At 33.1% G+C, this 115,343-nt stretch carries 97 protein-coding genes and 11 pseudogenes; 22 read left to right on the top strand and 86 right to left on the bottom strand.

Features of this window, described 5'->3' with window-relative positions:
• Positions 1-9 precede the first annotated feature (9 nt).
• The gene (locus LCF45_RS12480; protein ID WP_170935234.1) at positions 10-312 is read left to right on the top strand and encodes a hypothetical protein; all 303 of its coding nucleotides are present in this window, start codon (positions 10-12) and stop codon (positions 310-312) included.
• 107 nt (positions 313-419) lie between these two features.
• Here LCF45_RS12480 and LCF45_RS12475 read toward each other — a convergent pair whose 3' ends face one another.
• Together LCF45_RS12475 and LCF45_RS12470 are read right to left on the bottom strand one after the other, a co-directional pair.
• Positions 420-800, bottom strand: a complete 381-nt coding sequence (locus LCF45_RS12475) for a hypothetical protein (RefSeq protein WP_002127497.1) — start codon at positions 798-800, stop codon at positions 420-422.
• A gap of 166 nt (positions 801-966) precedes the next feature.
• Positions 967-1,137: a hypothetical protein gene (locus tag LCF45_RS12470; RefSeq protein WP_176112599.1), complete on the bottom strand. Its 171-nt coding sequence runs from the start codon at positions 1,135-1,137 to the stop codon at positions 967-969.
• A gap of 329 nt (positions 1,138-1,466) precedes the next feature.
• Between LCF45_RS12470 and LCF45_RS12465 the strand changes: the two genes are divergently transcribed.
• Entirely contained in the window at positions 1,467-1,835 is a 369-nt protein-coding gene (locus LCF45_RS12465) for an FtsB family cell division protein (protein WP_033729436.1), read from the top strand.
• 198 nt (positions 1,836-2,033) lie between these two features.
• A pseudogene (locus tag LCF45_RS27155) lies at positions 2,034-2,090 on the top strand (exosporium leader peptide-containing protein); the annotation flags it as partial.
• Between the two features lie 17 nt (positions 2,091-2,107).
• Here the strand turns inward: LCF45_RS27155 and LCF45_RS12460 are convergent.
• Positions 2,108-2,383, bottom strand: coding sequence for a hypothetical protein (locus LCF45_RS12460; RefSeq protein WP_263894859.1), 276 nt, complete (start codon positions 2,381-2,383; stop codon positions 2,108-2,110).
• Between the two features lie 45 nt (positions 2,384-2,428).
• On the bottom strand, positions 2,429-2,644 hold the full coding sequence (locus tag LCF45_RS12455) for a hypothetical protein (protein WP_002085442.1): 216 nt from the start codon (positions 2,642-2,644) through the stop codon (positions 2,429-2,431).
• Positions 2,645-2,961: 317 nt separating this feature from the next.
• Here LCF45_RS12455 and LCF45_RS12450 point away from each other — a divergent pair, with 317 nt between their 5' ends.
• The gene (locus tag LCF45_RS12450) at positions 2,962-3,159 is read left to right on the top strand and encodes a hypothetical protein (protein ID WP_002017016.1); all 198 of its coding nucleotides are present in this window, start codon (positions 2,962-2,964) and stop codon (positions 3,157-3,159) included.
• Positions 3,160-3,602: 443 nt separating this feature from the next.
• On the opposite strand, the gene LCF45_RS12445 is transcribed toward LCF45_RS12450, so the two are convergent.
• From LCF45_RS12445 to LCF45_RS12385, 13 genes are all read right to left on the bottom strand, one after another.
• The gene (locus tag LCF45_RS12445; protein ID WP_002127493.1) at positions 3,603-5,543 is read right to left on the bottom strand and encodes an AMP-binding protein; all 1,941 of its coding nucleotides are present in this window, start codon (positions 5,541-5,543) and stop codon (positions 3,603-3,605) included.
• Positions 5,544-5,591: 48 nt separating this feature from the next.
• A complete protein-coding gene (locus tag LCF45_RS12440) occupies positions 5,592-7,133 on the bottom strand; it encodes an acyl-CoA carboxylase subunit beta (RefSeq protein WP_002017014.1) in 1,542 nt (513 codons plus the stop codon).
• A gap of 2 nt (positions 7,134-7,135) precedes the next feature.
• A complete protein-coding gene (locus tag LCF45_RS12435; RefSeq protein ID WP_002017012.1) occupies positions 7,136-7,924 on the bottom strand; it encodes an enoyl-CoA hydratase in 789 nt (262 codons plus the stop codon).
• A gap of 4 nt (positions 7,925-7,928) precedes the next feature.
• Entirely contained in the window at positions 7,929-8,840 is a 912-nt protein-coding gene (mvaB, locus tag LCF45_RS12430; RefSeq protein ID WP_002017011.1) for a hydroxymethylglutaryl-CoA lyase, read from the bottom strand.
• Positions 8,841-8,861: 21 nt separating this feature from the next.
• On the bottom strand, positions 8,862-9,077 hold the full coding sequence (locus LCF45_RS12425; protein WP_001985297.1) for an acetyl-CoA carboxylase biotin carboxyl carrier protein subunit: 216 nt from the start codon (positions 9,075-9,077) through the stop codon (positions 8,862-8,864).
• A gap of 26 nt (positions 9,078-9,103) precedes the next feature.
• On the bottom strand, positions 9,104-10,441 hold the full coding sequence (locus LCF45_RS12420; RefSeq protein WP_002127492.1) for an acetyl-CoA carboxylase biotin carboxylase subunit: 1,338 nt from the start codon (positions 10,439-10,441) through the stop codon (positions 9,104-9,106).
• Positions 10,442-10,456: 15 nt separating this feature from the next.
• The gene (locus LCF45_RS12415) at positions 10,457-11,602 is read right to left on the bottom strand and encodes an acyl-CoA dehydrogenase (protein WP_002032227.1); all 1,146 of its coding nucleotides are present in this window, start codon (positions 11,600-11,602) and stop codon (positions 10,457-10,459) included.
• A gap of 216 nt (positions 11,603-11,818) precedes the next feature.
• A complete protein-coding gene (locus tag LCF45_RS12410; RefSeq protein ID WP_002127490.1) occupies positions 11,819-12,787 on the bottom strand; it encodes a YbgA family protein in 969 nt (322 codons plus the stop codon).
• 4 nt (positions 12,788-12,791) lie between these two features.
• Positions 12,792-13,445 (bottom strand): TetR/AcrR family transcriptional regulator, encoded by a 654-nt coding sequence (locus LCF45_RS12405; protein ID WP_002032224.1) that lies wholly within the window; start codon positions 13,443-13,445, stop codon positions 12,792-12,794.
• 24 nt (positions 13,446-13,469) lie between these two features.
• Positions 13,470-14,489, bottom strand: a complete 1,020-nt coding sequence (locus LCF45_RS12400; RefSeq protein WP_002127488.1) for an ABC transporter permease — start codon at positions 14,487-14,489, stop codon at positions 13,470-13,472.
• On the bottom strand, positions 14,486-15,211 hold the full coding sequence (locus tag LCF45_RS12395; RefSeq protein ID WP_078203948.1) for an ABC transporter ATP-binding protein: 726 nt from the start codon (positions 15,209-15,211) through the stop codon (positions 14,486-14,488). Before LCF45_RS12395 ends, LCF45_RS12400 begins: the two co-directional genes overlap by 4 nt.
• 184 nt (positions 15,212-15,395) lie before the next feature.
• Positions 15,396-15,647, bottom strand: a complete 252-nt coding sequence (locus LCF45_RS12390) for a hypothetical protein (protein ID WP_002017002.1) — start codon at positions 15,645-15,647, stop codon at positions 15,396-15,398.
• 216 nt (positions 15,648-15,863) lie between these two features.
• Positions 15,864-16,706, bottom strand: a complete 843-nt coding sequence (locus LCF45_RS12385; protein WP_002032218.1) for a metallophosphoesterase — start codon at positions 16,704-16,706, stop codon at positions 15,864-15,866.
• Positions 16,707-17,306: 600 nt separating this feature from the next.
• Between LCF45_RS12385 and LCF45_RS12380 the strand changes: the two genes are divergently transcribed.
• Together LCF45_RS12380 and LCF45_RS12375 are read left to right on the top strand one after the other, a co-directional pair.
• On the top strand, positions 17,307-17,876 hold the full coding sequence (locus tag LCF45_RS12380; RefSeq protein ID WP_002127485.1) for a hypothetical protein: 570 nt from the start codon (positions 17,307-17,309) through the stop codon (positions 17,874-17,876).
• 421 nt (positions 17,877-18,297) lie between these two features.
• Positions 18,298-19,713, top strand: coding sequence for a phosphatidylinositol-specific phospholipase C (locus tag LCF45_RS12375; RefSeq protein WP_263894858.1), 1,416 nt, complete (start codon positions 18,298-18,300; stop codon positions 19,711-19,713).
• Positions 19,714-19,866: 153 nt separating this feature from the next.
• Here LCF45_RS12375 and LCF45_RS12370 read toward each other — a convergent pair whose 3' ends face one another.
• Together LCF45_RS12370 and LCF45_RS12365 are read right to left on the bottom strand one after the other, a co-directional pair.
• Positions 19,867-21,243, bottom strand: a complete 1,377-nt coding sequence (locus tag LCF45_RS12370) for a lytic polysaccharide monooxygenase (protein WP_263894857.1) — start codon at positions 21,241-21,243, stop codon at positions 19,867-19,869.
• Between the two features lie 289 nt (positions 21,244-21,532).
• Entirely contained in the window at positions 21,533-22,108 is a 576-nt protein-coding gene (locus LCF45_RS12365; protein WP_078203950.1) for a TetR/AcrR family transcriptional regulator, read from the bottom strand.
• Between the two features lie 147 nt (positions 22,109-22,255).
• Between LCF45_RS12365 and LCF45_RS12360 the strand changes: the two genes are divergently transcribed.
• Positions 22,256-23,383, top strand: a complete 1,128-nt coding sequence (locus LCF45_RS12360; protein WP_078203951.1) for an alpha/beta fold hydrolase — start codon at positions 22,256-22,258, stop codon at positions 23,381-23,383.
• A gap of 211 nt (positions 23,384-23,594) precedes the next feature.
• Here LCF45_RS12360 and LCF45_RS12355 read toward each other — a convergent pair whose 3' ends face one another.
• The gene (locus LCF45_RS12355; RefSeq protein WP_373688956.1) at positions 23,595-23,822 is read right to left on the bottom strand and encodes a helix-turn-helix domain-containing protein; all 228 of its coding nucleotides are present in this window, start codon (positions 23,820-23,822) and stop codon (positions 23,595-23,597) included.
• 1,068 nt (positions 23,823-24,890) lie between these two features.
• On the opposite strand from LCF45_RS12355, the gene LCF45_RS12350 reads away from it, so the two are divergent.
• From LCF45_RS12350 to LCF45_RS12335, 4 genes are all read left to right on the top strand, one after another.
• The gene (locus LCF45_RS12350) at positions 24,891-25,934 is read left to right on the top strand and encodes a Fic family protein (protein ID WP_199627182.1); all 1,044 of its coding nucleotides are present in this window, start codon (positions 24,891-24,893) and stop codon (positions 25,932-25,934) included.
• Between the two features lie 850 nt (positions 25,935-26,784).
• Positions 26,785-28,293 carry a spore germination protein gene (locus LCF45_RS12345; RefSeq protein WP_263894856.1) on the top strand — a complete coding sequence of 503 codons (1,509 nt, stop codon included), beginning with the start codon at positions 26,785-26,787 and terminating at the stop codon, positions 28,291-28,293.
• Positions 28,280-29,383: a GerAB/ArcD/ProY family transporter gene (locus tag LCF45_RS12340; protein WP_078206833.1), complete on the top strand. Its 1,104-nt coding sequence runs from the start codon at positions 28,280-28,282 to the stop codon at positions 29,381-29,383. The genes LCF45_RS12345 and LCF45_RS12340 overlap by 14 nt, the downstream gene beginning before the upstream one ends.
• Positions 29,380-30,507, top strand: a complete 1,128-nt coding sequence (locus LCF45_RS12335) for a Ger(x)C family spore germination protein (RefSeq protein WP_078204201.1) — start codon at positions 29,380-29,382, stop codon at positions 30,505-30,507. Before LCF45_RS12340 ends, LCF45_RS12335 begins: the two co-directional genes overlap by 4 nt.
• A gap of 501 nt (positions 30,508-31,008) precedes the next feature.
• On the opposite strand, the gene LCF45_RS12330 is transcribed toward LCF45_RS12335, so the two are convergent.
• Together LCF45_RS12330 and LCF45_RS12325 are read right to left on the bottom strand one after the other, a co-directional pair.
• Complete coding sequence (locus LCF45_RS12330; protein WP_078204200.1) at positions 31,009-32,445, bottom strand: MBL fold metallo-hydrolase; 1,437 nt, start codon at positions 32,443-32,445, stop codon at positions 31,009-31,011.
• A 66-nt stretch (positions 32,446-32,511) separates the two neighbouring features.
• Positions 32,512-33,711, bottom strand: a complete 1,200-nt coding sequence (locus LCF45_RS12325) for an NAD(P)/FAD-dependent oxidoreductase (RefSeq protein ID WP_016120229.1) — start codon at positions 33,709-33,711, stop codon at positions 32,512-32,514.
• A 511-nt stretch (positions 33,712-34,222) separates the two neighbouring features.
• Between LCF45_RS12325 and LCF45_RS12320 the strand changes: the two genes are divergently transcribed.
• Positions 34,223-34,489 (top strand): DUF5065 family protein, encoded by a 267-nt coding sequence (locus LCF45_RS12320; RefSeq protein WP_087944691.1) that lies wholly within the window; start codon positions 34,223-34,225, stop codon positions 34,487-34,489.
• Positions 34,490-35,170: 681 nt separating this feature from the next.
• Here LCF45_RS12320 and LCF45_RS12315 read toward each other — a convergent pair.
• From LCF45_RS12315 to LCF45_RS12300, 4 genes are all read right to left on the bottom strand, one after another.
• A complete protein-coding gene (locus LCF45_RS12315) occupies positions 35,171-37,780 on the bottom strand; it encodes a putative mucin/carbohydrate-binding domain-containing protein (RefSeq protein WP_078206834.1) in 2,610 nt (869 codons plus the stop codon).
• Between the two features lie 511 nt (positions 37,781-38,291).
• Complete coding sequence (locus LCF45_RS12310) at positions 38,292-39,425, bottom strand: hemolysin BL binding component B (protein ID WP_002016983.1); 1,134 nt, start codon at positions 39,423-39,425, stop codon at positions 38,292-38,294.
• A 31-nt stretch (positions 39,426-39,456) separates the two neighbouring features.
• Positions 39,457-40,686 carry a hemolysin BL lytic component L1 gene (locus tag LCF45_RS12305; RefSeq protein ID WP_158080586.1) on the bottom strand — a complete coding sequence of 410 codons (1,230 nt, stop codon included), beginning with the start codon at positions 40,684-40,686 and terminating at the stop codon, positions 39,457-39,459.
• Between the two features lie 62 nt (positions 40,687-40,748).
• Complete coding sequence (locus LCF45_RS12300) at positions 40,749-42,068, bottom strand: hemolysin BL lytic component L2 (RefSeq protein ID WP_002127466.1); 1,320 nt, start codon at positions 42,066-42,068, stop codon at positions 40,749-40,751.
• A 607-nt stretch (positions 42,069-42,675) separates the two neighbouring features.
• On the opposite strand from LCF45_RS12300, the pseudogene LCF45_RS27150 reads away from it, so the two are divergent.
• Positions 42,676-42,762 (top strand): annotated as a pseudogene (locus LCF45_RS27150) (undecaprenyl-diphosphatase); the annotation flags it as partial.
• A gap of 7 nt (positions 42,763-42,769) precedes the next feature.
• Here LCF45_RS27150 and bla read toward each other — a convergent pair.
• Both bla and LCF45_RS12290 read right to left on the bottom strand, forming a co-directional pair.
• Positions 42,770-43,696, bottom strand: a complete 927-nt coding sequence (gene bla, locus LCF45_RS12295; RefSeq protein ID WP_412838328.1) for a class A beta-lactamase Bla1 — start codon at positions 43,694-43,696, stop codon at positions 42,770-42,772.
• Positions 43,697-43,978: 282 nt separating this feature from the next.
• Complete coding sequence (locus LCF45_RS12290) at positions 43,979-46,114, bottom strand: peptidoglycan D,D-transpeptidase FtsI family protein (RefSeq protein WP_263894855.1); 2,136 nt, start codon at positions 46,112-46,114, stop codon at positions 43,979-43,981.
• 410 nt (positions 46,115-46,524) lie between these two features.
• Between LCF45_RS12290 and LCF45_RS12285 the strand changes: the two genes are divergently transcribed.
• Positions 46,525-48,285, top strand: a complete 1,761-nt coding sequence (locus tag LCF45_RS12285) for a peptidoglycan D,D-transpeptidase FtsI family protein (RefSeq protein ID WP_078204148.1) — start codon at positions 46,525-46,527, stop codon at positions 48,283-48,285.
• An 11-nt stretch (positions 48,286-48,296) separates the two neighbouring features.
• On the opposite strand, the gene LCF45_RS12280 is transcribed toward LCF45_RS12285, so the two are convergent.
• The 22 genes and pseudogenes from LCF45_RS12280 to LCF45_RS12175 all read right to left on the bottom strand — a co-directional run bounded on the left by LCF45_RS12280 (position 48,297) and on the right by LCF45_RS12175 (position 75,067).
• A complete protein-coding gene (locus LCF45_RS12280) occupies positions 48,297-49,124 on the bottom strand; it encodes an SH3 domain-containing protein (protein ID WP_033709119.1) in 828 nt (275 codons plus the stop codon).
• On the bottom strand, positions 49,114-49,647 hold the full coding sequence (locus LCF45_RS12275) for an RNA polymerase sigma factor (RefSeq protein WP_002127457.1): 534 nt from the start codon (positions 49,645-49,647) through the stop codon (positions 49,114-49,116). Before LCF45_RS12275 ends, LCF45_RS12280 begins: the two co-directional genes overlap by 11 nt.
• Before the next feature lie 203 nt (positions 49,648-49,850).
• A complete protein-coding gene (locus LCF45_RS12270) occupies positions 49,851-50,531 on the bottom strand; it encodes a lipoprotein BA_5634 family protein (protein ID WP_263894854.1) in 681 nt (226 codons plus the stop codon).
• A gap of 35 nt (positions 50,532-50,566) precedes the next feature.
• The gene (locus LCF45_RS12265) at positions 50,567-52,504 is read right to left on the bottom strand and encodes an FtsX-like permease family protein (RefSeq protein WP_078204149.1); all 1,938 of its coding nucleotides are present in this window, start codon (positions 52,502-52,504) and stop codon (positions 50,567-50,569) included.
• Complete coding sequence (locus LCF45_RS12260; RefSeq protein ID WP_003189289.1) at positions 52,479-53,249, bottom strand: ABC transporter ATP-binding protein; 771 nt, start codon at positions 53,247-53,249, stop codon at positions 52,479-52,481. The genes LCF45_RS12265 and LCF45_RS12260 overlap by 26 nt, the downstream gene beginning before the upstream one ends.
• 128 nt (positions 53,250-53,377) lie before the next feature.
• A complete protein-coding gene (locus LCF45_RS12255; RefSeq protein WP_002017026.1) occupies positions 53,378-54,364 on the bottom strand; it encodes a sensor histidine kinase in 987 nt (328 codons plus the stop codon).
• Positions 54,365-54,366: 2 nt separating this feature from the next.
• Entirely contained in the window at positions 54,367-55,071 is a 705-nt protein-coding gene (locus LCF45_RS12250; RefSeq protein WP_002085493.1) for a response regulator transcription factor, read from the bottom strand.
• A gap of 483 nt (positions 55,072-55,554) precedes the next feature.
• Positions 55,555-57,528, bottom strand: coding sequence for a penicillin-binding transpeptidase domain-containing protein (locus LCF45_RS12245; RefSeq protein WP_002168360.1), 1,974 nt, complete (start codon positions 57,526-57,528; stop codon positions 55,555-55,557).
• Between the two features lie 451 nt (positions 57,529-57,979).
• Positions 57,980-58,573 (bottom strand): SGNH/GDSL hydrolase family protein, encoded by a 594-nt coding sequence (locus LCF45_RS12240; RefSeq protein WP_033729156.1) that lies wholly within the window; start codon positions 58,571-58,573, stop codon positions 57,980-57,982.
• A 169-nt stretch (positions 58,574-58,742) separates the two neighbouring features.
• A complete protein-coding gene (locus LCF45_RS12235) occupies positions 58,743-59,774 on the bottom strand; it encodes a VanZ family protein (protein ID WP_033733977.1) in 1,032 nt (343 codons plus the stop codon).
• Positions 59,775-59,936: 162 nt separating this feature from the next.
• Positions 59,937-60,068, bottom strand: a pseudogene (locus LCF45_RS12230) (Fic family protein); the annotation flags it as partial.
• 89 nt (positions 60,069-60,157) lie between these two features.
• Positions 60,158-61,267: an acyltransferase family protein gene (locus LCF45_RS12225; protein ID WP_002127447.1), complete on the bottom strand. Its 1,110-nt coding sequence runs from the start codon at positions 61,265-61,267 to the stop codon at positions 60,158-60,160.
• Between the two features lie 190 nt (positions 61,268-61,457).
• Entirely contained in the window at positions 61,458-61,973 is a 516-nt protein-coding gene (locus LCF45_RS12220) for a transglycosylase SLT domain-containing protein (protein ID WP_016126958.1), read from the bottom strand.
• Between the two features lie 748 nt (positions 61,974-62,721).
• Entirely contained in the window at positions 62,722-64,035 is a 1,314-nt protein-coding gene (locus tag LCF45_RS12215; protein ID WP_050001358.1) for a D-alanyl-D-alanine carboxypeptidase family protein, read from the bottom strand.
• 523 nt (positions 64,036-64,558) lie between these two features.
• On the bottom strand, positions 64,559-65,641 hold the full coding sequence (locus LCF45_RS12210) for a sensor histidine kinase (protein WP_263894853.1): 1,083 nt from the start codon (positions 65,639-65,641) through the stop codon (positions 64,559-64,561).
• Positions 65,638-66,324, bottom strand: coding sequence for a response regulator transcription factor (locus LCF45_RS12205; protein ID WP_002017038.1), 687 nt, complete (start codon positions 66,322-66,324; stop codon positions 65,638-65,640). The genes LCF45_RS12210 and LCF45_RS12205 overlap by 4 nt, the downstream gene beginning before the upstream one ends.
• Before the next feature lie 344 nt (positions 66,325-66,668).
• Positions 66,669-67,835 (bottom strand): hypothetical protein, encoded by a 1,167-nt coding sequence (locus LCF45_RS12200; protein WP_033731040.1) that lies wholly within the window; start codon positions 67,833-67,835, stop codon positions 66,669-66,671.
• Positions 67,836-68,373: 538 nt separating this feature from the next.
• Positions 68,374-70,221, bottom strand: coding sequence for an FtsX-like permease family protein (locus LCF45_RS12195; RefSeq protein ID WP_263894852.1), 1,848 nt, complete (start codon positions 70,219-70,221; stop codon positions 68,374-68,376).
• A gap of 16 nt (positions 70,222-70,237) precedes the next feature.
• Positions 70,238-70,999, bottom strand: a complete 762-nt coding sequence (locus tag LCF45_RS12190; RefSeq protein WP_002136341.1) for an ABC transporter ATP-binding protein — start codon at positions 70,997-70,999, stop codon at positions 70,238-70,240.
• A 716-nt stretch (positions 71,000-71,715) separates the two neighbouring features.
• Complete coding sequence (locus LCF45_RS12185; RefSeq protein WP_003189261.1) at positions 71,716-72,375, bottom strand: CatB-related O-acetyltransferase; 660 nt, start codon at positions 72,373-72,375, stop codon at positions 71,716-71,718.
• A 713-nt stretch (positions 72,376-73,088) separates the two neighbouring features.
• Positions 73,089-73,238, bottom strand: a complete 150-nt coding sequence (locus tag LCF45_RS12180) for a hypothetical protein (protein WP_002069316.1) — start codon at positions 73,236-73,238, stop codon at positions 73,089-73,091.
• A 359-nt stretch (positions 73,239-73,597) separates the two neighbouring features.
• Positions 73,598-75,067, bottom strand: a complete 1,470-nt coding sequence (locus tag LCF45_RS12175) for an aminoacyl-histidine dipeptidase (protein ID WP_016126945.1) — start codon at positions 75,065-75,067, stop codon at positions 73,598-73,600.
• Between the two features lie 251 nt (positions 75,068-75,318).
• On the opposite strand from LCF45_RS12175, the gene LCF45_RS12170 reads away from it, so the two are divergent.
• A complete protein-coding gene (locus LCF45_RS12170) occupies positions 75,319-75,708 on the top strand; it encodes a YxeA family protein (protein WP_078206839.1) in 390 nt (129 codons plus the stop codon).
• A 20-nt stretch (positions 75,709-75,728) separates the two neighbouring features.
• Here the strand turns inward: LCF45_RS12170 and spoIISB are convergent, their stop codons facing one another.
• From spoIISB to LCF45_RS12145, 5 genes are all read right to left on the bottom strand, one after another.
• Positions 75,729-75,905, bottom strand: coding sequence for a stage II sporulation protein SB (gene spoIISB, locus LCF45_RS12165; protein ID WP_003189253.1), 177 nt, complete (start codon positions 75,903-75,905; stop codon positions 75,729-75,731).
• A gap of 75 nt (positions 75,906-75,980) precedes the next feature.
• Complete coding sequence (locus LCF45_RS12160) at positions 75,981-76,106, bottom strand: hypothetical protein (protein WP_000588712.1); 126 nt, start codon at positions 76,104-76,106, stop codon at positions 75,981-75,983.
• A gap of 112 nt (positions 76,107-76,218) precedes the next feature.
• Positions 76,219-76,959, bottom strand: coding sequence for a type II toxin-antitoxin system SpoIISA family toxin (locus LCF45_RS12155; protein WP_002017051.1), 741 nt, complete (start codon positions 76,957-76,959; stop codon positions 76,219-76,221).
• Between the two features lie 338 nt (positions 76,960-77,297).
• Complete coding sequence (gpmA, locus tag LCF45_RS12150; RefSeq protein ID WP_002032137.1) at positions 77,298-78,035, bottom strand: 2,3-diphosphoglycerate-dependent phosphoglycerate mutase; 738 nt, start codon at positions 78,033-78,035, stop codon at positions 77,298-77,300.
• A gap of 153 nt (positions 78,036-78,188) precedes the next feature.
• Positions 78,189-78,665, bottom strand: coding sequence for a MarR family winged helix-turn-helix transcriptional regulator (locus LCF45_RS12145; protein WP_002017049.1), 477 nt, complete (start codon positions 78,663-78,665; stop codon positions 78,189-78,191).
• A gap of 273 nt (positions 78,666-78,938) precedes the next feature.
• Here LCF45_RS12145 and LCF45_RS12140 point away from each other — a divergent pair, with 273 nt between their 5' ends.
• Entirely contained in the window at positions 78,939-79,571 is a 633-nt protein-coding gene (locus LCF45_RS12140) for a type 1 glutamine amidotransferase family protein (RefSeq protein ID WP_002017047.1), read from the top strand.
• A gap of 176 nt (positions 79,572-79,747) precedes the next feature.
• On the opposite strand, the gene LCF45_RS12135 is transcribed toward LCF45_RS12140, so the two are convergent.
• The 12 genes and pseudogenes from LCF45_RS12135 to LCF45_RS27055 form a co-directional block, all read right to left on the bottom strand.
• On the bottom strand, positions 79,748-80,161 hold the full coding sequence (locus LCF45_RS12135; protein ID WP_002012925.1) for a VOC family protein: 414 nt from the start codon (positions 80,159-80,161) through the stop codon (positions 79,748-79,750).
• A 118-nt stretch (positions 80,162-80,279) separates the two neighbouring features.
• Complete coding sequence (locus LCF45_RS12130; RefSeq protein ID WP_002127421.1) at positions 80,280-80,990, bottom strand: class I SAM-dependent methyltransferase; 711 nt, start codon at positions 80,988-80,990, stop codon at positions 80,280-80,282.
• A gap of 105 nt (positions 80,991-81,095) precedes the next feature.
• A complete protein-coding gene (locus LCF45_RS12125; protein WP_078206840.1) occupies positions 81,096-81,857 on the bottom strand; it encodes an ABC transporter ATP-binding protein in 762 nt (253 codons plus the stop codon).
• Between the two features lie 12 nt (positions 81,858-81,869).
• On the bottom strand, positions 81,870-84,209 hold the full coding sequence (locus tag LCF45_RS12120) for an ABC transporter permease (RefSeq protein ID WP_263894851.1): 2,340 nt from the start codon (positions 84,207-84,209) through the stop codon (positions 81,870-81,872).
• 6 nt (positions 84,210-84,215) lie between these two features.
• A complete protein-coding gene (locus LCF45_RS12115; protein WP_263894850.1) occupies positions 84,216-85,478 on the bottom strand; it encodes an MFS transporter in 1,263 nt (420 codons plus the stop codon).
• Between the two features lie 46 nt (positions 85,479-85,524).
• Positions 85,525-86,160 carry a TetR/AcrR family transcriptional regulator gene (locus LCF45_RS12110; RefSeq protein ID WP_002032119.1) on the bottom strand — a complete coding sequence of 212 codons (636 nt, stop codon included), beginning with the start codon at positions 86,158-86,160 and terminating at the stop codon, positions 85,525-85,527.
• 251 nt (positions 86,161-86,411) lie between these two features.
• Positions 86,412-87,764, bottom strand: coding sequence for a DEAD/DEAH box helicase (locus LCF45_RS12105; RefSeq protein WP_002012917.1), 1,353 nt, complete (start codon positions 87,762-87,764; stop codon positions 86,412-86,414).
• A 73-nt stretch (positions 87,765-87,837) separates the two neighbouring features.
• On the bottom strand, positions 87,838-88,107 hold the full coding sequence (locus tag LCF45_RS12100; RefSeq protein ID WP_002127415.1) for a hypothetical protein: 270 nt from the start codon (positions 88,105-88,107) through the stop codon (positions 87,838-87,840).
• Between the two features lie 423 nt (positions 88,108-88,530).
• Positions 88,531-88,732: pseudogene (locus tag LCF45_RS12095) on the bottom strand (N-acetylmuramoyl-L-alanine amidase); the annotation flags it as partial.
• A gap of 66 nt (positions 88,733-88,798) precedes the next feature.
• Positions 88,799-89,662 carry an exosporium leader peptide-containing protein gene (locus tag LCF45_RS27060; protein WP_139358505.1) on the bottom strand — a complete coding sequence of 288 codons (864 nt, stop codon included), beginning with the start codon at positions 89,660-89,662 and terminating at the stop codon, positions 88,799-88,801.
• Between the two features lie 42 nt (positions 89,663-89,704).
• Positions 89,705-90,713 (bottom strand): annotated as a pseudogene (locus tag LCF45_RS12080) (N-acetylmuramoyl-L-alanine amidase); the annotation flags it as partial.
• Positions 90,667-90,921, bottom strand: a complete 255-nt coding sequence (locus LCF45_RS27055) for a hypothetical protein (protein ID WP_318670424.1) — start codon at positions 90,919-90,921, stop codon at positions 90,667-90,669. The pseudogene LCF45_RS12080 and the gene LCF45_RS27055, both read right to left, overlap by 47 nt.
• Before the next feature lie 217 nt (positions 90,922-91,138).
• Between LCF45_RS27055 and LCF45_RS12075 the strand changes: the two genes are divergently transcribed.
• A complete protein-coding gene (locus tag LCF45_RS12075) occupies positions 91,139-91,468 on the top strand; it encodes a YkvA family protein (protein WP_002127411.1) in 330 nt (109 codons plus the stop codon).
• 247 nt (positions 91,469-91,715) lie between these two features.
• Here LCF45_RS12075 and LCF45_RS12070 read toward each other — a convergent pair whose 3' ends face one another.
• Complete coding sequence (locus LCF45_RS12070) at positions 91,716-91,928, bottom strand: hypothetical protein (protein WP_000416118.1); 213 nt, start codon at positions 91,926-91,928, stop codon at positions 91,716-91,718.
• A gap of 343 nt (positions 91,929-92,271) precedes the next feature.
• Between LCF45_RS12070 and LCF45_RS12065 the strand changes: the two genes are divergently transcribed.
• Entirely contained in the window at positions 92,272-92,409 is a 138-nt protein-coding gene (locus LCF45_RS12065; protein WP_002127410.1) for a DUF3956 domain-containing protein, read from the top strand.
• Positions 92,410-92,536: 127 nt separating this feature from the next.
• Here LCF45_RS12065 and LCF45_RS12060 read toward each other — a convergent pair whose 3' ends face one another.
• From LCF45_RS12060 to LCF45_RS12030, 7 genes are all read right to left on the bottom strand, one after another.
• A complete protein-coding gene (locus LCF45_RS12060) occupies positions 92,537-94,120 on the bottom strand; it encodes an aminotransferase class V-fold PLP-dependent enzyme (protein WP_263894849.1) in 1,584 nt (527 codons plus the stop codon).
• Positions 94,121-94,189: 69 nt separating this feature from the next.
• Positions 94,190-94,738: a glycerol-3-phosphate 1-O-acyltransferase PlsY gene (gene plsY, locus LCF45_RS12055; RefSeq protein ID WP_002127407.1), complete on the bottom strand. Its 549-nt coding sequence runs from the start codon at positions 94,736-94,738 to the stop codon at positions 94,190-94,192.
• A gap of 135 nt (positions 94,739-94,873) precedes the next feature.
• A complete protein-coding gene (locus tag LCF45_RS12050) occupies positions 94,874-95,773 on the bottom strand; it encodes a BadF/BadG/BcrA/BcrD ATPase family protein (RefSeq protein WP_002127406.1) in 900 nt (299 codons plus the stop codon).
• 18 nt (positions 95,774-95,791) lie between these two features.
• A complete protein-coding gene (gene anmK / locus LCF45_RS12045; RefSeq protein WP_263894885.1) occupies positions 95,792-96,943 on the bottom strand; it encodes an anhydro-N-acetylmuramic acid kinase AnmK in 1,152 nt (383 codons plus the stop codon).
• 22 nt (positions 96,944-96,965) lie between these two features.
• Positions 96,966-97,232, bottom strand: coding sequence for a hypothetical protein (locus LCF45_RS12040; RefSeq protein ID WP_016126936.1), 267 nt, complete (start codon positions 97,230-97,232; stop codon positions 96,966-96,968).
• 78 nt (positions 97,233-97,310) lie between these two features.
• Positions 97,311-98,594, bottom strand: a complete 1,284-nt coding sequence (locus tag LCF45_RS12035) for a PTS sugar transporter subunit IIC (protein ID WP_033731045.1) — start codon at positions 98,592-98,594, stop codon at positions 97,311-97,313.
• An 11-nt stretch (positions 98,595-98,605) separates the two neighbouring features.
• Positions 98,606-98,911 (bottom strand): PTS sugar transporter subunit IIB, encoded by a 306-nt coding sequence (locus tag LCF45_RS12030; protein WP_000865895.1) that lies wholly within the window; start codon positions 98,909-98,911, stop codon positions 98,606-98,608.
• Positions 98,912-99,137: 226 nt separating this feature from the next.
• Here LCF45_RS12030 and LCF45_RS12025 point away from each other — a divergent pair.
• Positions 99,138-99,473, top strand: a pseudogene (locus LCF45_RS12025) (family 10 glycosylhydrolase); the annotation flags it as partial.
• Positions 99,474-99,537: 64 nt separating this feature from the next.
• On the opposite strand, the gene LCF45_RS12020 reads toward LCF45_RS12025, so the two are convergent.
• From LCF45_RS12020 to LCF45_RS12010, 3 genes and pseudogenes are all read right to left on the bottom strand, one after another.
• Positions 99,538-100,245 (bottom strand): IS6 family transposase, encoded by a 708-nt coding sequence (locus tag LCF45_RS12020; protein WP_002127399.1) that lies wholly within the window; start codon positions 100,243-100,245, stop codon positions 99,538-99,540.
• A 152-nt stretch (positions 100,246-100,397) separates the two neighbouring features.
• A complete protein-coding gene (locus tag LCF45_RS12015) occupies positions 100,398-101,267 on the bottom strand; it encodes a hypothetical protein (RefSeq protein ID WP_078203994.1) in 870 nt (289 codons plus the stop codon).
• A 252-nt stretch (positions 101,268-101,519) separates the two neighbouring features.
• Positions 101,520-101,725: pseudogene (locus LCF45_RS12010) on the bottom strand (CPBP family intramembrane glutamic endopeptidase); the annotation flags it as partial.
• A gap of 445 nt (positions 101,726-102,170) precedes the next feature.
• Here LCF45_RS12010 and LCF45_RS12005 point away from each other — a divergent pair.
• Positions 102,171-103,955, top strand: coding sequence for a M60 family metallopeptidase (locus tag LCF45_RS12005; RefSeq protein WP_078203986.1), 1,785 nt, complete (start codon positions 102,171-102,173; stop codon positions 103,953-103,955).
• Between the two features lie 646 nt (positions 103,956-104,601).
• On the opposite strand, the pseudogene LCF45_RS12000 reads toward LCF45_RS12005, so the two are convergent.
• The 5 genes and pseudogenes from LCF45_RS12000 to LCF45_RS11980 all read right to left on the bottom strand — a co-directional run.
• Positions 104,602-104,697: pseudogene (locus LCF45_RS12000) on the bottom strand (helix-turn-helix domain-containing protein); the annotation flags it as partial.
• A gap of 312 nt (positions 104,698-105,009) precedes the next feature.
• A pseudogene (locus LCF45_RS11995) lies at positions 105,010-105,774 on the bottom strand (Rpn family recombination-promoting nuclease/putative transposase); the annotation flags it as partial.
• 131 nt (positions 105,775-105,905) lie between these two features.
• Complete coding sequence (locus tag LCF45_RS11990) at positions 105,906-106,874, bottom strand: sugar phosphate isomerase/epimerase family protein (protein ID WP_078203985.1); 969 nt, start codon at positions 106,872-106,874, stop codon at positions 105,906-105,908.
• A complete protein-coding gene (locus tag LCF45_RS11985; protein ID WP_078203984.1) occupies positions 106,875-107,930 on the bottom strand; it encodes a Gfo/Idh/MocA family protein in 1,056 nt (351 codons plus the stop codon).
• Positions 107,927-108,958 carry a Gfo/Idh/MocA family protein gene (locus LCF45_RS11980; RefSeq protein ID WP_263894848.1) on the bottom strand — a complete coding sequence of 344 codons (1,032 nt, stop codon included), beginning with the start codon at positions 108,956-108,958 and terminating at the stop codon, positions 107,927-107,929. The genes LCF45_RS11985 and LCF45_RS11980 overlap by 4 nt, the downstream gene beginning before the upstream one ends.
• A 177-nt stretch (positions 108,959-109,135) precedes the next feature.
• Here LCF45_RS11980 and LCF45_RS11975 point away from each other — a divergent pair, with 177 nt between their 5' ends.
• Positions 109,136-110,047 (top strand): helix-turn-helix domain-containing protein, encoded by a 912-nt coding sequence (locus LCF45_RS11975; RefSeq protein ID WP_002168033.1) that lies wholly within the window; start codon positions 109,136-109,138, stop codon positions 110,045-110,047.
• Positions 110,048-110,059: 12 nt separating this feature from the next.
• Positions 110,060-110,227, top strand: a pseudogene (locus tag LCF45_RS11970) (CPCC family cysteine-rich protein); the annotation flags it as partial.
• 1,045 nt (positions 110,228-111,272) lie between these two features.
• Here LCF45_RS11970 and LCF45_RS11965 read toward each other — a convergent pair.
• From LCF45_RS11965 to LCF45_RS11955, 3 genes and pseudogenes are all read right to left on the bottom strand, one after another.
• A complete protein-coding gene (locus LCF45_RS11965; RefSeq protein ID WP_078206975.1) occupies positions 111,273-113,087 on the bottom strand; it encodes an acyltransferase family protein in 1,815 nt (604 codons plus the stop codon).
• A 662-nt stretch (positions 113,088-113,749) separates the two neighbouring features.
• A pseudogene (locus LCF45_RS11960) lies at positions 113,750-114,265 on the bottom strand (IS6 family transposase); the annotation flags it as partial.
• 264 nt (positions 114,266-114,529) lie between these two features.
• Positions 114,530-115,231 (bottom strand): YrrS family protein, encoded by a 702-nt coding sequence (locus tag LCF45_RS11955; protein WP_002127386.1) that lies wholly within the window; start codon positions 115,229-115,231, stop codon positions 114,530-114,532.
• Between the last annotated feature and the right edge of the window lie 112 nt (positions 115,232-115,343).

Genomic DNA, 115,343 nt, shown 5'->3' with positions numbered 1-115,343 from the left:
TGAATCCTATTGAAGGGAGGTATAAAAGAATGTCCTGGAAAAATGATTGCTGGAGTTCTAAGAAAAAGCATTGTTGTGATGACTGGTGGAAATCTAAAGAAAAGAATCATTGTGATGATGATTGGAGTTCTAAGGAAAAGCATTGTAATGATGATTGGTGGAAATCTAAAGAAAAGAATCATTGTGATAATGATTGGAGTTCTAAACGAAATAAGTGTCGTTGTAAATGTTTCTTTATTTGTTGTCATTGTAAAAGAAAAAGTTGGTAACATTTTCAATATCGACTTAAAAGAGAGAACATGTCTTTTGTGACCGATAAATACTAGAATGTAATATACAAAAAGCTGACTAAGTATAGTCAGCTTTTTGTCAATGAACACGTAGAGATTTATTTTAATATAGCTCTTATTAGAAAATGATTATTTTATATAGATTACTATAAGCATCCATAAAGCCAAGGCGCCAATGATAGCGAGCGCTATACGTGTAGATAGTACCCTTAATTCAAAGTCTGTTTTCTTGGAGGGTTCAGGATATGCAATTATGTAGATTCCCTTTAATAATGCAAGCCATGCAATAACCGTTAGGAACCCCTGCCAGTTGAATACCCATACATTATGTAGGATTACACTACCTAACCCTAGGAAAATCGATAGAAAACCATACATAATACCAAATCCTCTGTCTTCAACCACTAATTTTTTCAATTCACGTAGTACCGATGGACGTACGAAAAGTATTCCCGATACGATAACCGTTATCCATCCCCAAAACAATCCTAAAAAAGTACTAGTTTCCATTATTAGTTCACTCCCCTCAATTATTTATATTCCAGATATTCCCCCCTTTAGAACAATTCCAACATCTTTATATATAGGCTAAATTCTGCTCTTTTTTAATACAAACATGGCATATTCTATGCCCATCCTTAATCACCTCATTTCTCTACAAAATGAAATTTTTATATCATTCTTCATCATCATCTATCCGAATCAACCGAAGTCGCTCTGTACTATTACCGCACACTTTTTCATATCTTGGAGCTAACATGCACCAACGCCAATATAATGATTTATTCGCCTTTTCACTAACCTCTAAAATTATCCCCTCTGTAATAAAATGATCACCTTGATACAATGTATACTCGCTTGTCCCATGGAATCATCATTATTCCCCTCCCTATTAAAATAGCGTTTTTGTTTCAAATAATGCTCTCATTAATTTGGACGCATTTACCAGTATATTTACCAAAAAATTCATGATATCGTTAACTAGTCGAGTACGTCATTACTTGACGATTACCCTTAGGAGCCCCGCAGACAATCGGGGTTCCTTTTATTTAAATAAGGATTTTGTTTAAACTTTACAAAACTCACCTATATTAAACTATCTTCTAGAATTCCCATTGAACATTTATAATACTTTTAAACAGTTTAAATTCTACAATCAGTAATGGAGGCATTTTAATGGGAAACATCCCAAAAATATCATCACAACAATCAAATCCTAAGATACCCTCACAGCAAGTGAACGCTAACACCAAACAAAGTAATAATAAAAAAGCAAGACGCCGTATTATAACTACTTTAGCTTTTATATTACCTATAATTTTTGTCCTTCAATATTCTCTTAATAACCAGCAAGAAATGATTAAAGAAAAACAAATCACGGTTAATACGGAGCAACAAAAATTATCTTCTTTAAAGAAGGATGGTCATTCCCTTAAAAATGATGTTAAGGCTTTAACAGGTAGTGAAGAAGAAATTTTAAAATTCGCAAGGAAACTGTATGGATTTTCCAAACCGAATGAAACTATATTTCAAATAACTGAATAAAATTACACTGCATTACCCCAAAAGGCGATTTGACGATAATCGCCTTTTTATATTTAATTTCTAAAATAAACATACTAATTTCTTTTTCTATCAAATAACTATTTTGTTTAATTTATTAAAATACAACCGCTTGTCCATTTCACATTGCTCTATCATTACATTTACTATTAGTAATACGATTTTTAGAGGTGATAAATAATGGACGAGTTTTTATATTTTGCTGCACTTAATCCGGGTTCTATTGGACCTACACTTCCACCTGTTCAACCCTTTCAATTCCCTACTGGTCCCACCGGTTCTACAGGAGCTACTGGCTCAACCGGATCAACTGGTTCTACCGGACCAACTGGACCAACCGGATCAACTGGTTCTACCGGACCAACCGGATCAACCGGATCAACCGGATCAACCGGATCAACTGGTTCTACCGGACCAACTGGACCAACTGGACCAACTGGACCAACTGGATCAACTGGCTCTACCGGACCAACTGGATTTAATCTTCCTGCTGGGCCTGCCTCTATTACCTTGACTTCTAACGAAACCACAGCATGTGTATCCACTCAAGGAAATAATACTTTATTTTTTTCGGGTCAAGTATTAGTAAACGGTAGTCCTACTCCAGGAGTAGTGGTCAGTTTTTCATTCAGTAACCCTTCTCTTGCTTTCATGGTTCCTCTTGCGGTCATTACCAATGCTTCAGGTAACTTTACCGCTGTATTTCTAGCCGCTAATGGGCCTGGAACAGTAACCGTTACTGCTTCACTTCTTGATTCTCCTGGAACAATGGCTAGCGTCACTATTACCATTGTGAATTGTCCGTAATGGTTTTATTTTTAAGGACTAAGCAATATCTAATAAGATGAGCACTGATTTACAGTGCTCTTTTTTATCATTGGGATGTTCCTTTCAAATGAAATTTCGTAACAGCCTACTAAAATAACGCTTTTATTAAGAACTAATGATCTTTATATTTCTTAAGCTTGTCAGCACAAGTAATTTTTATAATTAGTTAAATTCTCAATATAGTTTGTGTATATAATTCCATTCAAAGATACATAATACCCACGTAACTATTTAAAAATACTTTGTTTTTATATCTAAGTTCAAAAAGGAGCTACATAACATGGATAAAAAAGATTTATTAAGTCAACAACTTGATCCTGTGTCATTAGATGCGCTGAATACCCCTAGTAAGGCCCAAGAACAACTGCAAGAAACCTCTCAGGAGGCACATAATTCAAACAAAAAGGACAGTACTCAAGCTTTACATGGCGAAGATTTACCAATTTCAGATGTATATAGAACAACGAACAAACAGTAAATTTAAAAGGGAAAAAATCTTAAGAACGAGTGAACTTAATTCTTTTCCCTTTTCCTATTTAAATAACACTTTTATATGAAACCCGTACACATTTTTGACACATCCACTATCACAATCTCCTGAAAATTCGTGATAATATTAATTTGTCGGATACGCCAAATTTCGACATTGAACGACAATAATATCTCCCTTATTGAATCCCTGTCCCCCAGGGATTTCTCCTTTTATTCATTACTTTTTTCTTCACTAAATTTTCATTCTTAACAAAATTCATTCACTCCATTGAATAGACAGCCACAGTATCCTATTTTGATAAAAACTAAAAACAAACAGACATACTTAACACTAATAGTAGATTTTTTAACTTCAAATTTACTTTTCCTCTCTTTTCTTTTTGTAAACATTAAAAATGAGCTCTATTTACATAGAGCTCATTCGTAATTTTATAGTTTGCTAGACTGTAGTCCTTGAATAAAGGGTACCACTTCAGGATTTACAAGTGACGATAAATCTCCTAATTCTTTTCCTAAGTAAGCAGCTTTTATGACACGTCGCATTACTTTAGAATTTCGTGTTTTTGGTAAATCTTCTACAACGTGGATGTCTTTTGGACATAAAGCTTTACCAATATGAGAGTTTACTAAACTCATTAATTCTTTCTTTAATTCTCCTGAGAATGTTACACCATCTCGTAATACAACAAAACAATGACAAACTTCTCCTTTTACATCATCCGGTACACCAACTGCCGCTGCTTCTATTACATCATTATGTTTCACAAGAATAGATTCATATTCAGCAGGACCAATACGTTTCCCTGCAATATTTAGCGTATCGTCTGAACGTCCTGTGATGATGTATTGCTCACCGTCATAAATAACCCAGTCCCCATGGACCCATTTATTTTCAAAGCGTGACCAATATGTGTTTACATAACGTTCATCATCTTCCCAGAAACTTTTCGTCATACCTACCCAAGGTTTTTCTAAACATAGTTCTCCGACTTCATCTCGAATTGGTTTACCTTGATCATCAAGTACAACCGCTGCCATTCCTGGTAAAGATGCGTTAAAACTAATCGGTGCGATCGGCTTAATTAGGACATTCCCGAAAATCCCACCTGAAATTTCAGTTCCACCTGAATAGTTACAAATTGGTACCTTACCTTTACCAACTGTATTAAATAACCACATCCATGGGTCTGGATTCCAAGGTTCTCCTGTTGATGCGAATACTTCTAAACTCTTTAACGAGTGTTTATTTACATATTCATCACCTTTTGCCATTAATGCACGGATTAACGTTGGTGAAATACCGAGATGAGTAATTTCATATTTATCGACTGTCTCCCATAAGCGGTCTGCTTCTGGAAAGTCTGGGACACCTTCATACATAACCATTGTTGCGCCATTAATTAAAGAGCCGAATAGTAAAAATGGTCCCATCATCCAGCCCATATCAGTTACCCATAATACTCGGTCGCCTTGTTTTATATTCATTCCAAATCCTGCATCAAATGCAGATTTTAGCGGGAAACCAGCATGTGTGTGTACTGTCCCCTTCGGCTTACCAGTCGTTCCAGATGTATATATAAGCATTAATGGATCATCACTGTTCATTTCTTCAGCATGTATAAATGGTTTTTCTTTTTCTAACGTACTCCATGAAAAATCATAATTATGCGGTGTAAAATCATTTCCTGCATGACGAACAATTACCACCTTTTCAACAGTTGGACAATGTTCACAAGCTTTATCTACTTCATCTTTTAATGAAACAATTTTCCCACGGCGTGAAAAGCCATCTGCGGTAATAACCATTTTTGAACCAGCTGCTTGTACACGTGTCATTACTGCATCAGCAGCAAAACCTGAGAATATTGGTGAAATAATCGCTCCAATTTTCATTACCGCTAACATAGCAACAACTGTTTCAGGAATCATTGGCATGTAAATTGTTACACGATCACCTTTTTCAATACCAGCATGTTTCAAACCGTTGGCAACACGGCTTACCCAGCTGTCAAGCTCTTCATATGTAAATGATTTCGAAGTTCCGTTTTCCCCTTCATACATAAGTGCTGCTTGTGTTTTCGTTTTATCGTCTGCAAGCCAGCGAGATAAAGCAGATTCTACAACGTTACAAGTTCCCTCAGTATACCACTGTGCAAACGGTGTACCATTTTCTAAATCTAACACTTCTGTATATGGTTTCATCCACTGATAGCCAACTGCTCTCTCAGCTTCTCCCCAAAACCAAGCTGTTTCTTCAATTGACTTATTATAAAAAGCTTCGTAATCTTCATAGCCTAATGATTTCATCCAACCAAATAAACGCGTTTTTTCTTTATATTCTTCTGTTGGAAACCAAACTGCTTGTTTCATGTTTTCCCCTCCTTGATTTTTTGAGCAAGAAAGCCCTAAATAGGGCTTTTAAACTGGATATACAGGATGTTTACGATCCGTGAATACTTGATATTTACTCATATACATTTCGAATCGTCCTTTTAGCTCTTCACGTAAATTGTTTGGATGAACAATACCATCAATCACCATCTCAGATGCTAAACGGTAAATATCAATATCTTTCTTATACTCTTCTCGTTTTTCAGCAATAAAGCTTGCACGCTCTTCTTCTGGTAAAGCTGCTATCTTATTTGCATATACAGCATTGACCGCTGCTTCTGGACCCATTACTGCAATAGAAGCTGTTGGTAATGCTAAGCAGCAATCTGGTTCAAACGCTGGACCTGCCATTGCATATAAGCCAGCTCCATATGCTTTTCGAACGACGATAGAAATTTTCGGTACAGTTGCTTCACTCATTGCAGAGATCATTTTTGCACCGTGACGAATAATTCCGGCACGTTCTACTTTTGTACCAATCATAAATCCAGGTACATCTGCAAGGAATAATAATGGAATATGGTATGCATCGCATAAATTTATAAACTTCGCTGCTTTATCAGCTGAATCGTGGAATAATACGCCGCCCTTCATACGCGGCTGATTTGCAATAATGCCAATTGGCTTACCATCAATGCGTGCTAAACCTGTAATTAGTTCTTGAGCAAATAATTTTTTCACTTCAAAGAAAGAACCTTCATCAATAATTCTGTTAATGAGATCTTTCATATTGAAAGGAGCATTTTGATTTTCTGGAATGATTTCTTCTAACGTTTTATCGAACTGTTTCGGTTCTTGAGGTGTAATCAAAGGAGTCTTTTCTAAATAGTTACTTGGAAAATAAGAAATATATTGTCTTGCTTGCGTAATTGCATCTTCTTCTGTTTTACATAAAACATCTCCGCATCCTGATACTGAGCAATGCATACGTGCTCCGCCCATTTCTTCTAAAGTTACCTTCTCACCGATAACCATTTCAGCCATACGCGGAGACCCTAAATACATAGAAGCATTTCCTTCAACCATCATAACAACGTCACAAAATGCTGGAATATACGCACCACCAGCTGCTGAAGGTCCAAATAATAAACAAATTTGTGGCACTTTTCCAGATAATTTCACTTGGTTATAAAAAATTCTTCCCGCACCGCGGCGTCCAGGGAACATTTCAACTTGATCTGTAATACGCGCTCCAGCAGAATCAACTAAATAAAATAACGGTACACGTAATTTTTCTGCTGTTTCTTGAATTCGTAGAATTTTTTCAACTGTACGTGCTCCCCATGATCCAGCTTTTACAGTCGAATCATTTGCCATTACGCACGCAGTACGACCATGTATTTTACCAGTCGCAGTTACAACACCATCAGCTGGTAATCCAGTTTGTTCACAATTTGCAAATAATGCATCTTCCACATATTCACCATTATCGAATAAAAGAGCTAAACGATCTCGAACAAAAAGTTTCCCTTTTGCTTTGTTTTGTTCATGATATTTCGGTGCCCCGCCTTGCTTAATTGTTTCAACTCGTTCTTCAAATGAATTAGATTGTTGTTTTTGATCTAACATATTTACTCCCCCTTATACATTGGTTTGCGTTTTTCCTTGAATGCCTGTAATCCTTCTAATCTATCTTTCGTATGGATTACGCCCTCATACGCCTGTTTTTCCATTTGTAAGCCGGTATGTAAATCTACTTGAATTCCATTTGAAATTGCTTCTTTTGCTAATCGAACAGCAATTGGACCATTTTTAGCAATTCGATCTGCAATTTCAATTGCTTTCTCTTCTAGTAAATCAGCTGGTACTACGAATTCTACTAAACCATATTCTTTCGCTTCTTGCGCCGAAATACGTCTTCCTGTATAAATTAATTCTTTCGCTCTACCGACTCCAATTAATCTCGGTAAACGCTGAGTACCACCTGCTCCAGGTATAATTGCAAGAGAAGTTTCAGTAAGACCTAGACTTGCAGTGTCCGAAGCAATTCTAAAATCACAAGCTAAGCTTAATTCAGTACCTCCGCCAAGTGCGATTCCATTAATAGCAGCAATAACTGGTTGTGGTAATTGTTCCACCATCTCCATAGTAGAACGAATCATACCCACAGCATGGCGAACTTGTTCTTCACTCATGTTGGCACGCTCTTTTAGATCAGCACCAGCGCAAAATGCTTTTTCGCCATCCCCTGTTAAAATAACAACGCGCGTATTTGATTCTTCGTTTATTTGAGTTAATATAGTTTGTAATTCTTCTAATAATGCCAAAGATAATGAGTTTGCTTGTCTTTCACGATTTAACGAAATCTTTACAACGTGCGGTGTAACATAGTCAACTGAAATGTTTTGTAATTGCAGCATCTTCTCACCTACTTATCGTTTTATGTTGAAGCGCTCTATACACATGACTCGGTAATTGGATATTTAACTTACTTTGAATAAACTGACTAGCTCTCAATAACTTTTCTTCATCAATATTAGTTTGGACTCCCAGCTTATGGAGCATATGCACTAAGTCATCAGTAGCAACATTACCCGATGCTCCTGGTGCATAAGGACATCCTCCGAGTCCACCACAAGAACTATCAAACGTTGTAATACCATATTCTAAAGACTTAACTACATTCGCCAGAGCCATTCCATACGTATTATGAAAATGCATTGCAAACTGCGAAGCATCATACTTCTTTAATAGATGTTCTAATACTTGTTCTACTTGTAATGGATTCGCTACACCAATCGTGTCACCGAGAGAAACTTCATAAATGCCGTATGAAAATAGTTGATTACATATTTCGTCAACTGCTGTGGCACTTATATCCCCTTCATAAGGACATCCAAATACAGTAGAAACATAGCCTCTTACCTTTTTACCTTCGAACGTTGCCTGTTTTGTTATATCTTCAATTACAGCTAATGCTTCTTTAATAGATTTATTAATATTACTTTTATTGTGAGATTCACTTGCTGATAAAAAAACATTCACCTCATCTACATTTTGCAAAAAAGCTCGTTCCAAACCATTTTGATTTGGAACAAGCGCTGCATATGTAACATTTGGATCCCTTTTTAGCTCAGAAAACACATCACTTGCATCTGCTAATGCAGGAACCCATTTAGGGTGAACGAATGAGGAAACTTCAACGTACGACAATCCCGCTTCTGTAAGTAGTTGAATCCATTTTACTTTATCTTTTGTGCCAACAATCTTTTTTTCATTCTGTAAGCCATCACGTGGCCCGACTTCTTTAATGACAGCAAAATTAGGTAGTTTCAATTCGCTTCCCCCTATATCTCCCTATTCAATTTCTAGTAATACATCTCCTTCATTTACAAAATCGCCTTCTTGTACGTTAATTTTCATAACAGTTCCGGCTTCTTCTGAAACGATTGGAATTTCCATTTTCATAGATTCCAAAATGACGACATCCTGCTCTTCCTCTACTGTATCTCCTACTCCTACAACAATCTTCCAAACATTTCCTGCCATCGATGCATATACTTTCGTCATCATTTTTTCCCCCTTAATATTCATAAATCTTACTTTTTAACAAGTTGTTTCGTTACAAAACCCGTTGTATAAATACCACTTTTGAACACATCGTCTCCGAGTACTTGCAGTAACATTGGTGTGTTTGTTTTAATACCTTCTACTTTTAACTCTTCTAGAGCAATTTTTAATTTTGAAATCGCTTCTTCACGAGTTTCACCATGTGCGATTACTTTCGCAATCATTGGATCATAGAAAGGTGTAATCGTTACTTGATTCTCCAAAAAGTGATCAATACGTATATTTGTCGGTAACGTTAAATCTGTAATTTTCCCAGGTGATGGGAAGAATGTTTTCGGATCTTCTGCATAAATACGAGCCTCAATGGCATGACCACTACGTTTTACATCATCCTGTGTAAATGATAGCTTCTCACCATATGCGATAAGTAATTGTTGTTCAACTAAGTCTAACCCAGTAATTTCTTCTGTAACTGGATGTTCTACTTGTAATCTCGTATTCATTTCTAAGAAATAAAAGTTCTTTTGATCATCTACAAGAAACTCAACTGTACCTGCATTTGTATAACCAAGTGCTTTAGCAGCTTGTACAGCAACTTCTCCCATAGCCTTTCGTGTACCCTCATCTAAAAATGGTGAAGGTGCTTCTTCAATTACTTTTTGATTTCGGCGCTGCACTGAACATTCGCGTTCCCATAAATACACTGTATTACCATGTGTATCTGCTAAAAGCTGAATTTCAATATGATGTGCATCTGCTATATAGCGTTCTAAGTACATTTCTCCGTTACCAAAGAAATTTTGCGCTCTTGTTTTATTACTTTCAAATGCTTTGGTGAGCGTTTGCTCAGTTTCCATCAACTGCATTCCAATGCCTCCGCCGCCCGCGGATGCCTTAAGCATTAATGGATAACCAATTTGTTTTGCAATTTCAATTGCTTCTTCAGCAGTTTCTATATTTGTAGTAATGCCTGGAACTACTGGTACATCTGCTGCTTGCATCGCTATACGTGACTCAATTTTACTTCCCATCTTAGTAATGATTTCTTCTGAAGGACCGATAAATACGATGCCTTCTTCTTTACAGCGAATCGGAAAAGATGGATTCTCTGATAATAATCCGTACCCCGGATGGATTGCTTCAGCATTTGTCTTCTTAGCTATTTCCATAATTTTTTCAAGGTTTAAATAGCTTTCTTGGACACGTGGACCGCCTACTAAGTAAGCTTCATTTGCCAATTTTACATGAAGGGCATTTTCATCAGCCTCAGAATAAATAGCAACGGTACGAATGCCAAGTTTTTGACAAGTTTTCATAATGCGAACTGCGATTTCCCCGCGATTAGCAATTAATATTTTTTGAAACATAGTGACTCCTCCTTTTTATCTACATCCTAAATGTCTTGCAATTACGAGACGTTGAATTTCAGAAGTTCCTTCACCAATTTCTAAAAGTTTTGCATCACGAATATATCGTTCAACTTCATATTCACGCATATAGCCATATCCACCATGAATTTGTACTGCATGATTTGCTATACGACTTGCAGCTTCAGATGCAAACAACTTTGCCATAGCCGCTTCTTTACCGAAAGGTTTATCGTTATCTTTTAACCAAGCTGCTTTATGTACTAAATTACGCGCTAATTCTACTTCAGTCGCCATATCAGCCAATTTAAATTGAATCGCTTGGAAATTAGAAATCGGTTTTCCAAATTGTTGACGTTCTTTCGCATATTGCAATGCACGTTCAAATGCAGATTGTGCAATACCTACTGCTAATGCTGCAATTGAAATACGTCCTCCATCAAGTGTATATAAGAATTGTTTAAATCCTTTATTTACATCACCAAGAATATTTTCTTTCGGTACACGTACACCATCAAGTACGATTTCACAAGTATTAGAAGCACGAACACCCATCTTATCGTAAGGGCTTGAAATCGTTAATCCTTCACTAGTAGTCGGTACGATAAATGCAGAAATACGTTTTTTACCATTGTCTTCAAAACCGTTGATAGCGGTTACAATAATTGTATTTGCATACTCTGCGTTTGTAATCCAGCACTTTTCACCACTAATAACATATTCATCGCCATCTAAAATTGCTTTCGTTTGTGTGCCCCCTGCATCAGATCCAGCATTTGGCTCCGTTAATCCGAAAGCACCTAACGTTTTACCTGACGCCATTGGAACTAAAAATTTCTGTTTTTGTTCTTCTGTACCGAAATAATAAATTGGAGAAGCACCTAATGAAATTGTTGCAGCATAGCTTAAACCTGTTCCACCACAAGCACGACCAATCTCTTCAACAGCTAACGCGTACGATAACGTATCGCCACCTGAACCTCCATACTCTTCCGGGAATGGGATACCTAATAATCCTAGTTCGCCCATTTTTTGAAATGTTTCATATGGAAATTCCGCAGTTTTGTCATAATATACAGCTTTCGGTGCGATTTCCTTTTCAGCAAAATCACGTACCATTTCTTTAATCATTTGTTTTTCGCGAGTTAGAGTAAATTCCATTCCGCTACACACCCCTTATCGAATATTGAGTTTCGACAGCGTGCGAGTTTCTACTACAAACATTACTTCTTAAAAGACACGAATATTAGTTAGACAATTGCTATAATTCTGTCATAACTTAATTTTAAAACAGATTCTGTACCAATGCACAAAAAAATTCCTACATTGTTCTACAACAACATAGGAGGTTTTGTGTCGAATTATGTAATTTATTGTTTAATAATCTCTACCTTTTCCCGAATCAGAAATTTCTACTAACCCTTCAGGGTATGGTTCGAAATATGTTTGTCTTAATAAATACTTTTCATCAAATCGAATGGCCCATGTTTTTAAAATGACAAGTAAACTACTAAGTGGGATTTTCTTTTCAGAATACTTCTGTAACAGCTCTAAAAAATGATCTTTTTCTTGTTTTTTTAGCTTTGTTTTAAAATATCCGAAAATGTGCTCACATACATTTACATTCGATGTATAGCGAGGCGCGCGAATAAATAATTCATATAAAGTCTTCTCATAGTTATCAAATACGACTTCAATTGTTTCATTTTTTTGATTTGCAATAATACGCCCTAATTCTTTTTGTTTCACCTGATTATATGCCATAAATAAATACTTATAATCTGATTGAAACGCTACGAGTTCTTTTATGTTTTTAGTATGTTTAATCATTTTGTAATGCGCGATTGTAAACAATCTTGTAAAGAAATGCTCTCTAATAATAAAATTCGACAATCTACCTTCTTCTTCAATTGGAAGATGCGAAAATTTTTTTATTACTGCTCCACCAAATAATCCAGTTCCTTTTCCTTTTACTGGCCCTTTTTCAAAACCAGAATAGATTTTCACATCACGAGTTCCGCAACTTGGCGAACGATTCTTCAAAATAAAACCGTCAACTTCAGGTAATGTTTGTAAAAATGCATTTGAAAATTCATTCATTTTTTCAGTTACATCTTCTCGTATTGACGGTTGTACAAGCCTATTCGCACCATTTTTTTCTACAATACGTATCGTTTCACGAGGAGTCCCTAAACCAATTTCTACTTCAGGACATACAGGTATAAATGTAACAAATGGCTGCAAGTTTCGAATTGTTAAATCTGGAACCATCTCTCCATTATAACGACAGGCATCAAATTCTAAACATTTACTTACAACAATAATCGGTTTAGCAAATTGTCGCATCACATTACCTCCGTGGCGTTAGTCCATACAATATAAATTGAATCGTATTTTCAATTTCCACTTCATCGTCCCATTTCTCTTCCGGCAATAATAAAAACCTCGTTAAGAGCAACCCTAATACAGCTGATAAAGTAAGACGTAATACGGAAGATGGTGGAAGTTCAATAATTTCCCCTTCTTCTTGAAACTTTGCAATCAGCTTTTTAAAATGTACAAGCAGTTCTGTTTCTATTAATTGTTGTATTTCACTTTTTAGTTCCGGCTGAAATGGTACTTCTTGAATTAATATTTTTATCATTGGAAAGTGCTTTTTAGCAAATTCAAATCTATTTTGAATTATTACTCTTAAAAGCACTTCATACGATTCATACTCTGTTTTAAATATTTCTTTTGCAAAGGCTTGTACGAAAAATGGTGCAGCAAACTTTGTTAAGGTCGGCATCACGACTGCAAACAATAAATCTTTTTTCGTTTTATAGTAGCGGAAGATTGTTCCTTCCGCTACACCAGCTCGCTTTGCAATTTCACTCGTTGAAGTTGAGGCGTACCCTTTTTCTCCAAACATATCAACAGCTGCCTCTAATATACGCATTTGACGTTCATTACGTTTATCAGCATTCGTTGCGGCAACTAATTCTTCCAGCCAATCCTTCTTCATTTATTGTGCTCCTTTTTATCATCATTATATTTTGCGATGTTTCTTTAATGCAAATACATTTCCTACTGCAAATAATAGTGAAAAAAGTAGTAATACAGTAAGATCTAATGCAATCTCTGTAAACCCTTGATTCCGAATCATTACTTGTCTCATAGCGTCAGCACCATATGTGAGTGGAAATAATTTACCTAACATTTGTAACCATGTATTCATGGATTCCATTGGAAACAACCCAGAAAAGAAGACTTGTGGCACGATAACAAGCGGTATAAATTGAATCATTTGAAATTCATTATTTGCGTATGCCGATAAAAATGTGCCTAATGTTAGTGCAGTTAAAGAAAGCATACATGTTATAAGTAGCGTTAGCCATATTGAGCCAGCTACATATAAATCTAAAATATAAACTGAAAAACTTACAATTATAATAGATTGTATAAGTGCAAAGATTCCAAAACCAATAATATATCCTAAAACTATTTCCCATCTTCTCACTGGTGTGGACAATAACCTCTCTAATGTACCACTTAAACGTTCTCTTACAAAAGATACTCCGGACAATATAAATACAAAGAAAAATGTAAAGAAACCAATTAATACGGGACCAAGCCCATCGAACATCGTAATGTCTTTAGAGCCATGTAAATAATCCACTTCAGGCTTCATCATTGATACATTATTCTTCTCTGTACTCTTTTGCAATACTTGAAGTACTGCACGGTTTTTTGATGAATCACTGCCTTCTAATAGAAGATTCATTTTTCCATTTTCTAAATGAATTACTGCATCAACCTTTTGCTTTTCTAATTCCGAAATTGCTTTGTCTTTACTATATTCATAAATTGATGCTTCTTGATTTTTCATTGCTTTTACTATAGGAGCAGGTACATCGACTACAGCAATATGCGGTATATAGTCTTTTTGTGTAAATATTAGCGATAATAACCAAAGTAATAACATTGGTGCCCCAAACATCATTGCTAAAGAACGCTTATCTCGAAAAAATTGACGAATGATACGGATGACTACACCATTAACTCTCATGATTCAATCACTCCTTCTAACATAAAGACATCTTCAATTCGTCCAGAAGATGTTTGTTTTTTCAATTCCTCCGGTGTGCCAATCGCAACTAAATTCCCTTCTCTAATTAGCCCTAGACGTTCGCAAAACTCAGCTTCATCCATAATGTGCGTTGTTACAATAATAGTTGTTCCTTTCTTTTTAAGGTCATAAAACTTCTCCCAAATCGATTTTCGAAGTAGAGGATCTATCCCAACTGTTGGCTCATCTAAAATTAATATTTCTGGTTCATGAAGGAGTGCTATCGCCAATGATAAACGTTTTTTCATTCCACCTGAAAAATGCTGTACTTGCTTTTTCGTATGCTCTGATAATTGCAAAAATTCAAAAATTTCTACGATTCTCTCTTTCTTACGCTTACCTTTTAACCCATACATCGTTGCAATAAAATCTGCATTTTCATATGCCGATAGTTCTTCGTATAATGCATCAGCCTGAGCCATATAACCAATTCTTTTCATTTCATTTAGATTAGGCATGTTTGTATTAAAAACAATTACATCCCCTGTAGTTGACTCATTAATACCTGCAATCATTTTAATGAGTGTTGTTTTCCCTGATCCGGAAGGTCCAACCAAGCCAAAAATTTCTGCTTTTTCTACTTGCAGCGAAAGGTTATGCAAAACTTCTTTTTTCCCAAATTTTTTTGATACATCTCGTAAAATAATTGAAGGTTGCTGCACTAAAAATCCCCCTTTTCTTTAAAATGAGTGAGTACTCACTTTTATTTTACTCTCGAATTATTATATGTCAAACTTTTCAAACATATATTTTTTCTGTTATTTACTAAATCAATGAAACAGAGTCGACATTAGAATATCTTTTCTTAAAGTCGACTCTGTTTCATTGTAAATTATTTGATTTTTGTTATGTTTTTAAATTTAAATACCTTCTAATTCTAGCAACATCTAATGAATATTCGATAACTATTTGCTGTATTGGTAATATAACCGTTTCCGGATATAAATGTGCATATTGTAACGTTTCTGCATACTTTTCCAACCGTTTTTCTAAATACTTTACAATTTGCTCAGGATGACTTACTAATAAAGACGTACTATAATAATGAATTTGCTCCTCAATCGCCGTATATTCTTCAATTTCAAATTCTTTATGCATTTGTACACCCCTTTATATTTTTAATATTGCTTAATAATAACTATTTTAACTCGACTAATTTTTAAGTTTTTTGATTATTTACACTATAACAAACTCAATAGGTCAAATTTTGTTACTTTATGTAACGTTGAAAAATTTTAACAAAATTGTAATGGAAACTTGTACTCAAGAAAAACTACCTTTAAATTATTCTCCTGAACAAAAAAGCCGTACAGATTAATTTAACTGCACGACTACAATCTCAGGTCTATTAAAAACTCTTTGCGGAATGATACTATTGCCTAATCCTCTACTAACTATCATAGACGTATTTTGTTGTTCATATAAACCCGCTGTATATTTGGGCAGTATTCCTTGATTAGGAGCAACTAATCCCCCGATAAAAGGTAACCGAACTTGCCCCCCATGTGCATGACCCGATAACACTAAATCTACTTGCTCATCAGCATATGCTTCTAAAAATTCAGGCCTATGGGATAATAATACATTATACCTATCTGGCAGCGTTTCAATTTTTGCTTTTACAATTGCATCTTTTACAATACTTCCTTCATCAATATCTCCAGTATTAAATTCCGGATCATCAATTCCTAACAAGTTTATTTCGTGTCCTCCCTTTTGTATTATTACATGTTCATTTCTTAAAACAGTGACATGCTGTTTCTTTAATTTTTTTTCTAAACTGTTATATTTCCCTGACCATTTTTCATGATTTCCTGTCACAAAATATACCGGATATTCCTTCACAAGTTCTCGTATTACTTGCATACTCATTTCTGCATCGTACGATTTACTGTCTATTAAATCACCCGTAATAGCAATAATATCTGGATTTATGCTTTTTACTTTTTGAATTAAAACGTCTTGATTATCACCAAATTTTTTATTATGTAAATCTGAAATTTGTAGTATTTTATATCCTTTAAAAGAAGAGGGAATTTTACTAGAGGTTATTTTAACCTCAGTTATACTTATTAAATTGTTTTGTAAATATAAAAAGATACTAATGCCTACTAATATACCAATAATTAATATGATTCTTTTAATCTTCTTGTTCATACTTCCTCCTAAAATCTTAATCAGTACTACAGTTCACAATAAATATTACGTGCCCTTCGCATTCAGAATAACTGAAATTTTTTAATTGATTTGTAGTATTTGTTATAGTTTTATACGCCACTTATAAAATTTTTCAATCGCATGCGTGTATGATGTCATGCTCATTTCTCAGTAATTTTATAGCAGATCACTGGAATCTCTTCATAATATTAACATTTATCTTACTTAGTTTGATAACTATATCATGATAATTCCTATAGTTTTTTATAAAAATATTGTGTACTTTTCTCGAAGTATATACGACATTTGATTACAAATATATTATTACCACTACGATTTTAATTTGTTTAAAACTTACAAAGAGAGAATTGAAACACTAAATTGCCTTATGAAAAGGTATTACTGTATTATTTATTAGAAAATTGAAAAAACATGTGTAGATAGCTATCATTGTAAGTGCATATATAATTAACTTTAATTTTCTGACATAATTTCACATAATTCTTAAACTATTTTTTTGCGTGCATTATGAAATAAAATATTGCCCCATGTCAGTCTTTAAAAAATTATATATCATAACTTTAAGGGAGGAAGAAAACTATGAAGATGAAAAGAAAAATCATGATGACGACAGCACTTGCAGCTACATTGGCTACAGGTGCACTACCAAGTACATCGGTGTTTGCTGCTGAAAAAGAGGCTCCTATCCAACAAGAAGAGACACAGATGAGTATTCAACCATTTGCACAAAATAATTTGGAAACAGCAGTTAAAGCTGCCTTAAATGGTCCAGAAGTTAAAAAAATTAAAGTATTTGAGCATGAATTTAATGTAAAACCAATTGAAGTAGTAAATTTAGGTGGCGGTAAAACATATGTTAAGGGACAAATTTCTCATCATTTAAGTTTTCGTCCAGATGATCAATTTTATTATGAGTTTACAGTGCAAGATGGAAAGGTAATAGATAAGCCTGTATTTAATATTGATAGAGGTGGTTGGACACCATTTACTGCTCCACTTTTATCAATTCTTGCTGCGTATAATGGGATTCCAGTAAATCCAAATGATTTAAATGCACTTGGTCAACAAATTGGGAAAGTTATAGATGGAAGCTGGGAACATGCAGCCCAATCTATCGCAACTGTAGTTAGTTTAAGTTTTAATGAATAGAATTTTTAAATTTTTATTAGCATTGTAGAGATCCACTTTTCCTAAGTAGCCTTGTTATAAGAAATTCTGAAACAGCTATAAATAGATTTTTACCACTCAGTCACATTATCTTGATTTGTTAACCACCTTATCATTCATTATATGTCACAAAATAGAAGTCTTTTTTAAGACTTCTGTTTTGTTTGTATACAGTACAGCGGAAAGTTTGTTTTTTACCTATCTATGCTTCAATTCTTTAAGAATCCGTTTGACTATTAGATACAATTTATTACAACAAACTATTAAAATCTCAAATAACTTCCTACCCTATTTTGATTTTTTCAAACACAAAAATTCATTACTTTAAGAATGAAAACAATAGATGTAGTAAAAAATCATCTTGTTTTATTATATCTATTGTTTAAAAGTCAGGAGAGATAAAATGAACAAAATAAAAATGAGGAATTTTTTTAAAATTAGTATCCTTACTTGTTTCACACTAGCAAGTTTAAGTACACCATCTACTATTTTTGCTGATAGTCATCCAGGTTATTCCTATGAATCCAATATAGGCTATCAAAACCCAGCATGGATGTCGAAAGTAGCAGATTCAACAAAATTGAGTGAAATATCTATTCCAGGGACTCACGGTACAATGGCTTTACATGGAGCAAGTTTTCTTGATGAAAATTTGACAAGAAATCAAACTATGAGTCTACCACAACAATTAAATTCCGGAATTCGATATGTAGATATGCGTGTTAAACGTGTAAAAGATTCTTTTGCAATGTACCATGGGATTGTAAATCAAAAAGCAATGTTTGAAGATGTATTAAAAGAGGCAATTCAATTTTTAAAAGATCATCCTACAGAAACAATTTTAATGCGCTTAAAAGAAGAAACTACTCCTGAAAGTGGCTCACTATCATTCGAGGAAATACTTAATAAATACAAAGACCTTAATTCTTCCTATTTTTGGGATCCGAGTTCTGTACCAACTTCAAAAAGAAATAATCCTACTCTAGGAGACATCCGAGGGAAAATTGTAATCTTACAAAACTTTACAGCCTCTCAGCAATATGGTATTAATTACGATAGCTTAAATATACAAGATACATTTGAAATTGAAAACGGACCCGACGGAATGTATGAAAAATGGAATGCGGTGAAAACCCACCTTCAAAATGCAAATAATAATTTTAATAATGATAAAATCTATCTTAACCATTTTAGTGGCACAGGTGGTGCTGCTGCATTATTAAATAATGTTTATCCTTGGTTTGTTGCAAGTGGTAAAGAGAGCAGAAATACTGATAGTAACCCCAAGATGATTCAAAAAGCTACAACTAATGCGTGGGAAGATTTCCCTCGTGATATAAATGGTCAAGTATTTTATGGTGGAATGAATACACTTGGAACTGAGTTCTTACAACAAGGTGGAATGAAACATACTGGTATCATTGCAGCTGATTTTCCTGGACCAGGTTTAATTGATAGTATCATTAAATTAAATGGTATACATTCGAATGAAAAAGAAATATTAATTTCGCAAATTTCTTCCGAATCTAGTCCTTTATCCGGTCAAAAAAATCGATCCAGTCAAAACTTTAAAATTGATAGTTTACCTGTAGGTACTAAGGAATTAAAATGGATTATTGAGCCTTCAGAAAAAGATCATCTTTCTACTATTTCTTTCAATGTAATGATTGATGTTTCCCTAGGTACAGATTCTATTCGTTGGAAAAATATTTCACATGGATCTAGGACTGAAGCTTATACGAATACTAAATATTATATTGCAAGCCCACTTGGTGCCACTAACAAATTTACAGTGAAAATATACGCTATTACAAATTAAAAAATAAAGAACCCCAATGGAATTCCTTTTTGATGGAATACCATTGGGGTTCTTTAATAATTTCATTTCGTATATATTGGGATGAAGAGTAAAAATTGCACCCCTGTTCCGGTATTGCACATAGAATAAGTGATAACTACCCTTTTCCACTTATCATTTATTTAAAACTGGCTTCCAAATCGATAGTGCAAAAATCCAATTTGGATCGCCGTTCCCTTGATAACTTTGAACCGCTTCATACACTTTTCCCTCATGTACTACTTTATCACCTTTATTGTATGCTTTTCTTGCATCCCATTTTTCATAAGTAGAGCCATCTAGTTTTGTTGCTACAGTTAAAACATCACTTCTACTAGACTCATTTCTAGCTAAATCAACCGCTGTCACTACATATTTGTACGATGTATTTGCCTTTAAATTTTTATCCACAAAGGATGTATTATCCGTTGTCCCAATTTTATTCATAACCCCTGCGTTTTCTCTATATACAACATAATGGTCAACATCTACATTATCTTCAGACGGACTCCACATCAAATCAACAGTTGTCGCTGTTGTACCCATACTATGTAATCCTTTAGGTTGAGTCGGAGCCTCTATATCTGGGATTGCATTTGTTGTCTTAACCTTTAGTTTTTCACTTTCTTTTGATATATTTCCAGCAGAGTCTAATGCCTTTATTGTATAGGTATATTCCGTATTTGCTTTTAGTTTTTTATCAATAAAAGTTGTACCTGGTACCGTATCAATTACTTCTCCATTGCGTAACACTTGATATTCTTTTACACCTATATTATCAGTAGAGGCCTTCCATGTTAGTTCAACACTATTGGCAGAAACTTTAGACGCATTTAATCCAGTTGGTTGACTTGGAGCTACTGTATCGGGAGCTTCATTATTTACTAGATTTACATCAATTACATTATAAAACGCATTTGACGTATCTGCTACATCCCATACAGCTAAAATAACATGATAACCATTGCGATCAGTTGGTACATTAATTGTATGTGTTAAATTATTTGATGCTGCCGAACCGTCATGTTTCACAGTTCCAATTGGTTCTAATTCAGCACGTGTTAATGGTTTATTAGGATCCCATCCCTTTTTGGTAATGTAATAATGCCATTTACTTGTAGAATGTGCCGCTGTGTATTTCCATGTAAATGTATTTGCTCCCCCCTTTATTGTGTTTTTGAACCAGCGATTTGATGTTTGTTGGTCAAGAATCCCTCCAAACAGTCCTCCTGCCGAAGCGATTTTCCCATCAATCGGTCCACCATCTGGGAATCCTTTAGGTGCTTCTAGACTTTGAGGTTCGTACATTACATTTCCACAATTTAAATTTAATGCTCCATAATTCTGACTACATAAAGCAGCACGACTACTCGGCTTTTCAACAAACCCATGTGCATATGCACTTTGAGGAATCATTGTAATTGCCGTCACCCCTGCAGCTAAAACACAAGCACCAATTCCTTTTTTACTTTTTCTTAATCTTTCTAACTTAGATGTTAATTTCAAATTCATACTTGTCCCCCCAATATATTGTTTATGCTAATATAATAGCAATATAGGGATAAACGAACAAATCACCTACTAATATATTAATAGTTCAATAACATAAACACATTTAGTTTATTTATTAACCTGATATGGGGATAAATTAAGCAAATTAATTCTATTTTGTAACATTATGTAGTAAAGAGTTTATAAAAAACCAATAAAGATTCACAAAAAATCCAAATATCGATTACTTAATTTTTTACAACCACACCCCCACACGATAACTACATTATTAAGCAGGTTTCATGATTTATTACATTCTCTCGCCACCTGACAAAATCAGATCAAAAACATATCCCTGCATATTATCGATTAGTTCAACCACATCTGGATTTTTATCGTTGCTCAGCGACCAATTGATTGACAACATTGCGTTTGCTGTATACAACTGAGCTACAAAGTCAATCGGCACACTTACTTCAACCTGCTGCTCTTTCAAATAGGAATAGCAGGCATTATATAAAATGGATTCTAATTCTAAACGTAAATCCGCTGAGGGAACACGTACATGGAGTAAAGTTGCAACCTCTTTTTTTCGCGCTGAGATCTTATCGGTTATCATATTAATAGCTTGAGCCACATTTCCATTCTCTATTAATGCGAAACGAAATTCAATTTCTTCCTTGAACCAGCAGACATAATTTTGCACTAATTTTTCCAAAAGATCATATTTATCTGCAAAATGGCTGTAAAATGTGGACTTACTCACCATAGCATGTATGCAAATATCTTTAGTTGTAATTCGCCCAAACTCTTTTTCGTTCAAGAGGGTAATAAGTGTATTAGAAATATTTTTCTTCGTTTTATAAACGCGAACATCCTCTCCCATTAATAATCAATCTCCTTCCCAAAGTTGCTTATCAAACCATTTATATCCTTATGGTTCGATTTCGTACTTCTTACCCTTTCCTGCTTGTTGTTTCTTTAATATACTTCTCTTATCCTTACCTTGTAGTCAAATATAAGGAGGAATTTTATGTTTAAACAGTATGTAAACAACGAACAGTTCAATTTGCAAATTAACCGTTTTTTCAACGATTTCTATCAAGACGATGAGCGGGCAAATCAGGATTTGCAAGCCATCATCCCAAGACTTACAGACACGGACAGCTGGTATAACACTTGGATAGAATATGCAGCAATGCGGGAGCATCAGAAAGACTTCGATCTAGCTTCGGTTTATTATCAGGCTGCCGAGTTTTATATGGAATCATCCGATCCAAAAAAAGAAAAAGTGTACCAAAAATACCGTGAAACCTTTTATAAGGGTTTTCATGACTTTGAGTATGAAACCTATCAAATTCCTTATGAGGATTCCTATCTTCCTGCAATCAAATTCATGACACCAGGCGCATGTAATACACTACTTTTCTTTGGAGGCTACGATTCCTACATGGAGGAAATGATGAAGATGATGAACTACCTCATAGGAATCAATTATAATATTATAGTTTTTGATGGACCTGGACAAGGAACAGCACTGAAAAACGGCTTAAAATTCATCCACAACTGGGAGAAGCCCGTTTCCACAGTCATTGACTATTTCAAACTTGACCGTGTTAGTATTCTCGGAGCTTCTTGGGGCGGCTACTTGGCAATGCGTGCCGCCGCTTTTGAAAAACGAATCGACAAAGTCATCGCCTTTAATATTTTTTATAGTGGCCTTGATGCACTCAAGATGCGCATGCCGGATAATATCTGGAATAAATTGACCACGCTTCTGGCTACTAATGAAGCTGACAAAATTAATACCATGTTTAAACAAATGATGGCCACCAGCATCGACCTGAACTGGAAAGTTAAAAAAGGTATGGAAAATACAGGTGAAAAAACGCCATTTAACTTACTTAAAAACTTTGAAAAACATACGATGGCAGGAATCGGTCAGTTCATAAATCAAGAAGTATTGCTCCTGGCTGGTGAAGACGATCAGTACGTTCCAATTAGCCGATTACCGCAAATCGAATCGGAGCTATGTAATGCAGCCTCCATCACTTCTGTAGTTTTCACTAAGAAAACTGGTGGTGAACAACATTGTCAGGCTGGTCATCGTCACTTAGCTTTTGATGAAATTAAAAGCTTTTTGCGACATAAATTATATTGAGAAATATGAAGCGTTTTAGCACTTTCAAAATTTTTCTTTTATTAGCACATTAGAACATGGTGACATTCTTGCCCTTCTTATAGTGTTCATGGTGACCATCGTGTCACTCCTCAAAAAGACTGATATTATTTTCATAAAAGAAATCCCCCACGTATTTGTGGGGGATTATTCTGCGTTTTACTTATAATGAAATATGTGAAGTTTTGTTTATTTACAAACCTAAAATACCAACAATCTGACTCGCCTTTAGATTAGTAATATAATAGTACATCTCTAAACCCTTTTTTTCAGCCTTTAGCACCTTCCCCCTCATTTTCGATAAATGTTGGGAAACAGTGGATTGTGGAATTTTTAAAAGCTTCGTCAATTGTGTAACATTACATTTTTTATACTGAATTAACTCGTTTATAATTATTATTACTAAATCTAACAAAAAAATTTGAGTAGCCCCCCTATTAACTGCACTAATTATAACTAGAGCTAGCCCTTTTCTTTAAATTCCTACTTTAACTAGACCATACGGAGTTAGTGATATGAGTTCGAAAATTTTTTCACCTTTTCTAAACAACTTATTATATTATTTTTATCTAATAAGGCACAGAAACAAATTAAAAAACTTTAGTGCTCCTGAAAATCTCTTGAGGAAAAACGTTTTTAGGGTGAAACGTTTTTCAGGGTACTTTTATACTGACTCTTTTCCTTAAAATGTTTCTGTACCTAATATTTAAATTAACTTATGTCAAAATATTTCGCAATACAAGCGCTAAATGCTACATGGATATATAGAAAATGACACTTTTTATGAGCATACCCCATCAAATACTTATATTAAATATAGAAAAGTCACCTTAATATTATTAAATTTGTTAAATTAAATAATGAAAATGGAGAATACTAACTTTATAATTGTCACAATTTAATTTATATATCTACTCTTTTATTACTCGTAAAAATCATTTGATAATTCCTTCAATATTAATTTATGAAATGCAGAGACCATCTAAAGCAACAATTTTCTTACATTAGATTGTTTTTCTATTTAATTTATTTTGTCGAAAAAAGTCGATATTTTCATATTTTTTTCATTTAATTATTGTACATTTGCACATTTAGTGTTAGGATTATGCCTATTCAAATTAGATCCTATTGATTCCTCTTTAAGATTTCTTTATTTTATTTGTGAAAATTAGTTACTTTCTAGTAAATTCCCAGCAATAATACAGCAAACTACACTAAGAATAATTCTAAAATTATATTTTCATCTCGTAAATTCATAAAAAGGAATTTAAGTCAAACTATATTTTCTATCTGTGTATATTCATTCTTTATTCAAACATGATTAATCATAAGTTCTAACTCTTTAATCAAATTTAAATAACAATTTTGATTCTAAAATAAGTTCAAAATCAAAATAAATATATTGTTATTTCAAAATAATGTTGTAAACTATCTTTAGAATGGAAAGATTTATGTAACAGCATGTTAAGGGGTTACAGGGGGAATAAAAATGAGAAATTTTTTCGATGACAAGTATAAAAATATTGAATTAAAAAGGAGACTATTAAATATAATCAGTGAAATTAGTGAATTAAAAGGAAAATTAGCTGCTTATCAGGAACAAAATCCTGATATATTTACTAGCTTAGAAAAAACCATACCACTTCATTACATAAAAAACTTTACTACTACCTATGAAGATATAAAAGTCCCAAATAAAAGATTAAAAGAACTTATTTTAGATGATATAGTACCTCAAAATATTTCGGAAGATGCTATCTTTTGTTTTTATCAAACACTTACTTTTATACATAAGAATTCCTATGATTTATTAATCAATCCAGAGACTATACAGGAATTACATTTTCAATTAATACATTACATTACCTCTGACAGTGCCAAATGGCGCGAAAAACCGTTTACTATTCCAGGTATTCCTGAAAACGGAATGCACTTAAATAGTTACCGCATTCTTCCACATGAGCTTATTCCACAAGTAATGGAACAATTATGTGATCAATATAACTCATTAAATTCTAGTAAGGGCCATCATTCACTTTTATTAATAGCTCGTTTTATATTTAATTTTTATTGCATAGTCCCTTTTAATCAGGGTAACGGCAGATTGGCACTTATGTTAATGCAATTGCTATTAATTAAGAGTGGAAATACATTTGTAAAATATGTATGTCTGGATAAATACATTAAGAAAAATGAATCTGAATATTACAATTCGATTTATAAATCTTCGGTAAATTGGTACTGCGAGGAACATAATAGTAGCTTTTGGTTAAAAACGTTTTTAACTATTATATTAGAGGCGTACAAAGATCTTCATAATACAGTTCTAGATTCTATATGTAAGCATACTAAAGTGGAGAGAATTCAGGATTTTATCCTTAAACAAAAACAACCCTTTACTAAGGAGTGTATTCGTAACACATATCCCGACATAGCAGAGAGTACAATCAGTAAGGCTTTAAATTCCTTGCAATTGTTTGGCCATATTAAGCTAGTGACAAAAGGAAGAAATGCTAGTTGGATTAAAGTTTAACTATACTTGTAAAACACTTACAGTTCAAAAAAGAAAATTATAACTTTATCATTTAAATTCATGCCTTTGGACTCTTATTCATTGAATTTCACTTTAATATATTAAGCTATTATTACTAATTTAGTTATTTCTAATTCCTACAAAACACAAAACGGTTTATAGGAATATTTGTCGAAAAAAGTCGCATTTTAATATTTTTTCTTTATTTTCTGGTTGTAAACGTTTCATTTTCGTGTTACCATCTTAATCAAACAATAGATGGTAATAAAAATGAAAATATTTCTTTCCCTTAGAAACATATAAACGTACGGTCATATCAAGAAAATAAGGCCAAAGAAATATTTGATACCTATCCAAATTACCAATAGGAATTTTGCCGCATTAACTTTCTGTTATTTCAGAATAAAACTTCACATTTTGTCCCTAAACAAAATTTGTTAGCGTGCAAAATTCAAATACACTAAAACACCCAAATAAATGAAATGTCCTTTTTTATTGAGCATTGAGGTATGAAAAAATAATTCTTCCTACAAAATTCAGCTGAGTAACATAAAGACATCTAAATTACTACCTTTATCGCCATCTATTGTTGACAACATATTTACCAACTATTAAAAAGAACCTATCAAGGGTTCTTTTTTATTATAATCATTCAAATTTCACTTCTATCTTGATACTTAGATTTCTACACAAATTACATCTACTTTTTTACTCTCAATTATTGAATTTATAATATAGTACTTCAATTTTAGTTATTCTTGATCTCAATCCGTTTAAATTAGTGAATAAAATTCAAACATATAAAAATAATAACTACAACTAATCGTTATATATTAAAGAGGTGTCAATTTTGTCCTTAAATGAAAAGACCCTAGAAACAAAGACAGATAAAACCATTAAAAAAATCCAAACAAGTAACTTAAAAGAACTTAAAAATACATTAGATAACATCTTTGATATTAGTGCAGATTTGATTGAACATCCTTTGCAATTAAAAACAAACACGAATATTTTACTATATTATTTTGAAGGCCTTACAGATGGTGTTGCATTAAAAGGAAATGTTGTTACACCATTATTACAAGAAGTGAATGAAGACAGTCAAATATTTAATTCTAATATTATTGCTACTCATACCAAAATAGTATATACGTGGAATGAAATTAAAGAAGGATTACTTGAGGGACAATGTGTACTGTTTATGGAAGGAGAAAAGAGGTCCCTTCTAATAAATACAAAAGGCTGGGCAGAAAGAGCGATTCAAGAACCTATTTCAGAAGTTACTATTAAAGGCTCACATGATGGGTTTATTGAGAATGCCACAAAAAACATAGGCTTAATTCGTCGATATATTCCTTCTACTGAATTGAAAATTAAAAAAATGACAATTGGAGAACGCGCCACTTCTTTAGTCTATCTAATTTACTTAGGGGATGTAGCAAACGAAGATGTGGTCCAAGAAATAGAAACTAGAATCTGTAAAATTAAAACGGATGCGGTATTGAGCATTGGAGAACTATCTAATTTTACAAAGGATCAAAATTGGACTCCTTTTCCACAGGCTTATTTAAGTGAACGCCCAGATGCCATTTCTAATCATATACTTGATGGAAAAGTAGCAGTGTTAATTGATAGATCTCCTGGTGCGATGATTGTCCCAATGAATTTAATTGGATTTTTTCAGACTCCAGATGATTATAATATACATTGGCTCATTGCATCATTTTTTCGCTTATTACGATTTGCAGGATTTATTATAGCTATTTTTTTACCCGCAATTTATATTGCTATAGTCTCTTTTCACTTTGAAATCATTCCTTTAGATCTATACACTTCTATTGCAACGTCAAGAGTTAAAGTCCCTTTCTCTCCTTTATTGGAAGCTTTTATAATGGAAATCACACTAGAAATGCTACGTGAAGCTGGTATTCGCTTACCACAACCAATTGGACAAACAATTGGAATTGTTGGAGGGATTGTAATTGGGCAGGCGGCTGTTCAAGCTGGTCTTGTGAGTAACGTTATGGTTATTATCGTATCTATTACCGCCATTGCATCATTTATTGTTTCTAATTATGATTTATCAAGTTGTATTCGGCTTATTCGTTTTCCAATGATGTTATTAGCCTATTTTTATGGGATTGTAGGTATTGTTAGTGGATTAATGCTCTTATTTGCTCATTTTGTTTCATTAACTTCCTATGGTTCACCATATGGATTGCCAATTGCACCATTTCGTCTCCAAGAGTTAAAAGATTCTTTTGTAAGATTTCCTATTTCCATGATCACCACCCGCTCGAGTACAGGACAGCCGGAACAAAAAAAGAAAAAAGAAGGTGGTTCGCATGGGGAATCTTAAATTTCAAAACATAACTTTATTTGAATTTATTGTTTTCATCCATTCACTGCAACTTGCATCAGGTATGTTAATTATGCCAAGCCCACTTGCTACTACCGCTGGCACAGATGGCTGGATTTCTATCATTCTGGGATGGATGGTTACTTCTATAATTGGCGTATTTATTGTATTAATGTTACAAAAAAGTCCTAGCAAAAATTTCTCACAGATTTTAAAAACATACTTTGGTAAATGGCTAGGAACAATTTTTCTTCTTTTATATGCCTTTTATCTATTTTTTGCTGGTTTTAATACTTTATTAAAGGCAACTGACATTATAAAAGTGTGGATATTCCCTTCCACTCCTGCTTATCAAATCGCCATATTATTACTATTGCCTTTTATTATTTTAGCCCTGAGTGGGTTAAGGGCTCTTACTAGTTATTCTATGCTTGTTTTCTTCTTCACTACTTGGATGCCACTATTTCTTCTTTTTTCACTAAAGAGTAACTACAATCCTTTACACCTACTACCTATTTTTAAAGATGGCTTATACCCTATTGTAAAGGCAACAAAAGAAACCATTACTCCTTATGCGGGCTTAGAAATTGCATATTTTATTTATCCGTTCTTACAAAAAAAACAAAAAGCCATAAAAGGAATACTAATAGCGAATACTGGAACCATGTTTTTCTATCTATATGTGACTATTCTTTCTTATATATACTTTAGTCCGGAGGGGATAAAAGACGTAATTTGGCCAGTATTTCATCTGTTAAAAGGAGTTCGTTTTTCTTTCATAGAACGATTAGAAATTTTATATATCGCTTACTATTTGATTGTATTTTCCACTACAATATATCCGTATTTATTTTTCAGTTTCGAATCTGTGACCATTTTATTTCAAAAAACCGTTCGCAATTGGGTGCTGGTTGGTTTTATGCTTTTAATAGTCGGCTTATTCGTTTTTCTAAATCCCGATGTGGATCAATATTTGTTTATATATTCTCTTATGGATATCTTAAATATCATTTTTTTTATTCTATTACCAATCTTTTTTTTCGCATACAGCATTCTTTTCACTTGGTTAACTAGGAGGAAACAACTTTGATTCGAAAATGGATATGGATTGTAACTTGTTGTGTATGTTTAATCGGTTGTAGTCAAAGAATCCCTCTTGAACAGGTTTCATTAATCCTGTTAATCGCCTTAGATAGAACTTCTAATGGAGACATAAAAGTGGGCACAAGCATACCACTCTTTCATCATAAACAGCAAAGAAGTACTATAGAGCAATGGGCGCGAGCATCCACTGTATATAATGGATTCAGTAAAATAGATACGAAGTTAACGGGCTATATGACAGCCTCAAAAGCTGAAATCATTTTAATTGGGGAAAAATTGGCCCAAGAAGCAAATTGGATGCAGGAGCTTGATTCTTCTTACCGTGATCCTTACGCTACCATTAATGCTAAAGTAGTACTTGTTGATGGACCTGTAGAAGAAATTTTCACAATTAATAAGCCCGATAAACCATCACTACCATCTTACATAAGTAGTGTAATCGAATCCTCCATTCAAAATAATCAATCCGTTTCTTCCACGATTCAACAATTAATGAGAGAAAAAAATGAAGAAGGAATGACACAAGCTGTTCCAGTTATAAAAAAAACAAAGAATGAAATCGACACGGTAGGAATTGCACTTTTAGATCGACAAGGTAAATATTTAAGCCGTATCCCTAAAAAAAATGTTAAGTTTTTCAATCTTTTAAATAAGCCCAAAAATAAAGGCCGGATGATACTACACCTTGTGCTTCCACCTAAAAAATCCAGCCAAAAACCAAACACTTCTATATTAATACAGAATGCGACTAGGAAAATAGATGTTAATTTTCAAAAAGGAAAGTTTGTATTTAATTTCGATATAAACGCTAATGTAGCTGTAATAGAAAAAACTAACGCACATTTAATTAAGGAGCATTATGATAATAAAAAAAACATACATAATTTAGAAAATGAGGTTCAAAAAGAAATTAATAAGAAATTACAAAATATGTTGTATGAATTACAAAAGAATAAAATTGATCCTATCGGATTATCGTTATATGCTAGAGCTTTTCAATATAACGAGTGGAAAAAACTAAAAGGAGATTGGTTGCAAGCGTTAGCAGAGGCTAAAATAACTGTAAAAACACACGTCAAAATAAAAGATACTGGGACCATTAGAAATTAGATTAGCCTATTCTTTTATTTGACAGCATTTCTCAGTCGAATTTCCCTTCCTCAATAATTATGATATAAAAGACACTAATTCAAAGAAAAATCTTTCGGTTAAATGCTAACCAATAGATTTTTCTTTTTTCTCTAACCAGTTCTTTTAAAAGGGCAACAATTTAACTACGGTAATCAAGTACAAGTTTCTAATTTAAGGAATTTCAGAACTTATAACTCTATTGCAGTAAACATGCCAGATACCATTATCAAAGCCAAAATTCCTAAGTTAAGGGGTTTCGGCTTTTTGAGTTCGTTCGAATATCTTAGTTTTAGTTTTATGTACTTTGATAGAATAGATACACATCAGCATATTTGTGCTTAATTTTATCGTTTAATGCGGCTTTAATAAATCATTTTTAGTTTATATATCCCATACTGATAACAATTGAATTTTATTATTTATCCCCTTAGATTATTTCAAATGATTCTATTTTCTTTCATTTGACTCTTTTGATATATTTCAAATTTCTTGATTACATGTTGTATAGGGGAGCCCTTCTTTTTTCCACGTAAGAAATCCTCCCTTTAAATTAACTACTTTCTTTATATCAGCTTTTTGTAAAATGCTAGCTGCTATAGCGGAACGTAACCCCGTTCGACATTGTAAAACTATTGGACAATTTTTCGGTACATCATCTAGCCGTTCAAGTAGATTACCTAAAGTGATATGTATTGCATCATGAAGATGTCCTTCATCCCACTCTTTTTTACTACGCACATCGATAACCTTTACACTTCCATCTTTTATTAACGGATATAATTCATTTGATGTTTTTTCCTTATAAATCTCTAAACTATGGAATCTTTGAATTACCTTTGAAGGTGCAAAAGCAATAATATTATCTAAGCCAATGGACTCAAAGTCTCTAATAACTTCCTCCACTTTAACATTTTCCGCATCTAAAATTATTAAAGTTTCTTTTTTATAATCTAATATCCCCCCACACCAAGTTGTGAAAGAATTGTTATAAGGTATGTTAATTGACTTCTCGATGTGGCCAGCAGCAAAACACTCTACATCCCTTATATCAACTATTTGCTGAACACCCCTCATCACTTCTTGAAGTTCTTCTACTATATAAATAGCAGTAATCTCTCTCTTCTTACGAGTTGGTGGACCATACTTATTTAAATGCTTCATTAATGGAAAATACTTTGGAGGCTCTGGCTGTCCCGTCAATAAATTCGATATAAAATTATCTTCATCATTACATTGAAACGCCCAATTAAACATCTTTTCATAACCTAATGTGGAAGTTGGAATTGCTCCTAATGCTTTTCCACATGCACTTCCTGCACCATGTGATGGCCATATTTGCAAATAATCGGGGAGTATTTTTATTTTTTGTATAGAATCAAATAATTGTTTCGCTCCTATTTTTGCGGTATCTTTAATACCAACAGCAATTTCTAATAAATCGGGTCTACCTATATCTCCTACAAATATAAAATCACCTGTGAATATTCCTATCGGCTTATCATTCATATAATTATTTTGACTTGTATCGGTTACTAAAAAGGAAATACTTTCAGGCGTATGCCCTGGGGTATGAATGACATTGAATTTTATATGACCAACCTTAAACTCTGTTCCCTCTCTAACCAAATTGTATCGGCCATCGTTAAGATATTGATATTTCCAATCACTATCTCCTTCATCAGATACATATAAATTTACATTATAAAGATGGGAAAGTTCTCTAGACCCAGAAAGAAAATCTGCATGAATATGAGTCTCAGCCGCAGCAATTACTTCCATCCCTTCTTTCTTAGCAAATTCTATATATTGTTCTATATACCGACCTGGATCAATTACAATTGCTACGCCTTCCTTCTGACAACCAACTAAATAGGAAGCATGAGCTAATTTTTCATCATAAAAATATTTTAAAAGCATAGCTATTCCCTCCAAATGCTTATTTCAAATTACTTCTCGGTTGTTACAACAACTCTCTATCTTTCCTTATAGAATCCCTTTCAACATTAAATTCCAATACATATAGGGCAACATATACCTTTTAAGTAAAAACATACTATACCGTTCTTTCGCTTGATTAAACGGAAACGTTTCTTGAGGCTCATGTTCATAGTTAAATTCAGCGAGTATAAGACTTTTATATCCTGTAACAATCGGACAGGATGTATACCCATCATAATTAGCCTGCAAGTCTCTTCCATTAAGTACGTCCAAAATATTTTGTTTTAAGACAGGTATTTGTTTTCGAATTGCCGCTCCAGTTTTAGATGTAGGTAAATTGGTACAATCTCCAAGTCCAAAAATATTCTTATATTTTACATGCTGCAAAGTATAAGGACTTATATCTACCCACCCCTGATGATCACTTATCTCACTTTCTTTAATAAAGTTAGGTGGCCCCATTGGTGGAACAACATGTATCATACTATATGGTACTGTTTCTCGTTTCAGTGTTTGCGTATCTTCAAAAATTGCTTCTCTCTTTTCAGCGATAATTTCTACTAAGTTTTTATTATAGTTCGTTATAATTTGCTTTCTTTCTAGTACTTGTTCTAATGTTTCAGCATAACGCGGTACCTGAAATATGTTAGCGTTCGCAGAATAAAACATTACTTCACTTCTGTTTTTCAAACCGCCATTACAAAAATACTCTTCTGCTAAATACATAATTTTTTGTGGGGCGCCACCACATTTAATAGGAGTATTGGGGTGGGTAAAAATCGCATTTCCTCCTTTGAATTTTTCAATTTCTCTCCAAGTAGAATCAACATATTTATAAGAATAATTGCTACAAACCCCATTAGTCCCAATAGACTCCTTTAAGCCTTTAATACCACCCCAATTTATTTGTATACCGGCTGCTACAATAAGAATCTCATATTCAAGTAGCATTCCATCATCTAAAAGTATCTTATTTTGATCTGGAAACAACTTAACAACACTTTTAGGAATCCACGTTGCTCCTTTTGGAATAAGTGATTCTTGATCACGCATCGTACATTCCTTTGAAACAATTCCTCCCCCAACTAAACTCCATAGTGGTTGGAAGTAATGTTTTTTAGATGAATCGATAATAGCTATACTTTCTTTCAATAGGGATACATTTCGCAACAAATGTGCAGTAGAAGATAGTCCTGCAGTCCCAGCGCCAATCACAATAATTTTATAATTATCTCTGGTCTTCATTATCCTCTTCCTATCTGAATTTAATTTTTAAGTTAACTAATTATTAGCCTTATTTCATCGTAGTAACAATATTATAAGATAAAAATACTATTATTTTATCTTATTAAAACGAATATTCTGTTAACTTTATCCGTCGACATTACTATATGCGTAAATCCCTTATGTTACTTCTTTAATTTGTTTCAAACTCTACAAACTTTACATTTCTCAATATTAGCCTGTATCCTATCTCACTTTAATGACATTACACTTCTATAGATAATGAAATGCAAGTTTCTTTGGTATGGTTTGTCCATCCTCCTTTTCAGGAGATAGACAAAAACAATCTTATTCCAATAGCTATATTACCTATTCTTTTTTGAATCTTTGTTATAAATATCTATACATGCATTTGAGAACGTCTTTGTTGTTTTTCCAGTCCCTCAATAATGTGAGAATTGCTATTACCATATTTCCCGTAGCCTTTGATTTATAGGGAGCTGAAAATAGTACATACCAACCCGACTGGAATATTGAACACCTCATAACAGGAGATACTTTCTACTTAACTCAACGTTTTGGTAGAGCGCATTTTGGTGCCAAAATGAAGATTTTCAAGGTTCACCCTGACGGTACTTTACAACGCTTTATTACAATTGAACCAGAATTTATTACTACGCCTAAAGGGTTAGAAATTTGGAGAACACCAATTACAAATGTATATACTAAAGGGACATATATTGCAGTAATTAAGTATAACGGAGAATTTACCTACTCAAATCATTTTCAAATTAATTAACTCTTTCCTACTCAGTAGCTAGAATTGATTAATTAGGTAGCTATGAAGAATTAAGATCTTAACCAGCTTCAATTTGATTTTAACTTTTTTAATATAAACACATTTTACTTTTAATAGAAGTAAGTTAACTATTATATCCACCTACTCTTCGTATGCAATATTGCATACGAAGGGCCTTAAATATTTTGGTATACTATGCATGTGGATTTTTCATCCAAAATTCCACTCAAACGCATATTTATGTATATGCCGCCCCTAATTGCTAAAAGTGAGAAGAATGTTATTCATTCTTCTCACTTTTTTTATTTAAAATGTGTGCTTGTACTTAGGTCTTTAGATATTTTACATTTTGAATCTTAATACTAATCCACATATGTGAATTTCCTTATAAAAATAAACTCCAAAATAGAATTAATCTTCCAAATTCCACCTATGGAGTCAGTTGTTTTCTAAAAAACATTCCAGCGTTTTTATCAATCGATTTTAGAATAGTCAAATAATAATACCATATACAAGCTCTGCATAAATTATTCATTTTCTTTTATATAATACCTACCTTTTTACTTCTGATAAATCATTAAACATTGGATTATATTTCACTTTTATATAAATAAAAGCCAAATAGCCGTTCATAATGAACGACTATTTGGCATCTTACTAATAATTTGAATGTTCTTCATGTTAATCTATTTTGTTTAATCCCGTAGAAGTAACTTGATAGGTTCTTTTTTTACCTATATATTCTTGTTTATTATTCTCAAGGTTAATAAGTGTAGCCCGTGTCTTTTCCTTTACTGCTTCCCCTTCTATATGGGTAAACTCGATATAATCTCCCACTTTGACTGGCACAGTTTGTCTTTCAGCAGTTTGCTGTCTATTTCCCACTATTTCCTTATTGTACACAACACTACCGGATGAATTCTGTACTTTGATACTTGCATACGTATTATTAAAATAAGAATGTGGTACGCCTGCTTCTAAATTCACCTGTATTTTCTCTGTTACCCTATTATAATTTACTTTTGCAATTTCTCTATCACTATATCCCTTTAAAGACCAACCAAATTGATTTCCGTCTAAAACCGTTGTTTCTGGCATTTTTTCTACTTTCTTCAGACCTTCTTTTGTAACTTCGTACATTGCTTTTTTTCCAAAGCTTTCTTGTTTACTATTATCTACATTTGTGAAAGTAGCTCTATGCACACCTTCTAGATGTGTTAACTCAATATAATCCCCTACTTTAACTGGAACTTTTTGCGATTCAGCATTTTGTTGTTTGTTTCCATAGATGTCTTTCTTGTATACTACTTTTCCTGATGCATTTTGTACTTTAATACTCGCATATGTTTCATTAAAATAATGATGCGGTACACCTGCTTTTAAGTCCACTTGCATTTCTTCTGCCGACTTATTGAAATTGATTTTAGCAAACTCGAAATCACTAATTCCTTTTAGTGACCAGCCAAATTGATTTCCATCTAAAATTGTTGCTTCTGGCATTTTTTCTACTTTCTTCAGGCCTTCTTTTGTAACTTCGTACATTGCTTTTTTTCCAAAGCTTTCTTGTTTACTGTTATCTACATTTGTGAAAGTAGCTCTATGCACACCTTCTAGATGTGTTAACTCAATATAATCTCCTACTTTAACTGGAACTTTTTGCGATTCAGCATTTTGTTGCTTGTTTCCATAAATGTCTTTCTTGTATACTACTTTTCCTGATGCATTTTGCACTTTAATACTCGCATATGTTTCATTAAAATAATGATGCGGTACGCCTGCTTTTAAGTCAATATGCACTTCTTCTGTCGACTTATTGAAATTGATTTTAGCAAATTCGAAATCACTAATCCCTTTTAGTGACCATGCAAACTTGTTTCCTTCTAAAATATTATTTACATTAGGTATATCTGGTTTAATTGGATTAGAATCCGTCCCCTTCCAAATCTCTGCTGTTAAAGTTGGATACCCTAATACAGCCACTTTTTGAATGGTATCGTTATTTGGACGTAATCCCCACTTCTCAAAGAAAGGTATCAAATTTTGTTTGGCTACTTTTGATGCCGAAATCATAAATAATTGTTTTTTATTTTCATCAGTTTGTGGAAGTTCACTTGAAGACATTTCTCTATACAATTGATGCAATTGAGAATAGAAGTCCTCTCCATATGCTAACTGTAGTTGCCAAAGCATAACAAGCTTAACAAAAACATCACTAACTTCGTCATAATTTTTATTAGGTTGTTCTAAGTATTGAAATGCCTTAGTATAAGCGCCCTCCTGTTGCAATCTAAAAGATTGATTAGATGTAAATGCTTTTTCTACAGAAAGGCTGTAAATATTATTTTGTACTTCTGTCATATTATAAAACTTCCAAGGTGATTGCTGTCTCAAATGCCCTGCCTCATGCCAAGGACCCCAGCCATCTTTTATAAATTTATTAATATCTAACACGTATTGGATTGCATCTCCTACATATGCGGTTCGATAAGAAGTTGCATACATATAATAATCGGGAGAATGATTTTCTTCTACGTAATGAATATAATGTTTATCTACTTGTTCCTCGGATAAACCAGCTACTTTGTCTTGAATTCGAGTAGCTTCATCCATCTTTTTTAAGAGTTGTACAGGATCTGTATTAGAACCTAACAAATATTTCTTAACACGTGCAGGGCTGGCCGTAATTAATACACGTTCTCCTTTTAACTCCACTGCATGTGCATTGGGATATTGGTCCAGCATGTTTATTAAATCTTGTTTCGTATGCTTTCCTAGTTCAAAAAAAGGAGTAGTCGTTCCACCTGTTGTGACTGTTGTTCGAATGGTACCACCTTGTTGTTTATTATAAAAATAAATCATCCCCCCATTTGGAGATTGGATTGTGTTTATACCAGGTTTTAATGTAAATGATTTTATTTTAGAATCTTCTCTCCAAGAAGCATCATACGAATACGTTCCAATATATGCTTGAATATTTTGATTTCCTTCTACATTAATCGTTATTTGTTCATTTGGCTTTGCATATAAACCAGTGGGTTCATATGGACTAAATGCCATACTTTTTCTTTCCTGTTGTTTCAGTACCTCAACATCCCCTTTTCCTGGGACTGTATATATTCTGTTTTCTGATTTAACTGACTTTTCCTCTTGCAGTGATGTCGATATTTTTTTTTGCTGCTTTGTTTCCTCTGCAAAGACATCTGATGAAGAAACCATTCCAGTCGTAAGCATAGTTACTGTAGCGGTAGCTGCAAGTATTTTTCTAGTTTTATATTTTGAGTTATTCCCCATATTATCTCCCTCATTTTCCCTTAGTACATTTAAGGATTATTATTTTATTTATTACGTTTTTACACCAAAAATTTTTTACGCTATTTATGTTGTATCTAATACTCTATTTTTTCTCATAATAGTCTCCTTTTCTTTATTTCTAATTGTTTATAAATGTTATTTGATGACACATAAAATAACAACTTTACGATAAACTCATCAATAACAACCTATTATGTTTTGATTTAGTATTCTTAACTTCCATCTAATTGTATAAAAGTATTCTATTAGGAAAATAAGAATATAAAGCTCACTAATTATAGATTAGGTTTTATGAAAAAATTCATAAAAATCATTCACCTTAAAAATTCAAACTTGTATAACTACTTTCTACATATAGGATGGAATTATAAAAATATTTCAATAAAATAAAAGACAGAGGCCTGATGATACCTCCGTCTTTTCAATTTATAAAGAACAAAAAATCATTTTATAACTGTATAAATGCCCTTGCAACAAATACTGTATTCCGCTATTTTTTTGAAGAAACAGGATCCATTTTTAATGTTTTTATCCCTTCTTTTAATGTAAACGCATCCGCTCTCAATGTTTTCCAACTATCTTTCGCTGCATTCAAATTAGGTTTTAGGAATTTGAATTTATTTTGATCCGCTTTTTGGGATGCTTTATCAATATGACTAAGCACTCCCGAATATTGAGAATCTAAATCATGCCATTGTGCAGACATATAGGTAAGTGCATTAATAGCCGATCCAATCGCATTGTGCATTTCATTAATATTATTATACGCAACACCAACTACACGATTTAATGTTACTTTATAATCTATAGTCTGACGTAATTGTGCTAACAACGGCTCTAACGTACCTAAATTATTTCTTGCTACCCCTATCATTACACCACCAGCAATCCACGTAGGAATTGAGGGAATTGATACAGTTATTATTCCATCTGATTCTACTTGTTTAAAATGTCTTACTTGCTCTAAAACTTCATTTAGGCGCTTTTCATCTTCATCAATTCCAGATGCTTGGTTTTTCAGAATCGAATGCAAAATATCTTTATGACCTGCAAATGCTCGGACATCTTCTCCAATACTATCTCTTAACTTAGCTAGTTCTTGTATTAAATTCTGTGTATATGCTTGATTTTGTTTAATCTCACCTTGTAAATCTGTCATGCCTTCTTTTAATGTGTCTGCATCCCCTTCATTAATCGCTTCTACTAATGTGTCATAATAATTGTCGAATTTAGTATCATACTCTACAATCCCCGTCAGTGTATCTAAAAGTTGTTTTTTTATGTGTGAATCCCATTTCGTAGCATGCTCTCTTGCATTCTTTTGATCTTGTAGAATTTGACTAGGTAGATTTGTATATCCTTTAATGTCAATGCCTTCAAAGTTAACATCTGGGTTTTTAATTAACAAATAAGAGTAATCATTCATGGATTTTGCAAATACCCCAGCATCTTGCAAAGCTTTTTTCATCTTTTCGCTGTTTACAGAAAGAGATATATCTTCGGTACTAGTTTGTTCCATTTTACTTTCACTTGCGAAGGCTGCCACTGGAGAAACTACAGTAGTTGTTGTCAGAGTTAAAAACGTCGATACAGCAAGTAGTTTATAAGGAAAGTTTTTATTCATTTTAATTCCTCCTATACATATATATTGATTTTTAATTTGTTTTTTCTTGTTTAAAAGCAATGTCTTTTGAAATGAATTCTGCATCCTTATGAATATCATTCCAACTTTGTTTTGCAGCCTTTAAATCATCAGGTATTAAAGAAAGTTTATGTTCTTGCATTTGGTCGATATTATCATATAGATCTTTATAATTCGCTCCCATCGTATTCCATTGTTGCTGAATACTTGTTAGAGACATAATTGCTTGATCAACTGTTTGATACAAATATGTTAAAGTGTCTTTTGTATTAGTAAGTGAAATAACTGCTTGGTTAGCTAAATCAGCTTTCATACTTAATTCTCCAATTTTATTCGAAATTTCATTATAGGAGTTCATATGATTAGATGCCTCAACACCAGCTGCTGTTCCTAAACCGATACCAGCTGCCCCTAGAGCTGTTAGACCACCAACAACAGCTGGTGTCGCTGTGCCACCGGTCACAACAATTACTAACGCTCCTGCAATCGTTCCAATAACTAAAATAGCTGCTCCTAATCCACCACCAATTGACCAGGCTAATACATTATCAAAATGTGCTTTCTGCGTAGAACGTAAATTCTCAATTTCGGCCTGAAGTTGTGGGAATAGTGCTTGTTTTCCCGCTAATATAGCCGTTAATCCCCCTTGTCCATCTGGACCTCCAACATTATTTTTAAAATCTACAGTATTTGTATACAACTTTGTTTTGAAAGCTTCTAACATCTTAATAACTTCCGTAACTTCATTTGAATTTGTATGAATTGTACCGATTAAGTCCCCTATTCCTTCTTTGAGGCCCGCCTTATCTTTCTTTTTTACAGTATCTACTAGTGTGTCGTAATAATTTTGAAATTGTTCATCATAATTTACAATATTACGTGCTGTCTTTTGAATGTTTGGCTTCGCTGTATCTAGCCAGTAATTTGCATTGATTCGTGACAGTTCCTGATTCAGGTGAATGTTTTTGATTAATTCTCCCCCTCCTGAACCTAAATCAATGTTGGATAAATTTACATTCGGTTGCTTAATCATTGTTTTTGCGTACAAATCCATTACAAGAATATGAGAGCCTGTTTCAGCCAACACTTTCTTTAACCCTTCAGGTCCTAACGCATAATTTTCTATTTTCTGTTCTTGTGCTGTCTGTTCTTGTGCAAGTGCGTGAATAGTACTACCATTCGTAGCAGTTATAACCGTTGCTAAAGTGGCCAAAGTTATGACCTTAAATGGAAATTTCATTATTTGATTCTCCTCCTTATTTTCAATTGAGTTATTATCTTTTTATTAAACCTAAATTCTTAATATTAAAATTTATAAACTTGTTCTTCGAGTTGATTTGTTACATTTTTTAGTCGTCTTAATGTATCTTTTTGAGACTGAGTGTTACTAGTATCAACTTCAGTCAATAATTTTGTAATACTATTATTTATTAGATTCAAATCCTCTTTATAACGTTTCATTAGCTCAATTTCTCCATCTACTTGATTAGCAAATGTATGCAAATCATTTTGCATGAAAAGAATCATTGATTTTTGTAAATCTGCTACTGTTAATTTAGTTGTTAAGTCATATAATTTCTGATTTTGTTTCTCTAAATCATTTAAATATACTCTTTGCTCTGCTGTTAGTTTATTAATTTCGGCAAAGGTACTATATGTTTTTTTAATTTTTTCAGGATCAATCACTTTCATAAGATCATACTCTTTCGTTTTTGTAACTGCAGCTGCAGCAATTTCACCTTTTTTACTTTTCTCTATCGCTTCACGTGCTTCTTTTTTGGCAGCTTCAATTTCTATAGCTGATTTTCCCTTTTCTGTTGCTTCCTGCTCTGCTTTCTTCTCTGCTTCTACAATAGTATTATTTATTTCTTTTCCTTTGTTATACGCTACTACCGCTGTTTGAGCAGCCGGTTCAATGATATCTTTTGATAGGCTATAAATCTCTTGGAATACCTTTAGCCCTTGTTCATTTAAAGCTCCTGGTAATAATGCTATTTGCTCTAAATCATTTTGAATTGATTTTTTTGTATTTAGCATTTCATTTTTTAACTTGTCTATTTTTCCTGTTCCCTCTGAACTAAGTACACTCTGTGCTTTTACCACATCTGTATCAAGATTTTTCAGTTTCTTATCTACCTGTAGTTTAAGATCTGTTAACTCATTAATCTGACGTTGCACGTTTTCTTTGTTTGTTATAGTCATATCTTGAAGAACTTCCAGTCTATCTATAAACCCTTCTTTATCTTCCTTATTATCTACAAATCCTTTTAATGTTGGATAATAGCTATTAAATTTGGTTGCAAATCCTTTACTTTTTGAATTTAGTAGAATTAATTTTGGATATAGTTCTGATGACCACTCTTTCATATCTTGTTTAATTAGAAATTGAGTTGTATTTAAAGATGGAACTTCTTCAAGTTGCACATTCGGACTTGCTAAGGCTCCATCTATAAAGGTTTGTGTTAATTTGGAGTGTGCACCTATTTTTCGTAATGCTGAGGAAATATCTATATTATCTTGTTTCGTTTCTGCCTGAACGATTGGCATTGCGAGAGTATTGATAGGAATAGTCGCTCCAGTAACGATTGATGTTATTAAAAATCCTGTCATAATTTTATTCTTCATTCCGTACACCTCTTCACTATTGTTTTTTACAGTTTTAATCGTAAATTTTGTACAACCTAACGTTAGGATTTCATCACACACACTTGAGGATAGAAATTTTTTCGATAGAGTAATCGTATCTCGTTTTTTATTTATTTTTGATAGAATATAAGGACCTTACTTCCCCCTCATTTTAAACACTATGTTTTTCATAAGTAAACCTGAAAATCACATTGATTAAATTTAATTTTCCAGATATTTATTATTCGAATTTAAAAATATTATATTTAAAAAAGTTAAATACAAATTTCATTTCATAAAGTGAAATAATTATACTATGATAATTAAACATAAAAATTCTTTGATTCCCTTAAATCTATATGAATCCCTTACTTAAAAATGATTTCAATATAATTTAATAGTGATTAACACATATGTGTCTTTTATATGGATATGTAAAATTACATATCCATATAGGAGTATCTAGCTTAACTACTCCAAAATATTATTATCGTATACATAATAATCATATTGCTACGAACACCACAGGAGAAAATTTCCCTCATGCACTTTAGGGGATAAATTGTCCATGAAATAATAATTTTCGCTTATATACTTACTATTCATTATAGGAATACAAAAAAGCGATTCTTTTCACAGTAAAAAGAATCGCTTTCTAGGTTCCTATTTTCAATTACATTACATAAAGAATTGAGAAATTATCATTTAAGAGCCTTAACTATAACTTCAGCTGCATCTGCAATTAATTTATTATCATAGGTAGCTTCTTTCTCATCTTTACTAGATAAGATTGCAATGATAATAGGTGCCCTGTTCGGTGGCCAAACGATAGCAATATCATTTCGTGTCCCATAACTTCCAGCTCCTGATTTATCTCCAACTACCCAGTCAGTTGGTACGCCTGCACGAATAAGTTTGTCTCCTGTAGCATTTCCTTTCATCCACTCTGTAAGAATTTTACGTTTATCAGCTGGAAGTGCATTTCCGACCGTAAAAGCCTTAAGATTGGTAGCAATGGCTTTCGCTGTACTAGTGTCACGAATGTCTCCTGGAGTAGCTTCGTTTAACTCTGGCTCAAAGCGATCAGCCATAGTAACCCGATCACCCATCTGTCTAAGTGCTTTTTCATATCCTTTAGGTCCGCCTATTTTATTAAATAAAATGTTCCCGGCGGTATTATCACTGGAACGAACAGCCGCCTCTGCAATTCCCCCAAGTTTCATGCCTGTATCTACATGTTTCTCTGTAATGGGTGAATATTCCACCAAGTCGTCTTTCGTATAAGTGATAACTTCATTTAATTTCTCAGTTGAGTTTTGCTGTAGCAATACTCCTGCCGCTAATGCCTTGTAGGTTGATGCAAAGGCAAATCTTTCGTTAGGTCGATAAGCAATTGTTCGATTTGTACCAGTATCAATAGCATATACACCTAATCGAGCATCAAATTTTTTCTCAAGTTGAGAGAATTCTTTATACGTCGCATGATTTTTATGTTTAACTGGTCCGGTCTTTTCTTTCGCTTCAACTTGCAATGCCCCTCCTGTAAAAGCTTCTAGGCTTGTAAGACTTAAACCTAATATACCAACACATAAACCTATTTTTAACATCCTCTTGTTTTTCAAAATCATCATTCCTTTCAAATTTTCAATACTGAAAACAAGTAGTAAATTCAATACACTGTATCCTATTTGAAAACCTGTTTTTATACGTACACATAATAGACCATCTAAGAAACAAGTTTGTTCCATAAATTTAAAACCTTTTTAACTAGTAGCCAAGATATTAACAAAAGTAAGAGATAGCAACTATGATAGCCGCTATCTCTTATTTCAAATCTTCCTTTTTCTTTAACTTATAAAGGCTTTTATATAAACAGGGTCTCTTCCCCTGAGAAAAGTGCACAAATTTTACTATCTTTGATTCGAACTATCTGTACTAGCAGCTTCACCATGTATACGTTGCTTTTTTAAATCAAAGTATACATCTAAAATTTCCTTTCCAATTATAGAATTAATTCCATTTTTATCATCATGAAGCCATGGGACTACTACAGAAAATGCTACTTCTGGATTATCATATGGAGCATATCCAACTAATGTTAAGTTATAACATTCCATACGTTCTCCTTTAGCATTTCTACCAATTGGATCATCTCCACCATATACAGTTTGAGCTGTCCCTGTCTTTCCTGCTGGTTTATATGGCGCATTTTTGAAATACTTCACGCCAGTTCCATCACCTTCTTGGAATACCCATCTAAAGCCTTCTTTTATCCGATCAATATGTTCTTTCTTCATATCAACTCGATTTAATACGACAGGCTCTATAGAGCGTATAACTTTACCGACCTCTTCTTCTTTTATTGATTGCTCTCGTATTTCTTGTACAATTTGGGGTTGCATTCTATACCCACCATTTGCAATAGTTGAAATATATTGTGCCAATTGCAATGGCGTATACGTATCATACTGACCGATAGAAAAATCTAGTAAAAACCCAGGTTGACTATCTACTTTTCTCGTTTGCCCAATTATTTCATTCGGTAAATCAATACCTGTTGGTACCCCTAAACCAAATTGTTTAAAATAATAACGCATTTTATCAAATGCTTCTTGTTTAATATCCAATGAACCATTCGGTACGTAATTAACTCCCGCAATTTTTAAAGCTGTCTGGAACATGTATACATTCGAAGATACTTGTAAAGCTCGTAAATCATTAATATTACCAAATCCGGATACATTCCATGATTTCTTGGCTTGTGTACCTTTAAATTTCATCGGTGCATCATAAAATTGATCTCCTGGCTGTATTGCCCCTGTCTCATATCCAGTTAATAACGTTGCGCCTTTTACAGCTGACCCTAGCTCATACGAAGTTGTCATGTTACCTAATGCCAAATCCTCAATCTCTATTTTCCCTTCTTTTTCTACAATCTTTTTGCCTGCCATAGATAAAATCTGTCCGTTATTTGGATTTGTCATGACGACAAACGCTCGGTCCAACAGTGGCTCTGAACTCTTAAAAGCTCTCAAATTTTTCTCTATACTTTCTTCCACTTTCTTTTGTAATTCCATATCAATCGTTAATGTTAAACTATTACCACTTTTTCCTTTAGAGATTATTTCTGTGTTTATAATGTTTCCTGATTTATCAGTAATGTTTTTCATTTCTTCTTTTGTGCCGTGTAATACATCTTCATATCGTTGTTCAATATAACTTTTTCCTACACGATCATTACGGTTATATCCACGTACCAAATAAGAATCTAAGTTTTCTTTCGGTAATCCTTCTTCACTACTTGTAATATTACCTAACACGGAACGAAATAAATTACCATTTACATAATTACGTTCCCAATCAACTGTTGTATCTACTCCTGGAAACTCCGCAAGTTTTTCACTTATCCGCGCATATTCTTGATCTGTCACATCTTTTTTTATAATTTGTGGTGTCAGTTGATAACCTGAACTCATTTTACTTTTAATAGCTAACACCTTTAAATCTTGTGCTGTTAATTCTGCCAATTCTACTTCTGTAACGCGACTTCGTCTTAAGTCTTGAATTTTTTTGTCTAGTTCTTTTCCCTCTATTCCCTTTTCTTTAAAATTTCCTATGTCTTTTTTAGTAATCTTTGATTCCGCACGTTTCGTATTCAATTGCATCCAAAAATCTTTTTTATCGATATCGGTTAATTTATTTATATCTTGCTCAGGCATTTCAAGTACCTTCGCCAAGTCTTTTGCTGTTTTTAAAATATCTTCACTCGTAATCCCCTTCACCCTTGTATACGTAATTGTGCGAAGAGATTTATTATTAACGACTGTTTTCCCTTCTCGATCTAGAATCTGTCCACGTGGAACTGGTATACTAGTTGTTTCATTTTGACTGTTTTCCACTTGGTTCTTATAAGCCTCTCCCTCAACGATTTGTACTTTTCCTAGCTGCATAATAATAGCTGAGAATAGTACAAATATGCAAAGGAACATTATATTCAATCGAATAGATATATATGTCTTCTGTTTCTTTACTTTTTGTTCTTTCATAAATCCTCCATATAATTCTTCAGGAAATCCTCACTAATACTTAGTAAATAAATATACTAAAAGCGTTCCCTATATATTAGAAACCACTATTCAGTTATAATAGTGTCTTATCTTTTTTGTTAAATCCTTGTAGGCATCCATTCCTTTTGGTTTAGCCGTGTAATTGATAAATCTCCCTTCCTGTTTTTTTCTCTATTTTTTTGTCGCCTGCATTAGAAATGCTAAACTGTATAATGACTCATATTAAACTTACACATAGACTTACTATTAACATGTACTTTTTTTCATACTGATTGTTCCTTTCTTCATGCTGTAATACTTAATAGACAATCTAAATCATAAAGTTGTTCCACATTTACAAAAAAAATAATTAACTATAAGATGGAATAGGCTACATAAGGGAGGGTTATATGTTACATACGAAAAGATGGAGATTTTTTGCGGTTCTTTCTATTGTAAGTGTGATTTTACTAATTTTATTAAAAATCAACTTCATTTCAATTACTATCGCAACTTCTTCAGCTGAAAGAGGAAAAATTCTTGATCAAAATGGTGTACTACTAGCTACAAATAAGAAAGTTAAGTCTCTATATTGCACTTCTAATGATGAAAAACTATCGAATAAAGATACATCAAACACATTAGCTTTTTTCAATCAATTTTCAAACGAGTTTCAACATGACATTTCTACAGAGGACATAAAATCTCAATTACAACAATCCTGTAATAAGCAGACTATGAATGAAATATCCTTATACTCTGATATAAGTGAAAATGAAATTTCATTCATAAACAAGAATAAACCTAAAAATGTAGTGATCAAAGACGAATTCATTCGATATTATCCAAAGAATGAAATTGCTTCACAAGTAATTGGGTATGTAGAAAATGACCTTAATTCTAAAAATGTACCTGTTGGTAAAAGTGGGATTGAGTTTCAATATGAAAATGATTTAAAAGGAAAACCCGGAAAAACTCTGATTTTTAAAATGAATAATAAAAAGTTCTTATGGAACATTCAAAAAGTACAAAAAGGAAAAGATGTCCGGCTAGCTTTAGACTCTAAATTGCAGCAAAAAACAGAGGAAGCACTAAGATCTCAAATTAAGAAAGTACCTGATGCTAATGCTGGTTATGCAGTAGTAACCGATGTAAAAACTGGCGCAATATTAACTATGGCCAATTCGGCAGTTTTTGATCCAAATATATTAAATACACATGTATCATCTAAAAAAGAAAACATTAAATCCCTTTCGCAAAATAAAGCAATTCAAAAATTAAAATATGGTGAATCTTATGTAAATATGGCCTCTACTATAAAGCCACTTACTATTTTAATCGGATTAAACGAAAAGCTTTTTCAACCTGAGGATACATATTTGGATAATGGTAGTTTTCAGTATGATAATCAAAATAACATCACCAATGCTCCTGGAACACCAACAGGTGAAATTACACCGAGTCAAGCTATCATTAATTCATCAAATACATTTATGACAGCAAAAGTAGCTCTCCCCTTATTCAACCGAAATAATGGGAATATAGAAAAAGTAGCAAATATATGGACAGATTATTTAAAGCAATTTGGCCTCCGCTCTAAAACTGGTATTGATTTACCCTTTGAAGAAGACGGAGAATATGAATTTCATCCATCTAATAAGTTTGAAAATGGAATCTCTGCTTTATTAAATGCATCTTGGGGAGGAAATGAAGTACACACCCCTCTTCAACTCGCTCAATATGCAGCAACTTTGGCAAGTAAAGGTGATAAATATAGACCTCAAATCGTAAGTGCTATTATTGGTCAAGACGATAAGGAAACAAAAAAGTTTAAACCACTCTTAGAAAGTTCAAATCGTTATCCTATGAAATTTTGGAGTGTCGTGCAAGGTGGGATGAGTCAAAATATAGAGGAGATTAAAAACTTGCCCTTTCATGTCGCGGGTAAAACAGGGATAACTGGCTCTCCGAACGAGCAAGAAAGAATGATAAATCATTCTCTTTTCATTGCATATGCTCCTACCGAAGATCCAAAAATTGCTATTTCTGTCGTTATTCCTGGTAGTAATTCAGAAAAAAATATTGCTGCTCTCGTTACATCAGAAATTTTAGAGTGCTGGAATTCACTTCAAAAAGAGGATAAAGATAAAGAGGAAGGTTCATTAAAGTGAACCTTCCTCTTTTACCATATAGAATCTATATTCGTTATTTCCCATATACCTTCATCATTCTTTTCAAATATGAAAGAATATTTAATATCAGTTAAAACATACTCTTTTTGTACATATCCAGTATAACCGTTAATTGTCGATATTTTTATATATCCATCATTCAGCGCTTTTTCTGGAATCAAAGCTTTTACCATTTCATTAGATACTTCATATAAAACTTGTGATTCTCGTTTTGGTTCAGCTAAAATTTTCGTTTTATTTCCAGTAACAGTTGCATATATAAAATGCGATTGCTTTGGTTGGTTACTTTCTGTCAATCCACTTGGTACTTTGTATGCTTTCTTTGTATCATTTGCAAATTCTCCCCCCATTGTAAGAGCGACTTGCAACTCATGAAAAATATCCTCATCAAACTTCAATTCATCCTTCTGATAACTTTTCCCTTTAAATAGAACTTCATCATTTAACGCTCTATACAGGTCATTTTCATTTTTTGAATTTGTACTTCGATATAACTCATTCATAAATTGTTTTAATGATGGATCTTGAGCAGACTCATCTTTTGTTTTAGGCTTAATTTGAGTACTACTTTGTACCGGTGATTTATTATCATCAAGCCAAGGTTGTTGAACAATAAAAAATAACATTGTACAAACCAAAACAACTACAATAGGCAATGCTTTTTTACGAAATGGTCTCTTGTATGGTACAGAGTCTACTTCACTATTTTGGTATATCGATTGCTTTATTTTATAAATAAATGCTTCTTCATCTTTACGACGCTCCATTGGTCCATTTTTTAATTTGCTATACCAGTCAGGATTTTTTTTACTGTTCATCACTTCTACCCTCCCCTATTAATTTTGAAACTTTACTTCTTGCTCTGCTTAACCTAGATTTGACTGTTCCAATGGATACACCTAATGTTTCAGCCATTTCTTCATAAGATAATTCATATTTCGCGTCCAATATTAGTATTTCGCGGTGTTTTTTAGGTAGTTTTAATACAACATCCCACACATCATTCATTTCCTCTTGATTAAAAAATTCTTGTTCTGCCGATGGAGATTGCTTATCGTCACTAAAAAATCCCACTAAAGATATCCTTTTAAAATAAGAGGATTTCAAATAGTTTATTGCCGTATTTCTTGTAATTTTTAATATCCACGTTTTAATAGATGACTCCTTTCGAAACGAATTCCAATGTTTAAAAACCTTAATAAATACATCTTGTGTGATGTCATCTGATAAGTGTGGATCTTTCGTAATAATAAATGAATAATTCCATACATCTTGCCAATAGTCTTTTATAACATAGTCAAGCTCATCATGATTACATTTTTCAATAAACTTCTGTTCCATTTCCACACCTCAAACTTATTTGAATAAACATAAAGCTGCCCTCACTTTTAATATGGTTTCAATATATAGACATGATACAAGTTTCATTTGTTCCATTGTTTATCTTTTTTTTCGACAGATGATATTTCTAAAAAAATGTAATAAAAAAGACCAGGATAAATTCTTAAAATCATCCTGGTTTTTCTGTATTAAATATATTTTCATTATTTTTTTATAATAGAAACCGCATCTAATACATCCACTTGACTCCCCATAGTTTTAGTGAGTTTTTTCCATTCAGTTTCTGCTTGTACAGCCGTAACATCATCTGTGTTATATGGTCTATCTTCACCATACGATTTATTGAAATGAAGGATTTCCATTGATGTTTCATTTACAGGGATTTGATTGAAAGTAGTATTGTCAACAATTACAATCAGCTCCTCATAATCTGAATTACGATAGTGACCAAACCAAGTATCGCTAGCATACTGGACTTCTATTTTCTTTTCATTAATTGTTAATTCCTTAATTTTTTTATTTTTCTTACTAGCCAATAATACAGCTATACCTTTTGGAGCTGAAGGTAATGACTTTATTGGATCTGAACTCCATACTTCATTATCATTATCTGATTCTCTCAACACACCTATCTCAACCATTTTCTCTGCAGTTTTTCGTTCCATAATTAATAGTTGTTTACCGCCAGTTTCTGCTTTTTTCACTTTATATAAAGTGTTGGTCTTAATTTCACTTTTATGTTGACTTACTATTTCTTTTAATGATTGTTCTTCCCCAATCAATAAAGCGGCATTCCTTGGTTCTTCTTTCTTTCCAAAAGAACAAGCCCCTAACATAGAAATTGATACAACTCCTGCCATACACACTTTCATTACTTTTTTCATTTCTTTTTCTCCTCTTTGCTTGTTTTATCAATACGTTACATGATTTTTTTATATAACCGTTGTAAATAACGCCAACGGACAGTGAAAAAGTACACACTTTGAATGGATATAAAGGCTAGTATAATTAAAATGGACATCTTTAAAACAGAGAAGTCAATTAGCTGTTGCAAGGCTATAAAAGCGACACCACTATGAATAATCGCTATAATTAAAGGCAAGAAGAACATTAACGTAAGCTGACGCGTTACGATTTTCTTTAGCTCTCTTCTACTTAGACCGACCTTCGCAATCATTTCATATTGTTGTTGTTCCCTTTCTAAATCTGCATATAGTCGGAAATATAAAAGACTGGCTGCGAACGTAAAGAATACGATCCCTACTAATACACTGACAATAAGTAAAATACCGTTCTCTTGTTTCGAAAAAATCCATTCAGAATACAATGCTTTAAAATAATGATGTGCTTGCACCGAATTATTATTACCCATTGTTGCTTCTAATTTTTTTGTAACCACTCTTGATTTCTCCCAATTTTCCACTACAAATCCATATTGACTTTTCATTACGTAAGAATCATCTTCTGTCTTTCTATTCGGGATTGTATCGTACAAAGAATCCGAAACAACAATAATAGCTCCAATTGTATTTGGGAGAACTATATACGGGACTGCCTTCTTGACCCCAAGGGACATCTCTAAGTTTTCCTGTACTACATCTATTTTCTCGGGTATATCTTTTCCTCTTGCATACTTTTCTTTTTGCGAAATTATTGAGGGTACTATAATCGCTTCTTGATCATTATCTATCTTTTCCATTTCATACCCGAAGATTTTTGCAAACTTGTTATACTCTGATACTTTGATTAGCACTAAATTATTTTCCGTGAATTTAGGATTCGTAACCGCTACCTGATAAGAAAAATTTGAACGAGTGAGTTGTTTTTTTATTTTTGTAATGTGCTCTCCTTCTTGGGGATTCTCGCCTAACGAGGTATAGGTAAATGCAAATGGATTGATCATCTCCGTTAATCCCTTATTTCCCATTGCTAAACATGTACCAATTCCTGTGAAAGCCACCGCGGAAACAATCGCTAGCATAAAGAACATAGTTGCATTATCCTTCATACGATAAGCCAATTCAGATATGGTAAGTAGGTTCGTTTTATTAAAAAATACAGTGTCTTTTTTCTTTAAGACACGTATTACATACACGCTCAACTGTGAAAATAGAAAATATGTCCCTGCCACTACAAAAACTACTCCTCCAAGTAAGTAAGGCATAATGAAGTTTCTTTCTAGTACGAAATAGAACACACATCCATACCCTAACCCAATTAATAATACGGAAAGGAATGCTAATGCTTTTGATGCCTTTGGCTCTGGTTTTGGCTTTTCCTCTGATTTCATCAAATCAATTAACTTGTTTGCTTTTACCATTTTAGAAGTAAACAACGAAATGACTAGAAACAGAATCAAAAATGCGCCAGTTGTCGTAAAGACAGCTTTTATAGGAACGTAAAAAGGAAGACCCTTATCAATCGCTAATATATTTTCACTTGCCAATAAATTGAGCTTTGAAAATATCAAACCAATTAAGATACCAAATGTAATTGAAGCGACTCCAATTAACATATTTTCTAAAAAAATTAATTTATTTAACTGCGCCGGTGTCATACCATGCATGATTAAAATTCCAAATTCTTTTTTTCTTGTTTTTAAAAAAGAACTCACCGAATATAAAAGAAAGAAGAATGAAAATACAAAAATGAGATATTGAGAGATTTGCATCCCCATTGTTCCTAAAAGGCTCATTGTTTTACTTGTGGAGGCTAGTTCTCCTTGTAAATCAGGATGAAAAAGTAAGAGTGAATATGTGAAAAAAACCATAACTGAAAATGAGCTACTTAGAAAGTGTGCAGCATAAGTCCGCTTACTTCGAATGATATTATTAAAAGCGAATCTTTGAAAAGTCATGCTTACGACCTCCTAGTAATGCAAGTACATCTATAATTTTTTGATAAAACATTTGTTGGTTTTCTCCGTTATAAATTTCGTTATATAATTTTCCATCTTTAATAAATACAACGCGATCACAAAAACTTGCAGCCACTGGATCGTGCGTAACAAGCATCATTGTTGCATCTTGTTCTTTATTTAATCGTTTTAATAACTCCATTACATCATTAGCCGCTTTTGAATCTAAGTTTCCTGTCGGCTCATCTGCAAGTAATAATTTAGGTTTATGAATTAGAGCACGTGCAATTGCTGTTCTTTGTGCTTGTCCGCCCGATATTTCATATGTTCGTTTATTTAATATATCTTGGATGCCTAATTTTTCTGCAATACCTTCTACACGCTGATTCATATCCTCAACTTTAGTACCATCTAACGTCAGAGGAAGAACAATATTTTCTTTTACAGTTAATGTTGTAAGAAGATTGAATGCTTGAAACACAAAACCTAATTCACGTCTTCGAAATAATGCCAGTTCATTTTGAGATAATTGATATGGATTTTCTCCATTAATCAATATTTCTCCTGATGTGGGAGAATCAATAGTAGAAACCATGTTCAACAAAGTAGTTTTTCCACTTCCTGATGGTCCCATTATTCCTACAAACTCCCCTTTTTTCACACTCAAATTAATTTCGGCGAGCGCTTCATAAGATACCTTTCCTGTATAGATTTTACTCAGTTCACAGACCTTTAATATTTCCATATCGTTTTGCTCCTTTTTATCTTTTAATAACCTAAGTTTATCTAAGTGTCCCTTCTTCTCATATCGATTAACCTTTCATATATCTAACAGGTCTGTAATATTCCTGAAAATTCAAACTAAATACCGTTCTAACGATTTGCATAAGGGAAAATAATACAGATTGTTGTTCCTTTTCCTACTTCCGACTTTATTTCAATATCATGTTCCAATCTTTTTATAATATTTTTCACAAGATATAATCCCATCCCAGTAGATTCCTTAAATTTCCGACCGTTTATTCCCGTATAAAATGGGCGGAATACTCTCGGGAGGTCTTCTTTTGGAATTCCCACACCATGATCGTGTATTTCAAGGATTACTGAGCGCTCTTCTTCTAATGTAGTAATAGTAACGTTTTTTCTACTTCCTGCTGAATACTTAATGGCATTGGATATCACTTGATGAATAACAAACCGAAGCCACTTTCTATCGGTTTCTACCATAATAGTTTGTTTTACTTTTACTTCTGGATAAACATAGCTACGGATAAACAGACGTTTATTTTCACGGATTACTTCTTGAACGATTTCTTGTAACGAAACTCTTTCCACATAAAAATCTTGCTCAAACGTTTGTAATCGCGCCATATATAAGACCATTTCTAATCCGTACTGCATTTGATCTACTTCTTCCACAATACTTTCAAAAACCTCCCCATTCTCTTCTTGTGTGATCAGTTCAATAACTGATAGAGGCGTTTTCATCTGATGCACCCATTGATTAATAAATGTAAGGTGCTCTTTTTGTTTATATTCCCAAGTCTTTAACTGTTGATGATATTGACTGTATTGTGTCTTTAACACACGCTGAAGTGCTACTGATAATGGAGTGGAATCGAGTTCTTCTAAGGAGTCCTCTAATGTTTCAGAAGGGTTGGATAATTTGTTATAAAATCTACGATGGCTAAAGTAGCGATAAAGTAAAAACGCAATTAAAAAGCATCCTCCTAAAAACACACTATATAACGCAGTAGATAAGTGGTTATATCCATCCAGCCAATAAACAGTTAGAACGACAAATAGCTGAATGATTGAGAAACAGATGAAAGGGATATGTTCACGTAAAAATAAATTCATTATTATACCTCATCATTCTTCCAAGTTATTTTCAAACGATATCCAGCACCACGAACTGTTTCTAATGCATTTTTTATTCCGATTTCCTCTAATTTTTTTCGGACACGTGTAACATTTACACTTAACGTATTATCATCTACATACGTATAGTCATCCCAAAGTTTTTCTAAGATTTTCTCTCGACTAACAATACTAGGAGATTGTCGTAAGAGAGTTTCTAGTAAAACAGTTTCTTTTTTTGACAGTATACACATGCTATCATTTAGCTTTAATTCCATTTTTTCTGGATAAAGTATTAAACCGGATTGCTGAACAACTCTTTCTTCCGCTTTCGGTGCGTATTCTCCGTAAATTCTTCGAAGATGACTTCGGATTTTTGCCATTACAACTTCATAATGAAACGGTTTAGTGATATAATCGTCTGCACCATGTTCAAGTGCCATAACTTGCTCCATCTCTCCACTACGTGCTGATATAAATATAATGGGACAAGTAGAGACCGTTCTAATTTGTCGGCACCAGTAGAAACCATCAAAACTCGGTAAATTTACATCTAATAAAACTAAATCAGGTTGAATTTTTTCAAAGTTAGCCAAAATATTTTCAAAATCCTCTGTAATATTCCCTTCATACCCGTACTTATTAATATGGGATTGAAGTAGTTTAGAAATTTTTTGGTCATCTTCTACAATCATAATTTTATACATATATTAAGCTCCTTTTATTTATCTTTTCCGACAAAAGACTCCCTTCTCAGTGTCCGTAGGAATCTCCCTCTTCAAACATGCCGCAAGGTCGTTAAGTGGGACTAGTTAAAGTATATGTTTATTATCTGTAAGAATATAAAATATACTTTTATCTTTTAGTATAAAGAAATTCCCCTCTTACTTATATTGAATAACCTTACTTCAAACTAACAGCTTTGTAATATTTCTGAAAATAAAGTTAAGTATAATAGCTCTTATTTTTTAAATTTCAATTATCTAATTTAACATTTTAAAATTTGTTGTTTTATAATTTTCAAATAAAAAATAATCGTATTTAATTGTGTAAAAAACACGTAATTAAATACGATTATTAAAATCATAAAATCTGCGTTTAGACATAAATTAACCGATTCCTAATATAATCTTGAATCGGTAAGGTTTGTATATTTACTAAAGGAGTAAATTTCACCTTCTAATTAAGTATTATTTCTGAAAAACATGTTTTATTTTTTCACCTGGAACGTTGCTCCCGCCTCTTCCTTTTACATCTTCAATCATCATGGTAACAATCATGTTTGGCGCGCTTGCATCGAAAGCTGCAAACCAACCAAGTTCTTTACCCTCTGCTTCTTTCGATTCTTTCAGTTCTGCTGTACCTGTCTTACCAGCGAGAGTTACACCATCAACTTTAGCAGTTCTCCCAGCACCATCAGGATCATTAATAACCTTTATTAACGCACTTTTTAATATCTCTTGATTCTTGGTAGAAATCACATTTTCTTTCCAATTTCCCGCTGCTTTTGTTTTTTTTATAAGATGCGGTGACGGAATGTTACCCTCATTGACAATCGGTGCATAAGTCAATGCTAAATGAAGAGGTGTCATTAATACTTGTCCTTGTCCGTACCCCGTGTCTGCTAGTTGAATATCATTTTTTATCCCATCTTTTGCAATGATTGAAATAGGGAATTCGTATTCAATTGGTAATTTTTCATGAAATCCGTATTTCTTAAATTCATTTACATACTGATCTTTTCCTATTTTCAAAGCTTGTTGAGCAAAATAAATATTATCAGAGTACTTCATTGCCTTATCAAAATCAACTGGACTAGCATCCTTCACACGTGTTACATAATAATTTCCCCAAGATGAATCTTTTGTCCACTTTAATCCTTGAATTTTAAATTCTTCCTTAGGATTTATTGTGTTTGTTTCCAAACCAATTGCACCTGTTATCGTTTTAAATACGGAACCTGGTACAAATGCTTGTGTGAAGCGATTCATCATTGGCAGTTTCGAGTCATTATTCCATGCTTCCCGTTGAGCTTTTGATGCTCCTCTAACTATTGTATTTGGATTATAAGCAGGGCTACTTACAAGTGCGATTGTTTCACCCGTTTTAGGATTGACCGCTGCACTAGATCCTGCTTCATTTTTCATCTCATTAAAGATTTTTTCTTGAATTGCGGCATCAATAGTTAACGTAACATTTTCCCCTTTTTTTGCTTCTTGTTTTGCTACGTTTTTAATCTCTTTCCCGTTCTCATCTTCCATAAATACGCGTCCACCCTTTTCACCACGCAATTTATTCTCTAATACTTTCTCTAAACCTGTCTTACCCACTAAATCATCTGCTTGATAACCTTTTTTTTGAAGCGATTTTAACTCCTCTGCATTTACCTTTCCTATATATCCCGTTAAGTGTGCCGCTGCTTCTCCTAATGGATACGTACGAATATTTACTGGGCGAGATGAAACTCCTTCTAATTCAATATAATCATTCTGTCTGGTTCCCTCTTTTAAAATACCAATTGGTACAAGGGAATCTGGTTTTATCCATTTCGCTGCGAGCTTTTGATTGATCTCTTCTATAGACATATCAAGTAATTGTGCTACTATTTCTTTCGTTTGCGCTGCCGTTTCACCTAGTTTCTCTGGAATAATTCCAACTTCAGTCGCTTTACCATTCGTTGCAAGCCCTTTTCCATTTCGATCATATATTTCTCCGCGTTTTCCTTGCTCTGTTTGCATACGTACTTTGTAATCTTTTTTCATACCTGGGAAAATGAAGTCTGGTGTCCAATCTATTTTCCAAGATTCCTTATCTTTATCTTTCACGAGTTTTGCTTCATGGATGAATGAAACTGTTCCTCCATCCGTATCCATATTAACTTCAAAAAGAAAAAGTTCTTTATCTTTAGTATTCTCTCCTTTCGTTTTAATTTTTAAATTCTTAACTCCAATACCCTCATAAATTTTTTGATATTTCTCTGTGAACTCCTTTTTAGAAATCGTTTTTTTTGCATGTTCTGATAAATAATCATACATATTTGTAAATTTTTTATCATTCCATAAATTGATATATTCTTCAAATGCTTGTTTTGGCGGCTCATCTTTATTGCATCCTACCAACATAACTCCAAAACAAAAGAAAAGCAGCATCCATATTTTTTTCAATTCAATCTTCTCCCTTAATTAAAAATGATTATTCCTTTCTAAATATGTTAAATAAAAAATGTTTTAACGCTTAATAGACAGTGTAAGTAATGAAATAGTTCCACATTTACAAAAAAATTAAATTTATGGTTAAGCTGCATTCAAAAAGGGAAGATTTTAAGATTCTTACAAACGACGAATATATTTAGCGAACGTTATCATTATTAGTGTTGTTTTAACAATTCATTTAAAATACCTTTTAGTTCATTTTCGCCAATTTCATCTTTTTTCTTTATAGATTATTGATACAAAAAAAGAATCCTTATACTAAGGATTCTGCAACAGAAAATAACAAAAATATAAACAATAAAAAGAATTACTTAAAGTATAATTTATAGGCACTCTATATCCTTCTTTTTCGCACCAAAAACCCCTGTACAGCACGCGACAGGAGTTTAGGTCATTCTACAGCTTATTTAAAAGAGTCATGTACAGGCAAACTACTAAAAATCAATTCAGCAACTTTTACATATCCTTTTGAGTTTGGATGAATTAAATCCGTAGACCAAAGCGTATTGTCATTAACTAAATGATGATTCCAAAAGTCAACATGATGAAGCTTATACTCTCTACTCAGTGAAAGTATAACTTCATTTGCCTCTAATAATTGTTCTTTTAATACTTGTTTTTTTTCAGAAGGAAATGGAAGCCGAACTGTAAAATCTGGAAGGTTTGCTATAATAATATCAGCACCTGCTTTACTTAATGTATCTATCATAAATTCCATATCGTTCTTATATGCTTGATGATTCCAACGTCCTTTTAAAACATCGTTTGCACCTGCAATTAGACTAACCAAATCTGGATTAAAAGTTAATGCCTGTTCCAATTGCTGTGAGCGAATTTCTTTAGTTACTAACCCACGTTTTGCAAAATTAGCATATTTTAAATCATCTACACACAGTTGAACAAAATGATCTACCCAGCTTTTTAATGCTATTCCCTCAACTTCATCCCCTATCCCCTCTGTAAAACTATCACCAATCGCTACAAATCGCTTCCACATATATAGTCCCCCTTTTTTGTTATTCATATCTACACTATACAATAGCCCACAGCGTAATTGTTCTTCTTAAATGTTTTTCAATTTCAATTAAATTCCATAGGAGATTTTTCAAATGAGCAAGACAACTCGATTAAACTATTTCACATGAACAAAAACATGAAAATCTACGTTATCTTCTCGCAGAAATAGGTTGAGACCAACTATCTTTCCCATTATCATTTAAGTGTACTTGAAAAACATATATAGGTTGAGAAAAGCCTTTTGTATCAGCGTAGTAATCTATATTATAATCTGTAATGACTAATGTATCACCTGCTTTGAAAGATATTATAGGATCAAAGTCTCCTTGTTTTAGTTTTTGAAATACTTCTTTGGGAGACAGAATTTCGACATCTCGAATATGTGATTTTTTTGTAACTGGCTCATTGTCATTAGGCATTTTTGTAATTTCCTCTTTGTAAACAGGCATTTTATTACCTTCGTCTTTTAACTCTATTGATGTTTTTATAGTGACATCAGTCATGTCTGTTTTTGTAATGGGATCTAAAGGCATATTCCCAAATTCCTTCATTTGATACGAAATCATTATTCCAAGTGCAACAAAACTTACTGTAATCGGAAGAAATAAATATTTGGTCATTTGTGTATCTGTTTCTTTTTTCTTCAACAATATAAGAACTATATTTAACATAGAATATCCTAGCATCATTCCTAAAGTATTATGAAGTAAATCGGCTAGTTCCATACTTCCACGTTGCATTATAAATTCAAGGATTTCAAGCAATAAACTTGCTATAATTGAGCTGATTAACATCCATTTTGTTTTTTGAAAAACATTACTAAATAAAGGTAATAAAATTCCTAACGGAAAAAGCATACCTATATTCACAATGATATGGAAAAAAGAAGAAAATGAAAAGGTATTCCATGCTTTTCTATAAACACTAAGTACATCAAAGTCAATTGTTCTTGCAAAAGTTATATCATCTGGACGACCAAATGAAGTAGCTGATAATACAAGGGAATAATATCCTATTATCAATATAAACAATATAACTTGTTGTACGGTAAATTCCCCCCCTCCTTTACATACCTTTTTGTATACTACAAAGTAGCTAAAAACAAAAATGAGTAGTAACAAGAATGTGAGTTGTATTGTAGGAATTGCAAAGGTAACAAGTAGTTCGGAAATAAAATTCATTTTACACCTCTGTTTTTACGAATAAAATATTCAATAGTTTTATATAACATTTTAGATATAGATAGCGATGTGTTGTTACCCCTAATAATTATTAATACAGAATTAAACCTGTATACATTGAGCATTTCTTCCTCTTGAAACTAGCTTTATTTGACCAAGCAGCTACAAGGAAACTAGCTTTTTACTAATTGTACTTTCGGCTATGTCTGGAAAAACGTTACGAAGATTCTCTTTAGTAAGAGGATTTTTGGAGTTAAGTATAAAATTAAAAATTTGTTCAATTTTAGTATATTTATATAGAATCCGTAATTGACCGATTCCTAATATACTTAGGAATCGGTCATATTCGTATATTTACTAAAGAAATAAAATTCCTTCAAGCATTACACTTTTTTTCGAAAATTTGTTGTTCTTTGTTTTGCCCAGTTGATACATTTCTTTTCAATTAAATGATACGAAACTATAGAAAAAAGTATTGTCATTGAAATACACAAAGCAAGAAGGAAAAAGATAGGTATCTTTGTATACAAAAGTTTAAATAGTACCATCATGATTGGAAAATGACACAAATAGATACTGTATGAAATTTCTCCTAAGTATACAAATACACTCTTATTTAAAAATGCTTTCACTTTTAGGTTACTCATGGCCATTATTATAAATATACTAACACCGATTACGACACCCCAATCTTTTAATAAGAAAGTAGTATCATTACGGGAAAAACCATAAATTAAAATGGAATATAAATATAGAATAATCCCTAATGCAATAAGAAATCCTTTATTAAATTTTTTCATATTCCTATATAAGTAGATAAGCTTTTCCTGATGCTTAAAAAGTAACATTCCAACCATAAACATCGATGTGAAATGCAGTGTATCGGCATAACCATTATAAAATCCCTCTGCTTTCCCTATATGCAACATATTAAGGAAAACACTAATTAAAGAAAAGCTCAAAGCAAATAGTATCGTTTTCTTCCAACTCAGTTTATAAAAAAGAAGGAATAACAACGGAAACACAATAGATATACGCATTTCTTGAGCCAATGACCAGATAACTGGATTATAATTTTCCGTAAAAAAGTTATTAAGAAGCACAAAATGGTTTATAATATCTATTTTTGTTATAGACCCTTGCCACCTATCATAGAACCAATCCCGTAGTCCAGCCACTTCATACGGCGAGAACAAAATAAATAAAGCAAAGGTAATGATTATCCAAAAATAATAAGGAATATAGATTCGTACAAATCGCTTAATTAAATATCCCCAATAATTTGTTTTTGAATGATAAAGTGCCATAGATAACACAAAACCACTGAGTACATAAAAAACGATTACAGCTTCCCCGCCAGCCCATAAAAACCTAAGCGGAGAAAATTTAATAGAATTAGGCAACGATGGTAGCATTAAACAAAAATGTCCAAATACCACTGTCAGTGCCGCTAACCCTCGTATGGAATCTAATTCTTTTATTCTCTTACTCATAAAATGTTCTCCTTATAAATTGTAGATTTTGCTGTTAATAAAGGCCACTATACTATTGTAGTGGGAGAATTATACATATTGTTTCTTTAAATTCCTAATATAAGCAGTACAAAGTCAATCTATGTATCTGTTTTAGGAAACTTTCGTATTTAGGCGTAAGTTATATAATAATAGAAAGAAAAAAGAAATTTCATTCTATAAAATCGTATTGTCGTTTAGAAAACATTTTAAAACTGTTTTCTAACCCCTCGTTATAGTCTGTCTGCTTATTTGTCCATTGAACACCCTTATTCCCAGGCCACCCTGAGGTATTAGCAACATGTTTTAATAGCTCTGGTCCTTTTAAATTTTGCTGTAAACCACGGTTATATGCATTTTTCATATTAGATATTGCAATTCGAGTATTAGTTTCTATATTTTTCAAATCTTCGTTCGTTAAATCTTTAGGTGCTAGTCCACCTCGATGGAGCTGAAACAGTCCAAATGATGTGCCTTGATCTCCGACTGCATTTTGATCAAACTTACTTTCATGGAATGCAATAGATAAAGGAATCCATGGCGGTATACCATGCTCTATTGATATTTGTTGAATCGTGTCTCTTACTTTAACTCGGTTAGTATGATGGTCATATGCGTATTTTGTAAGATATAGCCCTCCTGTTAAAACTAAAATAAATACTCCACTTTTTATTAATGGCCCTCTCATCGACGTCACCTCACTTGTCAGTATCAAAGATTGTCACTAGTAATCCTATCTTTTTGGGATATTAACTCGTAATCATGTATCATTTTGTTATTCTTTGTTTCATTAATTACCGATTTTCAGGTGAAATTATTAGTGGGTTCCCTCCATATAACATTCGCTTTTATCACTTTCGGTACAATTTACTTTTGTATGGGAGAGCGTTTTCTCTGTATGGTACCGTACTTTTTTCTCGAATACCTTGCTTTTTTATTCGATTGAAATTAAAGAATAACTATATACATAGGGATACACGCTATAAAGAGATACTTAAATTTCTTTAAAAAATTCATTTTCTGGCCTCCATTTCTTTATATAAATAATTTAAAACAAAATATTTAATAGAAAGAAAAGATTTTATTAAATTTTTATAAAATTTAATAACAGGAATAAGTACCAGGTATTTATTGTCACTTGATGGAATAATGAATGTGTTTTCATCATGTAACTTTATTAAACTAGCCTTGCACCAGAACCCTTTGAATCGAACAATTCATAATAAACGCCATCCTTTCTGTATATTTCTACAAAAAGAATAGCGTTTTTTGATTATATGGATACAAATTTATCTTAGCTTGATTGCAATACCGAAAGTTCCGAAGAACCAGATTTGAGAATTAATGCAATCTTCCATTCCAAGCCATCCACATAAGAATCTATAATACTTTGAAACCTTTTATTTCAGGCTAATATTTAGTTTTATCCTACAAAGTTAGCCTTTTACTATATCAACCGCACTATTCCACATACCGCTAAAGAAAGATCCTATTTCGCGCATAAAACGTGTAAACCAATTTGCTTGTTCTACTTCAGATTTTGTTACAAGGTCTACTTGTAATGATTTACCTGATAAGAACCCAGGATCTGTAATATCTTTAGGCGATATAATCATTTGACTAATTGTTACACCTTTTTTAATAGGCGCTTCTTGTTCTTTATTCGATACTTTAAATTCTTTTTTATAAACGTCTTTGTTGCCCTTTGGCATTGGAAGTAAAACAGCTTGCTTCGTTTGAACAACTATATCTTTGTCCTTTGCATTTGCTACTCGCACTGTTTCATGACCTTTTACTACTGAATCTTTTCCATAGACCTTCTTCACTTCAAAATTCGCAAATGCATAATCATATAATTTCTTTGTTTCATCAAAACGTGCTGTATGAGAGTTTGCTTTTATAACTACAGAGATTAGACGCATACCGTTTTTTTCTACTGTACCAGTAAAACAATCTCCGGCTTCTGGAGTAGTTCCTGTTTTTAACCCATCTACACCTTCGTATTGCTTAATTAAGCCTTTTAACATCCAGTTAAAGTTCGTCATATCAATCGGATACTTGCCACCCTTTTGGAATGTTTTTTTAGGGATTTTTGCTGTATCTAATATTTTCGGGAAATCTTGAATAAGACGTTGTGCTAAAATCGCACAATCTCTTGCGGACATTTTATTTTTCTCGTCTGGAGTTGTCCCTTCTGGGTGATGTCCTTTTAAATCATGGTTTGTTAAACCTGTAGAGTTTACAAATTTATAATTTTTCATTCCAAACTCTTTTGATTTATCGTTCATCATTTTCACGAAATTGACTTCTTTTCCAGCAATCTCTTCAGCTAAAGCAATTGTTGCACCGTTTGCAGAGTAAATTACCATTGCCTCATATAACTCTTTGACCGTATAAGAGCCACCATTTTCTAATGGAACGTTTGATAATGAGCGATCTTGCGAAATCTTATATGCATATTCAGAAATTTTAACTTTTTGATCCCATTTAAGTTTTCCTTTATCCACCGCTTCATGAACTAAGTATTCACTCATCATTTTTGTCATACTAGCAATTGCTAATGATTCATCTGCATTTTTTTGATATAAAATTTTCCCGGAATTTGCTTCTACTAAAATTGCTGATCCTGCTTCTACGTCTATAGCAGGAACTGTTTCCGCTGATGCTCTTCCAAATGTAACGGCCATGCTACAAAATAGTGTAAGCACTGTTACTATTGTAATAAATCTCTTGCAAAACATACTTTTCACTTCTGTTACCTCCAATATCTTTGTACTCAAAAAAACGTTATTTTAACATAATCCTCCAAAAAATAGACAGCGTTATCAAATTCTATATACATATAAGACATTAGAACCACTTTCATATAGACCATCTCATCCCACCCTTTTAGGCACACTGACACTTAGTGTTCCCACACATATCCCTCTTTTTAATACCTTTGTATTTTTCGAAATGATCTGTACTTTCATATCTTTTAGGATTACACTTAATAGACAATCTAAGTAATACATTTGTTCCACATTTATAAAAAAATAAAACCAGTGTGCCCCGGTTGAATACCAAAACACACTGGTTGCTAAATTTACTATCGTCTCTTACATTATTCATATCAATGAACTTCCCCTTTATTCGATTAATCACTTTATAATAATAAATCAAATTAACTTATCAGTATCATGTCTACTATGAATGGCCTACTTGAATTATTAACTTAAGAAGTTTCTTAAGTTTAAAAAAAAGCTTATGGAACCTTTCATTCCATAAGCCATTCTATTTAATTGGATGTTCAACAATAAAGGACATCCAGCCTACCTTATATTCTGCATGTATATTACCATTATGAAGTTCAACAATTCTTTTTGAGATAGCGAGTCCCAGCCCATTTCCTTGATCATCTTTTCTTGCCTTATCACCCCTGAAAAACCTTTCAAATAATTTATTAGGATCGCTAACAGGCGGCTTCTCGACTTTATTTGATACTTTCAAAATTGCTTTGTTACCTATTAGTTCAAGACATATTGATAATTCGGATGGTTTCATGCTGTACTTTATCGCATTCATAAACAGATTTTCATAAACACGTACCATTTTTTTTACATCCATGAAAATAGGTATTGTTTCTTCCGTTATTGATTTTTGAACGATTAAACCTTCCTTTTCAAATATAGGTATGTATTCTCCAACTATTTGCTCCAACAAGCCTGATAAATCAACTTCGTTAATGTTTAACTTAGCATCGATGTCTGATAAACGGGTGTACTCAAATAGTTCATCAATTAGATATTTCAATCTCTGTGATTTTAAATAAGTGGTTTCGAGATACTCCTGTAATTGTGCTTTACTGTCGTATTGCCCTCTTTTTAATAAATCTACATAGCCGATAATAGATGTCAACGGTGTGCGTAAGTCATGAGATACGTTGGTTATGAGTTCATTTTTTGTACGTTCCAATTGTCTTTCCTGTTCAAATGTATTCTCCAATTCCTTGGACATATAATTAATATTTTGAGCAAGATGAGTCAATTCATCCTTTCCCTCAATCCCAATTGTCAAACCCAGTTTTCCATTGGCAATATCATTCACATTATCAGAAATGAGCTTCAAATATACTATTTTCTTTCGAACCAATATTAAAAAAATGATAATAAAAGTAAAGATCGCTAACGCAAATATAAGAAATGTAAGTATATTATTTTCAAATGTACTAAGATCATCAAGATAGTGATTTAGATTTAATGGTATTATAATATATACAAAAGTTAGGATTGTTAAACCAAACGAAACAAAAAAACTAACTGCAACAGCACCAAGAAGTTTTATTATTATCTTATTTCTAAAACTAAGCTTCTTCATATTTTGTACCCAATTCCCCAAACAGTTTTAATATAAATTGGATGTTTAGAATCCTCTTCAATTTTGTCTCTTATTTTTGTAATATGCACCATGACGGTATTATCCGATTTATAAAAAGCATCTTTCCAAACTGCTTCATATATTTTTGCAACACTCAGAACAATCCCTTTGTTACGAGCAAGTAGTTCGAGTATATCAAACTCTTTTGGAGTTAGCCTTACTTCCGTGCCTCTTATCCATACTTGACGTGTATCTGTATTTACGGTCAAATCACCAATTTCTAGGACACTTTTATCATTATCTGTATTTGTATTATATTTTTTAAACCTTCTTAATTGGGATTTTACTCTAGCGATTAACTCCAACGGATTAAACGGTTTTGATAAATAATCATCGGCACCAGAGGCTAAACCCTGAATTTTGTCTATATCCTCTGATTTTGCAGAAAGCATGATAATAGGCATATTTCGTTCTTCCCTAATCTTCATACACGCTTCAATGCCATCCATATTAGGCATCATAACATCCAAAATAATAAGATCGAATCGCTTTTCTTCTAACAGTTCTAACGCTTCAATAGCATCTTCTGCCTTTTGAGTTTTCAGACCTTCATTTTCCAAATATACAGAGATAAGATTTCTAATCTCTTTATCATCATCAACAATAAGAATTTTTGACTCCATATGATTCCTCCACATTTTTCTCATATTGAACAACTAAAAGCATAAGCAGACGGTACATTTCTATCCTCTTTTTTGTAAACCTGCAATTGAATGACCAAAAGTAACATAATCGATATAAAAGATAACGTCTTAAATATTGTTCAAAATTTTCTTTAGATCCATTTACAATTAATAATTTTTCTTCTTCATTAAATTTAGCTTTTAATAAAAAAAATTTTTTTGAGATTCCTTCTTTTAATTAATTTTTTTTGATTACACCGGTAGTGTATATAACTTATAAAATGAAAAAAGAATCCTCTTCAATACGCTCTTTAAAGAAAATTCTTTTTCAAATCGTATTTTCTTTACTCGTTACTTATTTTCACCAGTTTTTCTCCTTGTTCTAAAAGTGTTTCATAGTCATTGTTCTCTTTAATTTCTTTGATTTTATTTTCAATTGTGGGCGTATTATTTATATTAAAGTACGTATTTAATACTTCATATGGTGTCTTTCCTTGTTTGATTGCACTATCTTCAATAGCTTCTTTCCATGGAATATTTACTTTGTCCATGCTTAATTCAAGGGCTGAACCAGTCTCATATCTCATATTCCGCTCTAAAAACCTTGGAGATTCTGCCTGTCCATTAGCAATGAAGTTGAACGCCTCCATAAAAGTAACATGATATGGCTTCTGTTTCTTTGCAAGTACCATAAGATTTCCACCAGTTAATTTACTATAACGATACTCTAAGTATCGTGCTGAACCTTCTATTGCTTCAGTTTTTGTTTCTCCAATTAATTGAGGCCATTTTTTATAGCGATAGTTACGTACAATTGTCCAATCATATAATGCCTGATTAATACTTTCTGGGTTCGTATCAATCATTGCTTTATCTAATAGCTTAAATTCTAATCCCATTAGCGCGTAATTTTCTTTATTAATCGGATATTCGTGAATAGACTCTCCACCATTTGCATCATATGTCCAATCTTTTTGTTTATAAGCATGAAAACCTTCATGTAATAAGAAAGATGAAAAATCAAAATATAAATCTGGATTACTAAACATTTTAGGATGATATTTTAAATAAAATACATCCATATCGTTAATATTTATTGTCCCAAAGTTCCAAGGAATCCAGGTAGAAATAGTTCTAAAATCAAAACGAGTTAAGCGATAGACTTTAGATAGATGCAGAGAATTTGAGACTTTTATTTCCTTTGCAAAAATACTATTTTCTAATCCCGTTACATTAACTGCATAAGCTTCTTGTCTAAAGAATCCCCCGTCTTTATTACTACGTATCAGAACCAATGGCATTTTTTCGAAGCGATAATCTTCATTCCAGAGTTTATCACTCGATTCTTCGAAGCTCTTATAAATAGTAGATAATTCTTTTAACATGTTTTGATCCGTGTTATCTAAAGACTTAAACTCTGTATGATATGTTTTATTTAAAATTATGCTTCCCAACATAATTCCTATAAATATTACTAATAAGATTAAAATTACCTTTAAAAATTTTTTCAACACACACTCCTTTTCTAAAACGATAATCCTTATGATGAATAAAGTTTACAAGTTTTATGTTTATTTACACTCTTTTGGTGCAAACCCAATTTTAAATAATAGCTATAATAGACACAATGAATACAAGATATTTTTTTGAAAATTGTTCTATCCTGTCAAAATTCCGATAATAGTTAACAATTAATATTGGATGATTATTCAATTTTATTGTAAGGGGATAGTGCAAGAGTTCCTACAAATAAGGTTAAAGTAGTACTCAATGTAGGAACGATGCTATTTTCCCTCTTCTTTTCCCTTCATTATTAAGATATAGAAAGAATAGTATTTTTCTCTTTTAATTGCTCATACATATCTTCTTGTAAGTTATACATGAAATGCGCCCCCTACTTGTATTTACTTTTTTTCTAACACTTTCTGCCGCTCATTGCTGCATATTTGTATCTCAAATCCACTTTCTATTTTGCTTACATGATATTTTTTCACTTCATCATAACGGGGGCCAATTATGATGATACTTAGTATACATAACATTATTACATTAACCTTCTTTCGGAAGTACAATTCTTTTATACAATTGAACTGTAATCCAGTAGTAAATCGAGTAAATCACTATGAAAATAACAATTGGTAACCAAATACGAAAATACGGATCGATTAAAAGAGGGCCAAACATATTCATACCAACTAATATGTGAACAATCCCGATAATTGCTGGGACTAAGAATACGAAGGATAACTCCTTATAAATCGATTGTGTTAATAATTCCTGGCGAACACCAATTTTACGAAGCATTTGGTAACGTATACTATCTTTAGATGCACCAGATAGAATTTTAAACATTAAGCAACTTGCCATCATTGCTAAAAACGCAATTCCAACGAAGAACCCCATAAACATTAGTCCGCTGGAAAAACCTTGATTTGCAATATATTGTTGATACTTACTATACAGCTCTTCAGATTTCACATTTTTATACTTAACTACCTGTAATTCATCAAGTTTTTTCCATTCATTTAAATATGCTTCAAAATCATCTGTTTTCCCAATAAACACAGTACTTTCTTTACCTTTCATACTATCGTATATGTTTTGATCTACAATTTTTATTTTATGATTAGGATATATATAATTTGGCTGAATTGTTTCGAAAGCGTCGCTCCATTGTTTTGATTTTGCATCCTCTTTACCCCATTGTCTTGACAATGCAAATGCATCCATGGGAATCTCTTCTGAAACTTTCATTAACTTCTCATTTTTTCTATCTTTTACTAAAGGATGATTGTTCTCTAGCTCTTCTTTTATATAATAAACATACTTATCATCTACTTTGTAACGATATTCAAGTTTCTCTTGAAATAAAATACTACTCAAAATGTTCTTTTCTTCTGCTGTTGGATTATGAACTACCGAATCGTAAATTGTTCCTTTATCAGTCTGCTTTAAAACGTCGTTTTTAAATGCCATACCACACGCAATTCCACCTGCTCCAAGGGCTACTAAGATTGCTACCGTCGCAAGCACATTTGTTAAGCCATTAATGCGGAAGTTTAATTGAGTAAAGGTAAAAGCATTAAGCCCTTTTTCACTACGCTTTTTATTACTTTTTATTTTTTTTATCATAACTGGGAGAAGTGATCCAAACAACATGTAAGTACTAACAGTTGCTGCGATTAATCCAAGAGCCATTAATGTAGGAACGGTTCCTAGATTTTTTGCCTGTGGTATATAGAGCAATGATGCATAACCAATACCTAACAAAATCAGACCAAGTAATGCAACTACAACTGTCATTTTTCCTTTTACCGCGCCACGCTCTGTTTGTGCACCTGCATGTACAAGTTGTAATATAGAAATACGTGACAATTTAATACTATTCATACTTGCTGATAGTACAAATAATGCAAAGAAGAAGATGCAAGTAACGACCATTGATGGAATGTACAAAGCTTGGTAACCTTCTCCAGTCAACTCCAATTGTTTCATTAATAACTGTCCGATACCTTCTGCAAGTCCTACACCACTTGTAATCCCAATCACAAGTGACGCCGCACCTAATATAATTGTTTCAAGGAACATCAGTAATGTAACTTTATACTTTTTTGCTCCTAACATCATATACATACCAAACTCTTTTTGGCGAAGAGATAATAAGAAAGAGTTTGCATACATAATGTAAAAAAATGTTACAATCGCTAATAAAGAGGAACCTATTTGGAATATTAATACAATAGGACCAATGTTTGCATTAGATTCAAGGAACACCTTATTTAGTGATAGCGTTTGAAACATATAGAAAGTAGAAATAGATACAATAAGACCAATAAGTAATACAATATAATCTTGCAATTTACTTTTCAACCCTGACATGGAAAGTTTAAATAACATACCCAAACCTCCTTTCTTACGCTTTTTGTGTGCCTAAATCTGCAAGCACGTCTAAAATTTCTTTATAAAACTCTTCACGTTTACCACCACGGTAAATTTCTTTATATAACTCACCATCTTGAATGAATAAAATACGCTGACAGTAACTTGCACTGTATGGATCATGCGTAACCATCATAATCGATACGCCTTGTTCTTTATTTAAATTTGTCATCGCATTAAGTAAACTAGTTGCATTTTTAGAATCAAGAGCTCCTGTTGGCTCGTCCCCTAAAATAATTGCAGGCTCATGCACTAACGCACGTGCTGCTGCTGAACGCTGTTTCTGTCCACCAGATACTTCAGATGGGTACTTTTGAAGTATTGTTACAATCCCTAACATATCAGCTACCTTTTCTACTTTCGGCCCAATTTTTCGTGATGGGACACCTTGAAGGGATAATGGAAGTGCAATGTTTTCGTAAATAGATAAATTCTCTAATAAATTAAAGTCTTGGAAAATGAATCCTAACTTTTGCGAACGGAAATCAGAAAGCTCACCTTGCTTCATTTTCGTAATATCCGTTCCTGCAATTTCAATAACGCCACCCGTCGCTTTATCAAGAGTCGAAATTACATTTAATAATGTTGTTTTGCCAGAACCAGATGGCCCCATAATTCCTACAAACTCCCCCTCTTGAATCGAGAATGAAACACCTTTTAATGCGTGTGATTGATTCTCACCTTTTTTACCGTACACTTTTTGAATGTTTTTTACGTCTACAACTGGTTTTATCATATATATCCTCCTACGTTTGTATGATTGATAAGCTACTGTTTGAGTTGTTTCTTTTTCGTTTCCACTTGCAATGCCTCATCTGTAAAAGTATTAAACTTGTACCCCACCAATATATATCCTTTTATTTTTCAAAATAATAAGTCCTTTCATATTTTTGCAATACATAAAAATAGATATCAAACGGGATATATTGTATTCAATTTGGACATCCATTTTTAGGAATACACGTAATAGACCATCTAAGTAATAAATTTGTTCCCCGTTAAGATAAGAAAGCACTAGGTGTTTTGTTAAGAAAACAAAATGAATTGCATAAAAAAATCCATTTTCGCTATCTCAAAAAAAGAATCATTGCTGCAGATTTTATAAACTGTATAATGGCCGGCTCATGCACAAGTATACATGTTGCTGCCCACTAGATACTTCAGGTGGATACTTTTAGAGTATCGCTGAAACTTCTAACATATAAACTACCTTTTCTACCTCCGGGCGAGTAATTCGCGATGGAACACCTTGAAGGGAAAATGAAGAAACAATTTTGTGCAATCATTTGAATTATAAATAAAACATATTAAGAACTACTGGTTATATTTCTTAATTTTTCTTAAGATAATTTATAAAAACTAAACCATAATGGGGAGATTATTTCATAATTGTTTCTAGTACAAATAATAAAAAAACTACATCCTATATTGAATGTAGTTTTTCTAGCTGATTTATTTATTTTTTACTTCATTTTTATAAAAATCAAATAATGGTTCAATGGCTGGACTAGATAAAAGAGGAATTGCCTTCTTAATCAATTCTCTATCCCAATCAAACCAACGCATTTCCATTAGCATATTAATTTCTGTATCAGTGAACCGTTTTTTTATTTCCTTAGCAGGATTACCGCCCACTATTGTATATGGCGGAACATCTTTACATACGACAGATCCTGCCGCAACAATTGCACCTTCACCGATTGTAACGCCAGGCATTATTATAGCATTCATACCAATCCAGGCATCACTTTTAATGACTGTATCACCCTTTGGTTCATAAGATTGTCCGATTTGCTCAGCGAATGGATACACTGTAATCCATTCTGAGTGATGATTATGATTACCACCCATTAAAATGATAACGCCACTTGCAATACAAACATAATTTCCAATAATAAGTTTATCAAGATGCCAACCCATCTGTTCAATTGGATTGAAAAGTGCTTGGGACTTAGCATCGCCCCATAAATACCTTACACAACCATCTTCAAAATTTTGATTTCCATAATACCCTGAATAATAGGAGTACTCTCCTACTTCAATGAGTGGATTTGTTACTATATCTTTTAAATACTTTGTTTCAGACCAATGATTAAATAATGGATGCTTCATAACTATATTCCTCGCTTCTAAGTATTGTAGATTTTTGCAATTTACTTAGAAGCTTAATACGACAGCGACATTTTTAAACTTTTTCAAACGACGAATCATTATCTTCAAGCCTTTCAGTTATAATGAAAAATCATAACGTAATAAATTACACAAGTCAAATTAACCAAGTTATAATAAATCCGAGAATGCGGACAAGAAAACCATTTTATATTTTTTTTGAAACTTTTTATTTTTTTATTTAAATTACGGTACATGAAATTCACATGACACTTGTGTAGTAATACTTTCTCCTTATCAAGAGGATATAATATTACAGCAGAACTTTTACATAGGTGTAGCTTTTGAATAAAGTTTGATTAAATTAACTTAATAAACCTTGATAAAAGAGCGAATAGAAAAAAGTTTGATGATTTTGTGAACCTTACTCAATTAAAGCGCCCGACTGTGGTAGATACATTATCCTCAATTACTTCTTGGGGTAGCGTCAGGAAAATGCGGATTTACAACGCTAAGGAAATGTCACTTATTTAAAAAGCCGATTTCCATCTCAAGGAATCGACTTTTTAGTTATTCTTAATGAACTAACGCATACGTTAGTTCATTAAGTAAGAGGTTTGAAAAAATAGCCTGTATATATTTGAACGATGAATAACTTCCCTATTTTCTTGTGTTAGTTTGCACTATATACAGAAAATCCAGAAAAACTTAACATATTATTTATCTGTTTGTTTTTGCTTCTTTTTCAAATACTCCGCACGCAATTTTTCAAGTTGCTGCTTTTTATCAAATTTGGCAGGCGTCTGTTTTTCATGAAACTTTGCCACAGCTGCCTGACCTTTGTAATCCAATTGATATTTCCCCACTTTGTTCACCTACTTTTCTTATCTTTAAAGAGAATCTATTCAACAAATATAATATACCTTATTTTACTTAAGTAAACCTTATTAGTCAAAGGAACTTAAAGTAAAAAGCTTGATAACAAGGGGGAAATCAATCTAAAAAGTCGCTTTCCTTAGGTAAGGGAAAACGACTTTTTGTGTAGTCTTATTCAATTAAATGACCCGATTGTTGAAGAAAAAGATACTCTGCAAAATAGATCTTTTTATCAAACTTTATTTTAAATCAACAATAGGTAAATTTCTTGGCCATTATTTTGCTTCACATAAAATTCTATACAAAAAAGCAACCTATAAATTTAGGCTGCTTTTTATTCCGTCTTTTATTACTTAGCTAATTCTTTCGTTCCCTGCATTACATCAACGAAAAATCCCCAGTTATTCACAACAGAAGAAATACTAATATGTTCATCTGGAGTGTGAACATTAAAGATATCTGGACCGAATGAAATAGCATCTAACTCAGGCATTTTTTGAACAAATACACTGCACTCAATTCCTGCATGTACTGCGAAGATTTCAGCATCTTTGCTGTATTTTTCTTGGTGCACTTTTTCGAATAAATTACGGATAGGCGAATTAGGATTATATGGCCACTCTGGATATTCAGACTCTTTTTCAAATGTTGCCCCTACTAATTCCGCAATATACTTAATTTCCTCTACAATATGTTGTTTTAAGCTACTTACAGAACTTCTCACTTCGCTTCGTAATTTAATCTCATCTTGCAGTGTTTGAATAACTCCTAAATTAGTTGAGCTTTCTACAAGACCTTTAATATCCATGCTCATACTTTGTATACCATTTGGAATTAAGAATAATGAAGAAATAAGCTGTTTTTGTGTTTCTTTAGAAAAAACTTTTCCCGCCTTTTCTTCTACTTTTGTAAGTGAAACATGAACATCCGGATCAACAGCACGTAGCTCTTCTTGTAACATACGTGTCCATGATTTTAGTTTTTCTTCTACTTGCTGTACATCTTCTGCACGTAATAAAATTGTAGCTACACTTTCACGCGGAATTGCATTTGTTTTTAAGCCGCCATGAACTTCACTCATATTAAACTGAATGTGAAGTGATAAATCACGTAAAACTCGTCCTAATACTTTATTCGCATTACCGCGTTGTTTATCAATTTCCAAACCAGAATGTCCACCTTTAAGTCCCCCAACATATAGTCGGTATGTGTCCATATCTACTGACGCTTCATCCCAAATCACTGAAATCGTTTCAACTGCTTTCGCACCACCTGCGCTACTCACTAGTAATTTATGATCTTCTTCAGAATCAATATTAATAAATATTTTTCCATCAAAATGATTTGAATCAACAGCGAATGCACCGCCCATTGTCGTTTCTTCTTCAGTTGTAATAACAACTTCTAAAGCTGGATGCGGGATGTCTGTTGAATCTAATAATGCTAATGCATATGCAACGGCAATACCATTATCAGCACCTAAAGTAGTTTCGTTTGCATATAACATATCTCCAATAATTCTTAATTCAATTGGATCTTTCTCAAAATCATGAACTGTCGCTTGGTTTTTTTCACACACCATATCAGAGTGCCCCTGAATGATAATAGCTGGAACATTCTCATAACCAGAAGTAGCTTCTTTTTTTATAATAACATTTAACGCTTCGTCTTGAATAACTTCTAAATTACGTTCCTTTGCGAAACTCACTAAGTAATCACTAATTTCTTTTTCATTACCTGATCCTCTAGGAATCTTTGAAATTTCTGCAAAATGATAAAATACAGGGTGCTTTGTTAATTGTTCTAAAGTAGAATACATTTTTAACCTCCTCTCCAATTGACAAAATAATATGTACGTCCTTTATTATTATACCATGATTCATTATTTTACTTTTATTTTAAGATTTCAAAAATTCATTATAACTTATTCATTCCATCCTCATATTTTTTAATTTAGTGTAAATAAGCTATACTCTTACAAGATTGTAAGAGTGCTGTAATCAAAATCGATTTTTCTATTTAAAAAATAACCGCATACTTTAAATACATAATTTAAAGGAGATAATGAAAATGAAAAAATTTTTATCTGTTATTACACTAAGTTTATTATTTCGCAACTTAACTATCGGGTGCGAAAGAGCTTCTCTAAATAGAATCGGTAAGGATGTATATTACGTACAGATAAAAGGTGAAGGGTTTATTGAAAAGATAGAAGGTAGAAACTTACGGAACTACACATTGCCGGCATATGATGAAGATGGAGTAAGAAAACAAATTACATTTAGAAGTAAAAAACAATCAAACGATCAAAAATTAAATGAAAAGGCATTTTTGTGCATTTATGTAGACCAAGAAAATAAAGATAAAAATGAAATATCATCGATTGAAGTAAAATCCTATGAAGAAATTCAAAAAGCGGATTTACCTTTAAAAGTAAAAGAAAAGTTTAATGCAAAATAAAAAAATACAGGAAAATGCTCTTATGCATTTTCCTGTATTTTTTTCACTCGAGCATATTTCGAACTATTACTATCCATAAGTTTTTCTAAACGATTTATATTTTCTGTTAATGCACCTTTCACAAGAGAGAAATCTGTATTTGATTCTTCTTTTTTAGTTTTAAAAAACGAAGATTTTTGAGCATTTACTTCTGCCATCTCTTCTCCCCCTTTTCAAAAAGATACAACCTTTTATTTATATTATATAGCAAATGCAGACAGAGTGTACACGTATCATTTTCTTTTTAATTCTTCTTCTAACTCTTCTACTTGCTGCAAAGTATCTCCTTTTATTAAAGAGAAGTCTGTTGTATCTTCATTATCTTCTTTAAAAAAATCATTGTCATAATCTTTTATCACTACAATCACCTCTACGTGCTAGTGTAGGAATGATTGTCCAATTTTATACAAGCTTGTCTGAATTTGTTCTCCCTTTATGTATAGATGAAAAGGACAGAAAAAGATTCTGTCCTTATTTACTAAAATAACTATGATGAATTGTTAAATTATATACATTTTCAAAATCTCGATCTTGAAGGTTATTTTTCTTCCCATCAATAACAATGAAAACATCACTAACTATTTTTGCTGGTATAATTCCGACATTTTCTACTTGCACCGCTTTCTGCTCATTCAATTGCTCGATGTGTTCTAATGGAACAATAATACTAAATTGAGAGCGGATACCACGAAAGTTTGTATTTAATTCCTTCACCGCTTCAAATACAACAATTTTCGCACCAATCTTTTCCCCATATGAATCTAAAAATGTGTTTAAGCTTTTTGTATATTCCTCTTCCGTATGCCATTCCATTGTCCCAAAGGCTGTTGGATTCACATTTTGAATAATTGTCGTATATATTTCTCCTCTTGCTTTTGAAGCAATTAATGACCTTTTAATTGATTGGACCGTCTTTCCAATATCGCTGAATTTTGCGCCCCATATTTCTGAAATATTTGGTGTCAAAATGAATGCAATATCAACGAAAATTACCATCGCAGTAAACATTAAAAGATTTTTCCAGAGGGTTAAATCTATTCCTTTTATCATGAAATAAACTGTGACTGATGTTATGAACAAACCGTACCACGTTTTTCGAATTCGTTGTTTCTTCTCCTCGTACAACTCTTCATTTCTCCAATAAAAGAAAACAAGAACAATAAAGACGATTGCTAAAATAAATAAGCCAATTCGAATGTTAGAGATCGTCAATCACATCACCCTCCATTCCAAAACTACTCACGATACCATTACATGCACAAACAGCTCTCTTTATGACAAAAGACGTGGACAACCTTCTAAAGTTAGCACCATCGCATATACATTAGAAGCAGGCCACGTCTTTTATCCTGCATTAACGGGCAGTAAGACCCCCCACCTCAAAATTCAGCGAAAGCAAAGACGTTAGGTGAGGGATCAACTGCCCATAAAAGCCCGATTGGTGAAGGCTAATAATCAGTGCGGGATGAACACCCTCCACTGATTAAAGTTTCACTTTATCATGAATCTACATTGTATATGTAGACAAGCATGTGTTTCAAATTTTCATGTTAAAAAGAAATATGTTTCGGAATTTCCCCTTCAGGTACTTCTCCATCCATACTTAAGTAATAATGACGAATCGGACGTAATTTTTCATCTAACTCATAAACAAGCGGAATGCTAGTTGGAATATTTAATGAAACCACACCATCACTTGAAAGATTGTCTAAGTATTTCACTAGCGAACGAATTGTATTACCGTGCGATGAAATAATTACTTTCTCACCACTTTTTAATGACGGTGCAATTTCTGAATGCCAATAATCAACTACTCTTTTCTCCGTATCCTCTAAACATTCAGTCAATGGGAATTCATCTTTTTTTAACGTTTTATATCTTGGATTGTTCGCCTCATATCGAGGATCATCTTCAGTAAGTGCAGGCGGTCTCACATCTATACTTCTTCTCCAAATATGAACTTGTTCATCTCCATATTTTTTTGCCGTTTCGTCTTTATTCAATCCTTGTAGTGCACCATAATGGCGTTCATTCAACTTCCATGAGTTATGTATAGGGACCCAAGTGAGATCCATTTCATGCAGTACAATCCATAATGTACGAATTGCTCGTTTTAGTACCGAGGTATACGCAACATCAAATGTATATCCATTCTTTTTTAATATTGTTCCTGCTTCTCTCGCTTCACTTAATCCATTCTTTGATAAATCCACATCTGTCCATCCTGTAAATCGATTTTCAAGATTCCACAAACTTTGTCCGTGACGAATGAGTACAAGTTTTATCATTATAATTCCCCTCTCGGAAATATGAATTTTAAAATTTCAATACGTACACATATAAAGTTTTTGGCAATGTGAATTTTTTATCCATAGTTGCCAAATATACAGATAAAAATTTATGATTTTTCAAACTACAAAACAAGATACTGTTTCTATCTTTTATTCTACTGGTATTTCACGCTTAGACGTCCATGCATCAAATCCTGAACGGCTATTTGCCATTTCATTCATAACTTGATGCCAATTTTCTTCACATGATTCGCCAAACTGTGAGAAAATAGCTCCCATTTGTTCTCTTTGAACATCGCTCAGTTTTTTCTCTAAGTCTGTTCCTTCTTCTGTTAAAGACAGCTGTTTCACACGACGATCATGTGCAGCTTCATTACTCTCAATAAGTCCTTTATCTAACAGTTGGCGCAACGGTCCGTGAAGAGCTTGTTTACTTATTTCTAAAAGTGATAGCAGCTCATTTACACTAAGCCCTGGAAAACGAGCGATAAAAAACAGAATTCTATGATGTACACGCTGTATACTATACTCTTTTATTATTTCATCTGGTTTTTCTGTAAAAGTTTTATATGCAAAGTAAAATAATGCTAATGCCTCATTCATTTGCTCTTCTTTATGTTGTGTCATCTACTTTCCCCCTGTATGTAAATTATACCACAACTCAATTATGAATAATTAAATTGGTATATTGAGCCTAATTTCTTCATTCTAAAACCAACAAATTTCAACTATTATATTTTTGAAGGTTGTTTAATTCGTAAACCATACCTTCAAATAAAGTATCCAAATTATTTTTTAAAGAATTCTTAAGGAAATAGGTTAAATTCAAATGATAAATATTGTAAAATTTATTTATTAATATTTTTTTGAAAAACTCAATTGTGATTGGAGTGTTATTGTATGCAAACAAAAAAAGTTTATCTTTATGTATTTAATACGATGTCAGACTGGGAATATGGACATTTAATTGCAGAACTAAACTCAGGAAGATATTTCAAAAAAGAGTTAGCCCCTTTAAAGGTAGTTACAGTAGGAGCTAATAATGAAATTATTACTACGATGGGAGGACTGAGCATAAAGCCAGATATTTCCCTGGATGAATGTACTCTTGAGAGTAACGATCTTTTAGTTTTACCTGGAGGGACTACTTGGGGGGAAAGCATTCATCACCCTATCTTAAAAAAAATTGGTGAAGCGTTAAAACTCGGCACTATTGTTGCTGCCATTTGTGGTGCAACTGAGGGGTTAGCGAATTTTGGATACCTAGATTCTAGAAAACATACAAGCAATGATTTAGAATATATTAAAATGGTTTGTCCTAATTATAAAGGAGAACAACTTTATAAGATGGAACCTGCAGTATGTGATGAAAATTTGATTACTGCATCAGGAGTAGCTCCTCTGGAATTTGCAATGGAAGTATTGAAAAAAATTGATGTATTTGCACCAGATACGTTACATTCATGGTATAACCTAAATAAAACTTATAAGCCTGAATACTTCTTCCAGTTAATGAATTCAATTACTAGATAAGCTGAAAAATTAAATTAGCAGTTTTATATTATATAAAAAACTTAAAAAGCACCCCTAAAGTCGTTATAAATACAACCGATGACGGTTGTAAAACAAAAAATAAAAGGGATGATACATATTTATCTTGTATCATCCCTTTTATTTTTTATAACATTAATATCACCATATTATTTTAATTATTCATCTCCAGCAAGAGTTAACTGCCAAGACACACCATACTTATCATTTAACCAGCCAAACTTTTTACTAAACGGATATGAACCTAAAGGCATAAGAACTTTTCCATCTTGTGCTAGTTTATTAAAAACGGTTTCGATTTCCTCTTCCGTATCACAAGTTACATAAAGAGACATAGCTGGGGTGAATGTAAAATCATGCTTTACATAACTATCAATACACATGAACTCTTGTCCATTTAGCGTAAAAGTTGCATGAATTACAGTTCCCTCTTTACCTGGTCCATTCTCATCATAACGAGAGATACTTACAATTTCTGATTGATTAAATAGCGATGTGTAAAAATTCATCGCTTCCTCAGCTTTGCCCTCGAACATTAAAAACGTAGTGATTTTTTGATTTGTGTTACCCATTTAGAGACATCCCCTTGTTATGTATTTATGCAAAACATACATCGGATAATAAAACCGAACGTACATTCTCATAAGTGTATTGTCTATAAAAACGATGAGTTTGTCAATTATCTATGTTTTATTTCTTCTTAAATAATGCTGTCCAAAGAAATGATTCTCCAAACATATTATTTGGTTGTTCAATTTGCTTCATTTTTCTAATTTCAATTACTTCAAATTCTTTAAATATCTCTCTTAACTTTTCTTCTGAATATGCAAGACCACCTTGTAAACTCCATCCTCTATACACATCCCAGTCCGTTATTTCCGATCCATTTCGCTCATTCAAATCACCTGCTGCAAAACATGTTAATCCGAAATAACCACCCGATTTTAATGAGTTTTTAACTAAATCAACATAATTCATTCTTCTATGTGGTGGAATGTGATGCAAGCAACCGGAATCATATACAAAATCATATTCATCTTGAAAATCCAAATTAAAAATCGATTCACAAACAAATTGTATTTCTATTCCGTTTTCTAACGCCCTCTCTTTGGCCCAATTAATTCCTTCTATAGACAAATCTACGGCTGTTACATCAAACCCTTGTTTCGCTAAATAAATTGCATTTCTTCCTGGACCACATCCAAGCTCTAACACTTTCTCTTTTGAAATCCATTCTGTTTGTATATATGAAACTAAATTCTCATCTGGAACATTTGCAAAAAAAGGAACATCCTTTTCTCTATTCGTGTAAAATTCATTCCAAAATGGTACTGCGGGTCTTAATAATGAATCAAGCATTTTTAATATATCTTCTTGAGTGTGTAACGTTTCACTTTTCATTTATACCCCTCCATAATCAATAGTCAGAAAATTATTATATCTCTTTTTAAACTTTCAAACAAAGAAAAACTCCTATATTCAATAGGAGTCAAAAATATTATCTCTTTAAAATCCAAGTACAGTTAACCATTTTAACAACTGCTCTTCTCGCACCTTCAAATCATCGTTTCTATACTTACCCATCTGTATTTCGCTAACAATTTCTCCGTCCACCATAAAAAGAACTCTTTCTGTTTTAGCTGCTACCTTTACGTCATGAGTAACTAGCAAAATTGTAGTTCCTATACGGTTTATATTTGCTAAAATATCCATTACTTCTTCTGTCGCTTTTAAATTCAAAGCACCCGTTGGTTCGTCAGCAAAAATAATATTAGGTTTATTTATGAGTGCTCTACAAATAGATACCCTTTGCAATTCTCCTCCTGATGCTTCAGTTATATTATTAGTTGCAATTTGACTAATTCCCGTTTTCTTCATCAATTCAAGTGCACGTTTATTTATTATTTTCCTGCTCTCAACTTTTGCTAAATACGCAGGCAAAACTATATTATCAAAAAGATTCAAATTTCTAAGAAGATTGCTCTGTTGAAAAATAAATCCCATTTCGCTGAGTCGTAATTTTGCTAACACTTCTTCTTTCATACATGTTATTTCTTTACTATCAACTTTCACACTTCCTGATGACATTTGATCCATTCCACTAATATTATATAGTAACGTCGATTTCCCTGAACCAGAAGGTCCCATGACCGATATAAACTCTCCCTCATAAATCTCTAAATTTATATTTTTTAACATATGGCAAGTTTTATTTCCATCCATTGCGTATTTTTTATTTAATTGTTTTACTTCTAAAATTTTTTTCAAATTACACACCTCCTACTCCCCATTTAGCTTTAAATCATTTTTTTGTTTCACTGTAAAACTACTAAAAAGTGTTGCTACGGTCACAGATATAAATAAAATAGCTGGACATATTACATAAGAAATGATTGGATTAACAACAAACTTTATGTGAGCTGCTCCCATAAATGAACCTAACCAGCTTATTAGTGTTTCTCCAAACGTAGCAGCTATAAATGCCCCTGTTAAAATACCTACTAATACTATAGCAATAGAACGAGTAACATATTGTATACGAATATCTTTGTAGGAAAAGCCGATACTTTTCATAATTAATATTTGCGAAGAATCTTTTACCAATAACATTTTAAAAAACATCGCAGTTATTAAAACCGATATCAATATAGCAATCAAAATTGCCACTTGTGTCACCAGTCTTAATTGTTTGATTGTCTCTCCTAAAGTTTGAGATAAATAATTATCCGTATCTGTTATTTTTGCAGAATTTAAATTTTGTTTATACTCCTTCACTTTTTCTTGTAGATTCACTTTGGGTTTCATATCTACATTTACTACGTACCATAATATATCTTCTTTATTGTAAGAAAAACTCGCTTTAGCTGTTTTTCCTCCATTCGTTACATCTTGATATATACCACTAATAGTTAGCATTTTCTCTTTTCCTTCTACAAATAAAACGATTTCATCCCCTATATTCTTTTTTAATTCATTTGCGTTCATATAAGAGAGAGCGATCTCATTTTCATTTTTTGGTGCCATACCTTTAACATATTCTATTGGAAATTGGGCGAAATCTCCCACTTCTACATTTAAATTTCCATTTGTACCATCAGCTTTCACCATTTTAAATGTACTCGTTACAAATGCTGCATATTTTTCTACCTCTTCATCGTTTCCGATATACAATATAACGTCATTAAACCGTTTTTCTATATTTTCAGATTGCTGTAAATCTATTCGCATATCACTCTTTCCTGTTCCCATATAATTAACAAATTGCGGTGACTGAATCGTGTACAAAAAGTTAACTGGTACAACAATCATGAACACTGCAATAATTAAAACGATACTTAATACTCGATATAACTTAAATCGTTTCACTACATCTTGTATACCAATAAATATATTTACATTTGTAATTTTAGTTTGATAGAGAGAAAAAAATCTTCTAATCTTTCTTTTTCCTAGTTTATCTCTTGATCGTAAAGCGTCTATTGCTGTAATTCTCCTAAAATTCCGCAAAATGATGCGGCAAAAAAGGATAACGGCTAGAAATAACAATGTTGTGACTATCAATGGCACAACATAATATAAAATACTTTTATTAGCTGTCCCCATATAAAGTGCGATGTTAGAGGTAAATATTTTTGTAACAAATAACGAAAGGATATATCCACATATACATCCGATAGCGAAAATAACAACATATTTTGTTACATATAGTTTTTGAATATCTTTACTTTGAATGCCGATAGCTTTCATAACACCAATTTCCCGATAATCTTCTTCCATTGAAGTAATAATCGTAAATCTAATACATAAAATCGCGATTAGCATTAATAATGCACTTATTATGATAAGTACTGCAGCTATTATTCCATCTGTTAATGAATTGAGTGTTTTAAAGAGTGAATACGTAATAGAGGGACCTTTTTGAGGTAAGTTTGATGACTGGTATAAAGTTTCAAATTCATTTATTTTATTTAAATCTGTTAGCTGGAATTCAATAAGATATTCACTTTCTCCAAAATTCCCCTTTATTCTTTCGAAGTCTTCATCGCTTATTACAAATCGTTTTGAACTAACAAGTGATGGGTTCATTTGAACATCACGAACAAATGCCGAAATAGTAAATTCTAGCTCATTATTATTTTTAACAACCCAAATTTTATCTCCAATACGCAAATGATATTTTTGCATATAATAAATTGGTACACCTATTTCTCCTTTCCTAACATCGATCAATTCATTATTTAAATCTAATAAAAAGTCAAAAATAGTATTTTGCTTAACAAAGCTAATGTCCATTACACTATTATGTTCCGCTTGATTTTTCTTCTTTATAAAAATGTTAGATCCGCCTATTTGAACCATCTCTGCTGTTTGTTGTTTTTTTACAAAAGGAGTTTGCGCTACAAATGAATCAATTGACTTTTGGTTTATTTCTCCGGCATGCATTTGTACGAAGTGCGGTGCGTTTGATACTTTAAACAATTGATCCGTTGAGTTCAATAGATTTATAACGTTACTTGAAGCACTTGCGATTAAAAGACTTGATAACATGATAAACATAAATAGAATGGTAATTATCATTTTATTTTGAGAGAAATCTCTTTTTAACATTCTCCTAATCATATGGAGCTAGTTCCCTTCATTCCATAATATTTTCTTCGTCACTATCGCTATTATTATCATTATGAAACTAATAAATAATATAGGTAAATAAATTTTCATACTGAATCCTTCAAACATAAAACCATAAATGACTTGCCCAATTGGTGCCATACATTGAGATACCGCTGTTATAATTGCCATTACTTTTCCTAGGTTTTCATTTGGTGTTTTCTTTTGGACTACAGTAATCACATAGATGGATACAATTGTCACGATCATTGCAATTAGAATAGAAGAAAGTATAAAGAGGATAAATGGTGGATAGTATCCTAAATTAAGAATAACTGGCGTAACTGATAGTGCCATTGGTAGTACTAATAAAGCTATTAAAAGCATCCAGTAATACAATGTTTTCATCTGTAGCTTTTTCGCAAAAAAACCTATCGATAATGCACCTAAAATAGTAGCAAAATCGATCAATCCCATTCCAATTCCGTATAACGTGTCGCTACTTTCCATTGTTACTCGTATAATAATTGGAGCGCCAACAACAAATAGCGGTGTAAGTATTAAATTTAGTAATGCAGCTAAAAGCATAGATTTCAAAATAAATGGTTGTTTTAAAACATATATAAATCCTTCTTTCATATCCTTTACAATTGTCGGTATTATATGGCTTTCTCGCGCTCTTTTTATAAAAGGTATTTTAATAAACATTTCTAAAATCGCAGATAAAAAGAAAGCAAGACAACTTATTATTACGAGCATTTTCAAACCAATTATGCCGTACAGTATTCCTCCTAATACAGGAGCAACTATATTCGATAATGCTTGCACACCATTTACGATACCGTTCGCTTGCTCTAACTTATTCTCTGGAACTAATTGCGGAATACTCGCCATTACAACAGGTGAATACATTGCACTAACGACTGCTAGTAAAAACATAATTGTTCCAATTAACATAGTAGATACAGGTCCAGTAAATAACAAAATTATAAAGCTTAATACAATCGCAGCGTTGATAAAATCAAAAATAACCATTAAATTACGGCGATTGAAACGATCTGCTATCGCTCCGCCAAGAGGGGCTAGCAAAAACGGAATACTCGTTACCGCATATAATCCTGCGAATATATCAGCACGCCCTGTTATATCTAGCACATATAATGACAGGGCAAAACGTAAAAGTGTTGAACCTAAAATAGTAATAATTTGTCCACTCACCATTAAGTGAAAATCTTTCATCGAAGACCTTATACTAGCTGACATCCTTATCACACCTTTCATTCGATTCAGACCGACTGTCGGTCGATAATATCCAAACAGAAAATTACTATTTCTGTTTGATTAAAACCTCCACCATGTAATCAAAGGCTCCCTCTTTCGCTCCAACAGATGCTTCCATCATTTTGATATAAGCTTTAGCTCTCCTCATCATTTCTTCCGGCTTCCACTGGAATAAACCCTCATCAAATATGACTTGTGCTGAAGAGAGTAATAATTCAATCGTTTCTTGTGGGTATGGAGTAGAAAATATGCCTTCAGCGATTCCTTGTTCTAAAATCTCTGCTAAAACAGGAGATAAATGAATAATTGATTGTACTATACTTTTTTGATGCATTTCCGCATTATTTGGCTGATGAAATTGTTCAATCATTTTATCTTTTACATCTCCTGATTTTGGTGATTGTTCCATTAAAACTCGAAATAACTTATCCAAAACTGGGATATTAGGGTTAGAGACAATTGCTTTCGCTTTAGCAACATCCGCTTTAATAATCCTCATAATAATTTCATCCATTACTTCTTCTTTCGACTTAAAATAATGATAAAACGTCCCCTTTGCTATACCAATCTCTCTTAAAATGTCATTTACTGTAGTTTTCGTATACCCTTTTGTAACAAACAAACGTTCAGCAGTTTCTAAAATTTCATTTCTACGCTCCCCATATTCTTTTACGATCCTCATTCATGTACTCCTTCCTACGGACCGACTGTCGGTTTATTTAAAGTATATGTTTAGTATGTGAAAAGTTTCCTGTTATCGTACATATACAACAACCTACTTTATATTTCCTTTATGAATTTTAAATTATTTAATACGGTAAATGAAATTTCAAAGGTTGTTTTTATGCAATCACCCTTGTACTTATATCGACTTCGTTGTATAAAAACAAAAAGAGCCGCAACACTTTGCGACTCTTTTTGAATAATAACTATTTAACGGCCACGTCTTTGCTGACCTTGTTTTGTACTACTTTTCTTATTACTTGGCTTATTAAATGATCGATTGTTATCATTTCTCGAACTATTTCTTGAATCGTTTCTTGGACCACCTTTTGAACCACTTCTTGAACCTTCACGGCTATCTCTTTGACGATATTGACCTGATTTCTTTGGAGCCGGCTTTTGTACCGGTTTTCCATTTTCATCTACATTTTTTATCATCGGTTGTTCGATTATTTGTCTTTGTATTGGTGCACCAAGCGTTTTTTCAATTTCTTCTAAATGTTTTTCATCTTTCGCTGCAACGAACGTAATTGCAAGACCTGATCCACCTGCACGTCCTGTTCGGCCAATGCGGTGAATATAACTTTCTACATCTTCAGGGATATCAAAGTTAAATACGTGCGTTACACCATCTACATCAAGTCCACGAGCTGCTACATCAGTCGCAATTAAGTACTGAATTTTAGCTTCGCGGAAACTCTTCATGACTCTTTCACGTTTCGCTTGAGGTATATCACCATGAAGTTCAGCACAATTATAACCTAGTCCTTTTAAATTATCATACAGCTTACTTACTCTAACCTTTGTACGACAGAAAATAACTGCCAAAAATGGCTGATCACGATCCATAACAAAACGAAGTGCATCTGGCTTTGCACGATCTGTCGTCTCAATGACACGCTGCTCAATTGTATCTACCGTTACTTCTTCACTTTGTACTTGAATCATTTGCGGCTCTTCCATATAACGTTTCGCCAATTTTTTAATATCTTTTGGCATCGTTGCTGAGAATAACATCGTTTGTTTACTATCAGGTGTCTCATCTAAAATATCTTCAATATCATATAAGAATCCGAAATAAAGCATTTGATCCGCTTCATCTAGTACAATTGTTGAAAGATTACTTAAATCAATTGTTTCACGACGTATATGATCTAATAATCGTCCTGGTGTCGCAACAACTATATGTGTATTACCTTTTAATTTTCTTAATTGTTGTGCTACATCTTGTCCGCCATATATCGCTAGTACATTAATATCTTCTCTTTGAACAAGCATTTTTTTAATTTCAGTTGTAATTTGCAGTGCTAGTTCCCTTGTTGGTGCAACAATTAAAGCCTGAACATCACTAGACTCTGGATCGATTTTTTCTAAAATCGGTAACACGAATGCTAACGTTTTACCCGTTCCTGTTTTCGCCTGCCCAATAATATCTTTACCTGACATAATAACAGGAATTGCCTTCTCCTGAATCGGTGTTGCTTCTGTAATTCCATTTTCACGTAATGTATGATTAAAAGTTTCACTAATTCCTAATTCTAAAAAGTTTTTCAAATAGACCACTTCTTTTCCTTATTTTTCACATTAGCTTTCATTGTACCATTTGTTTCGCCAAATATGAAAAATAAAAAAATTCTTATCTTCTTTTTTTATATTCATCCTGTACTAGATGAACAAATTCTTTTTGTTTTTTCTCGGAATTTATTATTGCTTCCATATTTGTAGAATTCAAAATATACTTCTTGATTTTCCTATTACTCCAAATTAAACTTGTATACTTTGTATCTTCGTGTAACTTTCGAAACCACTCAAATTCGCTTAATTTGGCAATATGGTGTTTTAATTTCATGTCATTTCGAGGATAAAATAAAATAACATTTGCTATTACATCAAATAATGAGTCCAAGTTATTCCCTCCTATAACTTCTTTAATGAAGATATTAAAGGAATGTTAAAAATCATTGTTTCACCAATTCAAAATAAATTACACCAATATGTACATCAAGGAACTAAGTTCTACAATTTAATATGTAATACGAAAGCATTATATAACCTTCATTTTGATTTAGCATATGAGCTTATCTTTTAGAAAGAAGGTTTGCAATATAGAATGGAAAAATCCTAATAGTGCATTAGAGATATTTATTATTTTTCATTATAGTTTTTATAGCCTTACCATATCAATTTGGGAATTTTGTCCGTTTAGAAAACCATTTAGATACATTTAGCCATATATTGTACGCCAATAATATAGTAGTAAGAAATTTACAAATGAAAGATATAGAAAGAGTAAGGTGGCATGGTTAATTACTCATGAAGGTATAGTGCGTTAGATGAATAAATAGGCTTCATTTGCAATAACATAGTATGTTTTCCCTTTACTGCTGTGTGCTTTGTACTGTGGCGAACCATTGACACTCACTTTTGCATCAATCATAAATCCCTGCATCTACAGAACCAGCTCCATCTTTATATTTCCAAGATGGAGCATCCTAGAAACGTAGATTGTCCACTTTGAAAACAATACGTTTTCAAGGTGGACAAATAAACTGTGCTTTTCTTATCGAGTAGCAACAGATACTTCTGAAAGAAATAGACTACATCGTAATAGGGGTTATATTCACAGCTGTAATTTTACAAGTTGAAATTGCAAACCTAACGGTTGTAGTTGGATTTATAGGTAATGTCCCTAGTACTATCCCAAGTCCTGTTTGTTCCACGCTAAAATCTGCTGCAATAGAACCATTACTTGCTAAAAGACTTACTGTAGATCCGATAAACGCATCCAGTAATTGTCTAATTGGTCGTTCACGACATTCACACTCGCATCCTACATCGGTAGGTGGAAGTAATGTAATAGGTGGTCCTGGTGGTAAAAAACCTACCCCTGTTACATCAGATATATTGACCACAAAGGTTGTGATGCCATCTGTAACTGTAACTAAAAAATCATTCACAGAAGTGATAGTAAATAGAAAGAAAAGCGGGGGCGTGTTGGGTGTGTCTGCAATAGTGCCAAGAATAACAGTTTCTCCAATAAGTTGTTGTAAAACACTTTGCATAGGTAAAACACAGCAATCACAAAGACAACCTTCAGTTCCTCCTGTTGGACCCGTTACTCCTGTTGGACCCGTTACTCCCGTTGGACCCGTTACTCCTGTTGGACCCGTTACTCCCGTTGGACCCGTTACTCCCGTTGGACCCGTTACTCCTGTTGGACCCGTTACTCCTGTTGGACCAGTTACTCCTGTTGGACCAGTTACTCCCGTTGGACCCGTTACTCCCGTTGGACCCGTTACTCCTGTTGGACCCGTTACTCCCGTTGGGCCTGTCCCTCCTGTTGGACCTGTGGGTAAAGTAAATGGTGGGATTGGGGGAAGTGTAGGGCCAATTAAATTTGGATTTAATGCATTAGCTTGAAGTATCCCATTTATCTTTTGTATTTCATTTTTATCAAACACATAACTACCTCCTATGAGTGTACTATACTGTAGTAATACAGTTACAAATACATAAACTTCATTGATCGTAATATAATATGTTTTCCCTATACTATTGTGCGCCTTAAATTGTACTGAACCTTCCATATTTAACTTCCTAAAAATTGTAAACAGTTCACCTACATCTACAAAACCATCCACGTCTTTATCCTGCCAAGATCGAGCATTATAGAAACGTAGAATATTAACTTTAGAAACAACACGCTTTCCTACAATAGAAGAATCTACTGTACTTTTCTTACTAAACTTCACATAGGATGGATTGTTCTTAATCCATTGCTCTCCACCAAGGTTTAACCAACCAGGCTTTTCGCCCCATTCAACATAAGCTTCTGATTTATTTAGTTGACGAATCTTAGAATAGCTTGTGTCTGGTCCTTTACGTAAATTAACGTTGTAGCCTTTAATATAAGCTATACCATCGGTTACAGCTGTTGGTACTTCTGTTGGTTTAGGTGGCTTTCAGGTACAGAAACATCCACACTAGAATTATTGTATGCGCGTTGTACATCAGCACGGGATTGAGCTCCTGATCCCCCATGAGATTTTAAATAATCAAGTTGATCTTCATGATCTGTACCGCCAAGGTATTTAATCACATCGTAGTGAATCCACAATCCTTTTCCTACAGATAACTTGTTATCTTTTAAGATTTCCGCTAAAAGTTTTACGTATTTTTCATATGAACGCTCGAGCTTTGTATGGTCTGCTGTTTCACATAACTCTACATGTACAAATCGTTTATTAGCAGCAGGTCCACCGCCATATGTAATGTATTTTATATTAGCGATTTGGATTGTTTCATCTCAATCAACAGCATATTGAACAAATGCGTTTCTTCATGTACGAGATTCATACTTTTGAATATTTCAGAAGTCGCTGTACTATGAGCTACTACGCCCTCATAAACACCTACGCCAAAACGATATGGTTGTTTTGGTAAATTAGGGATAAAAAACGTTCTATCAGCAAAAATACTTGTAGCAAACGAACCAGCAAGTACTAGAATCATAAGGAACGAGGTAATTAGCTATATTAAAACCAGCTAAAATTGGAATGAATGTAAGTGATTGATTATTTATATCCTTAATTCCTTTCAATATTATTGTTGTATTCGGATTCATATACGCTATAAACAATCTAATAATTATTGTCAAGATAGCTGATATTAAGAAATCAAAAGTTTTTTCTGCCTTCGTCGCAGAACGCAAATAATTCATTGAAACCTCTATCGGAAACTTATTTGCTTTCCAAAACAGATTTTCTCTTCATCCATCTCCATATTCGTATCCGCTTAACAAGCATTGTTTTATTTTGAACAGGTATTCGCTTATAAATATCGAAATATACAATAAGAAAAAACAATAAAATTGATTATTCTTTCGCTTCTTTGTCCATCCTTTTAAAAAATCTATTTTTTGGAAAAGGAGTGTTTATATGGAGAAACAGACACTTTGGAAAAAATTCAAAAAAAGCTCAGTAAACCTCGGTAAATCCAGCGTATATGAAAGTATTATTTTATTTTACACAATGAAAAAGAAAGAGTTACCTACTAAAGCGAAACTCATTATATTAGCCGCTTTATCCTATTACGTATTAACAATCGATTTCATTCCAGATATAGCTGCTATTATTGGGATTGGCTTATTAGATGATGTTTTAGCAATCGCTGTAGCGCATAAATATGTTATGCGACATGCGGATGCTGAAATTCGAGAGAAGAGCAAAGTAAAAATGGAGTCATTATTTACTTCAGCACACATTTAACGAAGAAAGATAGGCTCTTACTTGTCTTTTCTCACTGCCTAACCATCATCTATAGCTTTTAAACAAATGATTTGAACAGTGTTAATACAGAAAAAAGAACTAAAATAATCTTTTAGTTCTTTTTTGTCAACTCAATTTATTTTTGAACAATAGTTAAAAGAGCCTATTTTAATTTACCAACTAAAACAGGCTCTTTACTAATTTAAATTTACAAGATCATCATCATTTTACGCTATACTTTGCTACTTCAACAACATTTCTCTTTCATCGCTTTCATCATAGACATAGTAGTCTTCATCATTTCATCACATTCATTCATTTTCACCATCATTGCCTTATCCATTTCTACATCCATTTGCATCATGTTATTCATCATCATTTTCATACACTTCATTTCACACATCATTTTTTCCATAGACATCATCATGTTTGTTGTTTCTACCATCATAGTTTTTTCCATATTAACATCCCCCTAGAATTTTTATGTTACAAGTATAAAAATTCCTTTTCGTTTTTCTAAAACCTTCTTAGTTTACCTCATACAAATATTTATCAATATATTTCCCTCTCAATTCGTCATTGATTAACTTTATTTATTGTCACGCTGAAACGTAAATATAATAAAAAGCATCTTATTATAGATGCTTCCTTGTCTAACAATTAAATTATTAACACTATGAAACTCCATTTGTTTCGTAAACATAGGGTAAATCTATTATTTTTATAAAATTCATAAATCCAACTATAACGTATTACAGTTTCATTCATATACTGTAGTAGATCACTAGAAAGGAGGCGTATATATGGAAAGTTGTATTGTGTTCGTAAACGGCCAACCTTTTTTAGTACTCACAGTTGCTGGCATCGAAATTGCTAGATTGGAAATTACTCTTCAAGTAGCACTAGCTTTGAGAGTTCTCGGTATTCCAATCTGTGGGTAATTCATTTAAGTAAGTTTAAAAGAGAGCTTTCGCTCTCTTTTAAACTCTTGTCAAAAAATGCACTTCTATACACTTAGCAAGTGTGACTCATAGCCTTGTAGAAATTATATAATAAATATACAAGCATTTACGTTAAAAGAACTTTCTTTAACACACACATCTGCAAACAATTTAACATCCTCTTCATATCACGTTCTTTATAGTGATTCAGACATGCTATTTGAATCCAGTTATTCTTTTGTAAATATGCTGATTCATAATGAACAATATATCCTTGTAATGCTAATGCATCACCTACTGCCTTAGAACACTGCCCTTCGTTTAATTGAATGGTAAGAACAATTTGAGCGGCATGATCTTTAGGTGAAACAAGCTTTAAACCCATAGTATTAATAGCTTGTTCAATATAAGCATACGCCTCTTTTATTTTTTCAAATGCCTCTTCATCTTCAAGTCGCTTCAATGCTTCTTGCAATGCATAAATTAAATTCCATGAATGGGAGTATGGGATACTTTCATTTTCTTCGTACATACCAATGTCCATATAAGCAGGTACTGCCTCGTTTACTTTTACAATGTGGTTATGAAAAACGAAAGATAATCCTGTATATGATTTAATCGCTTTTCCGCTAACACCACTTGCAAAATATACATCCTTCAAATTTATTGGTATTGCTCCAATTGAGCTTATACAATCTACACATAGTTTCATTTGATATTTTTTACAAAGAATGTTTAGTTCTTCTAAATTATTTAACATTCCAGTTGATGTTTCATGGTGAACAAACCAAAGCCATTCATAATTTCCAGTTACCATTATTTTTTCTAATTCTGTATAAAGAAACGGCTCTGCCATTTCTTTTTTATGCGTATCATAATGTAATTGCGCACGTGTTGCATGTCCCACTAACCTATTTCCAAATTCCCCATTTGTTAAAACTAGTCCTTTCCCTTTTAAAGAATTCAACTGTAAAGCAATGGCATCATTCGCTAACGTCCCTGTTCCTAACATTATTTGCACACGTTTTGCTTTTGTTATTTGCAGTAAACGTTTTTTTACATTTTCCATTGTCACTTGAAATGACTTAGAACGATGCGAAATAGGCTTAGTAGAAAATGCCTTTCGAACATTTTCTTCAATATCCACTGGACCAGGTAAAAACGTATATTCTTTCGTCATAATACCCCCAACACTCGACTCTTCAAACATAGCTGGGGTAACATACATTGGCTGGAAGGCTGCTTCTTCAGTACCAACTAACGTATGGAAAGATTTGAATCCCATTTGCTCATATAAAGGTAGTTCACGTGTTGTAGCAGAAATGAGTGCCAATTCATATCCATTTAGAAGCAAATAACGATGTAAAAAGCGAATTAAACCTAACAATGCTCTTCCATTTCGATATTCACGTTCTACTGAAAGTAAACGAATTTCATATACATTTTCTCCATGTTCTTGCAAATAAAAATCTAGATTTGGAATTTTATAATCTAACGAGAATGGTCGTTTTCCTCGCAATGCAACCATACCTACTAACTTATCGTCATCTAAACAAATTAAATATGTATTTTCTTCATGGAAACGATCTATACGAACACGATCTTTCGTTTCTTCATGTTGCGGAATTTCTTCTACAAATGTTTTATAATTCAATTTTTGTATACTTTCAAATTCCCAAGCTTGATCAGCAACTTTATAAATTAACCCCATGTTGTATCTCCTTTATGTATTTAATAAAAATTATAAGTGGAGATTAACTCCACTTATTAAAAGTTCATTTCATTCTCGATTTACATATAAAATAAGTACAATGATAAGTGCACTTAAAATAGTCGTAACAATAGAGTAAGAATACAAAATCATGCAAACTGGTAAACAAGCGATTGTAATTAGTCCGGGCTTAGTAAATCCTTTAAAGATTAAATAAAATATAATGAAAACAGCAATAAGAGTAAGCGCTATCAAATAATCAAATGCAATTAAACCTCCAATAAATGTTGAAATGCCTTTTCCGCCCTTGCCTTTAAATAAAATTGGGTAAATATGTCCAAGTATAACAGCCAGTAAAGCTAACATTACAAATGTAGAATCTTCGAAAAGGTATTTTGCAATAGAAACTACGATTGCCCCTTTGATCGCATCACCTAAAAATGTAGCGACGAAAGACCCTTTTCCATATACGCGCCCCATATTTCTTGCGCCAGGATTACCACTTCCTTCTTCACGAATATCAACATTATGTTTCCATTTCGTTACTATATAAGCGGTCAATATGTTTCCAAATAAATAAGAAGCCACCAAATACAAAAATTGCATACTATTAATCATGTAATCATTCACTTTCTACATGGGAGTACTTATACAATATTCAATGACTATGTATATTGTACTTTTTCTTGCTTTACATCCCTTTGTATATTTTAACATCATATTTTTACAAATCATACAAAAATTCTCATACTTCTATTTTATAAAATATACACCCTTCATTAAATGATATGTTCCTTTCACTGCCATTTCTGATGGTGATACGAATATAACTTCTCCCATACTTTTCTCACAGCATTTCTTAAATTCAGCATATATTTCAGGTACTGAACACAATATACTACCACTAACTGCAATTAAAGGTGATAAATCAAACTGCATCTTGTTGTAAATATTCACCGTAATTATCGTTAATTCCTTAGCCGCTTGCAGAATAATTTTATGTGCATCATCATTCCCATTCCTCGCTTCCTCTATAATTAATGGTGCAATTGCTGCAACTTTATCTTTTGAAGAACTATATACTAGTCTTTTTATATGAGATGATGTTAAAAGTCGAAACTCGTCTTGAATCCTTAAGCTTAATGGACAAAGTCTAACTCCTTGATCAAATTGATTTGCCATTCTCTTTAAACCTTGTAACGCAATCCAATAACCGCTTCCCTCATCCCCTAAAATATGTCCCCATCCACCGCTATACTCGTACACTTCGTCTTTCTTTCCTATACAAATTGCACCTGTACCACCTATAGTTAATATTCCATTCTTACCTTTTAAAGCAGCTGCATGTGCAATCATTGCGTCATTAAAAACTTCAATTTTCGTTTCATATTTCTTTATTAATCGTAATGTTAATTCATTTGTATTCGCTCCACTTATACCCGCTAACCCTAAACAAATACAAACGCAGTGCCCATCTATTAAAGCTTTCTTGCATTGATCGATCGCCTCCATAATATGCAAAACTGCTTTTTCATAATCTATTAATATATTTCCAAACCCACTCGTACCTCTTACAACTTCGTTTCCGTCTTGATCAAATGCAATTGCTTCTGTCTTCGTGCCCCCACCATCTACTCCAATCATATACTTCATATGTTCGCCTCATTTTCATCATCTTATTGGAGGGAATGTTATATTCCCTAAAACTACAGATTGCTTTGCACCTGTTGTGCTTGGCACATTACTCGGATTACGATGATGCGTTTCGTTTGCTAATATCGCAAAGGCGATTGCTTCTTTCGCCTCTGAAGAATAGCCTATATCTTCTTGAATGAATATCGCGCACTTTTCTTCCTTCAATCCATTTCGTATCATTTCAACAAGTGTACGATTATAACTGCCCCCACCACCTAAAATTACTTCATCGATTTCATAATACGGCAGAATAAACTCCTTATAATGATGAACAATTGAACTTGCTGTAAACATCGTGACAGTCTTCAAAAGATTTTCTTTACCATGCTTTTCAAACCGCTTCAATAATTCACTTACAAACTCTTCTCCAAACTGTTCTCTACCAGTTGATTTCGGTGGATTCATTTTCAAAAATGGATGGTTCATACAATATGTCAAAATTTCATCTACAACTACTCCTTGTTTTGCAATCCTACCATTTTGATCATATGGCAACTGAAATAATCTTTGACATACATCATCGATTACCATATTTCCTGGGCCAGTATCAAAAGCAATAACGCTCTTATCACTTAGATGACTTGGTATTACTGTAACATTACCGATTCCGCCAATATTTTGTAGTAATCTATTTTTAGTTTGATGACGATACAAAATGACCTCTGAATATGGCACAAGTGGTGCACCTTGTCCCCCTGCTGCCATATCCATCGTTCGAAAATTAGAGATAACCGTAGTGTTCGTTTCATATGCTATAACTGCTGGTTCTCCAATTTGCAATGTGGAAGGAATCATATTACCATCTTGCTTTGGCTGATGATAAATCGTTTGTCCGTGAGAACCAATTACATCTAATTGTCCCAAAGGAAAATTGGCCTCTTTACAAACTTCCTTTACAGCATTGGCGAAGCATAAACCGAGTTTGAAATTTAAACTGCATATGAGTTGTACATTTGAATTCTCTATTGATAATGCCTGCTGGATCTCATTTTTCATATCATTACTAAATGGCACAGTAGTAAAATGGATGAGTTCAACTTTAGAACCTACACCGCTTCCTTCTATATGAACGAGTGCTACATCTATTCCATCTAATGAAGTACCGGACATAATCCCTGCAATATACATAGCATGCATGACCTCCCCTTTACTAAAAAACAATCATGTAAGTTACAAACGTACAACCGATCGAAAATAATATAAATCTATAAAATAACTGAGCTTTTGATGCAAACGATCCATCAATAAAAGAAACAACTACTGTAAGCAAAATACTTGCCGCAATGCTTGTAACGAGCCATATACTATGCATTTGTGATAGATGTAGCATTCTTAATAAAGGTACGAAAAGGAAATTCGCACATATCACTCCAAATAATAATAAGAATACACCTTTATAACTAAATTTTATATTCATTCCATTTCACCCTCTCTGGACTTCATGTGAAAGAAGTGATAGACAAAATGCCTATCACTCAAAAATAAAATATTAAACTTACGGATTAACAGATTCCCCATCACCATTTTTCTCAATTTCAAGCATGTTTTTGTCGTACATTTTAAAGAATGGTAAATAAATAAGGAATGATATTGTTATGTTTATAAATACGAGTACAATCGCTCTCCAATCCCCACCTGTTGCTAAATATGCACCAATTGGAGCTGGTAATGTCCACGGCGGCATAATATGTGTTGGCGTTACAAATCCCATCGCAGTTGCTGAATATGCAACAGTTGCTGTTACGAGTGGTGTAATGATAAACGGGATAATTAAAATTGGATTTAGTACAATCGGTAATCCGAAAATAACAGGTTCATTAATATTAAAAATACCAGGAACAATACAAGTTCTTGATAATGCTTTCGAATATTTTGATCGACCAAATACAATCATAGCTAATACAAGCCCTAACGTCGCACCAGAACCGCCAATCCATATAAACCATTGGTATAACGGCTCTGGTGATATGAATGGTAACTGATCTGCTCCACTAGCAACTGCTTCACCATTTTTCCCTAAGTATACTTCCCATAATGGCCGAGCAACAGTTCCAACAACCGACACACCATGGATTCCGAATGACCAAAAAAATGTAATTAAAAACACTGGAATGATTACACCGAAGTAACTATCACCAGCTTTTACTAACGGTGCCGCTAATTTATCAACTACATGATGTAAATCAATACTAAAAACGACAGTTACTAAACTCATTAAAATAATAACGAATGCAGCAGGTATAAGTGCTTCAAACGAACGTGAAACAGACGGCGGTACTTGTTCTGGCATTTTAATCATTACATTTTTCGTCTTACAAAATCTTAAAATCTCAACTGATAAAATAGAAACAATCATTGTCACGAATAATCCATGACCTCCGAGATTTGTCATCGGAAGCATAAACCCTTTTTTATCAATTAATTCAGGCGTTAATGTTAATAGTAATGAACATACTGCAAGCTGTGCTCCTGATAAAGCATCTAGCTTATAACTTTTCGCTAAATTATACCCTATTCCAAATGCTATATATAAAGACATAATAAACATCGTTAAACGATATGGTATTAATATACTTGTTTGATTTTTTAATGCCCAAACAGATATGAAACTATCTTTCGGTAATGGTGGAAATGCTACGATTAAAAAGAAACTTCCTACAATAATAAATGGTAACGCTGAAATAACTCCATCACGGATTGCTTGTAAATGCCTCTGTTCAGAAAGCCTTGCCATCGGTCCAGATAAGTTTCTATCAAGAAACGTGACAAATTTATTCATAACGCTTCCCCCTAACTAATTAAATCATTTACAGTTTTTAATAAAGTCGGTCCGCCAAGCGGCGTGTATGCTTGTGGCGGTATGATACCGCACGGGATAGATTCCTCTTCTGCGAATTTTTTAACAGAGTCAAATCTATGTCTTACTTGAGGTGCAACCATTACAACGTCCCAGCCATTCTTTACTTCTTCCTCTATCTCACTTGTTCCAATGGCATGGACTTCCATGTTTACACCTTTTTTCTCCGCCTCTTTTTTTAAAGCGTTTACAACAATTGCGCTGGACATTCCTCCAGAACAAACGAATAAAACTTTCATTATTGAATCCTCCTATACTTATAAATTGTTTCTTTCAAATGAAAGAAAGTTTCACTTTACTAACAAGCATATGAAGAAATGAAACGATTTAGTTATACTGAAAGTAAATTTCACTAAAAATATTTTTCCTATTAAATTAATGTTTCAATATTTATTTTTCTCAATTGCAGGGCCAACCTAACATCATATATTATTTTAAATAATCGTATAATAGGGAGGCGTATAAATGATTATGAAACGTTTAGTAATGATGTGCTATATCGTCATCTTGTTTACTCCTTTCTCTTTCATTTCCCCTCACTCTACTTATGCTGAAGTAAATACTACTTACAAAAAACATGAATTACGCGCTGTATAGATAGCATCTGTTCTCAATATTGATTGGCCTTCAAAAACTGGCTTACCTATTGAAAAGCAGAAATAAGAATTTATAAGACTATTAGACGATGTAAAAAACACTGGTATGAATGCAGTCGTTGTACAAATTAAACCGACTGCTGATGCTTTCTATCCTTCAAATTACGGTCCTTGGTCTGAATACATTACGGGTACACAAGGAAAAGGGTTCTGGTGCAAAAATAAAACAAAAGAGAATAAAGCACATATATTCCTAACGGAATCGTATCTTATATTACAAGTCCAAACAATTGATGGATAAATTCTTTTTGATTTTGGACAGACTGGTTCCGTAAAGCAATCTGTTCTTTTTTAATCATATGCATGGCTTCTACTCCAGAAAGAATGGATGTAGCTGTGTCAAAAGATTTAAGACCTAGCATAGAACGGATTCGCTTCTTTATAAAGCGATGATCTTGTTCTACTATGTTATTCAAGTACTTTTGTTGTCTAAGTCGCATACCGCTAGGTATGCTTTTTTCTTTTTTTAACTGTTCAATTGCTATCGGATAAGCTGGATTCTTATCGACTGTTATCACACGTGGCCTTGAAACATGAAAAGACCGCAAAGCTTTCTTGAGAAAGCGCCTTGCAGCCTTATGATCTCTTGTTTTGCTTAGGCAAAAATCGATTGTGTTTCCGTTCGAATCAACAGCACGATACAGGTACATCCATTGACCTTTTACTTTGATATATGTTTCATCGACTCTCCAAGAGTCATTTATTTGTTTGAGGTAACGTCGGATCCATTTGTCCAATTCAGGAGCATACTGATGAACCCAACGCATAATCGTTGTATGGGAAATGGATAAACCCCGTTCCTCCATCATTTCCACCAAATCACGAAAACTTAGGTTGTACCGTAGGTACCATCTTACCGTTAATAAAATAATATCAGGCTGATAGTGCTTCCATTTGAACCAATTTTTCTTTTCCATACCAATCACACACCTTTTTAGAGTATTAGTATGTCCAAGTTTTATAGATTTTTTGCACCAGAACCCATTTAGGCATTCATTTCAATAGATGCCTAAATGGGTGTTAAGGAGCATAGAAACTTTGGAATTCACTTCTGGTTTCACTTATGAATTTAAAGATTTCGCCACTCATCACATGCCTTGCGAATATTTTTACGCATATTATTTGTAATTTCTAACCTGTCATTTAAGAAAGCATCTCTCTGTGAGATTATCTCATCTTTAGCACCCAAATAGACCCTTTGAATAGATGAAGCATTTCTACCAGCTTCCGTTAATCTATAACGTGGGATACCTGGAGATTCTGTGTACCATAGTGGATCTGTTAGTGATATAGGATCAGAATCATACATATGAACCTTTGTGTCTAAATTCTCATCCCATTCATCTACAAAATTAAACCTGTATTTGAGTGTAGGATAAGAATTAGAAGTAGTAGGAGTAGTAATCATATCGTAAAGTCCACTATTAGCATACATTGCATCACCTATACTTACATTTGTAAAGTAAACTAATTTGTCACCACGTGGTTCACATAAAGCAGCATACTCATCCCCACAACGACTTAAAGTAGCTTTATACCCAGAGTCAATTTCACTAAGAGATTTTATGTCAGTTAGATGCAAAGTACAAATGTAAACAAGGGCTGTTATACCTTCAAACGTTTCAAAACGTACTAAATCTGATACTAAATCTGAACCATCGTCATATATGCCGTGTAAAATATTTACATCACCGCTCTCTGGATAGCCCTGAAGACGTCTCGCAATACTGTCACAATTAGCTACATAGTGATCTAAAAAGGCTTGGTCAATTATTTTTTTAACCCTATCACAAATTTCTTCTACTGCTTGTTTCACCGCTTCTTGAGCACTATCTTCTGATGGAAACATTTCGCTTATTATTGCTGTACCTATTGAAGAACCCAAAGAACTAGCTCCTATTTCTAATATTTTCTGCCAGTTTAACTCGTTATTTATCATAATGAACACTCCTTTATAATTTAGAATGCTCACTATCATTTCAGTTTTATACATTTTTATACCCTTATGCATTTTGGACACACTTTAAGCGGTTTGGTATATACAGATATATGAAATTATCGGTGTTTCAAGAATCGGCTTTACCCCTATACGATAGCCCTCTTCAAAAAATATCTACCGTATTTGCACATGTGGACACGTGGACATTTATATAAGTTCGCATTTACACATTTACACATGTGTAACAATCCACTACAAACTTGTAGCCAAAAATACAAAAAAATTAAATGATATATGGGCTACTATTGGTACTTTTATATCCCTAGTCTTTTCATAAATCCACTCATATAGGCATCCGTTTATAAAGTAAGGGAAGAATCAAAATGCATGGCTGCAAGGATACCATTAGCAATGACAATCGCTGTTGTACGATTGATTGGTTCAAACAGTTTTTCTATTCGGGGTTCAGCCGAGATACGTGTAAAAACAGGTTGCGAACTATATTTTACATAAATGTTAAATATTTACATTTATTTTACATGAATGTAAATTTTTTACTCTTTATTCCTTTCTCAATTGTGGAATTTTTTTCTTTAATTATACTTAATATGGAAGTCTAATGTTAGTTGTAGGATTTTGAGATAAGACATTTATCTTAAAATCTTACTGAGAGGAGTGATTTATGTATGACTTAAGAATTAAATGAAAGTAATATGCTTCTAGAAAAATCAAAAAAGACTTGGAAGTTTTAGACTCCTATGCTTTTTTATCTTATTCATCAAAAAATATAAACAATATTGTTCAAAATAAATATTCATTTAATAAATCCACTTGTGGAATTATTGAGAAAATCGGTATTTCGTATAAACATTAGAACAGATCTGAATGAAAGGACTGAATTATATGAACAGAAGAAAGAATGGTAAATTACAAAAACCAATCAAGTTGTTTGCGACATCCGCTATTTTAGCAACCACGTTATTTGTACCTATTAGTGCAAACAATTTAGATGTACATGCTGAAACTGCACAAGCTGCAACTCAATTTGAACAGAGGGAGTTCGACCTTCCAGCAACAAGGAGTTATTGGGATGAAGCGAATAGAGAAAGAAGAGGTAACCAAAAAAATTATATGCCAACAGGAATCTATGTAAAACCAAATGAGCAGGTTACAATTACAGTATCAGGAACACAAAAGATTAGAGCGATTATTGGGACCCATCAATATGATAAAGAATGGGGAAAAGAAATTGATCTTTCTCCTGGTTCTAATACCATCTCTTCTCCAAACGGCGGCTTATTAGGATTTGATAACTATCAAGATACAGGAACAGTTAAGGCGAAAGTAACACAAGGTGGTATCCCTGTTCCATTCTTTGAATTAGGGAAGCACACGAAAGAAGACTGGATTACCATGATGAACAAATATCCAGATGCACATGCTGTTCAACTAAAGTCAAAGAAAGCAGTACTTACCGTAACTCGTAATAGTGCCAATAAATATATTGTGAATCAAGACCCTATTCCTCTATTAGAAAAATACGATAAAATGATTGAGGCACAAGATAAGATATCAGGGTTATCTGAAACAGACCTTAATCCTTTACATCAGCCAACTCGTCGTATTTGGGCTTTTGTAGAAAACCCTAACGCACAAAGTTGGGGCATGTATGCAAGTTTGGATGGAGCCGTTTTTACGACTGCTGGTGAAGCAATCAAAAGCACTTTAAATGCAAATGAGTTTGGATGGGGACAAATGCATGAAGCGGGACATGCAAGACAACAATACCCATGGACGTGGAATGACTTAAGAAGTATGGGTGAAGTAACTGTTAATCTATATTCTTTAGTTGCAGACAAGAAAGTATATCCAAATAAACCAACACGTTTAGAATCAGAGGGAGATTATAATAGGGCCTTTGCATATCTAAAACAAACGAATAAAGAATATAAAAATATTGACGACCTGTTTGTAAAACTTGTTATGCTTTGGCAACTGCATTTAGCGTATGGTGAAGATTTTTATCCGTATCTTCACCAGCTATATCGAGGGATACCACATGATCAGCTTCCAAAAACAGATGAAGAGAAAATCCAAGCGTTTATTTACAATACATCGTTAGTAGCAAAACAAAATTTGCTTCCTTTCTTTGATCAGTGGGGACTGAAAGCATCACCAGAAACACGACAAAAAATCGAAGCTTTGAATAATCCAACATTAGTTGCACCTATCTGGGAAGCAACTGATTCTAAGCCCGTTAAACCACTAGCTATATTGTCAAAAAAAATAATGAAGGTAAGTGCAAATAGTGAGGAATCATGGCGTGATCCAGCAAGTAACGCGATCGATGACAATCCAAATACAATTTGGCATAGTCAATGGAACGCACCAAATCAATATCCATACAATTTAACGCTAGATCTCGGTCAACAAATACGAACCATCACCCAAGTAGCATATCTTCCAAGACAAGATTGGTCAGAGAATGGTATTATTTTAAACTACAATATTTATACAAGCATGGATGGTTCTAACTATAAAAAAGTAACGTCTGGAACATGGGACAATAATAGAGGGAAAAAATTTGCAACATTCGAACCTATTTCTGCGAAATATGTAAAACTAGAAGTAACAAACGGCATAAATGGGTATGCTTCAGCAGCTGAAGTAGATGTTTTAGGATATTAAAAGTTTGCGCATTTCATTTTTTGTTTTTACTTTGAAGTTTCTGATATGAAATTATATGAAATATTACAGTCATATCTTTCAAATTCAAATGATAAAAATAGATCCAAATAAAACAACATAGAACTATGTTGTCATTATAACAAAAAAATTATGTTATAGTATTTACTGAACATATGAATAGGATAACAACTATCTGCTGTTGGCAAGTAGTTATTTATCTAATAAAAAGATCACTTGTTTCCAAGACAAGTGATCTTATATATATAATAATACAAATAAAAAATAAATCATTATTACTAATGGGGTATCACAAACAAAACGCGAATTTCGTACGCTAAGGGGTAATCGGCTTTTTACTGTTAACTCGTTTGTAGTAATCGAAGGAAGATTATATTTATAAGTATGGGTTGAATTCATCCATTTGATACTCTTTTTTTATTTCATTATTTAAAATCGTAATTGTAGGATTCAGGCTTTTCAATTTATTTATTGTTTGATTTGCATCTTTTATCTTATTTACTTCCAATTGAAGCTAGAAAAATATGACACTTATACAAATGAATAATATATAAACATAAGACCACCGGTTTAATAAATCAGTGGTCTTTTATTTAGAGAAGAATTTAGCTAATTAATTTCATGTTTTGAATACAAAGCGATTGCAACCAATGGTTTTAGCAATTAATATTTCTTGTTTCTTATTTAGGTAGATATGAAATTTATATGCTTTACTTACTAACATAGGGTGCACCTCACCTTTTTATACGATATCTACAGTATAAAAAAAACGTAGGCTTACGCCTACTGATATTCATCTCCCACCTAAAATTAGTGTTTTACACCTTTATATTTTTGAGGAAGGAGTCTTCTGTCAGAAACCGAAAAAAATGAGATACTCCCATTTTTTTCGGTCTTGGATTATTTCGTTTTCATTAGCTTGATAGTGATGTTTCCGTATCCCCTAAAAATAGAAAAAGAAGATTAAGACATCTCATCTTCTTTTCAGGCAGAGTTAGAGAAAGCATTTTATTGGGTAAAATACTTTCTCTAAGAACTAGCTCTGCAAAAATCGATGTATTTCTATTTCTGGTAATCCTGTAAGCTTTGCAATGTCTTCTACAGACACACCATTTTTATGCATGCCTCGAATGAGTTGCATCTTTCCTTGCTCAACCCCTTGTTCAATTCCCTTTTTAATTCCTTGTTGTTCTGCATGAGCAAATTTTGCCGCCTCATCCATTAAGGCCTTTTCTCTTGCTTCATATGCTTGACGGAAAGAAGAATCTTGACTCATACGTTCCCATTTATTCATTGCTTTTTGTAAAATCGGATCTCGGTTCATGGCAATATCCTCCAATGTTTGTGTGAGATGTTCATCTTCATTCGCAGGTAATAATAATAACCAACGAACAAACGAATCTTCCCACGGATTGACTTTCTCTTCGCACCATTGCTGCATCAACTTTGGAATCTCTACTATATGAACTTCTATATCATCACTTAATAGCTTTTGTTGTTCCTGATTCCAAAGGATGCCTGTTGTATGAAATGCTTCATATTCAGGAAACATCGCAAAGTTTAACAGGTTAATTGTAATCGTTTTATGAAGTGAACTATATGGCATGCCCTTTTGCAATTGAGAAGTGTACAACCTTCCCCAATAATACAAACTGCGTTTAATCATATCATGATTGTTATTCAGCTGTATTTCTACATTTACCTTTGTTCCTATATCTAATGTAGCCGAAATATCTAAAATCGATAATTTATCTTCTTCATGTTCTCGATGTAAATGTGGATCTTCTAACTGTAGGGAAACTTTAGTTTACTTTCACCATCTATCAGTTTATTTCAACATAACATTCCGAGTTTCTAAAAAAAGAGAAGCTAATATTCTTTTACGAATGGCTTCTCTGAAAAAAATGTTACTCATTTCTTTTTCAAACGAAGTTACACCCACCACATCTGTGTAGGATTTTCTTCAATTAAAATAGATTGAAGATTTTTTGTGGCACGTTTAAATCCTTCTTGAACAGACATGAGTGGATCTTCGTGTTCGATACTTACAACATAATCATATCCATATGTACGAAGTGCACTCATCATTTGCGACCATTCTTCTAAGCTATGGCCACAACCAACAGAACGGAATGTCCAAGCTCTTGTTTTCAGGTTACCGTAGGGCTGCATGTCTGTTAAACCATACATATTTACATTCTCTTGATCGATGTAAGTGTCTTTTGCATGAAAGTGATAAATTGCATTTTCTTTCATTAATAACTTAATAGCAGCGACAGGGTCAATTCCTTGCCACCATAAATGACTAGGGTCTAAGTTAGCACCTATCGCATTGCATGTTTCTTCACGTAGTTTTAGTAATGTATATGGCGTATGTACTAAGAAACCACCGTGAAGTTCTAAACCAATTTTTACACCATGTTCTTTTGCAAATTCACCAACTTGTTTCCAATAAGGAATGAGCTTTTCTTCCCATTGCCATTTTAAAATATCATTGTATTCATTTGGCCATGGTGCAACAGGCCAATTCGGGTATTTTGCGCCTTCATGGTCACCTGCTACGCCTGAAAAACAATTCACAACAGGTACGTCTAGTAGTGAAGCTATTTGAATGGTTTTTAACAATGTTTGATGAGATTCTGTTGCAAAAGCAGTATCTGGGGATAATGGATTTCCGTGACAACTAAAAGCGCTAATAATTAAGTCTCTTTTTTGTACATGTTCTATATATACGCTTCTGGCTTGTTCACTTTCTAATAATATATCTAAGTTACAGTGCGAACCTCCAGGATAACAACCTGTACCAATTTCTACTGCATGCAAACCAGCTGCTTGTACATAATCTAGCATTTCTTCAAATTCCATGTGAGAGAAAAGTGTTGTAAATACTCCTAATTTCATTTATCTTCCCGTCCTTTCTTCATGTGTGTTACTACTTTCGTAAATTGAATCAATAATTTGCGATACTTGTAGCGATTCCTCAGGCTTTACAATTAATTCTTCATCGTATAAGCAAGCTTTTATAAAGTTTTCTGCTTGCAAAATTCCAGGATCACCGTTATTTTTTATCCAAACCGGTTCACTATTTAATATCATATTATGTTTTATTGTATATAATTCAATTGGAAAAACATTTATTCCACCGTTTACTCCGGAAATACTCACATGTTCTTCATCATTTTTAATATTTGCTGCCCAAGAAGTTTCAAATAACAATGATGCTCCATTTTCAAACTTTATATATGCGGTAACATGATCATCAACTTGAAATGTTTTATAATCATATTTTCCCCACATGTTTACTTGATTTGGTAGCTTACTAACGGCATTATAGACACTACCAATGACTTCTGTTTGTTTTGGATTTCCAATTAACCAAAGTGCTAAATCAAGAAGATGACAACCGTAATCTATTAAACTTCCTCCGCCTTGTAATTCTTTATTTGTGAAAACGCCCCAGCCTGGTACTTTTCGGCGACGGAGTGCTTTTACACGAACAACAAGAGGTGTGCCAATCTCACCTATCATCACTTGTTTTGCAACTTGCGACTCTTTCATGTAACGATAATGATAAGCGATAGCAAGTTTTTTACCGTTGTTTTTTGCAGATTCTATCATTTTTTCGCATTCTGCCGCTGTTAAAGCCATCGGTTTTTCGCATAATACATGTTTCCCTGCTTGTAATGCTGCGATAGAAATCTCAGCATGAAACTTATTAGGTGTACAAATACAAACAGCATCAACTTCTTTAAAGACTTCTTCATACGTTTCAAATACATAAGGAATGTTATATGTTTCAGCGATTTGTTTTGCGTGTTCTATGTTTCTATCATGTATAGCCGTAATCGTACAATATTCATGTAACTTTACAAATGCAGGGATATGGCGACCTTGTGCAATTCCTCCGGCCCCTATTATTCCAATGCGTAGTTTCTTCATGTCTTCACCTTTTCTCATAATGGAATTGTAACAATTTGTTTTGTTTCACTTGATTGTATGGCTGCTAAAATGACTTCTAACGATTTCATTCCTTCTACACCATTAATTAACGGCTCTTTATCAGAAAGGATAGACTCTACAAACTGCTCAATTACATGTGAATTACTTTGACCAACTGCAGCATTCGATTGAATTTTATCAAGCTCATATTTTACAACTTCACCATTTTTATATTGAAGAATGAGTGAGTAAGTCGGATCATCTTCTAGTCGAAGAGTGGCCTTTTCACCATAAATAATTGTTGAATTATCTTCTTTGCTAACGTAAGACCAACTTGCTGCAAGTGTTCCGATAATGCCACTTTCGCTTTTCAACATACATACAGCACAATCATCTACATTCGAAAATGTTTTTGCGCTCGTCTCAACAAAGGCACCAACTTCTGTCATTTCTTCATTAAGAATATACCGAATTAAATCCGCTTTATGCACACCTAAATCACCCATTGCACCAAGAAACGCTTCATCTTTTTTAAAGAACCAGCTCTCTTTTCCATCTACACTCCAATTTTCAGGACCACTATGACCAAATGCTGTACGGAAGCTATATATTTTTCCGATTTCTCCATTTCCAATCAATTGTTTTGCCTTTTTGTGAGAAGTAACAAATCGCTGGTTATGACCAATCATTAACTTTTTACCGCTTTTTTCAGCAGCTTCAATCATCATTTCCGCATCTTTTTTTGACGTCGCCATTGGCTTTTCACATAGTACATGGATACCTGATTGTAAAGCAATGATAGAAATTGATGCATGTAAATCATTTGGTGTACATACACTCACTGCATCTAACTCTTCACAATTGATAAGCTCGTTATAGTCAGTGTACATATTTACACCATACTTATTGGCAACTTCTTTTGCGCGCTTTTTATTACTGTCACAAACAGCCACAATCTGTACATATGGGTTTGCTTCGTATTCTGGTAAATGACGATACTGCGCGATGCTTCCGCAGCCAATAACACCTACTTTTAAAATATTCACTATCATATCCTCCTTTTGCTTGATTTGAAATTATTATAGAAATTTTTTCACTGAAAAAATATGCTATATATCGTTATGTTTTTATCAAAAGTTGCCTTTTTCTATAAGAAATAAGGCAACTTACTTATCGCATTTTGATAAAGGTGTTATATTCCTAATAAGGAGGTGTAAACGTCTATGTCAGAAGGAATTTGTAATAAGCTTGCTGAAGCAATTGAAGAAAAGGTTATTTATCAAAATCCATTACTATTTTTAAAGGTATGGGACATTGTTATGGAAACCTCTTATAATAATCAAATTGAGAGTGCCCCTTGGCATTATCATGAAGAGATTGAGTTTCTAGCAATTATAGAAGGATATTTAGGTATACAAAATAAAGATAAGTATATTGTTCTTGGCCCTGGAGATGTTTTTATTTTTGGGAAATCTGAGTTGCATCGGTCACATAAACCTTCTGCAGGTTCGTTACACTACGTTGTGTTTCAAGTAAATTTAAAACAACACTTTGACCGCAGCATTATACAATATTTACATTGCTTTTCAGAACAAACAAAATCCTTAAATGAGTTAAACTATATTTTTGAACAAAATGAAGTGGTGAAACATGAGGCTTATGTTCTTATTACAGAAATCTTTACAGAATCAAAAATGAAAATGAACGGATATGAAATCGCAATTAGTGCTGCCATTAAGAAATTACTTTTATTACTAGTAAGAAACGACACACATAACATATTAAATTATAGTGAACAAGACGACTTCGCTCGTTTAAAACCAGTACTTGATTATGTAGAAGATCATTTAGGAGAAAAGATAACTGTAACCAAAGCATGTGCATTAATAAATTTAAGCTATCATTATTTCATCAAATACTTTAAAAGAATTATGGGTATTTCCTTTTTAGATTATGTGAATTATAAGCGCATCAAACAAGCTGAAAGTTTATTAATAACAAGTGACCTTAGTATTACAGATGTCGGATGCGAAGTTGGAATTGCAAACATGTCACAGTTTTATAAGTTGTTTAAAAAAGAAAATAATTGTTTACCGAAAGAGTTTAAACAGCGAATACAAAGCAATAAAGAGTGAGGTAAGAACAAGAAATATACATGTTCATGCTATAGATATAAAATATTAGATGAAAAACCACCAGGTACATATGGAATTTGTGACATTTGTTTTTGGGAAGATGACGAAATTTAATTTCACAATCCTAACTTTGAAGGTGGAGCAAATGAAGAATCTTTAAGACAATGCCAAAATCATTTTCGCTAAGACTTTTCAATCTGTAAAAAGTATATTCCGTAACAATCGCTTCACGGGCATAAATAGGTGTATCATGATTAGACGTCTCCTGTATTACATATTTAGTAGATAGTAGTTTATCTTTTTTATATGAACAAAGTATTTATCATTTGAAGCTGGTGACCATAAGAACCACACCACATTCGCACCTGCTAACACTATACAGAACTTTTTTATAAAACGTTTGTCTACCTCTTGCCTTATTAGAAATTGATATGACAGAATGGGAAAGTGAAAACATCCACTACAGCAACCCACTTATTCATTACAATATCATTTACCCAAAAAACTACTCCAACAAAGCTTATAATAGCGTTTACAAAAATGAGAATAGAGGTTTCATTTGATACATCTGTACACTCTCATTATGATAATTATCCGATGCATTTACTTTTGTCCCTATTATGTAATAAGTAAAAAAGTACCCATACAATTGTGATACATATAATAATTGTATGGGTACTTTTTTACACATTCTTTATTCTGTTCTTATTGACATACACGAGATTTATACATTTCGTGGTGATACATACTGTAGTACCAAATCAAATAATTGAAAAATATTACTACGTAATTGATCTCGTTTCTCTAACTTTTTCTCTATAAATATTTCTAATTCACCATTTACCCCGAGCTATACATGAGATAAAAAGGTGTAAGAAATTAATCTACTAACCTCCTTTCGCCTTCTCTCTTACTCTCTAACAATACCCAATTCTGGTTCAAAAATAAGCCCAAAGAATTAATTAATTCCTTGGGCTTATTTTTAAAGTTAGGAAGCTACATTCTTTCTTCCTATTAATAATTTCACAGAACATGACCATCGACATGTATAGCGAAAGACACTTTTCCTAATCCATAGGATTTCAAAGCCTTAGTCTTGACTCACGTTTAGTAACAGGCATCGAAACCACTCATTATTGATGACTGCAAAAAATTTATCTTCCTCAACCATAAATCTTTTATATTTCAATTAACTTTGCAACAGAAGTTTATAAAGCATATCAAATTATTGATTCACAGCTTTGACTACAAGTGCTGCGTATGCTTCTGCACCTACATTGGTTAAATGCACACCATCAGGTGCAAAGTAGTCTCTCTTTCCAGCACTTGCTGCATACCAATCGACTAGAGTTACATTCGGATATTTAGATGCTGTCACTTTCAATCTCTCATTCACGATTGATTCCCACGGACGTGGTACCCTCGTATTAATAAATATCATTTTACGTTCATTTCCAATTAATTCCATTAATGATACAAGTTGCTCCGTAGTAAAGGCTCCATTTGTACCTAACCCAATAATGACATAGTTTCCTAAATTCCCTTCATTCTTTAACTGTTCAACTACAGGAATCGCTTTTGACAGCTGGCGACCAATTTGTGCATCAATCCTAATATCAGGAAAAGCATTTTTTAAATATGGAGCAATATCAATCATAACGGAATCGCCTATCGCTGTAACGTTGGGAGAACTTTTAGGTTGCACAGAATTTACTTCTTTTGATTCTTCTTGATTTTTGGGCGTCTCTTGAGCTGGATTTTCCCGAATTGCAACTGGATGTTTCGCTGGTTGTGTTTGTACTGCTTCCACCTTATCTAGTTGAGGATTCTCCTTAGCCTTACTACCTTTTGATAACCCAAAAACGGCTATTGACGAAACGAATACTGCACAAATTAAAGCTAACTTAACACTTAAAGCGACATTTTGAAGCCTTAAATTCTTAAACTGAATATTTCGGAGCGCACCTTGTCGGATTGGTTTTTCAATATACTTCCATGAAATTTGCGCAATCATTATAATTAGAAAAAATTGAAGAATTGCTCTTATTAGTGAAAAATCTCCAGCATTTACTTTTGGAGTCGTCAATGTAAGAATTGGATAATGCCAAAGATATATGCCATACGACCTTATTCCTATCCAACGTAAAGGTCTAAATCGTAAAAATTGAGCGATACGGCTCGCTGGATGAGCAAGATTTGCCACTAACAATGCTGTTGCAATTGATAAGAGAACCATTCCTCCATTGTATAGAAACGGATCATATTGATTCGTCTTCCAAAACATAAGCAAAATAATAATAAGAGCAGTTCCTCCCACTACATCAAGAATGAGACGCGCCTTTGGAATAATTTTATTTGCAAGCCTATTGCTTGGCCAAATTAAGGCAAGTGCCGCTCCAATAAGTAAAGAAAAGGCCCTCGTATCTGTGCCATAATAAATTCTACTCGGATCAGCTCCAGGTTCATACAAAATTGCCATCGCTAAAGCTGAAGCAACAGCTCCCAGACAAATCAATAAAATCATACGGGATTGTTTTTTTATGTGGTAAAGCCCTAAACTAATGATAAATGGCCAGACAACATAGAACTGTTCCTCAACTGCTAACGACCAAAAATGATTCAATGGAGAAAGCTGGTTAAAATTATCAAAGTACGATAATTTATGATAAATATACCACCAGTTACTAACATAAAATAACGCCGCTAATGAATCTCCACGCATTTTCTCAAGTAAAGAGCTATGAAAAATCGTAATCCAGGCCAACGTTATAACGAGCATAACAAACATTGCTGGAAGCAATCTCCTTGCCCTACTAAGCCAGAATTTCTTCAAATCAATTCTCTTATTTCTCTTCCACTCCATCGCTAGAATATCTGTAATTAAATAACCCGAGAGTACAAAAAATACAGTAACCCCTAAAAATCCTCCAGGCATCCAATTAAAATTAATATGATACAAAATAACACCTAGTATAGCTAGGCCCCTTAGACTGTCTAATCCAACCATATAACGACTATTTTTTTCAAAAGGTTTAGTCACCTACAATCACCTCTATTTCTTGGAAATTAGGTAAATAATAGTGGTATAATATGCTATTAATTTCCTAAAATCGTATAAGCTAAACTATTAAATGCACCATTTTGGAAGGCTCTTTTATTATAATTACATGCACAGTAATCAATACTTTATCATGTTATCTGTTTCTGTTGTAAAAATTTTTAAATTAGGTGTTTTTGCTCATCTCCCCGAAAAAGGGACATTTACTTAATTAAAAAGTACACTTTTTGATACGTTTTTACAGACGTATCAAGGACTGGCATTGTGAATATGATCTATAATGAATATATAAAAGATTTCCCATAAAGAAACTTTATAAAAAAAGGTCTACTCATTACGAGCAGGCTCTCTATTTTCCTCACCCAGCCTACTTTATTTTAAGCTTCGGCTGCTTCTGTAAACGTTGGTACATAAGTAGAAAATAATAAAAATAATGATACTATAAGTCCTATGATTTTCTTCATACTCGCATCTCCTTATCAATTCATTAAAAAACCTTTTAATTATATATTAAGTTTTGATACTACCGAAATAATAAAAAAAGATATGCATAATTACATATTTCTCTTATTGATAGAATGTATGGTTCTGGTGTGAAAAATGATAAGTAAAAAAGAATCAAGGATTCCTAACGGAATCACCTGTTAAGCAGTTAATCCAAACAGCCGGCTCATAAAAATATTCCGATTTTGGACAGACTGGTCCTGCAAATCAATTTGTTCTTTTTTGAGCATATGCATGGCTTCAACACCACTCAATATAGCGGCTGATGTTTTGTATGATTTAAATCCCAACATAGAACGGATTCGCTTTTTTATATAGCGATGATCTTGTTCTACTATGTTATTCAAGTACTTTTGTTGTCTAAGTTGCATACCATCAGGTATGCTTTTTTCTTTTTTCAACTGTTCGATAGCAATTGGATAAGCAGGATTCTTATCGACTGTTATAACACGAGGCTTTGAAACATGAAAAGACTGCAAAGCTTTCTTGAAAAAGCGCTTTGCAGCCTTATGATTTCTAGATTTACTCAAATAAAAGTCAATCGTGTTTCCTTCAGAATCAACGGCACGATATAAATACATCCATTGTCCTTTTATTTTTATGTATGTTTCGTCCACTCTCCATGAGTTATTCATTTGTTTGAGATGACGCCGAATTCATGCTACCGGTAAAATGATATGTGTCGTCAAGAACAAGACGCTAAACATCTGAACACGAACCTGTACGGTATGGTGATAGTACCGTAGCTCCCGAACCTATACGGTCTGTCGTGAGAGTGGTGATGACACACCGCAACCTTGCACGTCAGCGATACCAGAAATGGACTTCTCCTTTGGTAGCAATAACACCACTGATGTTAGTCAGCTTGCCCCTTTAGGGGTGGGAGTGTCAAATAATTCAAACATCATATAGAACCAAGTTTATTTTACTACTTGAACAGATACTGGTTTCCAGCCCTGATTCTCTACCCAATCAATATCAACCTTATATTTTTTATTACTTTGCTTATCTCGTACATTACCGTAGGCTTTATTTTCACCATTATTTCCAATAAAATCAAAAATCAATTGACCCTCTGGAACATCAACAGCATAAGAAATTGCTTTTTTCATCTCATTCCAATCTACTGTTCCTTCTTTAAATTGCATTGCAGGTTTTGCTCCTTGCTCTGTACCAATTGCCTTCCAAGAAGAATTAGTTTGAGAACCCTTTTCTTGAGATGCCGTTTTTTCTCCCTCTTTATTTTCATTTTCGCTCGTTTTTACCGATTTTTCTGCTTTTTGTTTCTCTTCTAACAGTGCTGCTTCTCTCTCTTCACGTTTCTTCTCTTCTAACAGTGCTGCTTCTCTCTCCTCACGTTCCTTCTCTTCTAACTGCGCTGCTTCTTTCTCTTCACGTTTCTTCTCTTCTAACTGCGCTGCTTCTTTCTCTTTATGTTTCTTCTCTTCTATCTTTGTTGCTTTCTTTTCTTGAGCAATTGCTTTCTTTGATGTATCAGAAGGGGAAAACAACTGGTATGTCACTATACCAACTGTCACTAATACCAAAGTAAATGCAATATTAAAAATCACCTTTTTACGACGATTTTGTTGTTTTTCTTGAAACCTGCTTCCTTGTCCCATTTTTTAAACCTCCGAGTTTATTTTCTCTTCTAATCTTTATGCATTATCCTTATAATTCTTAATATTTTTATTAAACAATGGAAATGAATTACAATTCCCATACAAGATTTCA

Source organism: Bacillus sp. 41-22, from assembly GCF_025809295.1.
Lineage (GTDB): Bacteria > Bacillota > Bacilli > Bacillales > Bacillaceae_G > Bacillus_A > Bacillus_A mycoides.
This window is presented reverse-complemented; position numbering and strand designations above follow the sequence as displayed.

What these genes read in the sequence shown, in the direction of transcription:
- LCF45_RS12475 (WP_002127497.1), bottom strand. Translation starts at nt 800, where the DNA reads ATGGAAACTAGTACTTTTTTAGGATTGTTTTGGGGATGGATAACGGTT.
- LCF45_RS12465 (WP_033729436.1), top strand. Translation starts at nt 1,467, where the DNA reads ATGGGAAACATCCCAAAAATATCATCACAACAATCAAATCCTAAGATA.
- LCF45_RS12455 (WP_002085442.1), bottom strand. Translation starts at nt 2,644, where the DNA reads ATGGTAATAGTGACGCTAGCCATTGTTCCAGGAGAATCAAGAAGTGAA.
- LCF45_RS12450 (WP_002017016.1), top strand. Translation starts at nt 2,962, where the DNA reads ATGGATAAAAAAGATTTATTAAGTCAACAACTTGATCCTGTGTCATTA.
- LCF45_RS12445 (WP_002127493.1), bottom strand. Translation starts at nt 5,543, where the DNA reads ATGAAACAAGCAGTTTGGTTTCCAACAGAAGAATATAAAGAAAAAACG.
- LCF45_RS12440 (WP_002017014.1), bottom strand. Translation starts at nt 7,133, where the DNA reads ATGTTAGATCAAAAACAACAATCTAATTCATTTGAAGAACGAGTTGAA.
- LCF45_RS12435 (WP_002017012.1), bottom strand. Translation starts at nt 7,924, where the DNA reads ATGCTGCAATTACAAAACATTTCAGTTGACTATGTTACACCGCACGTT.
- LCF45_RS12425 (WP_001985297.1), bottom strand. Translation starts at nt 9,077, where the DNA reads ATGATGACGAAAGTATATGCATCGATGGCAGGAAATGTTTGGAAGATT.
- LCF45_RS12420 (WP_002127492.1), bottom strand. Translation starts at nt 10,441, where the DNA reads ATGTTTCAAAAAATATTAATTGCTAATCGCGGGGAAATCGCAGTTCGC.
- LCF45_RS12415 (WP_002032227.1), bottom strand. Translation starts at nt 11,602, where the DNA reads ATGGAATTTACTCTAACTCGCGAAAAACAAATGATTAAAGAAATGGTA.
- LCF45_RS12410 (WP_002127490.1), bottom strand. Translation starts at nt 12,787, where the DNA reads ATGCGACAATTTGCTAAACCGATTATTGTTGTAAGTAAATGTTTAGAA.
- LCF45_RS12405 (WP_002032224.1), bottom strand. Translation starts at nt 13,445, where the DNA reads ATGAAGAAGGATTGGCTGGAAGAATTAGTTGCCGCAACGAATGCTGAT.
- LCF45_RS12400 (WP_002127488.1), bottom strand. Translation starts at nt 14,489, where the DNA reads ATGAGAGTTAATGGTGTAGTCATCCGTATCATTCGTCAATTTTTTCGA.
- LCF45_RS12390 (WP_002017002.1), bottom strand. Translation starts at nt 15,647, where the DNA reads ATGCATAAAGAATTTGAAATTGAAGAATATACGGCGATTGAGGAGCAA.
- LCF45_RS12385 (WP_002032218.1), bottom strand. Translation starts at nt 16,706, where the DNA reads ATGAACAAGAAGATTAAAAGAATCATATTAATTATTGGTATATTAGTA.
- LCF45_RS12380 (WP_002127485.1), top strand. Translation starts at nt 17,307, where the DNA reads ATGAAGATGAAAAGAAAAATCATGATGACGACAGCACTTGCAGCTACA.
- LCF45_RS12375 (WP_263894858.1), top strand. Translation starts at nt 18,298, where the DNA reads ATGAACAAAATAAAAATGAGGAATTTTTTTAAAATTAGTATCCTTACT.
- LCF45_RS12370 (WP_263894857.1), bottom strand. Translation starts at nt 21,243, where the DNA reads ATGAATTTGAAATTAACATCTAAGTTAGAAAGATTAAGAAAAAGTAAA.
- LCF45_RS12365 (WP_078203950.1), bottom strand. Translation starts at nt 22,108, where the DNA reads ATGGGAGAGGATGTTCGCGTTTATAAAACGAAGAAAAATATTTCTAAT.
- LCF45_RS12360 (WP_078203951.1), top strand. Translation starts at nt 22,256, where the DNA reads ATGTTTAAACAGTATGTAAACAACGAACAGTTCAATTTGCAAATTAAC.
- LCF45_RS12350 (WP_199627182.1), top strand. Translation starts at nt 24,891, where the DNA reads ATGAGAAATTTTTTCGATGACAAGTATAAAAATATTGAATTAAAAAGG.
- LCF45_RS12340 (WP_078206833.1), top strand. Translation starts at nt 28,280, where the DNA reads ATGGGGAATCTTAAATTTCAAAACATAACTTTATTTGAATTTATTGTT.
- LCF45_RS12330 (WP_078204200.1), bottom strand. Translation starts at nt 32,445, where the DNA reads ATGCTTTTAAAATATTTTTATGATGAAAAATTAGCTCATGCTTCCTAT.
- LCF45_RS12325 (WP_016120229.1), bottom strand. Translation starts at nt 33,711, where the DNA reads ATGAAGACCAGAGATAATTATAAAATTATTGTGATTGGCGCTGGGACT.
- LCF45_RS12315 (WP_078206834.1), bottom strand. Translation starts at nt 37,780, where the DNA reads ATGGGGAATAACTCAAAATATAAAACTAGAAAAATACTTGCAGCTACC.
- LCF45_RS12310 (WP_002016983.1), bottom strand. Translation starts at nt 39,425, where the DNA reads ATGAATAAAAACTTTCCTTATAAACTACTTGCTGTATCGACGTTTTTA.
- LCF45_RS12300 (WP_002127466.1), bottom strand. Translation starts at nt 42,068, where the DNA reads ATGAAGAATAAAATTATGACAGGATTTTTAATAACATCAATCGTTACT.
- bla (WP_412838328.1), bottom strand. Translation starts at nt 43,696, where the DNA reads ATGATTTTGAAAAACAAGAGGATGTTAAAAATAGGTTTATGTGTTGGT.
- LCF45_RS12290 (WP_263894855.1), bottom strand. Translation starts at nt 46,114, where the DNA reads ATGAAAGAACAAAAAGTAAAGAAACAGAAGACATATATATCTATTCGA.
- LCF45_RS12285 (WP_078204148.1), top strand. Translation starts at nt 46,525, where the DNA reads ATGTTACATACGAAAAGATGGAGATTTTTTGCGGTTCTTTCTATTGTA.
- LCF45_RS12280 (WP_033709119.1), bottom strand. Translation starts at nt 49,124, where the DNA reads ATGAACAGTAAAAAAAATCCTGACTGGTATAGCAAATTAAAAAATGGA.
- LCF45_RS12275 (WP_002127457.1), bottom strand. Translation starts at nt 49,647, where the DNA reads ATGGAACAGAAGTTTATTGAAAAATGTAATCATGATGAGCTTGACTAT.
- LCF45_RS12270 (WP_263894854.1), bottom strand. Translation starts at nt 50,531, where the DNA reads ATGAAAAAAGTAATGAAAGTGTGTATGGCAGGAGTTGTATCAATTTCT.
- LCF45_RS12265 (WP_078204149.1), bottom strand. Translation starts at nt 52,504, where the DNA reads ATGACTTTTCAAAGATTCGCTTTTAATAATATCATTCGAAGTAAGCGG.
- LCF45_RS12260 (WP_003189289.1), bottom strand. Translation starts at nt 53,249, where the DNA reads ATGGAAATATTAAAGGTCTGTGAACTGAGTAAAATCTATACAGGAAAG.
- LCF45_RS12255 (WP_002017026.1), bottom strand. Translation starts at nt 54,364, where the DNA reads ATGAATTTATTTTTACGTGAACATATCCCTTTCATCTGTTTCTCAATC.
- LCF45_RS12250 (WP_002085493.1), bottom strand. Translation starts at nt 55,071, where the DNA reads ATGTATAAAATTATGATTGTAGAAGATGACCAAAAAATTTCTAAACTA.
- LCF45_RS12240 (WP_033729156.1), bottom strand. Translation starts at nt 58,573, where the DNA reads ATGTGGAAGCGATTTGTAGCGATTGGTGATAGTTTTACAGAGGGGATA.
- LCF45_RS12235 (WP_033733977.1), bottom strand. Translation starts at nt 59,774, where the DNA reads ATGAATTTTATTTCCGAACTACTTGTTACCTTTGCAATTCCTACAATA.
- LCF45_RS12225 (WP_002127447.1), bottom strand. Translation starts at nt 61,267, where the DNA reads ATGAGTAAGAGAATAAAAGAATTAGATTCCATACGAGGGTTAGCGGCA.
- LCF45_RS12220 (WP_016126958.1), bottom strand. Translation starts at nt 61,973, where the DNA reads ATGAGAGGGCCATTAATAAAAAGTGGAGTATTTATTTTAGTTTTAACA.
- LCF45_RS12210 (WP_263894853.1), bottom strand. Translation starts at nt 65,641, where the DNA reads ATGAAGAAGCTTAGTTTTAGAAATAAGATAATAATAAAACTTCTTGGT.
- LCF45_RS12205 (WP_002017038.1), bottom strand. Translation starts at nt 66,324, where the DNA reads ATGGAGTCAAAAATTCTTATTGTTGATGATGATAAAGAGATTAGAAAT.
- LCF45_RS12195 (WP_263894852.1), bottom strand. Translation starts at nt 70,221, where the DNA reads ATGTTATTTAAACTTTCCATGTCAGGGTTGAAAAGTAAATTGCAAGAT.
- LCF45_RS12190 (WP_002136341.1), bottom strand. Translation starts at nt 70,999, where the DNA reads ATGATAAAACCAGTTGTAGACGTAAAAAACATTCAAAAAGTGTACGGT.
- LCF45_RS12185 (WP_003189261.1), bottom strand. Translation starts at nt 72,375, where the DNA reads ATGAAGCATCCATTATTTAATCATTGGTCTGAAACAAAGTATTTAAAA.
- LCF45_RS12175 (WP_016126945.1), bottom strand. Translation starts at nt 75,067, where the DNA reads ATGTATTCTACTTTAGAACAATTAACAAAGCACCCTGTATTTTATCAT.
- LCF45_RS12170 (WP_078206839.1), top strand. Translation starts at nt 75,319, where the DNA reads ATGAAAAAATTTTTATCTGTTATTACACTAAGTTTATTATTTCGCAAC.
- spoIISB (WP_003189253.1), bottom strand. Translation starts at nt 75,905, where the DNA reads ATGGCAGAAGTAAATGCTCAAAAATCTTCGTTTTTTAAAACTAAAAAA.
- gpmA (WP_002032137.1), bottom strand. Translation starts at nt 78,035, where the DNA reads ATGATAAAACTTGTACTCATTCGTCACGGACAAAGTTTGTGGAATCTT.
- LCF45_RS12145 (WP_002017049.1), bottom strand. Translation starts at nt 78,665, where the DNA reads ATGACACAACATAAAGAAGAGCAAATGAATGAGGCATTAGCATTATTT.
- LCF45_RS12140 (WP_002017047.1), top strand. Translation starts at nt 78,939, where the DNA reads ATGCAAACAAAAAAAGTTTATCTTTATGTATTTAATACGATGTCAGAC.
- LCF45_RS12135 (WP_002012925.1), bottom strand. Translation starts at nt 80,161, where the DNA reads ATGGGTAACACAAATCAAAAAATCACTACGTTTTTAATGTTCGAGGGC.
- LCF45_RS12130 (WP_002127421.1), bottom strand. Translation starts at nt 80,990, where the DNA reads ATGAAAAGTGAAACGTTACACACTCAAGAAGATATATTAAAAATGCTT.
- LCF45_RS12120 (WP_263894851.1), bottom strand. Translation starts at nt 84,209, where the DNA reads ATGATTAGGAGAATGTTAAAAAGAGATTTCTCTCAAAATAAAATGATA.
- LCF45_RS12115 (WP_263894850.1), bottom strand. Translation starts at nt 85,478, where the DNA reads ATGAAAGGTGTGATAAGGATGTCAGCTAGTATAAGGTCTTCGATGAAA.
- LCF45_RS12110 (WP_002032119.1), bottom strand. Translation starts at nt 86,160, where the DNA reads ATGAGGATCGTAAAAGAATATGGGGAGCGTAGAAATGAAATTTTAGAA.
- LCF45_RS27055 (WP_318670424.1), bottom strand. Translation starts at nt 90,921, where the DNA reads ATGAATTATTTGCGTTCTGCGACGAAGGCAGAAAAAACTTTTGATTTC.
- LCF45_RS12075 (WP_002127411.1), top strand. Translation starts at nt 91,139, where the DNA reads ATGGAGAAACAGACACTTTGGAAAAAATTCAAAAAAAGCTCAGTAAAC.
- LCF45_RS12070 (WP_000416118.1), bottom strand. Translation starts at nt 91,928, where the DNA reads ATGGAAAAAACTATGATGGTAGAAACAACAAACATGATGATGTCTATG.
- LCF45_RS12065 (WP_002127410.1), top strand. Translation starts at nt 92,272, where the DNA reads ATGGAAAGTTGTATTGTGTTCGTAAACGGCCAACCTTTTTTAGTACTC.
- LCF45_RS12060 (WP_263894849.1), bottom strand. Translation starts at nt 94,120, where the DNA reads ATGGGGTTAATTTATAAAGTTGCTGATCAAGCTTGGGAATTTGAAAGT.
- plsY (WP_002127407.1), bottom strand. Translation starts at nt 94,738, where the DNA reads ATGATTAATAGTATGCAATTTTTGTATTTGGTGGCTTCTTATTTATTT.
- LCF45_RS12050 (WP_002127406.1), bottom strand. Translation starts at nt 95,773, where the DNA reads ATGAAGTATATGATTGGAGTAGATGGTGGGGGCACGAAGACAGAAGCA.
- anmK (WP_263894885.1), bottom strand. Translation starts at nt 96,943, where the DNA reads ATGTATATTGCAGGGATTATGTCCGGTACTTCATTAGATGGAATAGAT.
- LCF45_RS12040 (WP_016126936.1), bottom strand. Translation starts at nt 97,232, where the DNA reads ATGAATATAAAATTTAGTTATAAAGGTGTATTCTTATTATTATTTGGA.
- LCF45_RS12035 (WP_033731045.1), bottom strand. Translation starts at nt 98,594, where the DNA reads ATGAATAAATTTGTCACGTTTCTTGATAGAAACTTATCTGGACCGATG.
- LCF45_RS12030 (WP_000865895.1), bottom strand. Translation starts at nt 98,911, where the DNA reads ATGAAAGTTTTATTCGTTTGTTCTGGAGGAATGTCCAGCGCAATTGTT.
- LCF45_RS12020 (WP_002127399.1), bottom strand. Translation starts at nt 100,245, where the DNA reads ATGGAAAAGAAAAATTGGTTCAAATGGAAGCACTATCAGCCTGATATT.
- LCF45_RS12015 (WP_078203994.1), bottom strand. Translation starts at nt 101,267, where the DNA reads ATGATAAATAACGAGTTAAACTGGCAGAAAATATTAGAAATAGGAGCT.
- LCF45_RS12005 (WP_078203986.1), top strand. Translation starts at nt 102,171, where the DNA reads ATGAACAGAAGAAAGAATGGTAAATTACAAAAACCAATCAAGTTGTTT.
- LCF45_RS11990 (WP_078203985.1), bottom strand. Translation starts at nt 106,874, where the DNA reads ATGAAATTAGGAGTATTTACAACACTTTTCTCTCACATGGAATTTGAA.
- LCF45_RS11985 (WP_078203984.1), bottom strand. Translation starts at nt 107,930, where the DNA reads ATGAGAAAAGGTGAAGACATGAAGAAACTACGCATTGGAATAATAGGG.
- LCF45_RS11975 (WP_002168033.1), top strand. Translation starts at nt 109,136, where the DNA reads ATGTCAGAAGGAATTTGTAATAAGCTTGCTGAAGCAATTGAAGAAAAG.
- LCF45_RS11955 (WP_002127386.1), bottom strand. Translation starts at nt 115,231, where the DNA reads ATGGGACAAGGAAGCAGGTTTCAAGAAAAACAACAAAATCGTCGTAAA.